At 64.6% G+C, this 115343-nt stretch carries 97 protein-coding genes, 1 tRNA gene and 1 pseudogene (2 of these 99 running past the window's edge); 52 read left to right on the forward strand and 47 right to left on the reverse strand.

From position 1 onward, the window contains the following. A protein-coding gene (gene msbA, locus AABE10_RS27525; protein ID WP_342936370.1) for a lipid A export permease/ATP-binding protein MsbA crosses the window boundary here: on the reverse strand, positions 1 to 934 show its 5' portion. The gene continues 860 nt to the left of window position 1, outside the view; 934 of the gene's 1794 nt are visible here — the first part of the coding sequence; the start codon lies at positions 932 to 934; the stop codon falls past the left edge of the window. 407 nt (positions 935 to 1341) lie between these two features. On the opposite strand from msbA, the gene AABE10_RS27530 reads away from it, so the two are divergent. Then, positions 1342 to 2109 carry a glycosyltransferase family 2 protein gene (locus tag AABE10_RS27530; RefSeq protein WP_342936371.1) on the forward strand — a complete coding sequence of 256 codons (768 nt, stop codon included), beginning with the start codon at positions 1342 to 1344 and terminating at the stop codon, positions 2107 to 2109. Positions 2110 to 2191: 82 nt separating this feature from the next. On the opposite strand, the gene dnaE is transcribed toward AABE10_RS27530, so the two are convergent. Next, on the reverse strand, positions 2192 to 5779 hold the full coding sequence (gene dnaE, locus AABE10_RS27535) for a DNA polymerase III subunit alpha (RefSeq protein ID WP_342936372.1): 3588 nt from the start codon (positions 5777 to 5779) through the stop codon (positions 2192 to 2194). A gap of 282 nt (positions 5780 to 6061) precedes the next feature. Between dnaE and AABE10_RS27540 the strand changes: the two genes are divergently transcribed. Together AABE10_RS27540 and gluQRS are read left to right on the forward strand one after the other, a co-directional pair. Continuing rightward, entirely contained in the window at positions 6062 to 6934 is an 873-nt protein-coding gene (locus tag AABE10_RS27540; protein WP_342936373.1) for a sulfurtransferase, read from the forward strand. 44 nt (positions 6935 to 6978) lie between these two features. Continuing rightward, on the forward strand, positions 6979 to 7860 hold the full coding sequence (gene gluQRS / locus AABE10_RS27545) for a tRNA glutamyl-Q(34) synthetase GluQRS (RefSeq protein ID WP_342936374.1): 882 nt from the start codon (positions 6979 to 6981) through the stop codon (positions 7858 to 7860). A gap of 114 nt (positions 7861 to 7974) precedes the next feature. On the opposite strand, the gene AABE10_RS27550 is transcribed toward gluQRS, so the two are convergent. The 6 genes from AABE10_RS27550 to purT all read right to left on the reverse strand — a co-directional run bounded on the left by AABE10_RS27550 (position 7975) and on the right by purT (position 15334). After that, positions 7975 to 9432: a DEAD/DEAH box helicase gene (locus AABE10_RS27550; RefSeq protein WP_342936375.1), complete on the reverse strand. Its 1458-nt coding sequence runs from the start codon at positions 9430 to 9432 to the stop codon at positions 7975 to 7977. Between the two features lie 458 nt (positions 9433 to 9890). Then, a complete protein-coding gene (locus AABE10_RS27555; RefSeq protein ID WP_342936376.1) occupies positions 9891 to 11327 on the reverse strand; it encodes an aldehyde dehydrogenase family protein in 1437 nt (478 codons plus the stop codon). An 88-nt stretch (positions 11328 to 11415) separates the two neighbouring features. Next, the gene (locus tag AABE10_RS27560) at positions 11416 to 13068 is read right to left on the reverse strand and encodes an acetolactate synthase large subunit (RefSeq protein ID WP_342936377.1); all 1653 of its coding nucleotides are present in this window, start codon (positions 13066 to 13068) and stop codon (positions 11416 to 11418) included. A 306-nt stretch (positions 13069 to 13374) separates the two neighbouring features. Beyond that, positions 13375 to 13746, reverse strand: a complete 372-nt coding sequence (locus tag AABE10_RS27565; RefSeq protein WP_428983395.1) for an MliC family protein — start codon at positions 13744 to 13746, stop codon at positions 13375 to 13377. A gap of 121 nt (positions 13747 to 13867) precedes the next feature. Then, the gene (locus AABE10_RS27570; RefSeq protein ID WP_342936527.1) at positions 13868 to 14041 is read right to left on the reverse strand and encodes a DUF6726 family protein; all 174 of its coding nucleotides are present in this window, start codon (positions 14039 to 14041) and stop codon (positions 13868 to 13870) included. A 78-nt stretch (positions 14042 to 14119) separates the two neighbouring features. Further along, a complete protein-coding gene (purT, locus tag AABE10_RS27575; RefSeq protein ID WP_342936378.1) occupies positions 14120 to 15334 on the reverse strand; it encodes a formate-dependent phosphoribosylglycinamide formyltransferase in 1215 nt (404 codons plus the stop codon). 317 nt (positions 15335 to 15651) lie between these two features. Between purT and AABE10_RS27580 the strand changes: the two genes are divergently transcribed. After that, the gene (locus AABE10_RS27580; RefSeq protein WP_342936379.1) at positions 15652 to 16266 is read left to right on the forward strand and encodes an META domain-containing protein; all 615 of its coding nucleotides are present in this window, start codon (positions 15652 to 15654) and stop codon (positions 16264 to 16266) included. Between the two features lie 199 nt (positions 16267 to 16465). Beyond that, positions 16466 to 20707, forward strand: coding sequence for a DNA translocase FtsK (locus AABE10_RS27585; RefSeq protein ID WP_342936380.1), 4242 nt, complete (start codon positions 16466 to 16468; stop codon positions 20705 to 20707). Between the two features lie 51 nt (positions 20708 to 20758). Here the strand turns inward: AABE10_RS27585 and AABE10_RS27590 are convergent, their stop codons facing one another. The 3 genes from AABE10_RS27590 to AABE10_RS27600 all read right to left on the reverse strand — a co-directional run bounded on the left by AABE10_RS27590 (position 20759) and on the right by AABE10_RS27600 (position 22831). Continuing rightward, a complete protein-coding gene (locus tag AABE10_RS27590) occupies positions 20759 to 21304 on the reverse strand; it encodes an antimicrobial peptide resistance and lipid A acylation PagP (protein ID WP_342936381.1) in 546 nt (181 codons plus the stop codon). Then, positions 21258 to 21431, reverse strand: coding sequence for a hypothetical protein (locus AABE10_RS27595; RefSeq protein WP_342936382.1), 174 nt, complete (start codon positions 21429 to 21431; stop codon positions 21258 to 21260). Before AABE10_RS27595 ends, AABE10_RS27590 begins: the two co-directional genes overlap by 47 nt. Positions 21432 to 21529: 98 nt before the next feature. Then, entirely contained in the window at positions 21530 to 22831 is a 1302-nt protein-coding gene (locus AABE10_RS27600; RefSeq protein WP_428983396.1) for a lactonase family protein, read from the reverse strand. Between the two features lie 262 nt (positions 22832 to 23093). On the opposite strand from AABE10_RS27600, the gene AABE10_RS27605 reads away from it, so the two are divergent. Further along, a complete protein-coding gene (locus AABE10_RS27605) occupies positions 23094 to 23249 on the forward strand; it encodes a DUF3096 domain-containing protein (protein ID WP_342936384.1) in 156 nt (51 codons plus the stop codon). A gap of 219 nt (positions 23250 to 23468) precedes the next feature. On the opposite strand, the gene AABE10_RS27610 is transcribed toward AABE10_RS27605, so the two are convergent. After that, a complete protein-coding gene (locus tag AABE10_RS27610) occupies positions 23469 to 23714 on the reverse strand; it encodes a hypothetical protein (RefSeq protein WP_342936385.1) in 246 nt (81 codons plus the stop codon). A 253-nt stretch (positions 23715 to 23967) separates the two neighbouring features. Here AABE10_RS27610 and AABE10_RS27615 point away from each other — a divergent pair, with 253 nt between their 5' ends. Continuing rightward, on the forward strand, positions 23968 to 26139 hold the full coding sequence (locus AABE10_RS27615) for a glycoside hydrolase family 15 protein (protein WP_342936386.1): 2172 nt from the start codon (positions 23968 to 23970) through the stop codon (positions 26137 to 26139). A 230-nt stretch (positions 26140 to 26369) separates the two neighbouring features. Beyond that, on the forward strand, positions 26370 to 27650 hold the full coding sequence (locus tag AABE10_RS27620) for a polyhydroxyalkanoate depolymerase (protein WP_342936387.1): 1281 nt from the start codon (positions 26370 to 26372) through the stop codon (positions 27648 to 27650). A gap of 89 nt (positions 27651 to 27739) precedes the next feature. On the opposite strand, the gene AABE10_RS27625 is transcribed toward AABE10_RS27620, so the two are convergent. Then, positions 27740 to 28372 (reverse strand): TetR/AcrR family transcriptional regulator, encoded by a 633-nt coding sequence (locus AABE10_RS27625; protein WP_342936388.1) that lies wholly within the window; start codon positions 28370 to 28372, stop codon positions 27740 to 27742. Between the two features lie 410 nt (positions 28373 to 28782). On the opposite strand from AABE10_RS27625, the gene rsxB reads away from it, so the two are divergent. From rsxB to AABE10_RS27640, 3 genes are all read left to right on the forward strand, one after another. Further along, positions 28783 to 29679 carry an electron transport complex subunit RsxB gene (gene rsxB, locus AABE10_RS27630; RefSeq protein WP_342936389.1) on the forward strand — a complete coding sequence of 299 codons (897 nt, stop codon included), beginning with the start codon at positions 28783 to 28785 and terminating at the stop codon, positions 29677 to 29679. Between the two features lie 9 nt (positions 29680 to 29688). Beyond that, positions 29689 to 30333 carry an endonuclease III gene (nth, locus tag AABE10_RS27635; RefSeq protein WP_342936390.1) on the forward strand — a complete coding sequence of 215 codons (645 nt, stop codon included), beginning with the start codon at positions 29689 to 29691 and terminating at the stop codon, positions 30331 to 30333. Positions 30334 to 30538: 205 nt separating this feature from the next. Then, a complete protein-coding gene (locus AABE10_RS27640) occupies positions 30539 to 30973 on the forward strand; it encodes a DUF1841 family protein (protein WP_428983397.1) in 435 nt (144 codons plus the stop codon). A 129-nt stretch (positions 30974 to 31102) separates the two neighbouring features. Here the strand turns inward: AABE10_RS27640 and AABE10_RS27645 are convergent, their stop codons facing one another. Both AABE10_RS27645 and AABE10_RS27650 read right to left on the reverse strand, forming a co-directional pair. Continuing rightward, positions 31103 to 31489, reverse strand: coding sequence for a c-type cytochrome (locus tag AABE10_RS27645; protein WP_342936392.1), 387 nt, complete (start codon positions 31487 to 31489; stop codon positions 31103 to 31105). Between the two features lie 109 nt (positions 31490 to 31598). Next, positions 31599 to 31967 carry a cytochrome c gene (locus tag AABE10_RS27650; protein WP_342936393.1) on the reverse strand — a complete coding sequence of 123 codons (369 nt, stop codon included), beginning with the start codon at positions 31965 to 31967 and terminating at the stop codon, positions 31599 to 31601. A 506-nt stretch (positions 31968 to 32473) separates the two neighbouring features. On the opposite strand from AABE10_RS27650, the gene AABE10_RS27655 reads away from it, so the two are divergent. The 5 genes from AABE10_RS27655 to AABE10_RS27675 all read left to right on the forward strand — a co-directional run bounded on the left by AABE10_RS27655 (position 32474) and on the right by AABE10_RS27675 (position 37870). Continuing rightward, positions 32474 to 33316 carry a MoxR family ATPase gene (locus AABE10_RS27655; RefSeq protein ID WP_342936394.1) on the forward strand — a complete coding sequence of 281 codons (843 nt, stop codon included), beginning with the start codon at positions 32474 to 32476 and terminating at the stop codon, positions 33314 to 33316. 48 nt (positions 33317 to 33364) lie between these two features. Next, positions 33365 to 34540, forward strand: coding sequence for a VWA domain-containing protein (locus tag AABE10_RS27660; protein ID WP_342936395.1), 1176 nt, complete (start codon positions 33365 to 33367; stop codon positions 34538 to 34540). Positions 34541 to 34706: 166 nt separating this feature from the next. Further along, positions 34707 to 35921, forward strand: a complete 1215-nt coding sequence (locus AABE10_RS27665) for a benzoate/H(+) symporter BenE family transporter (protein ID WP_342936396.1) — start codon at positions 34707 to 34709, stop codon at positions 35919 to 35921. 303 nt (positions 35922 to 36224) lie between these two features. Then, on the forward strand, positions 36225 to 37178 hold the full coding sequence (gene tal, locus AABE10_RS27670) for a transaldolase (RefSeq protein WP_342936397.1): 954 nt from the start codon (positions 36225 to 36227) through the stop codon (positions 37176 to 37178). 257 nt (positions 37179 to 37435) lie between these two features. Then, positions 37436 to 37870: a VOC family protein gene (locus AABE10_RS27675; RefSeq protein ID WP_342936398.1), complete on the forward strand. Its 435-nt coding sequence runs from the start codon at positions 37436 to 37438 to the stop codon at positions 37868 to 37870. 32 nt (positions 37871 to 37902) lie between these two features. Here AABE10_RS27675 and AABE10_RS27680 read toward each other — a convergent pair whose 3' ends face one another. The 6 genes from AABE10_RS27680 to AABE10_RS27705 form a co-directional block, all read right to left on the reverse strand. Further along, a complete protein-coding gene (locus AABE10_RS27680; protein WP_342936399.1) occupies positions 37903 to 39132 on the reverse strand; it encodes an FUSC family protein in 1230 nt (409 codons plus the stop codon). 179 nt (positions 39133 to 39311) lie between these two features. Continuing rightward, a complete protein-coding gene (gene mctP / locus AABE10_RS27685) occupies positions 39312 to 40865 on the reverse strand; it encodes a monocarboxylate uptake permease MctP (RefSeq protein WP_342936400.1) in 1554 nt (517 codons plus the stop codon). Further along, positions 40862 to 41089: a DUF3311 domain-containing protein gene (locus AABE10_RS27690; protein WP_087734490.1), complete on the reverse strand. Its 228-nt coding sequence runs from the start codon at positions 41087 to 41089 to the stop codon at positions 40862 to 40864. Before AABE10_RS27690 ends, mctP begins: the two co-directional genes overlap by 4 nt. Positions 41090 to 41508: 419 nt before the next feature. After that, positions 41509 to 42426, reverse strand: a complete 918-nt coding sequence (locus tag AABE10_RS27695; protein WP_342936401.1) for a spermidine synthase — start codon at positions 42424 to 42426, stop codon at positions 41509 to 41511. Next, entirely contained in the window at positions 42423 to 42896 is a 474-nt protein-coding gene (locus tag AABE10_RS27700; protein WP_342936402.1) for a DNA-deoxyinosine glycosylase, read from the reverse strand. The genes AABE10_RS27695 and AABE10_RS27700 overlap by 4 nt, the downstream gene beginning before the upstream one ends. Continuing rightward, entirely contained in the window at positions 42896 to 43594 is a 699-nt protein-coding gene (locus tag AABE10_RS27705; protein WP_342936403.1) for a chorismate--pyruvate lyase family protein, read from the reverse strand. The genes AABE10_RS27700 and AABE10_RS27705 overlap by 1 nt, the downstream gene beginning before the upstream one ends. A 186-nt stretch (positions 43595 to 43780) precedes the next feature. Here AABE10_RS27705 and AABE10_RS27710 point away from each other — a divergent pair, with 186 nt between their 5' ends. Beyond that, positions 43781 to 44047 (forward strand): hypothetical protein, encoded by a 267-nt coding sequence (locus tag AABE10_RS27710; RefSeq protein ID WP_342936404.1) that lies wholly within the window; start codon positions 43781 to 43783, stop codon positions 44045 to 44047. A 91-nt stretch (positions 44048 to 44138) separates the two neighbouring features. Here AABE10_RS27710 and htpG read toward each other — a convergent pair whose 3' ends face one another. Beyond that, positions 44139 to 46031 carry a molecular chaperone HtpG gene (htpG, locus tag AABE10_RS27715; RefSeq protein ID WP_342936405.1) on the reverse strand — a complete coding sequence of 631 codons (1893 nt, stop codon included), beginning with the start codon at positions 46029 to 46031 and terminating at the stop codon, positions 44139 to 44141. A 121-nt stretch (positions 46032 to 46152) separates the two neighbouring features. Continuing rightward, the gene (locus AABE10_RS27720; protein ID WP_342936406.1) at positions 46153 to 47619 is read right to left on the reverse strand and encodes a PLP-dependent aminotransferase family protein; all 1467 of its coding nucleotides are present in this window, start codon (positions 47617 to 47619) and stop codon (positions 46153 to 46155) included. A 422-nt stretch (positions 47620 to 48041) separates the two neighbouring features. Here AABE10_RS27720 and AABE10_RS27725 point away from each other — a divergent pair, with 422 nt between their 5' ends. The 7 genes from AABE10_RS27725 (at position 48042) to AABE10_RS27755 (ending at position 56893) form a co-directional block, all read left to right on the forward strand. After that, positions 48042 to 48722, forward strand: a complete 681-nt coding sequence (locus AABE10_RS27725; RefSeq protein ID WP_342936407.1) for a VOC family protein — start codon at positions 48042 to 48044, stop codon at positions 48720 to 48722. A 25-nt stretch (positions 48723 to 48747) separates the two neighbouring features. Next, positions 48748 to 49653 carry a DMT family transporter gene (locus tag AABE10_RS27730; RefSeq protein WP_342936408.1) on the forward strand — a complete coding sequence of 302 codons (906 nt, stop codon included), beginning with the start codon at positions 48748 to 48750 and terminating at the stop codon, positions 49651 to 49653. Between the two features lie 65 nt (positions 49654 to 49718). Continuing rightward, positions 49719 to 50915, forward strand: a complete 1197-nt coding sequence (locus tag AABE10_RS27735; protein WP_342936409.1) for a PLP-dependent aminotransferase family protein — start codon at positions 49719 to 49721, stop codon at positions 50913 to 50915. A gap of 44 nt (positions 50916 to 50959) precedes the next feature. Then, entirely contained in the window at positions 50960 to 51424 is a 465-nt protein-coding gene (locus AABE10_RS27740; RefSeq protein WP_342936410.1) for a RidA family protein, read from the forward strand. A gap of 217 nt (positions 51425 to 51641) precedes the next feature. After that, entirely contained in the window at positions 51642 to 52532 is an 891-nt protein-coding gene (locus tag AABE10_RS27745) for a PhzF family phenazine biosynthesis protein (RefSeq protein WP_342936411.1), read from the forward strand. Positions 52533 to 53083: 551 nt separating this feature from the next. Beyond that, on the forward strand, positions 53084 to 55453 hold the full coding sequence (locus AABE10_RS27750; protein WP_342936412.1) for a bifunctional diguanylate cyclase/phosphodiesterase: 2370 nt from the start codon (positions 53084 to 53086) through the stop codon (positions 55451 to 55453). 216 nt (positions 55454 to 55669) lie between these two features. Continuing rightward, positions 55670 to 56893, forward strand: coding sequence for a chromate transporter (locus AABE10_RS27755; protein ID WP_342936413.1), 1224 nt, complete (start codon positions 55670 to 55672; stop codon positions 56891 to 56893). A gap of 114 nt (positions 56894 to 57007) precedes the next feature. Here AABE10_RS27755 and AABE10_RS27760 read toward each other — a convergent pair whose 3' ends face one another. The 3 genes from AABE10_RS27760 to AABE10_RS27770 all read right to left on the reverse strand — a co-directional run bounded on the left by AABE10_RS27760 (position 57008) and on the right by AABE10_RS27770 (position 62148). Then, positions 57008 to 57466, reverse strand: a complete 459-nt coding sequence (locus AABE10_RS27760) for a CopD family protein (RefSeq protein WP_342936414.1) — start codon at positions 57464 to 57466, stop codon at positions 57008 to 57010. 301 nt (positions 57467 to 57767) lie between these two features. Then, positions 57768 to 60086: a DNA topoisomerase IV subunit A gene (parC, locus tag AABE10_RS27765; protein WP_342936415.1), complete on the reverse strand. Its 2319-nt coding sequence runs from the start codon at positions 60084 to 60086 to the stop codon at positions 57768 to 57770. 76 nt (positions 60087 to 60162) lie between these two features. Next, positions 60163 to 62148 (reverse strand): DNA topoisomerase IV subunit B, encoded by a 1986-nt coding sequence (locus tag AABE10_RS27770; protein ID WP_342936416.1) that lies wholly within the window; start codon positions 62146 to 62148, stop codon positions 60163 to 60165. Between the two features lie 526 nt (positions 62149 to 62674). On the opposite strand from AABE10_RS27770, the gene AABE10_RS27775 reads away from it, so the two are divergent. Further along, entirely contained in the window at positions 62675 to 62905 is a 231-nt protein-coding gene (locus AABE10_RS27775; RefSeq protein WP_342936417.1) for a HepT-like ribonuclease domain-containing protein, read from the forward strand. Positions 62906 to 63006: 101 nt separating this feature from the next. Here the strand turns inward: AABE10_RS27775 and AABE10_RS27780 are convergent, their stop codons facing one another. Together AABE10_RS27780 and AABE10_RS27785 are read right to left on the reverse strand one after the other, a co-directional pair. After that, positions 63007 to 64932 carry an ATP-binding cassette domain-containing protein gene (locus AABE10_RS27780; protein ID WP_342936418.1) on the reverse strand — a complete coding sequence of 642 codons (1926 nt, stop codon included), beginning with the start codon at positions 64930 to 64932 and terminating at the stop codon, positions 63007 to 63009. 260 nt (positions 64933 to 65192) lie between these two features. After that, a complete protein-coding gene (locus AABE10_RS27785; protein ID WP_342936419.1) occupies positions 65193 to 65594 on the reverse strand; it encodes a DUF4399 domain-containing protein in 402 nt (133 codons plus the stop codon). A gap of 294 nt (positions 65595 to 65888) precedes the next feature. On the opposite strand from AABE10_RS27785, the gene AABE10_RS27790 reads away from it, so the two are divergent. The 9 genes from AABE10_RS27790 (at position 65889) to AABE10_RS27830 (ending at position 73066) form a co-directional block, all read left to right on the forward strand. Next, positions 65889 to 66080, forward strand: coding sequence for a rubredoxin (locus AABE10_RS27790; RefSeq protein ID WP_407670772.1), 192 nt, complete (start codon positions 65889 to 65891; stop codon positions 66078 to 66080). Between the two features lie 110 nt (positions 66081 to 66190). Further along, positions 66191 to 66265: transfer RNA gene (locus tag AABE10_RS27795), tRNA-Arg, on the forward strand. Positions 66266 to 66759: 494 nt separating this feature from the next. After that, positions 66760 to 67050, forward strand: a complete 291-nt coding sequence (locus AABE10_RS27800) for a hypothetical protein (protein ID WP_342936420.1) — start codon at positions 66760 to 66762, stop codon at positions 67048 to 67050. Positions 67051 to 67628: 578 nt separating this feature from the next. Beyond that, positions 67629 to 67859 carry a hypothetical protein gene (locus AABE10_RS27805; RefSeq protein WP_428983398.1) on the forward strand — a complete coding sequence of 77 codons (231 nt, stop codon included), beginning with the start codon at positions 67629 to 67631 and terminating at the stop codon, positions 67857 to 67859. A 307-nt stretch (positions 67860 to 68166) separates the two neighbouring features. Beyond that, positions 68167 to 69465, forward strand: a complete 1299-nt coding sequence (gene dcm / locus AABE10_RS27810) for a DNA (cytosine-5-)-methyltransferase (RefSeq protein ID WP_342936422.1) — start codon at positions 68167 to 68169, stop codon at positions 69463 to 69465. Then, complete coding sequence (locus AABE10_RS27815) at positions 69465 to 69911, forward strand: very short patch repair endonuclease (protein WP_342936423.1); 447 nt, start codon at positions 69465 to 69467, stop codon at positions 69909 to 69911. The genes dcm and AABE10_RS27815 overlap by 1 nt, the downstream gene beginning before the upstream one ends. Before the next feature lie 193 nt (positions 69912 to 70104). Further along, positions 70105 to 70614: a YbhB/YbcL family Raf kinase inhibitor-like protein gene (locus AABE10_RS27820; protein ID WP_342936424.1), complete on the forward strand. Its 510-nt coding sequence runs from the start codon at positions 70105 to 70107 to the stop codon at positions 70612 to 70614. Positions 70615 to 70848: 234 nt separating this feature from the next. After that, on the forward strand, positions 70849 to 72291 hold the full coding sequence (locus AABE10_RS27825) for an MFS transporter (RefSeq protein ID WP_342936425.1): 1443 nt from the start codon (positions 70849 to 70851) through the stop codon (positions 72289 to 72291). A gap of 184 nt (positions 72292 to 72475) precedes the next feature. Then, on the forward strand, positions 72476 to 73066 hold the full coding sequence (locus tag AABE10_RS27830; protein ID WP_342936426.1) for a hypothetical protein: 591 nt from the start codon (positions 72476 to 72478) through the stop codon (positions 73064 to 73066). 127 nt (positions 73067 to 73193) lie between these two features. Here the strand turns inward: AABE10_RS27830 and otsA are convergent, their stop codons facing one another. From otsA to AABE10_RS27860, 6 genes are all read right to left on the reverse strand, one after another. Further along, complete coding sequence (gene otsA, locus AABE10_RS27835; protein WP_342936427.1) at positions 73194 to 74615, reverse strand: alpha,alpha-trehalose-phosphate synthase (UDP-forming); 1422 nt, start codon at positions 74613 to 74615, stop codon at positions 73194 to 73196. A gap of 200 nt (positions 74616 to 74815) precedes the next feature. Then, a complete protein-coding gene (locus tag AABE10_RS27840; protein ID WP_342936428.1) occupies positions 74816 to 75028 on the reverse strand; it encodes a hypothetical protein in 213 nt (70 codons plus the stop codon). 187 nt (positions 75029 to 75215) lie between these two features. After that, complete coding sequence (locus tag AABE10_RS27845; protein ID WP_342936429.1) at positions 75216 to 75455, reverse strand: hypothetical protein; 240 nt, start codon at positions 75453 to 75455, stop codon at positions 75216 to 75218. A 253-nt stretch (positions 75456 to 75708) separates the two neighbouring features. Beyond that, positions 75709 to 77115, reverse strand: a complete 1407-nt coding sequence (locus AABE10_RS27850) for a sigma-54 dependent transcriptional regulator (protein ID WP_342936430.1) — start codon at positions 77113 to 77115, stop codon at positions 75709 to 75711. Between the two features lie 309 nt (positions 77116 to 77424). Then, positions 77425 to 77682, reverse strand: a complete 258-nt coding sequence (locus AABE10_RS27855) for a hypothetical protein (RefSeq protein WP_342936431.1) — start codon at positions 77680 to 77682, stop codon at positions 77425 to 77427. A 69-nt stretch (positions 77683 to 77751) separates the two neighbouring features. Beyond that, on the reverse strand, positions 77752 to 78069 hold the full coding sequence (locus AABE10_RS27860) for a DUF883 family protein (protein WP_342936432.1): 318 nt from the start codon (positions 78067 to 78069) through the stop codon (positions 77752 to 77754). Positions 78070 to 78579: 510 nt separating this feature from the next. On the opposite strand from AABE10_RS27860, the gene AABE10_RS27865 reads away from it, so the two are divergent. The 3 genes from AABE10_RS27865 to AABE10_RS27875 all read left to right on the forward strand — a co-directional run bounded on the left by AABE10_RS27865 (position 78580) and on the right by AABE10_RS27875 (position 81145). Continuing rightward, the gene (locus tag AABE10_RS27865) at positions 78580 to 79638 is read left to right on the forward strand and encodes a sigma-54 dependent transcriptional regulator (protein ID WP_342936433.1); all 1059 of its coding nucleotides are present in this window, start codon (positions 78580 to 78582) and stop codon (positions 79636 to 79638) included. Positions 79639 to 80045: 407 nt separating this feature from the next. Then, the gene (locus tag AABE10_RS27870) at positions 80046 to 80585 is read left to right on the forward strand and encodes a hypothetical protein (RefSeq protein WP_342936528.1); all 540 of its coding nucleotides are present in this window, start codon (positions 80046 to 80048) and stop codon (positions 80583 to 80585) included. Continuing rightward, positions 80582 to 81145, forward strand: a complete 564-nt coding sequence (locus AABE10_RS27875) for a hypothetical protein (RefSeq protein WP_342936434.1) — start codon at positions 80582 to 80584, stop codon at positions 81143 to 81145. Before AABE10_RS27870 ends, AABE10_RS27875 begins: the two co-directional genes overlap by 4 nt. 130 nt (positions 81146 to 81275) lie before the next feature. Here the strand turns inward: AABE10_RS27875 and AABE10_RS27880 are convergent, their stop codons facing one another. Continuing rightward, complete coding sequence (locus AABE10_RS27880) at positions 81276 to 82619, reverse strand: AAA-associated domain-containing protein (protein ID WP_087734456.1); 1344 nt, start codon at positions 82617 to 82619, stop codon at positions 81276 to 81278. Positions 82620 to 82641: 22 nt separating this feature from the next. Further along, entirely contained in the window at positions 82642 to 84396 is a 1755-nt protein-coding gene (locus AABE10_RS27885) for an ABC transporter permease subunit (protein ID WP_342936435.1), read from the reverse strand. Positions 84397 to 85091: 695 nt separating this feature from the next. Here AABE10_RS27885 and AABE10_RS27890 point away from each other — a divergent pair. Then, positions 85092 to 86771 (forward strand): diguanylate cyclase, encoded by a 1680-nt coding sequence (locus AABE10_RS27890; protein WP_342936436.1) that lies wholly within the window; start codon positions 85092 to 85094, stop codon positions 86769 to 86771. A 156-nt stretch (positions 86772 to 86927) separates the two neighbouring features. Continuing rightward, positions 86928 to 87194: a hypothetical protein gene (locus tag AABE10_RS27895; protein WP_087734453.1), complete on the forward strand. Its 267-nt coding sequence runs from the start codon at positions 86928 to 86930 to the stop codon at positions 87192 to 87194. 108 nt (positions 87195 to 87302) lie between these two features. Here the strand turns inward: AABE10_RS27895 and AABE10_RS27900 are convergent, their stop codons facing one another. Further along, positions 87303 to 88634: an ATP-binding protein gene (locus AABE10_RS27900; RefSeq protein ID WP_342936437.1), complete on the reverse strand. Its 1332-nt coding sequence runs from the start codon at positions 88632 to 88634 to the stop codon at positions 87303 to 87305. Then, a complete protein-coding gene (locus AABE10_RS27905; RefSeq protein ID WP_342936438.1) occupies positions 88618 to 89343 on the reverse strand; it encodes a response regulator in 726 nt (241 codons plus the stop codon). Before AABE10_RS27905 ends, AABE10_RS27900 begins: the two co-directional genes overlap by 17 nt. Positions 89344 to 89566: 223 nt before the next feature. Between AABE10_RS27905 and AABE10_RS27910 the strand changes: the two genes are divergently transcribed. Further along, positions 89567 to 90118 carry a periplasmic heavy metal sensor gene (locus AABE10_RS27910; protein WP_342936439.1) on the forward strand — a complete coding sequence of 184 codons (552 nt, stop codon included), beginning with the start codon at positions 89567 to 89569 and terminating at the stop codon, positions 90116 to 90118. 178 nt (positions 90119 to 90296) lie between these two features. Here the strand turns inward: AABE10_RS27910 and AABE10_RS27915 are convergent. Continuing rightward, positions 90297 to 91003: pseudogene (locus AABE10_RS27915) on the reverse strand (pirin family protein). Between the two features lie 546 nt (positions 91004 to 91549). Between AABE10_RS27915 and AABE10_RS27920 the strand changes: the two are divergent. The 5 genes from AABE10_RS27920 to AABE10_RS27940 all read left to right on the forward strand — a co-directional run bounded on the left by AABE10_RS27920 (position 91550) and on the right by AABE10_RS27940 (position 96601). After that, positions 91550 to 92326, forward strand: coding sequence for an ABC transporter substrate-binding protein (locus AABE10_RS27920; protein ID WP_342936440.1), 777 nt, complete (start codon positions 91550 to 91552; stop codon positions 92324 to 92326). Between the two features lie 331 nt (positions 92327 to 92657). Continuing rightward, the gene (locus AABE10_RS27925) at positions 92658 to 93347 is read left to right on the forward strand and encodes a histidine ABC transporter permease HisQ (protein ID WP_342936441.1); all 690 of its coding nucleotides are present in this window, start codon (positions 92658 to 92660) and stop codon (positions 93345 to 93347) included. Continuing rightward, positions 93344 to 94057, forward strand: a complete 714-nt coding sequence (locus AABE10_RS27930; RefSeq protein ID WP_342936442.1) for an ABC transporter permease — start codon at positions 93344 to 93346, stop codon at positions 94055 to 94057. The genes AABE10_RS27925 and AABE10_RS27930 overlap by 4 nt, the downstream gene beginning before the upstream one ends. Before the next feature lie 30 nt (positions 94058 to 94087). Beyond that, complete coding sequence (locus AABE10_RS27935; protein ID WP_342936443.1) at positions 94088 to 94873, forward strand: ABC transporter ATP-binding protein; 786 nt, start codon at positions 94088 to 94090, stop codon at positions 94871 to 94873. A gap of 576 nt (positions 94874 to 95449) precedes the next feature. Continuing rightward, positions 95450 to 96601, forward strand: a complete 1152-nt coding sequence (locus tag AABE10_RS27940) for a porin (RefSeq protein WP_342936444.1) — start codon at positions 95450 to 95452, stop codon at positions 96599 to 96601. Positions 96602 to 96837: 236 nt separating this feature from the next. On the opposite strand, the gene AABE10_RS27945 is transcribed toward AABE10_RS27940, so the two are convergent. From AABE10_RS27945 to AABE10_RS27955, 3 genes are all read right to left on the reverse strand, one after another. Beyond that, a complete protein-coding gene (locus AABE10_RS27945; protein ID WP_087734445.1) occupies positions 96838 to 97176 on the reverse strand; it encodes a P-II family nitrogen regulator in 339 nt (112 codons plus the stop codon). Positions 97177 to 97307: 131 nt separating this feature from the next. Continuing rightward, positions 97308 to 99365 (reverse strand): NAD(+) synthase, encoded by a 2058-nt coding sequence (locus AABE10_RS27950; protein WP_342936445.1) that lies wholly within the window; start codon positions 99363 to 99365, stop codon positions 97308 to 97310. Positions 99366 to 99450: 85 nt separating this feature from the next. Next, entirely contained in the window at positions 99451 to 99702 is a 252-nt protein-coding gene (locus AABE10_RS27955) for a hypothetical protein (protein WP_342936446.1), read from the reverse strand. Positions 99703 to 99765: 63 nt separating this feature from the next. Between AABE10_RS27955 and AABE10_RS27960 the strand changes: the two genes are divergently transcribed. From AABE10_RS27960 to AABE10_RS27970, 3 genes are all read left to right on the forward strand, one after another. Then, positions 99766 to 100938, forward strand: a complete 1173-nt coding sequence (locus AABE10_RS27960) for a GNAT family N-acetyltransferase (RefSeq protein ID WP_342936447.1) — start codon at positions 99766 to 99768, stop codon at positions 100936 to 100938. Positions 100939 to 100947: 9 nt separating this feature from the next. Next, positions 100948 to 101256 carry a GIY-YIG nuclease family protein gene (locus AABE10_RS27965; protein WP_342936448.1) on the forward strand — a complete coding sequence of 103 codons (309 nt, stop codon included), beginning with the start codon at positions 100948 to 100950 and terminating at the stop codon, positions 101254 to 101256. 152 nt (positions 101257 to 101408) lie between these two features. Beyond that, on the forward strand, positions 101409 to 101738 hold the full coding sequence (locus AABE10_RS27970; protein ID WP_342936449.1) for an H-NS family nucleoid-associated regulatory protein: 330 nt from the start codon (positions 101409 to 101411) through the stop codon (positions 101736 to 101738). A 75-nt stretch (positions 101739 to 101813) separates the two neighbouring features. On the opposite strand, the gene ppa is transcribed toward AABE10_RS27970, so the two are convergent. Further along, complete coding sequence (gene ppa / locus AABE10_RS27975; protein WP_087734441.1) at positions 101814 to 102341, reverse strand: inorganic diphosphatase; 528 nt, start codon at positions 102339 to 102341, stop codon at positions 101814 to 101816. Between the two features lie 357 nt (positions 102342 to 102698). On the opposite strand from ppa, the gene AABE10_RS27980 reads away from it, so the two are divergent. The 3 genes from AABE10_RS27980 to AABE10_RS27990 all read left to right on the forward strand — a co-directional run bounded on the left by AABE10_RS27980 (position 102699) and on the right by AABE10_RS27990 (position 106618). After that, positions 102699 to 104138, forward strand: a complete 1440-nt coding sequence (locus AABE10_RS27980; protein WP_342936450.1) for an aldehyde dehydrogenase family protein — start codon at positions 102699 to 102701, stop codon at positions 104136 to 104138. A gap of 107 nt (positions 104139 to 104245) precedes the next feature. After that, positions 104246 to 105004, forward strand: coding sequence for an SDR family oxidoreductase (locus tag AABE10_RS27985; protein ID WP_342936451.1), 759 nt, complete (start codon positions 104246 to 104248; stop codon positions 105002 to 105004). A 300-nt stretch (positions 105005 to 105304) separates the two neighbouring features. Beyond that, positions 105305 to 106618: an MFS transporter gene (locus tag AABE10_RS27990; RefSeq protein ID WP_342936452.1), complete on the forward strand. Its 1314-nt coding sequence runs from the start codon at positions 105305 to 105307 to the stop codon at positions 106616 to 106618. Between the two features lie 123 nt (positions 106619 to 106741). Here the strand turns inward: AABE10_RS27990 and AABE10_RS27995 are convergent, their stop codons facing one another. The 3 genes from AABE10_RS27995 to hemC are packed head-to-tail and all read right to left on the reverse strand — an operon-like array spanning position 106742 to position 110984. Next, positions 106742 to 107932 carry a heme biosynthesis protein HemY gene (locus AABE10_RS27995; RefSeq protein WP_342936453.1) on the reverse strand — a complete coding sequence of 397 codons (1191 nt, stop codon included), beginning with the start codon at positions 107930 to 107932 and terminating at the stop codon, positions 106742 to 106744. 2 nt (positions 107933 to 107934) lie between these two features. Further along, positions 107935 to 109989 carry a fused uroporphyrinogen-III synthase HemD/membrane protein HemX gene (gene hemDX / locus AABE10_RS28000; RefSeq protein WP_342936529.1) on the reverse strand — a complete coding sequence of 685 codons (2055 nt, stop codon included), beginning with the start codon at positions 109987 to 109989 and terminating at the stop codon, positions 107935 to 107937. Continuing rightward, positions 109989 to 110984: a hydroxymethylbilane synthase gene (gene hemC / locus AABE10_RS28005; RefSeq protein ID WP_342936454.1), complete on the reverse strand. Its 996-nt coding sequence runs from the start codon at positions 110982 to 110984 to the stop codon at positions 109989 to 109991. Before hemC ends, hemDX begins: the two co-directional genes overlap by 1 nt. 364 nt (positions 110985 to 111348) lie before the next feature. Between hemC and ppc the strand changes: the two genes are divergently transcribed. After that, positions 111349 to 114417, forward strand: a complete 3069-nt coding sequence (gene ppc, locus AABE10_RS28015) for a phosphoenolpyruvate carboxylase (protein ID WP_428983399.1) — start codon at positions 111349 to 111351, stop codon at positions 114415 to 114417. Between the two features lie 255 nt (positions 114418 to 114672). Here ppc and AABE10_RS28020 read toward each other — a convergent pair whose 3' ends face one another. Continuing rightward, positions 114673 to 115343, reverse strand: the 3' portion of a protein-coding gene (locus AABE10_RS28020; protein ID WP_342936457.1) for a class I SAM-dependent methyltransferase. The gene runs 82 nt beyond the window's last position; only the last 671 of its 753 coding nucleotides appear in the window; its start codon lies off the right edge, out of view — the gene reads right to left on this strand; the stop codon is at positions 114673 to 114675.

The following is a 115343-nucleotide window of genomic DNA, read 5'->3' on the forward strand; positions in this document are numbered from 1 at the left end:
GGTGCTTGAGGGGCGAAATGATCAGCAGCATCGACGTGACGAACGCGACGAAGCCGCCGACCGTCGTCTGATCGTGCGACGACTGCACGACGGCGATCGTGATCACGACCGCGAGCGCGATCGACGCGAGGAACTGCGTGAGCGGCTGCGCGAGACCGCCCGACACCGTCATGCGCATCGAGTAGCCGCGCAGGCGCTTGCTCATCTGCGTGAAGCGGTCGATTTCGTACTGCTCGCCGTTGTGGACCTTGACGACCTTGTAGCCGCCCACGGTCTCTTCGACGATGTACGACAGCTCGTTCGTGAGCGTCTGGTGCTCGCGGTTCAGCCGCCGCAGCCGCCGGTTGATCTTGCCGACCAGCCAGCCGATACCCGGCAGCAGCACGGCGACGATCAGCGTGAGGCGCCAGTTCAGATAGAACAGATAGCCGAGCAGGAAGACGACCGTCAGCGAATCGCGCACGAGCGTCACCATCACGCCCGTCAGCACGTTCAGGATCTGGTTCACCTCGAAGACGATCGCGTTGATCACCGTGCTCGCCGTCTCGCGCTGAAAGAACGCGACGCTGCCGTGAATCATCCGGTTGAACATCGTGAGCCGCAGGTCGAGCAGAATCCGGTTCGATACATATGACAGCAGATAGCCCGACGCGTACTGCGCGATCCCGCGCACGAGCGCGAGGCCGATCACGGCGAGCGGCACGTACCATTTCGCGCTGTCGCTGCCGTGCGCACCGAAGCCATGATCGAGCAGCGGCTTGAGCAGCGCGGGAATGCCGGCCTCGGTGGCGGCGACGGCGCCCATCGTCGCGATGGCGGCGATGACGGTCCAGATGAGCGGCTTCACATACGGCCACAGACGGCGCAGCACGACGACTGACGACGATACTTCACCCGAGCCGATGGGCTTGCTTAACGTTGGCTTGGCGCTCAAGAGATCCTCTGAAATGCGGACGCGCTTCACGGCGTTCCGCCGCGTCCATGAACCGCCCCTCGGGCGGATTTGCAAATGCGACATTGTAAACCGTCCGGGTTGCTATCCCGGGTCGGCCGAATGGCACTGAAAGCCCGCATCGGCGGATTGGCGCATGGGTCCGGCAAGCGGATTTCGTGCGGCGCACAGGTTGTGCCGGGTCTTTCGGGTCTTTCGGGTCTTTCGGGTCTTTCGGGTCTTTCGGGTCTTTCGGGTCTTTCGGGGCTGTCTTTTCGGCGCCGCGGAATGTGACGTGCGCTGTGCTGTGTATACTTGCGCAACTTTCTACTTGCGCAACTTTCGCCGGCCACCGACGGCGCTTCAGCAGCAGAGCGCGCCGTCCGCCTTTCCTCCCCCTTTCGACTCGCATGACACAACCCACGCTCGGCGTCGCCATCATCACGAAGAATGCCGCGCGCAGGCTCGACGAATGTCTGCGGGCCGTCGCGTTCGCCGACGAGATCGTCGTCGTCGACAGCGGCAGCACCGACGGCACCATCGAGATCGCCCGCGCGCACCGTGCCCGCGTGATCACGCACGCCGACTGGCCGGGTTTCGGCCCGCAGAAGAACCGCGCGGTCGACGCGCTCAACACGACGTGGGTCCTGTCCATCGACGCCGACGAAATCGTCACGCCCGAACTGGCCGTCTCGATTGCGAGCGCGCTCGCCGCGCCCGTCGCGGATGTCTACGCGATCGATCGGCTGTCGGCGTTTTGCGGTCATTGGGTGCGCCACAGCGGCTGGTATCCGGACTGGATTCCGCGCCTCTTCAAACGCGGCGCCGCGCGCTTTTCCGATGATCTCGTGCACGAGCGGCTCATGTTTGATGCGCCCGCGAAGCGCCTCGAAGGCAAGCTGATGCATCACTCGTACGAAGACTTCGAGACGGTGTTGCGCAAGCTCGACGCGTATTCGACGCTGGGCGCGCAACAGCGTCATGCGGCCGGCCAGCGCGGCAGCTTCGGCAAGGCTGTCGCAAGAGGCGCGTGGGCGTTCGTGCGGACGTACTTGCTGCGGCGCGGATTTCTCGATGGGCGCGCCGGCTTCATGATCGCGATGTTCAACGCGGAAACCGTGTACTACCGGTTCGTGAAGCTCGCGCAACTGGGACGCAAGGACGCTTCAGAGCGGTGAACGAAGGCGAGGCCCGCTCGCGCGAGCAGGCGTCTCTCTCGCCCGATTACCCGATCGATTGCCCGAAAGATCAGTCGGTCACTCAGTAGACGATCTCGATCGCGCTGCCCGAAAACTCATTGCGCAACGCGGCGAGCAATTCGTCCGTCGGCTTCACGCGCCAAGCGTCGCCGAGCCGCACCTCGCCTTCCGCGTTGTCGCTGCGATAGACGATCTGCACGGCGAGACCGTTCGGCATCGGCGCGAACGGGCGCTGCCCACGGCCCATATCGCCGCCCTGACCGCCCTGACCATTCTGCCCATACTGAGCGCCACGGCCGCCGCGGCTCGACGCAGCAGCGGGCGCAACCGTTTCGGCGTCTTCCGGCTTCGCGCAATGCGCTTCGAGCACACGCCGAAGTGCGTGTGCATCCGCGTTGCCGTTCATCCGCACCTTCACTGCCTGCGCATAGCGCGTGCGCGCGCGGCCGAGATCCATCGGCGTATCGACGGTGAAGCGGATGCCGCCCGTGAACGCGTCGTTGCGCGCCTGGCCCTGCACGACGAGCAGTTCGTCTTCCTTGAAGAGCTGCTTGTGCGCCTCGAACTGCTCGTTGAATACGGTCACTTCGCACTGACCCGTGCCATCGTCGAGCAGCGCGATTAGCATCTTGCCGCGCTGGGTCATCTGCGTGCGCAGCGAAACGATGACGCCCGCCACCAGCTTGTCGCGCCCTTCCTTCAGCTCGCCGATCTTCTGCCGCACGAAGCGGCGCACTTCGTCCTTGTACGCATCGAACAGATGGCCCGACAGATAGAAGCCGAGTGCCGTCTTTTCTTCCTGCAGGCGGCGCTTGTCCGGCCATACAGGCTCATCGACGAGCTCATGCCCTTGCGACGGCGCATCGCCCATGTCGAACAGACCCGCCTGCATCGCGTTGGCGCTCGCCTGATCGGCGGCTTCCATCGCGAGCGACACCGACGCGAGCAGTTGCGCGCGGTTCTCGTGCAGCGAATCAAACGCGCCCGCACGAATCAGCGCCTCGATCGTGCGACGGTTGACGATGCGGCGATCGATACGATTGCAGAAATCGAAGAGATCGACGAACGGACCTTCTTCGCGCGCGCGCAAGATTTCTTCGATTGCGTTCTGCCCGCTGCCCTTGATCGCGCCCAGGCCATAGCGGATCGTGCGCGAGCGCTTGCCGTCACTTTCAGCAACCGGCTCGAAGCGATACGCGGACAGATTGATGTCCGGCGGCAGCACGGCCATCTTGTTCGCGAGGCAGTCTTCGAACAGGATCTTGACCTTGTCCGTGTCGTCCATCGCGAGTGACATGTTGGCCGCCATGAATTCGGCGGGATGATGCGCCTTGAGCCACGCGGTGTAGTACGCGAGCAGCGCATACGCGGCCGCGTGCGACTTGTTGAAGCCGTAGCCCGCGAACTTCTCCATCAGGTCGAATATCTCGTCCGACTTCTCGCGGGTGAGGCCGTTCTTCGCCGCGCCCTCCGCGAAGATCTCGCGATGCTTCGCCATTTCCTCGGGCTTCTTCTTGCCCATCGCGCGACGCAGCAGGTCGGCGCCGCCCAGCGAATAGCCGCCAATGATCTGCGCCATTTGCATCACCTGCTCCTGGTAGACCATGATGCCGTAGGTCTCTTTCAGAACAGGCTCGACGCGCGGGTCCGGATACTCCACTGTTTCGCGGCCGTGCTTGCGCGCGCAGAAGCTCGGGATCAGATCCATCGGACCGGGGCGGTACAACGCGACCAGCGCGATGATGTCCTCGAAGCGGTCGGGCTGCGCGTCCTTCAGCATGCCCTGCATGCCGCGGCTTTCCAGCTGGAACACGGCGACGGTGTTCGCTTTCTTGAGGATCGAGAACGACGCGGGGTCGTCGAGCGGCACTTGCGAGAGCGACCAGTTCTCTTTCGACGGATCGAGACGGCGAATGTAGCGCTCGGCCCAGTCGAGAATGGTCAGCGTGGTCAGTCCCAGAAAGTCGAACTTCACGAGGCCGACGGCTTCGACGTCGTCCTTGTCGTACTGGCTCACGACGCCGCTTTCGTCGCCCTGCGTATAGAGCGGGCAGAAGTCGGTCAGCTTGCCGGGCGCGATCAGCACGCCGCCCGCATGCATGCCGACGTTACGCGTCAGGCCTTCCACGCGCTGCGCGAGTTCCAGCAACTGGTGCACTTCGTCTTCGTTGTCGAAGCGCTCCTGCAGCAGCGGCTCTTCCTTCATCGCGTCGGCGATCGTGACGTGCTTGCCGGGCTTGAACGGAATCAGCTTCGCGACGCCGTCCGTGAACATGTAGCCGAGATCGAGCACGCGGCCGATATCGCGCACGGCTGCCTTCGCGGCCATCGTGCCGAACGTCGCGATCTGCGACACGGCATCGGCGCCGTACTTCTCCTTCACGTACTGGATCACGCGATCGCGGCCGTGCTGGCAGAAGTCGATATCGAAGTCGGGCATCGATACCCGCTCCGGATTCAGAAAACGCTCGAACAGCAGGTTGTAGCGCAGCGGATCGAGATCGGTAATGCCGAGCGCGTATGCGACGAGCGAGCCCGCGCCCGAGCCCCGGCCCGGCCCGACAGGCACGCCGTTGTTCTTCGCCCAGTTGATGAAGTCCGCGACGATCAGGAAGTAGCCGGGAAAGCCCATCTTGATGATCGTGCCGCATTCGAAATCGAGACGCGCGTAATACGTCTCGCGCTGCGCGTCGCGTTCGGCCTGATCGGGGTACAGCTGCTCGAGACGCTTTTCCAGCCCTTCCTTCGACAGCTGCACGAGATAGTCGTCGAGCGACATGCCGTCCGGCGTCGGGAACAGCGGCAACTTGGGCTTGCCGAGTTCGAGCGTGAGATTGCAGCGCTTCGCGATTTCGACAGTGTTTGCGAGCGCGGACGGAATGTCCGCGAACATCGCGGCCATCTCCTCTTGCGTGCGGAAATACTGGTCCGTCGTAAAGCGCTTCTGCCGACGCGGATTCGCGAGAATGTCGCCCTCGGAAATGCACACGCGCGCTTCGTGTGCGGTGAAGTCGTCGGCCGTCATGTACTGCAGCGGATGCGTCGCGACGACAGGCAGCTTCAGCGAAGCGGCCAGTGCGACCGCTTGCTGCACGTACGTCTCGGCGCCCGGCTGTCCGCTGCGTTGCAGTTCGATATAGAACGCGTTCGGAAAGACTTTCGCCCAACGCGATGCATTACGCTTTGCGGCTTCCTCGTTGCCCGCCGCGAGCGCGATGCCCACGTCGCCGTGTTGCGCGCCCGACAGCGCGAGCAGTCCCTCGGCGAGTCCGCTTTCGAGCCATGATGTCTCGACTTCCGCGCGTCCGCGATACTGGTTCGTGAGCCACGCCTTCGACAGCAGTTCGCACAGGTTCAGATAGCCGGTCTTGTTCTTGACCAGCAGCAGAAGACGCGAAGGCTTGTCGCGGTCGTCGGGATTCGTGATCCAGACATCGCAGCCCGCAATGGGTTTGACCCCTTTGTCGCGGGCTTCCTTGTAGAAACGCACGAGACCGAATGCGTTGCCGAGATCGGTGAGCGCGAGCGCGCCCTGACCGTCTTTGGCAGCGGCGGCGACGACGTCGTCGAGGCGCACGATGCCGTCGGCAATCGAGAATTCGGAGTGAACGCGGAGATGGACGAAGCGGGGATCTGACATGGGCGACATTGTAACTCCGCCCTCCCGAAAATTTTCGGCAAAACGCCCTTGAATCGACCCGTTGGCCATCCGGCCAGGCGGGCTCGCGCATGCGGCTTTTACGGCGGCGATCCGCGCGCATGTGGGTCGGCCATTCAGGCTATTCGCGCGCAAGTCAATATGCCGCCCGGCAGATTGCAAAGCGATCCGCAGGATGAGGGATAATACGGGTTCGTACCAATTCCCTGCCGTACACGTGCTGCGCCCGCCATCGACGCGCGCCGGGGCACGGCGCTTTATCGCTGGACCAGCATGAATATCCTGAATCTCTCGGCTTACCAGTTCTCGACGCTCGACAAGACGATCGAATGGCGGCCGCTCGTCACCGCCCGCTGCAACGAACTTGGCTTGCGCGGCACGATCCTGCTCGCGCCGGAAGGCATCAACCTGTTTATCGCCGGTGAAATCGCGCAAGTGCGCGAATTCATCGACTACATCCGTCACGATCCGCTCTTCGAGGGCAAATTCGCCGAGCTTCAGTTCAAGGAGAGCCTGTCGGAGACGCAGCCGTTCCGCCGGATGCTCGTCAAGCTCAAGCGCGAAATCATCACGATGAAGAAGCCGGCCATCAAGCCGGAGCTGGGCCGCGCGCCCGCCGTCGATGCGCGCACGCTCAAAGCGTGGCTCGACCGCGGTCACGACGACGCAGGCCGCCCCGTCGTGATGCTCGACACGCGCAATGCGTTCGAAGTCGATGTCGGCACGTTCGATAACGCGCTCGATTACCGCATCACGAAGTTCAGCGAGTTTCCGGACGTCATCGAGCAGAACCGCGCGGACCTCGAAGGCAAGACGGTCGTGTCGTTCTGCACGGGCGGCATTCGCTGCGAGAAGGCGGCGATCCACATGAAGGACGTGGGCATCGAAAACGTCTATCAGCTGGAAGGCGGCATTCTGAAGTACTTCGAGGAAGTGGGCGGCGCGCACTACAATGGCGAGTGCTTCGTATTCGACTATCGCACCTCGCTCGATCCGGATCTGCAACCGACGGCCACCGTGCAGTGCTTCGGCTGCCGTGCCGTCGTCACGCCGGAAGACCAGAAGTCGCCGTACTACGTGCCCGGCAAGACCTGCGCCGCGTGCCATCCACAAGCGCAACACGCCAGCGCGGCGCGCGCTGCGTAATCCGCGCGCGCACGCTGTGATGGTTCGATGCTGACGTTCGCGGCATGACAGCCTATCGCGGACGTTTCGCCCCGTCGCCGACCGGCCCGCTACATTTCGGTTCGCTGGTCAGCGCGCTCGCGAGCTGGCTCGACGCGCGCGCGCATCGCGGTACGTGGCTGGTGCGGATCGAAGACATCGACGGTCCGCGCACCGTCCCCGGCGCAGCAGAAGATATCCTCGAAACACTTGCGCGCTTCGGCATGGTCGCCGACGAGCCGCCCGTCTGGCAAAGCCGGCGCATGCCGCTTTACCAGCAGGCGTTCGAACGACTGCAATCGACGGGGCTCGTTTATCCGTGCGGCTGCACGCGCAAGGAGATCGCCGATTCGCTCGTGCATGCGCACGCGCGCCATACGACGCTCGCCTATCCCGGCACCTGCCGCAACGGCCTGAACGGCAAACCCGCGCGCGCGTGGCGATTGCGCGTGCCCGACGGCGATGCCGCCATCGTGACATTCGACGATCGCTGGCAAGGCCCGCAGACACAGAACCTGGCGACGGAAGTCGGCGATTTCGTCTTGCGACGGGCCGACGATCAGTGGGCGTATCAACTTGCCGTCGTCGTCGACGATGCGGATCAGCGCATCACGCATGTCGTGCGTGGCGCGGACCTGCTCGATTCGACGGCACGTCAGATTTATCTGCAACAGTGCCTTCGCGTGCCGACGCCCTCTTGTCTACACGTACCCGTCGTCATGAATGCCGATGGAGAAAAGCTCAGCAAGCAGACGGGCGCGCTCGCGCTGGACGCAAGCCGGCCGCTCGTCGCGCTCAACGACGCCGCGTTGCATCTGGGGCTGACGCTGAGTGGGACGGCGGCGCTGTCGCGAGAAGCGTTTTACGCGGAAGCGGTCGAGGCGTGGTCCGAGCGCACGAAGCGCTGAGCGTCCCGCGCGGTGCGACGAAGAGAATGAAGAGAAATGAAAACGGCGCCATCAATGGCGCCGTTTTCAGCGAGTCTCGCCGCTCAGCGTGCCACCGCTGGCGTTCAAACTAACTCAGTTCGAAGAAGTCGTCTTGCGCGGCATTCCGAAACCGCCCAGCAGCGCAGCGAGCGGCTGCTTCGAAGCGGGCTTCTGTGGCGCGGCCGGTGCCTCTTCCCGTTTGGCGGAGGCGGACACGGCCGAAGGCGACGGCTCGTACGGCTTCAGGAAGAAATCGTCGATGGGCTGCTGACGATGATGCCCACCATGCGACGGACGCTCGTGCGTGCCCGTCGTGCGACGGCGGCTGCCGCGGTCGTCGCGCTCGCGTCGCGAGCCGCGCTCGTCGTGATGATGGCGCACGGGCGTGTCGACGGCGAGACGCTGCACGTCCAGCGGACGCTTGATCAGCTTCTCAATGTCGGCGAGCTGCTTGCGCTCGTTCGGGCTGAACAGCGACAGCGCGTCGCCCGATGCGCCCGCGCGGCCCGTCCGGCCGATCCGGTGCACGTAGTCTTCGGCGTTGAACGGCAGATCGAAGTTGATCACGGCAGGCAGTTCCGCGATGTCGAGACCGCGCGCCGCCACATCCGTCGCCACCAGCGCTTCGATTTCGCCGCGCTTGAACGCGTCGAGCGCCTGCATCCGTTCGCTTTGCGAGCGGTCGCCGTGAATCGCCGTCGCGACCACGCCGTCGCGCTCCAGCTGGCGCGCGAGACGGCTCGCGCCGATCTTGCTGTTGCAGAACACGATCACCTGCTTGAGACTGCGTTCACGGATCAGTTGCACGACGGCCCCCGTCTTGTCGCCCTCGGCCACTTCGTAGACGATCTGCGTGACGTTGGTCGCCGTCGAGTTGCTGCGCGCGACTTCGATCGTCTGCGGGTTGCGCAGATAAGTCGAAGCAAGCTTCTTGATTTCGGGCGAAAAGGTCGCCGAGAAGAGCAGCGTCTGACGCTCGCTCGGCAGCAGGTTCAGGATGCGCTGCAAGTCGGGCAAAAAGCCCATGTCGAGCATGCGGTCGGCTTCGTCGAGCACCAGCATCTGCACCTGGCCGAGATTGGCCGTCTTCTGCTGCACGTGGTCGAGCAGGCGTCCCGGCGTCGCGATCAGGATTTCGACGCCGCGCCGCAGTTCCGCCGATTGCGGGTTCATGTCGACGCCGCCGAACACGACGGCGCTGCGCAGCGCCGTGTGCTTCGCGTACGACTGCACGTTCGCGGCGACCTGGTCGGCGAGTTCGCGCGTCGGCGTGAGGATCAGCGCGCGGACCGGGTGGCGGGCCGGCGATGCGCTCGTGCTAGCGAGCGGCAGCAGGCGCTGGATGATCGGCAGCGAGAAGCCCGCCGTCTTGCCGGTGCCCGTCTGCGCGGCGCCCATCACGTCCCGGCCGCTCAGCACGACGGGGATCGCCGCGGCCTGGATCGGCGTCGGCGTCGTGTATCCCTGTTCCGCGATGGCTTTGAGGATGTCGGCGTGGAGACCGAACTGGTCGAAGGTCACGGTGCTGGGCGTGGTTGCTGTGTCGGACATGGTGGCTTTCGCTAAAAATGCGCTTGGGCGGAACCGCTTGCGCGTTGCCAAAGGCGGGCGCCCGGGCGTCCGCTCAAACTCTCTTGCAGCTTCTTCTGCAGCGGCCGGGGCCGCGGAGGGCATCAGGATGAAGGCGGAGCCACGGCGTCCATCACAAGACCCGCCCTGGTATCACCAGGCACTAGGTATCGGCAAGCATGCGGCCGGCTCCGGCCGGCGGAAACATCCGCCGGAAAGGGCGGTATTGTAGCACTTCGGCCCAAGGCCTGTTCTCGCGCGAAACGGGCCTGCGCACGCCCCGGCGACGGCCGGCACGTCGCCCGTCTCGGGCGGGGACGGACCGTGTCCGACGCGGGCAGCGTAGACCGCGAACGAGTCAATCCGGTGACAGCCGCCTGACATGCGCGTGACGCGGCGAACGTCCCGCGTCATGCGCAGCCGCCTTCATAGATCAAATCTCACCACGTCTCGCGCATCACCATCAGGCGCGGCTCGGTCATGTCCTCGATCGCGTAGCGGATGCCCTCGCGCCCGAGCCCCGAGTCCTTCACGCCGCCATACGGCATGTTGTCGACGCGAAACGACGGCACATCGTTGATGACCACGCCGCCCACTTCGAGCTCGTCCCACGCCTGATGCGCATGCGCGAGCGAATCGGTGAAGACGCCCGCCTGCAATCCGAAGTCGCTGTCGTTGACCGTCGCGAGCGCGCTGTTGAAATCGTCGAACTTTTCGAGGATCGCGACGGGCCCGAACGCCTCCTTCCGGTACAGATCGGTATTGCGCCCGACGTTTTCGAGCAGCGTCGCCTCGAACATCGCGCCGTCCACGTTGCCGCCCGCGACGATCTTCGCGCCCGCCTTCACCGCGCCGTCCATCCAGCCCGCGAGCCGCCGCGATTCCGACTCGGAGATCATCGGCCCGACGAAAGTCTTTTCGTCCTTCGGATCGCCCATCTTGAGCGACTTCGTCTTCGCGATCAGCTTCTCGCGCAGCGCGTCGTACAGCGACGCATGCGCGAGAATCCGCTGCACGCCGATGCAGCTTTGCCCCGACTGATAGAACGCGCCGAACGCGAGCCGGTCGACGACGTAATCGAGCTTGTCGCGCTGATCGCCATCGACGATCGCGGCCGCGTTGCCGCCCAGTTCCAGGATCACCTTCTTCTTGCCGGCCTTCGCCTTCAGGTCCCAGCCCACGGCGGGCGACCCCGTGAACGACAGCAGCTTGAAGCGCTCGTCGGTCGTGAAGAGATCGGCGCCGTCGCGATGCGCGGGCAGGATCGAGAACGCGCCCTTCGGCAGATCCGTTTCCGCGAGCACTTCGCCGATGATCAGCGCGCCGATCGGCGTGCGGCTCGCCGGTTTCAGCACGAACGGCACGCCGGCGGCCAGAGCGGGCGCCACCTTGTGCGCAGCGAGGTTCAGCGGAAAGTTGAACGGCGAGATGAACGAGCACGGCCCGATGGGCACGCGCTTCACATACGCGTGATAGCCCTTCGCGCGCTGCGAGATTTCGAGGTTGACGATCTCGCCGTCGATGCGCACCGACTCTTCCGCCGCGACCTTGAACGTATCGATCAGGCGCGTGACTTCACCGCGCGAATCGTTGATCGGCTTGCCGGCCTCGATGCACAGCGCCATCGCGAGTTCGTCGAAGCGCTCGCGAAAACGCTTCACGCAGTGTTCGAGCACGGCCTGGCGCTTGAACGGCGGAAACGCGCGCAGCTCGGGCATCGCCGCGACGGCGAGGCCGATGGCCTTGTCGATCGCGGCCGCGTCGGCGAGCGCGACGCGCGTGGCGACTTCGCCGCTGAACTTGTCGGTGACTTCGAGATCGGTGTTCGCGGCCACCGCCTCATTGGCGAGGTAGTACGGGTAACTCTTCTGCAACATGACACGTTCTCCTTGATCCGGTCAAAGGAGCGCAGCAACGGCCGTTCCGCATCCGTCGCGCCGCGCGCCGGAAAAATGCGGCGACACGTCAAAGCTGCGCCGACAGCCGCTTGATCTCGCGATTGAGCACGCGCTCGTTGTCCGAGTAGTCGATGGGCACGTCGATCACATGCACGCCGGGCGTCGCGAAGCACTCGCGCACGAGCGGCGCGAACTCGGCCGCCGACGCGATCCGGTGTCCTTGCGCGCCATAGCTCTTCGCGTAGTCGACGAAATCGGGGTTCCTGAGCGTCATCCCGTAATCGGGGAAATTCATGTTCTCCTGCTTCCAGCGGATCATGCCGAACGCGTCGTCGCGCAGGATCAGCACGACGAGATCGAGCTTCAGGCGCACGGCCGTCTCGAGTTCCTGCGAGTTCATCATGAATCCGCCGTCGCCGCATACGGCCATCACCTTGCGCTCGGGCAGCACGATCTTCGTCGCGATCGCCGACGGCAGCCCCGCGCCCATCGACGCAAGCGCATTGTCGAGCAGCAGCGAGTTCGGCTCGTGCGCGCGGTAGTAGCGCGCGAACCAGATCTTGTACATGCCGTTGTCGAGACAGATGATGCCGTCGACGGGCATCGTCTCGTACACGTCGTTGACGATGCGCACCGGGTACATCGGGAAACGGTCGTCGTGCTGGCCCTTCACGAGATGCGCCTCGAAATGCTCCTTGATCTCCTTGAAGCGCGCGAAGTCCCAATGCTCGCCCTTGCCCTGCAACGCCTCCTTCATTTGCCACACGGCATTCGCGATATCGCCGACCACTTCGATCTGCGGGAAATACACGGGGTCCACTTCCGCGCCGAGAAAGTTGACGTGAATCACCGTCTTCTCGCCCGCGTCGGCGCCGCGCATGAAGAACGGCGGCTTTTCGATCACGTCGTGGCCGACGTTGATGATGCAGTCCGCGTGATCGATCGCGCGGTGCACGAAGTCGCCGTCCGACAGCGTCGCGTTGCCGAGCCACAGCGGATGCGATTCGTCGATCACGCCCTTGCCCATCTGCGTCGTGAAGAACGGAATGCCGATCTGGTCGACGAATTCGCGCAGCATCTTGCGCGTGGTCTTGCGATTGCCGCCCGCGCCGATCATCAGGATCGGATGCTTCGCGTCGGCGACGGCCTTCACCGCGCGCTCGACGGCCTTCTCCTCGGCGACGGGCCGGCGGCTGTAGCTCTTCGGAATCGGCTTGCCGTCGCCCTCTTCATGCGCGACGTCCTCCGGCAGTTCGAGATGCGTGGCGCCCGGGCGCTCTTCTTCGGCCTGGCGGAACGCCTCGCGCACCGACGCGGGAATATTGCCGATCGATACGATCTGCCGCGTGTACTTCGTGAGCGGCTCCATCATCCGAACGACATCGACGATCTGGAAGTGGCCCTGCTTGCTCGACTTGATCGGCTTCTGGCCCGTGACCATCAGCATCGGCATGCCGCCTAGCTGCGCATACGCAGCCGCCGTCACGAAGTTGGTCGCACCCGGCCCGAGCGTCGCAAGACACACGCCCGTGCGGCCCGTGAGGCGGCCATACGTCGCGGCCATGAAACCGGCCGCCTGTTCGTGGCGGGTCAGGACGAGCTTGATCCGGGAGCGGCGCAGCGATTCGAGGAGATCGAGATTTTCTTCGCCCGGAATGCCGAACACGTACTCGACGCCTTCCGCTTCCAGCGATTTGACGAACAGATCCGATGCTTTCATGGGAAGTCTCGCTTGACGAACGGACGCAGACCACGCCACCGTCGCGGCGCGCGGACAAGGATGATCGAAAACGATGACAGCCGCGCAACGGCATCAGGAAGGAGCGCGGCTTGTGCGTGGCAGACAGCTTACTCCGGGTGGGGAAATCGTGTCGGCGTGCGGGCACGGTGCCGGTGCTGTGGGCGCGAGCGACGTGCGAGCGAGCGCTGGACGCGAAAGGAAGTAGAACGAGGGGCGGGCCCGGCGCCGCTGGCGCAGGCGCCCCGGGCGGCATCAACGAGGCACCAGCAAAGCACTAGCAGAACATCAGCGCACGATCGTCACGCAATCGGACAGCATCGGCGGCGCGTTCTCTCCGAGCATCGCGTCGTACAGCGTGCCCTGCGGGCCTTTCGTCCACCACGTATAGCTCGCGGCCTGATACTTCGCGCCCGATCCCGACAGCACGTTGACGAACAGCATCTGCTTGCCCTTGACGGGCAGGATCGCGAAGCTCTGACCGTTGCTCGTGTTCAGATACGTGACATTCAGAATGCGGCCCGTCGCACAGGTGTATTTCTGCGTCACGCGATGGGTGGTCCTGATGTCCGGCAGCGGCATCAAGTCCGCAGCGCGGGCCGTGCCCGACACGGCGGCGATCGTCAGCACGCCCATCAACGCATACTGCCTCATGCTCATCGAAAGCCTCGTTTCTGGATGACGCATCGACACCGCCGTTTCCATTGTTCTGGACATCATTGCGCGGCTGGCCGCTCAGGGCAGTGGTTCAAGCGCGGTTCAAGTGCAGATCAAGCGCGGTTCAAGGATCGATCACGTCGGCGCATGCGTCGGTTGGCGCGGCGGCCGCATGGCCGACCACGGGCACGATTTTCAGCCCCGCCGATGCAATCCGGCACGGCGCGGCCGCAAGACCGCAACCGCTCAGCGACGCCATCAACGCAACGGCCGATCCGAGCAGCGCGGCGCGCCGCACGAGTCCGCCGCATTGAACACCACCTGCCCGTTTCGCTTTCACGTGCTGCTCCTCACCTGCGCTGCATCGATGTACCGACTACTTCGCCGACACCGGCTTCACGGCCGCCGCTGCCTGCTTCGCGCGCTGACGCGCTTCGCCGATGTCGCGCCCCGTCGCGAGCGCCACGCCCATGCGGCGCTTGACGAAGCTCTCCGGCTTGCCGAACAGGCGCAGATCCGCATCCGGCACCGCGAGCGCCTGCGCGACGCCTTCGAACGCGATGCCCGCTTCGTCGAGCCCGCCGTAGATCACGGCCGATGCGCCCGGCGCGCGCAGCGACGTATCGACGGGCAGACCGAGAATCGCGCGCGCGTGCAACTCGAACTCGGACAGGCGCTGCGATGCGAGCGTCACGAGCCCCGTGTCGTGCGGGCGCGGACTGACTTCCGAAAACCATACGTCATCGCCGCGCACGAAAAGTTCCACGCCGAACAGGCCCCGGCCGCCGAGCGCCGCCGTCACCTTGTGCGCGACTTCGCGCGAGCGTTCGAGCGCGACCGGGCTCATCGGCTGCGGCTGCCACGATTCGACGTAATCGCCCGCCACCTGCACGTGTCCGATGGGATCGCAGTAGTAGGTCGAGGTCTGTTGCGTGGCGGGGTCGATTGCGCGCACGGTCAACTGCGTGATCTCGTACTCGAAGTCGATAAAGCCTTCGACGATCACGCGCCCATAATTCACGCGTCCGCCTGCCATTGCGTACTGCCATGCCGCTTCGACGTCGGCGTCGCTCCTGAGCACCGACTGCCCCTTGCCCGACGACGACATCACCGGCTTCACGACACACGGATAGCCGACCTTCGCGATGCCCGCCTTCAGTTCTTCCAGCGAATCGGCGAACGCATACGGCGAAGTCGGCAGGCCGAGTTCCTCGGCGGCAAGACGGCGGATGCCTTCGCGGTTCATCGTCAGCTGCGTCGCGCGCGCCGTCGGGATCACTTCGGCCACGCCATCGGTCTCGATCGCGGCGAGCGCGTCGGTGGCGATCGCCTCGATTTCCGGCACGATCAGATGCGGGCGCTCCTGTTCGACGAGCGCGCGCAAAGCCTTCGCATCCGTCATGTCGATCACGTGCGCGCGGTGCGCGACCTGATGGCCGGGCGCGTTCGGGTAACGATCGACCGCGATCACTTCGACGCCGAGCCGTTGCAGCGCGATGATCACTTCCTTGCCCAGTTCGCCCGCGCCGAGCAGCATGACGCGCGTCGCGGAAGTCGAAAGCGGTGTGCCGATGCGTTGGCCGATCTGCATGGAAACTCCAGAGAATTTTTACGAACTGCGGGTGGAATGAATGACTGCGGCGATGTTAACATGCGCGGCCCCTGCGCCCGCGCGCCGCGCGTGCCGATAAACCGTCCGCAGGCCGTGCTTCCAGGCGGCGAATTGCAACGGCTGTGCGCGATGCATCCTGCATGGGCGCATCCGCGCCGCCAGCGCAAGTTCGCCTATGCACGCGTATGCGCACATAGGCGCACGCCTGTACGTTTCGCCGCGCGCGTTTGCGCTCGCATGCGGCAAGCGTAGTGCGATACCCTTACGCCTTCGCCAGTTTAGAGAGGAACGACGACATGCAGCCCACGTCCGCCACGCCACGCGACGCACGCTCGAACGCAACATCCGGCGCATCGTCGAATGCACCGGGCGCTGCATCGTGGGCATCGTTCCGACGCCGCGCGGCACACGCGACGACCGCACGGACCCTGCTTGCCGCCGTGCCGATGGCCGCGCTGCTCGCCGCCTGCGCGATGCCGAAACATCCCGACGTCGAAGCCGCGCCACCCGATCCGTTCAACCCGGCGGCCACGCAGCTGCTCGACAACACCGACTGGCAACTGAGCGGCTGGAAGGTGTCTGGCGGCGGCACGCGCGAGGTGCCGGGCGGCGCGAGCGGTGAACCGGTCACGCTCGTGCTGTCGACGGAAAGCGGCCTGCGCCGCGCGAGCGGCTTCTCGGGCTGCAACCGCTATACAGGCGCTTATATGCTGAAGGACGGCAAGCTCAGCTTCGGCCCGCTCGCCGGTACGCGCATGGCGTGCGCGACGCCGGGCGGCAAGATCGAAGCCGCGTATCTCGATGCGCTCGCGCATGTCGAGCACTCGGGCGTCGACATGCGCAAGCCGCAGCAACTGCAACTGATCCTCGACAACGGCGACACCCTCGTGTTCGCGCGGCGCGGCCAATGACGGCGCGGCCGGCGAGCGCTTGCACTGCGCGCGATACGTGCGCCCGGCGCGTGTCGAGGCGCCCGCTCGCGCGCTTTCGCGGCATCACGCGCCGATGCCCGCGCGCCGCACGCGACGCCGGCCTTCGAAGCACAATGCTTCGTCCGATTAAACTCGACGGGTTGCGCGAGCGCGCGTCCGTCATTCGTTGATGTCTAGCATGCAAACGGTAGTTTTCGGCTGGTTCGGCGCTTCCGCCGTCTGGTTTCTTCCTCTTGTGTGGCGTCTCGTGAAGTCCGTGCTGCCGGGCGGCGCGGGGCTGCGCGGTCCGGGCACGATCAGGCTGTGGCTCGGCTTTGTCTGCGTGCTGGTCGCGAGTTGCACGCTGGAGGCGTCGCTGATCGACGCGCAGGGGATCGATGCATTCGGTCACGCGCTGTCAACGGGGCTCACGCGCCTGATGGGGCGAGTCGCGACGCCGCTCGTGATGCTCGGCCTGCTCGGGCTCGCGCTGCCGTGGCTGATCGGATTCAGGTGGTCGTCGTTCGTCGGGTGGGCGAACGACGCGTTCGGGCTCGGCCTGTCGAAGCGCGCGCGCGACGACGAGCCGCGCAGCCATCACCGCGCCGCCGCCGATTCGGCGCCTGCGCATAGCAGCGCGCCCATCAACACGATGGCGCCGAAGAACAATGGGCGCTATGCGCGGCCGACCGTATGGCGGCCGCCCTCGACGGCGCGCGGCTCGAATGCTGCGGCTACTGGCGCAGCAAGCGCGGGGGCGGCGCAAGAGGCGATGGGAATGCCTTCGGGCGCATCGGCGGGATCGTCGTTCGGTGCGGCGGGCGCGGGTATGGGGCGCGGGACCAGCGCGACCGAGAGCCGCACAGCAAGTGGAATAGCAAGCGGGAGCGCGAGCGGAATGACGAGCGGTGTCGCGGGAATGACGAGCGGCGTCGCGGGAAGCCGCGCGGCCGGCCGTCACGCGAACCGCCCGACGCCGTGGACGCCCGCCGAGCCCATGGCGCCCGCCGGCTGGCTCAGCGCCGACGCGCAGCGCCCGCATGCGCGCGAGAGCATCCCGGCTTCGATGGACAGCCCGCGCGTCGCGCCCACGCCGCCGACCGTATTCGGCAGCACGGCGGCGCTGCAATCGTCGAAAGCAGCAGCGGCCCTGGCGGCCACGCGCGGCGTATCGGTGAATCCCGCTGTGTCGCCGGCGCGCGCGGCGTCTTTGCGCGCGGCCACGCTCGCGCAGAGCGGCCGGTCGATGTCGGCCGCGCCCACTTCACCCGCCCCGGCGACGCGTCCTGCAAGCCCGCCTGGTCTGCCGACCGCGCGCCGCGGCATGTCGCAGTTCCGCGCACCCGCCTATACGCGGACGAATCCGCCTGCTCAGCCTGCCGCGCCCACGACGAGCGTGCAGGAAACGTTGCGCAGCATCGAGGAAAACGCCGCGCGCTGGACCACGCTCGCGGGCGCGAGTCTCGCGCGGCGCTCGGCGGGTGACGCATCCAGGATCGTCGAAGCGCGGCCTTCGGGAACTGCCGCCGATGAGCCTGCCGTCGCGCAGACACGGCCGTTTGCCACGCCGGCGGCGCCCGTGACGCCCGTGGCTCCCGTTCCGCAGACGGGCATGAACGCGACGATTAGCGCCGCGGGCAGCGGCATGCCCGCTAATGCCGCTGCCGTCACTGCCGTTGATGAGGCCGTGTCGGCGCTCGAAGCGGCTATCGGCGCGCGTCATGCCGACGACGCGTCAACGGTCGCGCCGCAGTTCGACGCAGCCGATGCGGTTGCGCACACGCCACCGTCTGCTGTCGCGAATGTCGCGAATGTCGCGAAAGCTGCGGCGATCGTGCGCGGTGCCGCTTCCGAAGATGAGCCGCGAGCGAGCGCAACGAATGCTGCGGCCGAAGCGGCACGCTCGACCGCTCACGAAACGGAGACCGCAGACGCGCGCCCTCCCCTATCGGCTGATGCAAGCGATTCGACGGCAGAGCCAAGCCCGAACGCTTCGCGCGCTGTTGAGCCCGTCGCGCATACGGCATCGGTTGTGGCACCTTTGGAAGAAACGAACGAAGACGCTGCGGCGCACACCGAGACGCCGCACGCGCCCACGACTGCAAACGTGGTCGCTGACAACGAACAACCGCACGCTGCGGCGCCCAAATCGGCGCCGCGCGGAGGCGACGCGACTTCGAGTGCCGAACGACACCCGCACGTAAGCGCTGAGCCCATCACGACGCAAAATCAGACGGCAGAGCCAGCCCCCGACCAGGCGAGCGCGACGCCGTCCTCGTCCACGGCGAACGACATCCCGACGGCGCACGTCGATCACGAGCCGGCGGTTGCGGCGCATACAGCAACGACGACGCCCCCCGCCGAATCAACGCCAACGACCGGCGGCAAATCGGAAGGAAGCCCATCCGACCAGCAAATCAATCCTCCGGCCGCGGCTCGTTCACACACTCCCGCCGAAGAAGCCGAATCCGCGACGGAAACACAAGGTCAGCAACCCGATCATGCGCAGGCCGACGAAGCCGCTGCCGCCAGGCTCGCGCCATGGGATGCGATCACGCAATCCGTGACGCTGCTGCGCACCGCTTCCAGTCATGACCGCCCGCGCGTGTCGAACGCGTCGGCGTACGACGCGCCTGTCGCGCCGTTGCATCCCGTCAGTCCGCTTGCCGTCGTCGGCAAGGCGTCCGATATCGACCCGGCCGACCACGGGACAGAGCACGCTGCGCGCGTATCGTCGAATATCGTCCGCTTCCCGGGCGCGGCACCCGCCGTCCCGACGCAAGCGCCCATCCAGCACGCCGCCGACAGCCTCGCGCAACCGGCGCCCGCGCACGACGAAGCGCCGGCAGTCACCCAGACGCCCGACGCCGAAGACGCGCCGCAAGCGCCAGCGCCCCGCGCTGGCGTGCGCGGCCACAACGGTCCCGCGTTCGAGTTTCACGCGCCCTCGGCCTCGCACATCGAACTGCCGAGCCTCGATCTGCTCGCGCCCGCATCGGCCGATGCCGAGCCCGTCAGCGAAGAAAAGCTCGCCGAAACGAGCGCGCTGATCGAGCAGCGCCTGCAGGAATTCAAGGTGCCCGTGACGGTCGTCGGCGCATCGGCGGGCCCCGTCATCACGCGCTTCGAAGTCGACCCGGCGCTCGGCGTGCGCGGCAGCCAGATCGTTGGGCTGATGAAGGATCTGTCGCGTGGCCTCGGCCTGACGTCGATTCGCGTCGTCGAGACGATTCCCGGCAAGACCTGCATGGGTCTCGAACTGCCGAACGCAAAGCGGCAGACGATCCGCCTGTCCGAAATTCTGCAAGCCGACGTCTATCAGAAGTCCGCGTCGAATCTGACGCTCGCGATGGGCAAGGACATCACCGGACACCCCGTCGTCACCGATCTCGCGAAGGCGCCGCACATGCTGGTCGCGGGTACGACGGGTTCGGGCAAGTCGGTCGCGATCAACGCGATGATCGTCTCGCTGTTGTACAAGGCGACGCCCGAAGACGTGCGCCTCATCATGATCGACCCGAAGATGCTGGAGCTTTCCGTGTACGAAGGCATCCCGCATTTGCTCGCGCCCGTCGTCACCGACATGAAGCTCGCGGCGAACGCGCTCAACTGGTGTGTCGGCGAAATGGAGAAGCGCTACCGGCTGATGTCGGCCGTCGGCGTGCGCAATCTGCAAGGCTTCAACCAGAAGATCCGCGACGCCGAGGCAAAAGAGAAGAAGATTGGCAACCCGTTCTCGCTGACGCCCGACGCGCCCGAGCCGCTGTCGCCGCTGCCGCTGATCGTCGTCGTGATCGACGAGCTGGCCGACCTGATGATGGTCGCGGGCAAGAAGATCGAAGAACTGATCGCGCGTCTCGCGCAAAAGGCGCGCGCGGCGGGCATCCATCTGATTCTCGCGACGCAGCGCCCTTCCGTCGACGTGATCACGGGCCTCATCAAGGCGAACATTCCGACGCGCGTCGCGTTCCAGGTGTCGTCGAAGATCGACTCGCGCACGATTCTCGACCAGATGGGCGCCGAATCGCTGCTCGGCCAGGGCGACATGCTGTTCCTGCCGCCCGGCACCGGCTACCCGCAGCGCGTGCACGGCGCGTTCGTCGCCGATGAGGAAGTGCATCGTATCGTCGAGCATCTGAAGCAGTTCGGCGAACCGGAATACGTCGAGGGCATTCTCGACGGCCCGGTGGCGGACGGCGGCGGCGCGGGTCAGGATCTGTTCGGCGAGACGCCGGACGCAGAAGCCGATCCGCTCTACGACGAAGCCGTCGCGTTCGTCGTGCGCACGCGGCGCGCGTCGATTTCGGCGGTGCAGCGGCAGTTGCGCATCGGCTATAACCGGGCGGCGCGCCTCGTCGAGCAGATGGAAACGGCGGGCCTCGTGTCGGCGATGGGCATCAACGGCAGCCGCGAAGTGCTCGCGCCGGGGCCCGCCGAGTAAGCCGCCAGCGGACGACGGGCCGCTGCTTTCGGAGCAATCGCAAGCGCCACATCAGAACTCGTAGCGGCCCCAGAAGAACGCGACATCGCCCTTGTTGACGCCGGGGATGCTCGGAATGAACGTGCCCATCACGGACGCCTTGCGATAGCGGATCGAGCCGACGGGCAACACGAGCGGAACCGGCAGGTAATGCGCGACGTCTTCGCGCGCCGTGAAGCCCGCGAAATAGCCGCCGCCCAGCGACAGCCCGCCCGCCACCGGCTTCGTGTACCACTGTCTCGCCCAGCCGCCGATCGGCTCCGGGTTCTCGTGCGAATCGAGGAACACGAACGCGAACAGGATGTCCTCGTTGCCGTTTTCGTCGGTGAAGTGCTTGCCCGCGCCGCCGCCCCATGACTGCGCATTGAGCGACTTGCGCTCCTCTTCCGTATAGCCGTTGATGTGCCAGCCGTAGCCCGTCAGGTACAGATCCCACGTGCCCTGTTTCGCGACGCGCTCGATGCGCCGGCAGGCGCCCGCGAGCCATTCCGTCGAATAGCTGCAGCTTGTGTCAGCGAATGCGGGCGTGCTGAGGCACCCGCTGCACGCGCCGCACACCGCGCCCGCTGCGATGAACGCGGCGCTTGCCCTCGTCTTTGTCCTGGTCCTCGGCCTCGGCCTTGTCTTTGTCCTCGTCCTGGTTAGCGTCGTTCTCATCGTGCGTTCCGCTGTTGTTCGTGCCCACCGGCAGCACAACCGATGACAACCGATGACGACGATTGCGACCGGCGACATGCCGGCGGCCCCGTCAGGATCGCTCAGGTCGCAGCAATCAGGACGCAATCAGGACGGCGACACCCACTTGAAGTCGACAGGCGATCCCAGATCGATCCGTTTCGGATTCGCTTCCAGCAGGCCGCTTTGCTGATCGCGGCGGAACACATAGGCCGTGTCGCTGTTCTGGTTGCCCACGATCAGCCATTGCCCCGTCGGGTCGATCGAGAACTCGCGCGGCGCCTTGCCGAGCGTCGACTGACGGCCCACCTCGCGGATATGGCCGTTAGAGGGATCGACAGCGTAGATGACGATTTCGTTCGCGTCGCCCCGGTTGCTCGCGTAAAGAAAGCGCCCGTCCGGCGACAGATGGATCGCGGCCGCGCCGACCTCCCCCTTGAAGCCTGGCTTCGTCATCGGCACGACTTGCAGCTGCGTGAGCTTGCCGTCGTCGTAGCGGAACACGGTGACGGTTGCGGCCAGCTCGCTCGTCAGATACGCGTAGTTGCCGTCCGCGCTGAACACAAGGTGCCGCGGACCGGAGCCCGCCTTCACGTCGGTATAGCGCTTCTCGGTCGGTCCGAACAGGCCACGGCTGCCGTCGGGCGTATAGCGGTACGAATAGAGCTTGTCGGTGCCGAGATCCTGCGCGAACAGATACTTGCCGTCGGGCGAGAACACGGTCGAATGCACGTGCGCGTTGTCCTGGCGCCCCTTCACGGGACCGCCGCCCTCGTGATGCACGGTCAGCACGGACGCGCCCACCTGCCCGTCCGCCTGCAGCGGAAAGACCGCGAAGCTGCCGCCCGGGTTCGCGGCAACGGAGTAGTTGGCCGTCGTCAGATACTTGCCGTCGGGCGAGATGCTCAGATAGCACGGATCGTTGCCATCCGACGATACGCGGTTCAGGAACGTCAGCTGTCCGCTCTTCGCGTCGAATGCGAACGCGCTGATGCCGCCGCGCTGCGTCGCGGGACCGTTGTCGCCGGGCTGCTCGTTGACGGAGTAGACATGGCGGCCATCGCGCGTCGCGATCACATACGATGGGTTGTCGGTCTTGATCGACGATACCTGCGTCGCGTCGCCCGACTTCGTATCGAATCGGTAGACGTAGATGCCCTCGCTCTTCGGACCGGTATAGGTGCCGACGATCAGATCGTAGACGCCGTCGGCGGGCGCGGCAGCCGTGCCTTGCGCGAAGGCCTGCGTACCGGCAAGCGAGGAAAGCGAGGCAATCGATACCATGAGTGTCAATCCTCTTATCATCGAACGTAGTGCGGGGCGGGAGCGAGAGCCGGCCGAACGAGGGGAAACCCGGCAATTGAAAGACTGTGGCACGGCACACGCTACTCCTCGTGTACGACGCTGCATGACGACCTCCTGGCGAGACAGGTTATTCGGATTCTGCGTGTCGCTGGTCTGCCGCGCGGCTCGATCGAAGCGTGCCGATATCGTGCAGTTATTGTGACGGTTGCATGGCGACGGCGGCCGTCGCGCTGCGCGCCCTCGTGACGAGGGCTGGTCGTCGATGTTGTAGTTGGGGCAAGTATAGAAGCGTTGCTCGCGATCGCACAGTCACGCGGGCACGCGCAGGTTGTCGCTCACAGCAGTCAAGTCCAACAAAGGAGTCGCCATGAACATCCATGTCACCCTTGGCCCGCTCGTCGCGCTGATCGCCGGCATTCTGATCCTGATCGTGCCGCGTCTGCTCAACTACATCGTCGCGCTGTATCTGATCATCATCGGCCTGATCGGGCTGTTCGGCGTCAGCGGCACCGTGCACTTCTGACGCGTGCGTGAAGGCCGCTCATGCTGAGCGCTTTGCTTCGATTCGATTCGATTCGCATGGCGAGGTTGCGTGAGGCCGAACGCATGCGGCGCTGGAAACGCGCGGTATCGAAAGATACCGTAGCGCATCGACACGCGTGTCGACACACGGACCGCCTGTTGCGCGGTCCGGATGCGTGTTGCATGTCATTCGCGTCAGCGCGGCAGGCGCTGCCGTGCGTCAACCGTTCGAAAGCTGGTCGAGGCGCCAGCGGCCCTGCAATGACAGCCCGCCGACGGCATAATGACCGTCGGATTCGCTATGGCGTTTGAAGCAGGCGCGTTCGATCAGAAATGCCGCGGCCGTTTCCATCCCGTTGCGAGTGAGGCCGAGCGTGTGGAAGTCGAGTGGCAGGAGCGAGTCGTCAGGCAGTTCACTCGCGGCGGAGAGAATGGTGATGCAGTCGGATTTCGACGGGTTCAGCATGGCTTTGTTTCCTCGAAATCGGCACTGTGCTGCGTGCCGCAACACTGGCGCCGGTGGGCTGCGATTCGTCAGAAGTCATGTTCGAATCGATTGTAAGCAGCCAATACGCAGATTGCCAATACTCGAATTGCTCGCTGGTGTACGAACCAAAACGCATCGCGCGAGTCAGGTAACAACGACGCTCGCGCACCGTCCGGCGCTGTGCGGGAGCGTATTTATTACACGCTGACGGACCGCTATGGACCGCCTTATCATGCCTGCACGTATCGAAGACTATGCACTCATCGGCGACGGCCATACGGCCGCGCTGGTTTCCCGCGATGGCTCCGTCGACTGGCTTTGCTGGCCGCGTTTCGATTCGGGCGCGTGCTTCGCCGCCCTGCTCGGCACCGACGACAACGGCCGCTGGCTGATCGCGCCGGCAGCCGACACGGATGCCGCCGAATCTTCCGATTCCGCCGATTCCGCCGATTCCGCCCGCGACGATGCGCATGCCGCCGCGCAAGAGCACGAAGAAGAATCGGACTGCGCAACATCGGACGCGAGCGCAGAGCCGAAGCCCGACGAAAAGCCCGTCCCGAGACAAGCCGGAAAACCTCCCTCGCGGGCAGCCGGAAGCGAGGGCGGCACAGCCCGCACGAAGGCAGCGGAAAAACGCACGAACGACGCAGCGCAACGCACTCACGACAAGCACCAGGGCGGCGACAGCACGGCGCGCCAGCCCGGCTACGCGCGCTCGACGCGCCGCCGTTATCGCGGCGAAACGCTGATCCTCGAAACCGACTTCGAGACACCGGAGGGCGCCGTCACGCTGATCGATTTCATGCCGCCCGGCAACGGCTGGTCGGAGATGATCCGCATCGTCGTCGGCAAGCGCGGCACCGTGAAGATGCGCATGGAACTCGTGCTGCGCTTCGACTACGGCTTTTCGATTCCGTGGGTCAGCCGTCTCACGCACGACAGCGGCATCAAGGCGATCGCGGGCCCTGACACCGTCGCGCTGCGCACGCCCGTCGATCTGCGCGGCGAGAACATGAAGACGGTCGCCGAGTTCACAGTCTCCGAAGGCGAGCGCGTGCCGTTCTCGCTCACGTATTCGCAGTCGCATCTGCGCATCCCGCCCGCGCACGATCCGCATTCGGCGCTCGCCCGCACCGAGAACTACTGGCTCGAATGGGCCGCGCGCGGCACCGTCGAGGGCAAATACGCGTCCGCGATCCGCCGCTCGCTGCTGACGCTCAAGGCGCTCGCCTACGAGCCGACGGGCGGCATCGTCGCCGCGCCGACGACGTCGCTGCCCGAGCGGATGGGCGGCTCGCGCAACTGGGACTACCGCTACTGCTGGCTGCGCGACGCGACCATCACGCTGCTCGCGATGATGCGCGGCGGCTACTACGACGAAGCGCGCGCCTGGCGCTCGTGGCTGGGCCGCGTGATGGCGGGCTCGCCCGAGCAGTTGCAGATCATGTACGGCCTTGCTGGCGAACGCCGGCTGCCGGAGTTCGAACTCGACTGGCTGCCGGGCTATGAAGGCTCGAAGCCCGTACGCGTGGGCAACAACGCTGTCGGCCAGTTGCAGCTCGACGTGTATGGCGAAGTGATGAACGCGCTGCATCTGGCGCGCGTCGGCGGCTTGCAGGCCGACGAGACCGCGTGGAACGTGCAGTGCGCGATGCTCAAGCACCTCGAAACGATCTGGGAAGAGCCCGACGAAGGCATCTGGGAAACACGCGGCGGCCGTCAGCAGTTCACGTTCTCGAAAGTGATGGCGTGGGTCGCGTTCGATCGCGCGATCAAATCGGCGGAAGCGTTCGACCTGCCCGCGCCGCTCGACCACTGGCGCGCGACGCGCGCGCGCATTCACGCGGATGTCTGCGCGAAGAGCTGGAACGCGGAACTCAACGCATTCACGCAGACCTACGGCGGCGACGCCCTCGACGCGAGTGTGCTGCTGATGCCGCTGCTCGGCTTTCTGCCGCCGTCGGACCCGCGCGTCGTGGGCACCGTCGACGCGATCGAAAAGCGTCTGGTGCACGACGGCCTCGTGCTGCGCTACCGCACGACGGAAGTCGACGACGGCCTGCCGCCCGGCGAAGGGACGTTTCTCGCCTGCAGCTTCTGGATGGTCGACAACCTGTCGTTACAGGGGCGCGTCGAACAGGCGCGCGAGATGTACGAGCGGCTGCTGGCGCTCGCCAACGACGTCGGACTGCTCGCGGAGGAATACGATCCGGTTTCCGGACGGCTTGTCGGTAATTTCCCACAGGGGTTTTCCCATGTGGCCCTCGTTCATACGGGGCTCAACCTGATGAAGCATGAACAGGGGATGGCGAGCGCGGCGGGTCAGCCGCCGCACGACGGACAAGGCCGGGAAGGCCCCGCTGGCACGCCAGATGCTGACATTGAATCGTCACCTGTCGCCTAAAGAAAACACGCCCTTTGACGATGACGTGGATATGACATCCGATACGTGCGTTAACGAACTGTTGTTGCGTTGCACAAATCGTATGCCTTCTATATCATCGAATGAAGCAGACGGCCGATAATCGTCGCCATTCGCCACTAACAAATTCCAACGTAACCAAAAACGGCCCGCCTCGTCGCCGCGCTCCAAAACACGCTGCCGTGCGCGAACCGCTCAACGCCGGAGCCCCCATGCTCTACCAATTTCACGAATTCCAGCGGGCACTCCTCAGCCCGCTTACCGCCTGGGCTCAGGCTGCTTCGAAATCGTTTGCGAATCCGGCCAGCCCGTTCGCCTATGTGCCAGGCGCCACCCGCCTGTCCGCCGGCTACGAGCTGCTGTACCGCCTCGGCAAGGATTACGAAAAGCCAGAGTTCAATCTGCATCAGATCGTCAAGGACGGCCGCAACATTCCCATCGTCGAGCAGACAATCGTCGAAAAGCCGTTCTGCCGCCTGTTGCGCTTCAAGCGCTATTCCGACGACAGCGACGCCGTCACGCAACTGAAGGAAGAGCCCGTCGTGCTGGTGTGCGCGCCGCTGTCGGGCCACCATTCGACGCTGCTGCGCGACACCGTGCGCACGCTGCTGCAGGACCACAAGGTGTACATCACGGACTGGATCGATGCGCGCATGGTGCCGCTCGAAGACGGCTCGTTCGATCTGGACACCTACATCGCGTACATCCAGGAATTCATTCGCCACATCGGCGCGAAGAACCTGCACGTGATCTCGGTGTGCCAGCCGACGGTGCCCGTGCTCGCCGCCATTTCGCTGATGGCAAGCCGCGGCGAAGACACGCCGCGCACGATGACGATGATGGGCGGCCCGATCGACGCCCGAAAGAGTCCCACATCCGTCAATTCGCTCGCGACGCAGCATTCGTATGAATGGTTCGAGAACAACGTGATCTATAACGTGCCTTCGAACTATCCGGGCTTCGGCCGCAAGGTGTACCCGGGCTTTCTGCAGCACACCGGTTTTGTCGCGATGAATCCGGAACGTCACGCGGCGTCGCACTGGGACTTCTATCAGAGTCTTCTGCGCGGCGACGAAGAAGATGCCGAAGCACACCGCCGTTTCTACGACGAATACAACGCGGTGCTCGATATGGCCGCCGAGTACTATCTGCAGACGATCCGAGTCGTGTTCCAGGAGTTCCGTCTTGCCGAAGGCACGTGGGTCGTGGACGGCGAGCCGGTGCGTCCGCAGGACATCAAGAAGACGGCTCTCTTCACGATCGAAGGCGAGCTCGACGACATTTCCGGCGACGGCCAGACGCGCGCCGCGCACGACCTGTGCACCGGCATTCCCGAGAAGAACCGCCGCCACTTCACGGCGGAAAAATGCGGTCACTACGGCATTTTCTCGGGCCGCCGCTGGCGCACGATCATCTATCCGCAGTTGCGCGACTTCATCCTCGAGCACGGCGCCAAGAGCGCGCGCAAGACGGAAGAGCACGTCGAAGCCTGACGCGACGGTTCACCGGCATTCTGATTGGCGGAATGCCGGCAGATAGCAAAACGGCCTCTCACGAGGCCGTTTTTCGTTGGGACGGAACCTTAACGTCGCATCAGATACGCGAGCAGGATCTCGGTATTCAGTTGAATGACTTCACTGCGCTCGCCGGCGGCGCTGAAGTCGCGGCCGAGCGTCGCTTCGAGCGTGAAGCGGTTCGACACGATGTAGTAGCCCATGCCCGAGAGCGTCACATAAAAGCGCAGCGGATCGACGTTGGTGCGAAAGAGCCCCGCGCGCTGTCCGCGCTCAAGAATCGAGCCCAGCGTGGCGACGATCGGCGAGATCATTTCGCGGATGCGCGTGGACTTCTGCATATAACGCGCCTCGTGCAGATTCTCGTTGTTCACGAGTCTCAGCAGTTCGGGATGGTCGCGATAGTAGTCCCACACGAAATGCGCGAGACGCGTCACGGCTTCGACAGGGGCGACGCCCGCAAGGTCCAATGTGCGCTCTGCTTCCGTGAGCGCGCTGAATGCGTGCTCGAGGACTGCCGTGAATAGCTGCTCCTTGCTACCGAAGTAGTAGTACAGCATGCGTTCATTGGTCTCCGCGCGGCGGGCAATCTGGTCGACGCGCGCGCCGAACAACCCACCATTCGCAAACTCCTCGGCCGCCGCGAGCAGAATGCGGCGACGGGTGCCTTCAGGATCTCTTTTGATTTTCGGCTGATTCATGGTGGCATGTGCTTTGTGAGCCGCGTTATCCGGATCGCCCGCCGTCCTCTTGCATGGCCTTGCAACGGCGGCGCTGCGCGGGCTGGTTGGTGGGACACCCTCCTGCGGTCATACTAAAAAGCGATTTGATTATGGCACATGCTTCAGTAATAACAACTGGGGAAATCGGCGATAATGCGCTTTTGACCGATTGCCGATTGCTCTCGCCGCGACGCTCTCAATTTTGAGAACATTATTGAGAACACTAATGCGGTTTGCGCACGATCTATGCTCTCGCATTGTCTGAATTTAAGCGCGAGTTTTTGAGCTGAATTCGGCCGCACCGTTGATGCCGCACCCATCGGAGCGCGCATGACAGCAATGCGAGCAACCGGCAATAGCAAGCCCCACGAAGTCCCCGCGTCCTGACCGTGACACATTCCCAAACACTCGCCGACCGCATCGAAGATTTACTGCCGCAGACGCAGTGCACGAAGTGCAGCTATCCGGACTGCCGCGCTTACGCCGAAGCAATCGCGGACGGCAAAGCGAACTACAACCAGTGCCCGCCAGGCGGCGCCGAAGGCGTCGCGCGGCTTGCCGCATTGCTCGGCAAGCCGGTGATCCCCATCAATCCCGAGAACGGCGTCGAGCGCCCGCGCCCTGTCGCATTCATCGACGAGAACCTGTGCATCGGCTGCACGCTGTGCATGCAGGCGTGTCCCGTCGATGCCATCGTCGGGGCGCCGAAGCAGATGCACACGATGGTCGCCGAACTGTGCACGGGCTGCGACCTGTGCGTGCCGCCCTGTCCCGTCGATTGCATCGCGATGATTCCCGTCACGGGCGACAAGACGGGCTGGGACGCGTGGACGCAGCAACAGGCCGACGCGGCGCGCGCGCGCCACGACCGTCGCCAGGCGCGCGTCGTCGCCGAACGCAATGCAGCCGAAGCGCGCGCTGCGGCACGACGCGCGTCGAGTGCAGCGGCTGCCACCGAATCGCCAGCGCCTACCGTTGGCTCGCGGCCAACAGAAGCGCCGGCTACGTCGACGGCAGCCGCGGCCACGCCAACACCCGCAAGCGCTCCCGCCGACAACGCCGAAGCGAAAAAACGCGCGATCATCCAGGCCGCGCTCGAACGCGCGCGCAAGAAGAAGGAAGAAAACGCAGCGCAAGGCCTGGGGCCGCAGAACACGACGAACGTGAGCGCCGAAACGCAGGCGCAGATCGATGAAGCTGAAGCGCGTCGTCGGCGGCTTGGCATCGTGCGGGACGATGCCGAACCAGCGCCCAACCCAGACAACGATCAACCTGAAAAGCCCTGACCTCGCCGAATGAATGCGAACAAACGACGCGCGATCTACGAGACGCTTCAGAGCCTGAATCCGCATCCGACGACGGAGCTCGAATACTCGACGCCGTTCGAGTTGCTGATTGCCGTGATGTTGTCCGCGCAAGCAACGGACGTATCGGTGAACAAGGCGATGCGCCGGATGTTTCCCGTTGCCAACACGCCGCAGAAGGTGCTCGACCTGGGCGAGGAAGGCGTCGCCGATTACATCAAGGCGATCGGCCTCTATCGCACGAAAGCGAAGAACGTGATCGCGACGTGCCGCATCCTGCTCGAGCAGTTCGGCGGCGAAGTGCCGGAGGATCGCGAAGCGCTGGAGAGCCTGCCGGGCGTCGGCCGCAAAACGGCGAACGTCATTCTGAATACGGCGTTCGGTCATGCGACGATCGCCGTCGATACGCACATCTTTCGGGTTGCCAATCGAACGGGGCTTGCGCCCGGCAAGGACGTGCGCGCCGTCGAACTCGCGCTGGAAAAGTTCACGCCAGCGGAGTTCAGCCACGACGCGCATCATTGGCTGATCCTGCATGGGCGTTATGTGTGCAAGGCGCGCCGGCCGGAGTGCTGGCATTGCGTGATCGAGCCGCTGTGCGAGTTCAAGCAGAAGACGCCGCCGCCCGATCTTTAGGCGTTCGCTTTCGCACCCCTCTCGTATCCGCAGCGGGCGTATTTCGCCGCAACCGCGCACGGCCCTGCTCGCCGAGCCGCCCGTCAGCGGGCCGCACGGTCGCGGCGTAAAATGAGCGCTCGCGCGCGTAGCCCGTCGTCGACGGGCTGCAATGCGCGCCGCGCCGCATTCGGCTCCACTCGCACTTACCGCCCGAAGTCCATCGATGTTCAATCCCAGCCGCGACGAAGTCCGCCGTTTTTTCACCGACACCTGGCGCAAGCAGCGCGCGGGTGAAATCCTGACGCCGCTCGAAGCCATCGCCGCCGACTGGATGGTCGAGCACCCCGAATATCACGCCGAGCTCGCCGACCCCGACGCCGCATCGGCTCAGGACTATTCGCCCGAGCGCGGACAGACCAATCCGTTCCTGCATCTGTCGATGCATCTCGCCATCAGCGAGCAGCTGTCGATCGATCAGCCGCCCGGCATCCGCGCCGCGCACGACCGCCTCGCCGCCCGCCTCGGCTCGACGCACGACGCGCAGCACGCGATCATGGAATGTCTCGGCGAAACGATCTGGGAAGCGCAGCGCACGAACACGCCGCCCGATACGGACGCCTATCTGCAGCGCATCGAGCGCCGCGCGTCGCGCGATTAAGCGCCTGAGGCGCACGCGCCGCGTCGGTCGCATCGGTTGCATCGGTCGCGTCCGACGTCAGTCGCACCAAAGCAAACACCCCGCGCATGCGGGGTGTTTGTCGTGAGCCGTCAGCGGATAGCGTGCGGGTTACTTCTTCTGCACGAGATCGCCATTCAGCGATTCGATGTAGGCCGCGAGGTCTTTCATGTCGCCCTGCGAGAGGCTTTGCACCTGCGCCTGCATGATCGCGTTGTTGCGGCCGAGATGCGGATTGCCGGTGCCCATCTGATACTGGCGCAGCGCCCAGTAGATGTAGTCGGCATGCTGGCCCGCGAGCTTCGGATATTCGGGGCTCACCGGCTTGTTCAGATTCGGGCCGTGGCAGGCGGCGCAGTTGTGGCTCTCCGCGAGCACCTTGCCGTTGCCGGCATCCGCCGCGTGCGCCGCATTCGAAGCGACGACGAAACCGGCCAGCGCGAGCGTCGCGCAAGCCGTCTTGACCACCGTATGAAGTGCGTGTGGGTGCTTCTTCATGAATTCTCCTGTGTCGACGGGGGCGCTTTGGCGCTTGCTTCCGTCCGATGCAATCTGATTGCGACCCGCGAACCGGACGACCAGTAAGCCGCCTTGGTCGGGACGATGATCACTTGTCGGGATTGTTCTTCGAAGAGGAAGTCTGCGACGCGTAGTACGCGGCGATGTCGGCGATGTCCTGATCGGACAGCGACGTCGCGACGGCGTGCATCGTTTCGAAATGGCGATCGCCCTTCTTGTACTCGTGCAGCGCGTTTTCGAGGTAGGTCTGATTCTGGCCGCCCAGCATCGGCACCCGGTACACCTCGGGGTACGCCGTACGATAGTCAGGAATACCGTGACAGCCGATACACATCGCGACCTTGCCCTGGCCCGCCTTGGCATTGCCGACGATATCCGCTGCCTGCACAGTTGACGCTAAGCCCGCGAGCACCGACATCGCTGCGATCACGACATGTTTGCCGACGAATTTGTTCATAGCTCTTCTAACCTGGCTTGAGGGGAAACGGGCGCCCGTAAAGGCAACGGCCTGCACCGTTTTACTTGTCGGGTTGCCACGCAGGCCAAAAAAATCGGCCCAATTGTACCGCGACGCCGCGCCGGGCGTCCACCTGACGGGAGCCCGCGCCCTTTGCCGCGAAAGCGCCGCAGCGAGCGGCGCGCAGCGCGCGCGTCAGGCGCCTAGCGCATTCGACCCATGCCGGGGCGCGTCACATTGCCGCAGGCTGAATGGACGACCCACGCAGGCTGCACGACGGGTCCACCCGCCAATCCACGCGTGCCCCGACCACACATCTGCCGCTTTTTCGGGCACTATGCCGAACCGCGCATGACCCCGTGCACGGCACCTTCCGCGGCATCGCCCGAGCGTCCGGGCACGCGCCCTGCGCACCGTGCGACGCGGCTGACACCATACTGGAGCGCGATTCAGCACAACAGGGCTTCTGACTTATACTGGAATTTTTCCCGAACGGGCGTCCAGTCATGCGTTTCGAAGGCTCATCGCAATACGTCGCCACCGACGATCTCAAGCTCGCGGTCAATGCCGCGATGACGCTCAAGCGGCCGCTGCTCATCAAGGGCGAGCCGGGCACGGGCAAGACCATGCTCGCGGAGGAAGTCGCGGCGGCCCTTGGCATGCCGCTTCTGCAGTGGCATATCAAGTCCACGACGAAGGCGCAACAGGGCCTGTACGAATACGACGCCGTCTCGCGTCTGCGCGATTCGCAGCTCGGCGACGAGCGCGTGAAGGACATCCGCAACTACATCGTCAAGGGCGTGCTGTGGCAGGCGTTCGACTCGGACCAGCAGGCGGTGTTGCTGATCGACGAAATCGACAAGGCCGACATCGAGTTTCCGAACGACCTGCTGCGCGAGCTCGACCGCATGGAGTTCTACGTGTACGAGACGCGCGAACTGGTGAAGGCGAAGCACCGGCCGCTCGTCATCATCACGTCGAACAACGAGAAGGAGTTGCCTGACGCGTTTCTGCGCCGCTGTTTCTTCCACTACATCAAGTTCCCCGATCCCGCGACGATGCAGCAGATCGTCGAAGTCCACTATCCCGGCATCAAGCAGGATCTGCTGCGCGCCGCGATGGAAAGCTTCTTCGAGCTGCGCAACGTGTCGGGCCTCAAAAAGAAGCCGTCGACGTCCGAACTGCTCGACTGGCTGAAGCTGCTGCTTGCCGAAGACATTCCGCCCGAAGCGCTGCGCTCGAAGGACCAGAAGCAGATCGTGCCGCCGCTGCACGGAGCGCTGCTGAAGAACGAGCAGGACGTGAGCCTCTTCGAGCGGCTCGTGTTCATGAACCGCAACAATCGCTGATTGACCGCTGGTAAAAGGCATTCACGTGGAAAGCCCGGAGACGACAGCATGCTGATCGACTTTTTCTACACGCTGCGCGCCGCGAAGCTGCCCGTCTCCGTGAAGGAATACCTGACGCTGCTCGAAGCGCTGAAGGAAAGCGTGATCGAGCCGTCGCTGGACGAGTTCTACTACCTCGCGCGCATGACGCTCGTGAAGGACGAGCAGTATTTCGACAAGTTCGATCAGGCGTTCGGCGCGTATTTCAACGGCGTCGCGCAGAAGTCGGATCTCGCGTTCGACGTCCCTCTGGACTGGCTGAAGAAGAAGCTGCAACGCGACCTGAGCGCGGAAGAAAAAGCGCAGATCGAAAAGATGGGCGGCCTCGACAAGCTGATGGAGCGCCTGAAAGAACTGTTCGACGAACAGAAAGGCCGTCACGAAGGCGGCAGCAAATGGATCGGCACGGGCGGCACGTCGCCGTTCGGCAACGGCGGCTACAACCCGGAGGGCATTCGCATCGGCGGCGACTCGTCGGGCAACCGGACGGCCGTCAAGGTGTGGGACCAGCGTGCGTATCGCGATTACGACGACCAGGTCGAGATCGGCACGCGCAACATCAAGGTCGCGCTGCGCCGGCTGCGACGCTTCGCGCGCGAAGGCGCCGCCGAAGAGCTCGACTTGCCCGACACGATCCGCAGCACGGCCGCTAACGCCGGCTGGCTCGATCTGAAGATGGTCCCCGAGCGGCACAACAACGTGAAGGTGCTGATGCTGCTCGACGTCGGCGGATCGATGGACGATCACATCAAGCGCACGGAAGAACTGTTTTCGGCGGCGAAGGCCGAGTTCAAGCACCTCGAGTTCTACTACTTCCACAACTGCGTCTACGATTTCCTGTGGAAGAACAACCGCCGCCGGCACGTCGAGCGGCTCGCGACGTGGGATATGCTGCACAAGTTCACGCCCGACTACAAACTGATCTTCGTCGGCGACGCGACGATGAGTCCGTACGAAGTGCTGCAGCCGGGCGGCTCGGTCGAGTACAACAACGCCGAAGCGGGCGCCGTGTGGCTGCGCCGGATCGCCGATCATTTCCCGCATCACGCGTGGCTCAACCCGGAGCCCGAAGGCTTGTGGGAGTATCGGCAGTCGGTTTCGGTGATCCGCGAAGTGCTCGGCCACCGGATGTATCCGCTCACGCTCGCCGGGCTCGAAACCGCGATGCGCGTGCTGAGCAAGTAAACGCCACCGGTCTTCGACGTCCGAACGCGGGCGACGATAGCGGACGCAGCGCGCCCGCTCGCGCTTCGTCGCGCGCCGCGCGGCAACGGCGCCGCAACAACGTATCGCCCCTTAATGCACCGCCCATCAAAGCACCACCCATAACGCACGATAAGAGACACGCAGGATGACCACCCCTTCCTCCCCCGATTTCTCCACGGCCACGCGCGCGCCGCTCAGTCCATTCACCGACACGTCGCTGTCCGCGCTCGTCGCCGGCTTCGTCGCGATGATGACGGGCTACACCAGTTCGCTCGTGCTGATGTTCCAGGCAGGCCGCGCCGCGCATCTGACGGATGCGCAGATTTCGTCGTGGATCTGGGCGCTGTCGATGGGCATGGCGCTGTGCACGATCGGACTGTCGCTGCGCTTTCGCGCGCCCATCGTCATTGCATGGTCGACGCCGGGCGCGGCGCTGCTCGTTTCGTCGCTGCCGCATGTCGCGTATCCCGAAGCGATAGGCGCATTCATCGTCTGTGCACTGCTGCTGACGGTCGTGGGCCTCACGGGCTGGTTCGATACGCTGATGAGAAAGATTCCGGCGGGCATCGCGGCGGCCCTGCTCGCGGGCATCCTGTTCGAGATCGGCATCGAGATTTTTCGCGCCGCGCAATTCCAGACGGCGCTCGTGCTCGCGATGTTCTTCACCTACCTCGTGATCAAGCGTTTCGCGCCGCGCTATGCGATTCCCGCGACGCTGGTGGTCGGCACGGCCGTTGCAGGCGCGCTGGGTCTGCTCGACTTCAGCGCTTTCCGCGTGGCGTTCGCCGTGCCCGTGCTGACCGTGCCCGCGTTCTCGCTGTCGGCGATCGTCAGCGTCGGCATTCCGCTCTTCGTCGTGGCGATGGCTTCGCAGAACGTGCCCGGCATCGCCGTGCTGCGCGCCGATGGCTACCAGACGCCGTCCGCGCCGCTGATCGCGACGACGGGCATCGCGTCGCTGCTGCTCGCGCCGTTCGGCTCGCACGGCGTGAATCTCGCCGCGATCACAGCCGCGATCTGCACGGGCCGCGAGGCGCACGAAGACCGCTCGAAGCGCTATATGGCGGCCGTCTGGTGCGGGATGTTCTATCTGATCGCGGGCATCTTCGGCGCGACGATCGCCGCCCTCTTCGGCTCGCTGCCGAAAGCGCTCGTGGTGTCGGTCGCGGCGCTCGCGCTGTTCGGCTCGATCATGAGCGGGCTCACGAACGCGATGCACGACGCACGGCAGCGTGAAGCCGCGCTCGTCACGTTCATGGTGACGGCCTCGGGACTCACGCTGCTGTCGATCGGCTCGGCGTTCTGGGGGCTCGTCGCGGGCCTGGTCACGCAATTCGTGCTGAACGCGCGGCGCGCATGACCGCGCGTCCAATGCGCGAAACGCGAACGACCACGCGGCGCTGCGGACAGCCAGACCCAAAGGCGGAAAGCGCCTGGCGCCCTGGCGCGAACGGACAGAGGCGCGTACCTGTCAAACCAGCATCACCCAATCCGCCATAGAATAGAAGTATCGGGCGGCGTTCCACGGTAACATTTCCGGCTTGCGGCGTGGACACTGCCGGTGACGCGCATGCGTGGCCGTTTGCTTGCTGGCGGCGGCCTCGCGCGGCGTCATCATTTCCCTGGACCATGGCGCGCGTGCGCCCCGAAGCGAAGGCTCGACATGACTACTGCACTCGATCAACTCAAGCAATACACCAAGGTCGTCGCGGATACCGGCGACTTCCAGCAACTCGCGCAATACAAGCCGCAGGACGCGACGACGAACCCGTCGCTGGTCCTGAAGGCCGTGCAGAAGGACGAATACAAGCCGCTGCTCGAAAAGACGGTGCGCGACCACGCGTCGAAGCCCGTCAGCGCAATCATCGACAACCTGTTGATCGCCTTCGGCACCGAAATCCTGAAGATAGTTCCGGGCCGCGTATCGACGGAAGTCGACGCACGCCTGTCGTTCGACACGAAAGCGTCGATCGACAAGGCGCATGAACTCATCAAGATGTACGAAGCGCATGGCATCGGCCGCGAGCGCGTGCTGATCAAGCTCGCGTCGACGTGGGAAGGCATCCGCGCGGCCGAGGTGCTGCAGAAGGAAGGCGTCAAGTGCAACATGACGCTGCTGTTCTCGCTGCCGCAAGCCGTCGCGTGTGCGGAAGCGGGCGCGCAACTGATCTCGCCGTTCGTCGGCCGCATCTACGACTGGTACAAGAAGAGCGCCGGCAGCAACTGGGACGAAGCGCGCGACGGCGGCGCGAACGATCCGGGCGTGCAGTCGGTGCGCCGCATCTATGCGTACTACAAGAAGTTCGGCTACCCGACGGAAGTGATGGGCGCGAGCTTCCGCACGACGAGCCAGATCACCGAACTGGCGGGCTGCGATCTGCTGACGATCAGCCCGGATCTGCTGCAAAAGCTGCACGACAGCACCGACAAGGTCGAGCGCAAGCTGTCGCCGGATGCGAGCAAGAACGCCGAGATCGCGCGCGTGCCGACGGACGAGCCGTCGTTCCGCTTCCTCGTCAACGAAGACGCGATGGCGACCGAAAAGCTGTCGGAAGGCATCCGTGTGTTCGCAGCGGACGCGATCAAGCTCGAAAAGGTGATCGACGCGCTGCGCTGATCGGCGTCGCATCCTTTCACGGCGCAACAGTGGCGCGCGCGGCCCGCAAGGCCGCGCGCGTTTTTTTGTGCGCGTTTTTTATACGCTTTTTTGCGCCTGCTTTCTTGCGAGTTCTTCGCGCGCCGTCGGCCCGCCGCGCGCATTGCTTCGGTCAACACAGTTTCACATTCGACGCTCTCGCGACGACTACAATCGTTGACACGAATGCGTCGCTGCGCGTTCGCATGGAACGACACGTCAATTGAGTGGAGACATCGATGCAAATCCAACCCTATCTGTTTTTCAATGGCCGCTGTGAAGAAGCGCTGAAGTTCTACGGTGAGAAGCTCGGCGCGCAGGTGGTGTTCCAGATGCGCTTCAAGGATGCGCCGCCGAGCCCTGAGCAGCCGATCCGTCCGGGCACCGAAGAAAAAATCATGCATTCGACGTTCAGGATCGGTTCGACGGAACTGATGGCGTCGGATGGCAATTGCGACGGAACGCCCGTTACACACTCGGGCTACAGCCTGTCGATCACCGTCGACGACCCGTCGCAAGGCGAAAAAACGTTCAAGGCGATTTCGGAAGGCGGCAACGTCGTGATGCCGTGGCAGGCAACGTTCTGGAGCAGCGGCTTCGGCATGGCCATCGACAGGTTCGGCGTGATGTGGATGGTCACGAACCCGCACGAAGGGGACAAGCACCCGAGCTGATCCCAACGCCGAATATCGGATCGGCAAGCGGATCAGCGCGCAGCGTGCTCGCGATCTCCGCCTTCGATATTCCAGTTCGCTTCGGCAGCAGCCAGCAACGCGCGCATGCGCTCGACCTGTTCCGCAAAGCGCTGCGCAAGCCAGTACGGCCCCTGCAACTCAGGGGCCATTTCTTTGTGCAAATCCTGCGCGCCCAACGGCCCATCTGCGCTTCGTGCCGTCGCGTCGGCAGCCGGGCAAGCCAGTGTGTCCGCTGAAACCCCCTTCGGCATCCCGAACTGCGTCGCGCCCGCGAAGCGCAACGCACGCGCGCTCGCAAGCAGCGTCATGCGCACCGCGTTCGCCTCCTCGCCGCACTCGTGCGCAAACGCTTCGCGTATTTCCGCGTGCGCGAGCGTACCCGTCGACAGCATTTCCAGCGCGCTCAGCATCGAGCGATGCAGACGCTGGATGTCGTCGAGCCGCGCAATGGGAAAGTCGATTTCCTTCGCCACCGACGGCATCAGCGAGCGCAGTTGCACGAGCCGCTTGCCCATGCGGATGAACGCGGCCACCTGCTCGTCGCTGCCGATGGACACGCCCGTCATCATTCGCGCGTAGAGGCGCGCGCACTCGCGCAGATTGTCGGCGAGCAGATATCGCCACGAATAGGTTGCGTGCAGCGGCAGCGCGAACGAAAACGCGAGCGCGATCACGATGCCGATCAGCACGTTCAGCGTTCGCCACAGGCCCGTATCGATCATGTTGTCGCCGTGGCCCGCGACGATGCACATCGTGATCGCCGTCAGCAGCGCGACGTAGCCAGCCGTGCCGATCGCGAACCACGCGCAGACGGCAGCAATCGCCGACATCAGCACATACGTGAGCGGCAGCGAGTCGAACAGGTTCTGTTGCAGGATCAGCGCAAGCCCGAGCGCCGCGCCGAGCAGCGTGCCCGCCGCGCGCTCCGCCGCCTTCTTGCGGATATTGCCGTGATGCTGCAGCCCGCCTATCACCACCAGCAGCGTCACCGACGACCAGATGCCATGCGGAATGTCGATGCCCGTCGTCGCGAGAATCGACACGAGCATCGCGAGACCGACGCGCAGGCTATGAAAGAACTTCGCGTGCCGATAGCGGTAGTACGGCGACGTGATCGCGCGCGCGATCCGTCCGATGCGCGTGCGGCGCGGCGCGAGGCGCGCGGTGGCGGCGTCGTGCGAGACGGGCGGCTTGTCGCTGCGCTTACGTGACGGATTCGAATGCGGGTCGGCTAATGCCATCGGTTATCTCACGTTGGATCGAAGCCATCGGATGAGCATAAACGATGTGAGCGTCATCGGCAGGAGACCGCTGGAGACCGCTGGAGACCGCCGGAGACCGCCAGGCCGCACCGTGCCGACAAAAAAGCCCGCAGCGTGGCTGCGGGCTTCGTGTGATGCGGAACGCGCAAACGGCGCGATCAGCTTTCGAGCGGGTGGTCCAGATAATCTTCCGGACTCGTGCGGTCTTCCGCGTGCTTCATGCCCGCTGCGCGCACGGCGAAGCTGACGACGATCGACACGACGAGGTTGACGATCAGCGACCAGACGGCCGCGTAACCCGGAATTGCCAGACCGCCGATGTGGATCGTATAGATCGAACCCGCGAGTTTCAGCGAGATCGCCATCCATGTGCCGACGGCAATGCCCGCCGCCCAGCCGAGCAGCAGGCCGCGATAGTCGAGCACACGCGTATAGAGGCCGAGCACGATTGCGGGCAGCGTCTGGATGATCCAGATGCCGCCGAGCAGTTGCAACTGGATCGCATACGTGAGCGGCAGGCCGAGAATGAACGCCACGGCGCCCACCTTTACGATCAGCGACACCAGCTTCGCGATGTTCGTTTCCTGCTCGTGCGTCATGTTGCGGTTGACGAACTCCTTGTGGATGTTGCGCGTGTACAGGTTCGCCGCTGCAATCGACATGATCGCGGCGGGCACCAGCGCGCCGATGCCGATCGCCGCGAACGCGACGCCGACGAACCACGACGGGAAGAAGTGCAGGAACAGCGCCGGCACCGCGAAGTTCGGGCCGAAGGCCTTGAAGTACGGCGCGAACTCCGGCATGTCCTTCACGCCCGCGGCAAGTGCCATGAAGCCGAGCAGCGCGAGCAGGCCGAGCACCAGCGAGTACGCGGGCAGCATCGCCATGTTGCGGCGGATCGTATTGCCGGACGACGACGACAGAATCGCCGTCACCGAGTGCGGATACAGGAACAGCGCGAGCGCCGATCCCACGGCCAGTGTCGCGTACGCGCTATAGCCGTTCAGGCTCGACACGTCGGGGGCCTTGAGCAGCAGCTTGGCCGGCGGCACAGCACTGAAGATGTGGCCGAAGCCGCCCAATTGCGGCGGAATCACGATGATCGCGGCAGCGATCGTGATGTAGATCAGCACGTCCTTGACGACGGCGATCATCGCCGGCGCGCGCAGGCCCGACGTATACGTGTAGGCCGCGAGGATCGCGAACGCGATGATCAGCGGCAGATCGCCGACGAAGCCCGTCGTGTCGAAGCCGAGCGCGCCGATCACCACTTCGATGCCGACCAGTTGCAGCGCGATGTACGGCATCGTCGCGACGATGCCCGTCACGGCAATGGCGAGCGCGAGCATGCGGCTGCCGTAGCGCGCGCTGACGAAGTCGGCGGACGTCACGTAGCCCTGGCGCTTGGCGATGCTCCACAGCTTCGGGAACACGACGAACGCGAACGGATAGATCAGGATCGTATAAGGCAGCGCGAAGAAGCCCGTCGCGCCCGCGCCGAACACGAGCGCCGGCACGGCGACGAAGGTGTACGCCGTATAGAGGTCGCCGCCCAGCAGGAACCATGTGACAACCGTGCCGAAGCGCCGGCCACCGAGGCCCCACTCTTCCAGGTGCGCGAGATCGCCGCGCCGCCAGTGGGCCGCGACGAAGCCGAGAATCGTGACGCCGATGAAGAACAGCACGAAGACGAAGGTTGCGATTGCATTCATCGTGCGCCTCCCTTCGAGCGGGTCTTCGTCTTGAAGTACACCAGCGCGGTGATCACGGCGCTGATCAGCACCCACAGCAGCTGATACCAGTAGAAGAACGGGAAGTCGAACAGTTGCGGTTCGACCTTGTTGTATGACGGCACCCAGATCATCGCGATCCAGGGCAGCAGCAACAGCCAGAGCCAGTGCTTGCTGGCCTTGTTGGCGGCGGCGTCGTGAGCCATGACGTCTCCTCTTTCCTTTTATTGAATTGTGGCCCGTGTTTGGCGGGCGGATGGACCCGGCTGTGGATAACAGCTCAGGCTCCCCGAAAGCATCGAAAGAGTATCGGAGTGGCGAACGACCGGTCAAGCAGGGCTGACCCTAAACGCAACGGTGTTGTCAATAGGAGAAACGTTGGGGAATGTGGGACGGGAGACCGAAGCGGAAACTTCTGCCGCTTCGTTGGACGCGCTGCGTCGAGTGCGGTTGAGCGAAAGCCGCGTTGCATAGTCGCCTTGATTCCGCCGTGCCGTCGATGGCACGGCGGTTGCGCGCCGGCGTTGCACCAGCGCGGGGCCGACGCCGTTCGTGATGGCGTCGCTTGTTGCGTTCTTCGTTGCGTTCTTGTTGCGTTCTTGTTGCGCTCGAATGCCGACGCGCGTCAGACCGCGAACGTGCCGTTCTGACCCGTCGACTCCTGCAAGGCCTTGACCCACTTGCGCGCCGGCAACGCGAGTTGCGCTTCGACGAGCTTCGCGCGCGCCTGCAACTGCGTGAACGGCACGTCGATGGCGGGCCCCGAGAACGCAATCGCGATGCGGTTGCCGTCGTGCACTTCCGGCAACGCGACGACGCGTCCGTCGAAGGCTTCATTCAACCGCTTCATGTTGCGCACGAAGCTCGGATGGTCGCCGAACAGGTTGACGGTGACGACGCCCGCTTGCGCCAGGCATGCGCGTGCCGCGCGATAGAACGCGACGCTGTCGAGCACGGGGCCGCGCGCGGTCGCGTCGTACAGATCGATCTGCAATGCGCCGATCGTGCCGTGGTTCTCGCGATCGTTGACGAACTCCCATGCATCCGTCTCGCGCACGTTGAGACGCGCGTCGTCGGCGGGCAGGCCGAACATCGTGCGCGCCGCGATCACGACAGCGGGATTCAGCTCGACGGCTTCGACCTTCGCGCGCTTCAGGAAGCGATGCGCGAACTTCGTCAGCGAGCCCGTGCCGAGTCCGAGTTGCACGATGCGCTTGGGCGTTTCGAGGAACAGCAGCCAGGCCATCATTTGCTGCGCATATTCGAGTTCGATGTGATCGGGCTTCGACAGACGCATGGCGCCCTGCACCCATTCCGTGCCGAAGTGCAGATAGCGCACGCCGCCCTGTTCCGAGAACGTGACGGGCGCAAAGCGCGGCTTGCGCGGCGCTTCGATCATCGAAGCCTTCGCGACGCCGGCGAAGTCGTCCTCGTCACGCGCGGCACGCGTTTTCGCGCGCGAAATTCTTTGCTTCGAGACTGCGGATTCTTTGTTGCGGAAAGCACGCGCCTCGGCCGAAGCGCGCTTGATCAGTTTCGTCATGTAAGGATGTCGCGCCACAGGCGCAATTTTTGGTCGAACGAGAGCATAGCATTCGCAGGGCTCGACGACGGCAGCACGAGGGTTTCGTAGCCGGCCGCGGCGATCACGGTCGCAAAGCGGCCCGCTGTCTTGCCGTTGAAGCAAACCTTCGCGAGCTTCGGCGCGTACTCGCGCAGCGATGCGAAGTCGTTGGGCGTCGCGTTGCGGATCGCGGCATCGAGACTGCCCTCGCGCGTGCACGCGGCCAGCACGTCCCACACGCCGATGCCATGCTTCAGCACGTGCTCGAGGCGCGTGGGGTAATCGAGTTCCGCCAGCGGTTCGCCGATCACCGCGCCGAGCAAGCGCCAGAACTGGTTGCGCGGATGCGCGTAGTACTGGGTCGCCGCGAGCGACGCCTCGCCGGGAAAACTGCCGAGTATCAGCGTATGCGTGCTCTCGGCGACGACGGGTGGAAAGCCGCGCAACATCAGCGGGCCCCCTCGCGCTTGTCGACCCGCTTTTCGACGCGTTTTGCGTTGACATCCGCGCGCGACGCCGTGTGACCGAGCGCCTGGCCATGATCGCGCGGCACGGACTGCGCGATCCGCCCGTATGCATGCCCGTCGCCGTCCATCGCGAGCTTCGCCCACAGCGCGGGCAGCATGCATTCAGTGACCATCAGCGGCTCGCCATAGCGCTCGAACACCGAACGCCGCGCGACGAGCGCATGCACGCGCGCGCCGCCCGTTTCTTTCGACGCGAGCCGGTACAGCGGATGCCGCGCCGTCACGCGCCGGCTCACCAGCGACGAACGCGACACGCTGCTGTCGCTATACAACAGCTCCGCGAGCGGCCGCGTGCGCAGACGCCGCATTGCCTGCCAAACGCCCGTGCTCGCCGTGAGCGGCACAATGCTGTGCGCGGCGACGAACGGCGTGCCGTCCACCGACAACGCCACTTCGCGCACCCACACGGGCGTGCGCGGCGCGATGCCGAGCGCGGCGTACTCGTCGTCATAGGGCAAGTCGACGGCTTCGCGCGTCACGCGCACGACCACCACGCCGAGGGTGCGCAAATGCGCGGTCAGCGAACCACCGCGCGTGAGCCAGTCTTTTTGATCGGTCGAAAAACCTGGAAGGGGCGCGACGCGCCAATGGGCGTCGGCAGCATCGAAACGAATAGACATGGCCGGCATTATAGGGTGGCCAGAAAAAGCAGGTCTTCGAGATGCCATGTCCGCACGGATTCACCGACCATTCCGCCGCGCGATTCGGACCATTCGCCGTTCAAAGCGCCCACCAAACGATGAAGATAACCGGCGAGCGCTGTGCGCTCATGCACGGCCTTTTATCCACAACCCAGGGAGCTTCAATTGACCGCTCAGGACAAAGCCACGTCGGACCGCGTCGCGCATCTCGCCGCGATCGTGCTCAAGCGTTCCGCCGCATCGAAGATCGAAAAGGAACTCGCCGCCTCCGCGCTCGCGCAGCGTCACACGACGAAGCACACGAGCGCGGCCATCGGCAAGGTCGCCGCGCATGTGCTCGGCGACGCGCAGGCATGCGCCGAAGCGAAAGAACTCGCGGGGTCGGTGCTGGCTCAGGTGCGCAAGCTGAATGGCGCATCGCCACAGCGCTAATCGCACATCGCCGCGCGTACGGCGCATGCAAAAAAATGCGCTGCCGAAGCAGCGCATTTCCTCTCTTCGCCCCTTTATCGGGCAACGCGCGTCAGCGCGCCAGCAACAGCGCGTTCGTGCGCTTCACGAAACTCGCCGGATCTTCGAGCGAACCGCCTTCGGCCAGCAACGCCTGATCGAACAAAAGGTGGCACCAGTCGTCGAAATTCGCGTTGTCGGCGCTGAGGTTCTTCACCAGCGCATGTTCCGGATTCACTTCGAGAATCGGGTGCATCGCCGGCGCATTCTGCCCCGCGGCCTTCAGCATGCGCTGCAGATAGCCGCTCATGTCGCCTTCATCGGCGACGAGGCACGACGGCGAATCGGTCAGGCGGAACGTCAGACGCACGTCTTTCGCCTTGTCCTTGAGCGTCTCCTTCATGCGCTCGACGAGCGGCTTCAGCTCTTCGCTGACCTTCTCCTGCGCCTGCTTTTCCTCGTCGTTCAGCTGGCCGAGATCGAGGTCGCCGCGCGCGACGCTTTGCAGCGGCTTGCCGTCGAAGTCCTGAAGGAACGACAGCATCCATTCGTCGACGCGATCGGTCAGCAACAGTACTTCGACGCCCTTCTTGCGGAACACTTCGAGATGCGGGCTGTTCTTCGCGGCCTGATACGTATCCGCTGTCACATAGTAGATCTTCGTCTGCTCGGGCTTCATGCGCGCGACGTAATCCGTCAGCGACACGTTCTGCTCGGACGAGTCGTTATGCGTCGACGCGAAACGCGCGAGCTTCGCGATGCGTTCCTTGTTCGAGAAGTCCTCGCCAATGCCTTCCTTCAGCACCTGGCCGAATTCCTTCCAGAACGTCGCGTACTTTTCCTTGCCGGCCGTTTCTTCCGAATTGGCCAGATCTTCGAGCATCGACAGCGCGCGCTTGGTCACGCCTTCGCGGATCGCCTTCACGTCGCGGCTTTCCTGCAGCAATTCACGCGACACGTTCAGCGGCAGGTCGCTCGAATCGACGACGCCCTTCACGAAACGCAGATACGAGGGCAGCAGTTGCTCGGCGTCGTCCATGATGAAGACACGCTTCACGTAGAGCTTGAGGCCGCCGCGATGATCGCGGTTCCACATATCGAACGGCGCGTGCGCCGGCACGTACAGCAGTTGCGTGTACTCGCTGCGGCCTTCGACGCGGTTGTGCGTCCACGTCAGCGGATCCTGGTGATCGTGCGACAGGTGCTGGTAGAACTGCTTGTACTGCTCTTCGGTGATGTCGTTCTTTGCGCGCGTCCACAGCGCGCTCGCCTGGTTGACGGTCTCGTCCTCGTCCTTCGCGACCATTTCGCTCTTCTCGGCGTCCCACTCTTCCTTCTGCATCAGGATGGGCAGCGCGACGTGATCCGAGTACTTCTGGATGATCGACTTCAGCTTGTACGTGGACAGCAGTTCGTCTTCGTCGGCGCGCAGATGCAGCGTGATCGTCGTGCCGCGTTGCGCGCGCTCGATGGTTTCAACCGCGAAATCGCCCTCGCCCGAGCTCACCCAGCGCACGCCTTCCGAGACCGGCAGGCCGGCGCGGCGCGTCTCCACGGTGATCTTGTCCGCGACAATGAAGCCCGAATAGAAGCCGACGCCGAACTGGCCGATCAGCGCCGCATCCTTCTGCTGGTCGCCCGACAGCTTGCCGAAGAATTCCTTCGTGCCCGAGCGCGCGATCGTGCCGAGGTGCGAAATCGTTTCGTCGCGGCTCATGCCGATGCCGTTGTCGTCGATGCTGACCGTGCGGGCCGTCTTGTCGAACGACACGCGGATGCGCAGGTTCGGATCGTTCTCGTACAGCGCGTTGTTCGCGATCGCTTCGAAGCGCAGCTTGTCCGCCGCGTCCGATGCGTTCGAGATCAGTTCGCGCAGGAAGATTTCCTTGTTGCTGTACAGCGAGTGAATCATCAGGTGCAGAAGCTGTTTCACTTCTGCCTGGAAGCTCATGGTTTCTTGTGCCATGGTCGTTTTCCCTTTCCGTTGCAGGTTGATTCGAAGCAGACGATGCCCGTGCCGATGGCGTTCGACACGGACTTTGCGCGCTCAGATGGGGTCGTGCGCCGCCGATTCAAGAGGCTTCATGTCATGAAGCGCGGCGCGCGACGCCGTCCAGATAGCCGCACAGAAACGTCGGCAGCGCCGGATCGCCGCAATTCGCGACGTTAAAGCGCATCCACGTGGTCGGCGACTGCTGCGGCGAGAACAGGCTTCCCGGTGTCAGCAAGAAGCCCTCCTCGTGGCCGGCGGCCGCGAGCGCATCGGCGTCCACGCCCGTATCCGCCCACACGAACATGCCCGCCGCCGGTGTCTGAAACATGCGCAGCCCCGTTTTTTCGAGCATCCGCACGGACTTGTCGCGCACGCCGTCGAGCCGCGCGCGCAGCCGCTCGACGTGCCGCCGGTAGTGCCCTTCCGTGAGGATCTTGTACAGAACGCGCTCGTTAAGTTCCGGCGTCGTCATGCCGACGAGCATTTTCTGATCCGTGACCGCCTTCGCCACGTCCAGCGACGATGCCATGAAGCCGACCCGCAGGTTCGCCGCGAGCGTCTTCGAAAAGCTGCCAAGGTAAATCACGCGCCGCAGCTGGTCGAGGCTCGCGAGGCGCGTCGCCGCGAAGCCTGGCGGGCACAGGTCGCCGTAGATGTCGTCTTCGACGACGATGAAGTCGTATTCCTCCGCAAGCCGCAAGATGCGGAACGCCTGCGCCGCCGTCAGCGACGTGCCCGTCGGATTTTGCAGCACCGAGTTGATCACGAACATTTTCGGGCGCCAGGTCTGCACGAGCGTTTCGAGCGCGTCGAGATCCGGGCCGTCCGGCGTGTACGGCATGCCGACGAGGCGCGCGCCCTGCGACGCGAAGCGCCCGAACATCTGGAACCACGCCGGATCGCCGACGATCACGGTATCGCCCGGCTGCACGTAGAGCCGCGCGATCAGGTCGATCGCCTGCGTGATGCCGGACACGAGCACGATCTGTTCCGGCGACGCGCCGATCTCCAGCTCTTCGAGCCGCGTCTGCAACTGCTGGCGCAGCGGCAGGAAGCCTTGCGGCGTGCCGAAGCCGAGCATCTGCGCGCCGCTTTGCCGTCCGAGCGTGCGCAGCGCGCCCGTGATCAGCTCGCCGTCGAGCCAGCGCGACGGCAGATAGCCGAGGCCAGGTCCGCGCTCGGGCCGCGTCGACGTGTGCAGCATGTTGCGCAGCAGCCAGACGACGTCGATCGTGCTGGGCGCGGGCGCCGCATCGGCCGCGGCATTGGACGAAAGACGGCGCTCGACGGGCACCGGGCCCGCAAGCCGCTCGCGCACGTAGAAGCCGGAGCCGCGCCGCGAATCCAGATAGCCCTGCGCGACGAGCCGCTCGTACGCCTCGACGACCGTGAAGCGCGACACGCCCTTGTCGAGCGCGAGCTTGCGGATCGACGGCATGCGCATGCCGGGGCGGAACACACGCTCTTCGATGCGGCGGCGCGCCCACTGGACCAGCTGATCGACGAGCGTGAGCGCCGACGCGTCGTGGGGCGCGGGAATCAGATCGAGCGGAACGGACATGGCGGACTCCAGCTATGCGCTGCAAGGGCAACATCGGAAACGGCAACTGAAGCAGGCAAGGCGGCCGTCGCGGAACGGGCGGAACGAACGCGGCACGAGCGACCCGGCCCCAGCGGCTGAACGGCATGCCCGGTCGAACGGACCGCAACGTGACCGGACAACTGTACCGAACAGTATCGAGCCGATTGTACCGTTACTGTGCCGGTCACTGCCGGTACATTTGATTCGACGCTGCCGCTGTTTTCCCATTGCCCGCTTGATCGGTCGGCGGCGCAAAGCCTGCCGATACCGGCCTTGCCGCACTGCGCATGGTCCGGCCGCACCGAACGGTTATTCTTACGGATCAACCCTGGTGGCCCGGCATCCGGCAGACAGTTGCCTGCCGTAGCGGCTCCCAGCCGATCGACCGTCCCCTTGCAGCCATGACCGCACACACGCTACGACTCGACCATCTCGTTGTTTCCGCCCGCACGCTCGACGAAGGCACGCAATACGTCGCCGATACGCTCGGCATTGCGCCGTCCGGCGGCGGCGCGCATCCGTCGATGCGCACGCACAACCGGCTGCTCAACCTGTGGGGCGGCGCGTATCTGGAAGTCATCGCGATCGATCCCGACGCGCAGGACACCGCGAACGCGCGGCCACGCCTGTTCGCGCTCGACGATCCCGCGACTCACGCGCGGCTCGCGAACGGTCCGTATCTGTCGCACTGGGCCGCGCGCGTCGAACGGCCGAAGCATCTCGCGCTGTGGCAACAGCAGTATCCGCAGCGCATTCCCACCGTCGTGCCGATGACACGCGGCGATTTCACGTGGAGCCTCACCGTCGCCGATAACGGCGCATTCCCCGCATGGCAAGGCGCGGGCGACGGCATCGTGCCTTCGCTGATTCAATGGGACACGCCGCGTCATCCGTCGACGGTGCTGCCGGAAACGGGCCTGCTGCTCAAGGCGCTGAAGGGCTGGCATCCGCGAGCGGACATCGTCGCGCAGCAACTGCTGTGGCTCGGCGCGCAAACGCTGATCGCGCTCGAAAGCACGGACGGCGCGCCTGCGCTCGCCGCCGAAATCGAAACCCCGAGCGGCCTGCGCACGCTCAGATAACCACACGCATGGAGAGACACAAGCAATGAAGCGCGAAACCCAAGGCATGTTGCTCGGCCTGATCGGCGTGATGATCTTCAGCCTGACGCTGCCGATGACCCGCATCGTCGTCGCCGAATTCAGTCCGCTGCTGAACGGCCTGGGGCGCGCGCTCGCCGCTTCCGTTCCCGCCGCCGTGCTGCTCGCGATCCGCCGCGAAAAGCTGCCGACCTGGCCGCAGCTCAAGGCCCTCGCGGTCGTGTCGCTCGGCGTGATCATCGCGTTTCCCGTGTTCTCGGCGTGGGCGATGAAAAGCGTGCCCGCGTCGCATGGCGCCGTCGTCAACGGATTGCAGCCGCTGTGCGTCGCGATCTACGCGGCGTGGCTGTCGCACGAGCGGCCGTCGAAAGCGTTCTGGGCGAGCGCCGTCGCGGGCAGCGCGATCGTCGTCGCGTTCGCGTTGCAGGCGGGCGGCGGCGCATTCCAGGCAGGCGACCTGCTGATGCTCGTCGCGGTCGGCATCGGCGCGCTCGGCTATGCGGAAGGCGCGCGGCTCGCGCGGCAGATGGGCGGCTGGCAGGTGATCTGCTGGGCGCTTGTCGTGTCCGCGCCGTTCCTGCTGATTCCCGTTGCGTGGCTCGGCTGGCAGCAGCACGTCACGCATCCCGGCCCCGTCGCGCTGAAAACGTGGCTCGCGTTCGGCTACGTGACGCTGTTCTCGCAGTTCGTCGGCTTTTTCGCGTGGTACGCGGGCCTCGCGATGGGCGGCATCGCGCGCGTCGGCCAGGTCCAACTGCTGCAGATCTTCTTCACGATGGCGTTTTCGGCGCTTTTCTTCGGCGAGGACGTCGCGCCCATCACGTGGATCTTCGCCGCCGCCGTGATCGCCACCGTGATGCTCGGCCGCAAGGCCGCCGTCCACACAGCAGCGCGGCCCGTTCGCGCCGCCTGACGAGTTCGCGCGATAATCGCTTTTTTGACCGACCATCTGTTCAAGACATACCGACGAGGAGACCCATGAATCAAAGCGACCTCAATGCCCCGACCTGGCAATTGTCCGAACGCGCTCGCAAGCTGACCAGCTCGGCGATCCGCGAAATCCTGAAGGTCACCGAGCGGCCCGAGGTCATTTCGTTCGCGGGCGGTCTGCCTTCGCCGGCCACCTTCCCGGCCGAGGAAATGCGCGCGGCCTCCGATCGCATCCTGCGCGACTCGCCCGCCGCCGCGCTCCAGTACAGCGCGACGGAAGGCTACCTGCCGCTGCGCGAATGGGTCGCGCAGCGCTACTCGGTGAACGGCGCGCAAATCCGTCCGTCGCAGGTGCTGATCACGACGGGCTCGCAACAGGCGCTCGATCTGCTCGGCAAGGTGCTGGTGTGCCCGGAGAGCCCCGTGCTCGTCGAAACGCCGACGTACCTCGGCGCGCTGCAATCGTTCTCGATGTACGAGCCGCGCTACGTTCAAGTGCCGACCGACGCCAACGGCCTGATCCCCGAAGGTCTCACGCCGGAACTGACGAAGGGCGCGCGCCTTCTGTATGCGCAGCCGAACTTCCAGAATCCGACAGGACGCCGCCTGCCCGTCGAGCGCCGCCGCGCGCTCGCAGAGTTCGCGAAATCGGCGCCCTTCCCGATCATCGAAGACGATCCGTATGGCGCGCTCGACTACAAGGGCGAGCCGCTGCCGACGATGCTGTCGATGGCGCCCGATCACGTCGTGCATCTCGGTTCGTTCTCGAAGGTGCTCGCGCCGGGTCTGCGCATCGGCTACATCATTGCGCCCGAAGAACTGCACTTCAAGCTCGTGCAGGCCAAGCAGGCCACCGATCTGCACACGCCGAGCTTCACGCAGCGCATCGTGCATGAAGTCGTGAAGGACGGCTTCCTCGATACGCACGTGCCGAAAATTCGCGCGCTGTATCGCGACCAGTGCGAGGCGATGCTCGGTTCGCTCGAACGCTACATGCCCGAAGGGGTTGCGTGGAATCGCCCGGAAGGCGGCATGTTCATCTGGGTGTCGCTGCCGAAGCATATCGACTCGATGAAGCTGCTCGAAGAAGCCGTCGCGCAAAACGTCGCATTCGTGCCGGGCGGCCCGTTCTTCGCGAACGAGGCGCAGCACAACACGCTGCGCCTGTCGTTCGTGACCGTGCCACCCGCTAAGATCGACGAAGGCATTGCGCGTCTCGCAGAACTGATTCGCGCGCGCGTGTAAGCGCATCGCAAACGACTCTTTCCATTCACCGACGAGGACACGTCATGGCTCAATCGAATGTGTATGACAAGCTGAAGGAACTGGGCATCGAACTGCCCGTAGCAGGCGCGCCCGCCGCCGCTTACGTGATGAGCGCGCAAAGCGGCAACACGGTGTATCTGTCCGGACACATCGCGAAGAAGGACGGCAAGGTGTGGGCGGGCAAGCTCGGCGACACGCTGAAGACCGAAGAAGGCAAGGCCGCCGCGCGCTCGATCGCAATCGATCTGCTCGCGACGCTGCACACGCATGTCGGCGATCTGAACCGCGTGACGCGCATCGTCAAGCTGATGAGCCTCGTCAACTCGACGCTCGATTTCACCGAGCAGCACATCGTGACGAACGGCGCATCGGAACTGATCGCCGATGTGTTCGGCGAGCGCGGCAAGCACGCGCGCTCGGCATTCGGCGTCGCGCAGATTCCGATGGGCGCGTGCGTCGAGATCGAGCTGATCGCCGAGGTGCAATAAGCGGCGCGTACTGCGCGTATAGGCGCTTGTTGCGCGCGCCTTCATCGCAGCTTCGACGCCGATACGCCGTCGATGACATGAACGCGTCATCGGCGGCGTGTTTTTTTGTGGCTTCACTTGTCGCGTGGGCGGAGCGCAGTTGAAGTTGTGCCGGCACGACACGCGATCACATCGCTGCGGGAGCAACCAGGGCAAAACACCGAACAGGAATCAAACGATGCAAGAGAAGACCGTTCGCTTCAGACAGGTCGACGTGTTCACGTCGGTGCCGTTCAAAGGCAATCCGCTCGCCGTGATTTTCGATGCGGACGGACTCGACGCCGAACAGATGCAGGCAATCGCGCGCTGGACGAATCTGTCGGAAACGACCTTCCTGTTAAAGCCGACCGATCCGTCGGCCGATTATCGCGTGCGCATCTTCACGACGCGCGGCGAGTTGCCGTTCGCCGGCCATCCGACGCTCGGCACCGCGCACGCGTGGCGCGAGGCCGGCAATCGGCCGACGCAGGCGGGACGTATGGTCCAGCAATGCGCTGCGGGCCTCATCGAATTGACGGAAGAGGATAGCCAACGCAACGCGTGGGCTTTCGCCGCGCCGCCCGCACGCGTGACGCCGCTCGCCGAAAGCGAGTACCCGGCGCTCGCTCGCGCATTGCGCAGCGATGCAATCGATTACACGGCGCAGCCATGCGGCGTCGATAACGGCCCGCAATGGCTCGTCGTCCGTATGAATTCTGCCGATGCGTGTCTCGCGCTCGATCCGGATGCCACGCTGTTCGAGCGTATCGCGAAGACGGTCGGCGCGCACGGCATCGCAGCCTATGGTCCGCACGATCCGAACGGACCCGCGACCTTCGAGTTGCGCTGCCTGATGATGGGCGGCGGCCTCGGCATTGGGGAAGACCCTGTGACGGGCAGTGCAAACGCTGCGCTGGCAGGACTGCTCACGCAGCAGAACCGCCGGCCCGGCGTGCAATACACGGTGCGTCAGGGCACGGCCCTTGGCCGTGCAGGCGATGTCTCTATCCGCTACGACGATGCGACGGGCAAGACGTGGATTGGCGGCGCATCCGTGACGATCGTCGACGGCACTTTCAGGCTGCCGTAAGTGCTACCCATAGCGCTATAACCACACACCAACCGTCCGCGTTGTTGCGAGAATTGACACTTTCGCGTCATCTGAATTTTCTAAAAATCGGTGTGCTAGACAAGCACAAACATCGATACAAAACGCGCATTCAACGCATTCGAGGCCATTCATGCAGCCCGCATGAATGGCCTCATTCCTATAAGGGCTGTTGCCGATTCATTCACGCGATTCCTGACACACCGGACATTTTCGACTCAGTCTTTCAAACGCCCGCCTGGCGCGCCTGTCAGGCCAGCGGCGGCAACCCGCGCATGATTCGTTCGCATGCCCGCCGAGCCCAGCGTATACCCGATGCGTGAGACCTTTCTTAATTATTGCCCTTTCAGTAATATCAAAAACGTAACCGTTGACCAACCGGGTGGTTTGGCTCGCCACCACGCCCCTGCTTCCCGCAGCAGTTGCGGCATATCAACCATTCGATGCAGCCGGTTTTAACATTCGCGCAGTCGTTCGCAACGCAAGCACCGAAACGCAAGCAGCCGCAACGCACAGGGTCACGGTCTATCCGAATGAATCAGTTCCGCATCTCTTCCGCGCGCGACGTCAGGCACCGTCTCGATCCGGCCGGTACGCGCCGACGCGCGCTGCTCGCGATTCCCGCGCTCGGCGTGCTGGTGCTTGTGCTGTTGTGGACGGTGATCTTCGCGCGCCTGTCGGTCGAGAAGGACACGACTTATCGCGAGGCGATGGCGTCGGCCGCCATTCTGTCGGCGGCGCTCGAACAGCATACGGTGAAGGCCATTCACCAGGTCGATCAGATCACGCGCTTCGTCAAATACGAATTCGAAAAATCGCCGGGCCGTTTCGATCTTACGGGCACCGTCGAAAAAGGCGTCGTGCAAAGCGAAACACTCGTGCAGGTATCGCTGATCGACGAGCACGGCAAGCTGATCGCGAATACAGCCGAATCCAATCCGAAGCCTATCGATCTGTCCGACCGCGAGCACTTCAGGGTTCACGAGCACGAGAACGACGATCAGCTTTTCATCAGCAAGCCCGTGCTCGGCCGCGTGTCGGGCCATTGGACCTTGCAGATGACACGCCGCCTGAATCATCCCGACGGCACGTTTGCGGGTGTCGTGGTCGTATCGGAAGACCCGGGCTATTTCACGAGCGACTTCTACAACAACGCGGCCATCGGACGCGACGGCGTGATCGCCGTGATCTCCGACAGCGGCGCCGTGCTCGCGCGCCGCACGGGCAATTCCGAAAGCTCGCCGGGCGTGTTCACGGCGACGGGCGTCTATCCGACTTCGGAGCACGTGTCGGGTACCTACGTCGATTCGATCGACAACGTCACGCGCATCGTGTCGTACCGGCATATCGACGGCTATCCGCTCGGCGTGCTGGTCGGTCTGTCGCAGGCCGAAGAGTTCGCCGACTACAACCACACGCGCAACGTCTATCTGCTGATGGCGAGCTTCATCTCGCTCGCGATGCTCGGCTTCTTCGCGGTCGCCACGGGTCTGATCGGCAAGCTGCTCGGACGCGAGCGCGAGATGACGCATCTCGTCGAATTCGATCTGCTGACGGGCCTGCGCAACCGCTACTCGACACTGCAAAGCCTGCGTCATGACGTGGCGCAGACGATGAACGTCGGCCGCCTGGCGATCCTCTTTATCGATCTCGACAACTTCAAGACGGTCAACGACACGCTCGGCCACAACGCCGGCGACATCGTGCTGCAGATGACAGCCGCGCGTCTCGCCGATGCCGTCGCCGATGCGGGCGCCCTGTCGCGCATCGGCGGCGACGAGTTCGTCGTCGTGCTCAAGGGCGACGATGTCGAGAAGCGCTCGGTAATGCTCGCGGAAGTGATCTCCGACGTGTTCGCGAAGCCATTCGAAGTGCGCGGCAGTTCGTTCGTGCTGCATGCGAGCATCGGCATCGCGCTCTACTCGGTGGCGAACGAAAGCGAAATCGATCTGCTGAAGAAGGCCGACCTCGCGATGTACAGCGCGAAGGACGCGGGCAAGAACTGCTATCAGTTCTACTCGCCGCATCTGTCGCATCGCGCGGACCATCTGATGAAGTGGGAACAGCAACTGCGCGTCGCGCTCGCCGACCGGCAACTGTTCCTCGCGTATCAGCCGAAGATCGACCTGGCGCGCCGCTGCATCACCGGCTTCGAAGCGCTCGTGCGCTGGAACCATCCGCAGCACGGTCTGATTCCCGCGAACGAGTTCATTCCCGTGGCCGAGTCGACGGGCCTCATCGTGCCCATCGGCGATTTCGTGATCCGCACCGCGTGCCGACAGCTCGCGCAGTGGCAGCAACAGGGCTACGACACGCTGTCGCTGGCCGTGAACATTTCGGCCGTGCAATTCTGGCGCGGCGATCTGTACGAAACGATTTCCCAGGCCATCGAGGACTCGGGCATCAGCGCGCGCCGCCTCGAACTCGAAATCACCGAGACGGCGATGATGGAGTATCCCGATCTCGTCTCCGAAAAGATCTTCGCGTTGAAGCGGCTCGGCGTGCGCATCGCGCTCGACGACTTCGGCACCGGCTATTCGTCGCTGTCGTATCTGAACCGCTTCTCGGTCGACACGCTGAAGGTCGACCGGTCGTTCGTGCAAGCCATTCCCGGCGACCGCAGCGTCTGCGTGATGGTGTCGGCCATCGTCAATCTCGCGCGTTCGCTCGGCCTCACGGTGGTCGTCGAAGGCACGGAAACGGAAGAGCAGATCGCGTGGCTCGCGGCACTCGGACATATCGAGGCGCAGGGCTTTCTGTTTTCGCGGCCGGTGCCCGTCGACGGCATCCCTGCGCTGCTCGAACGCTTCGGCGTGTGCGGCACGCACGGCGTGCGGGTCGCGCACAGCAGCGACGCCGACAGCACCAGCGACGCTTCGAGCACGAGCGACGAATCGGCCTGAGGAACAACACCGCATCGACGCGGCTTCGTTCCCGTCAGCCCATCCGGCGTCATACAGGCAGGACATACAGGCAGCACATGAACGTTACCGGCGCGTAGCGGGCGCGGGCGGTTTCGCCCGGACGCGCATCAGGCCGGCGCGCGCAGTCGCGGCCATCGACGGCGCGCCGCATAAGAAACCAACCCGACAGGTGTTCGCATGCGGCCAGCCCGGCACATGTCGGCGCCAAGCGCGCCGACCGCAGACGCAGACGAAGCGGCACGAAGCAACGAGCGCGAGCCGCTGTGGACGCTCTTTCGCGTCGTGTTCGGATTGTCCGCGCTATCGTGGGGCGGACTCGCGCTGATGGCGCAACTGGAGAACCACTACGTCGAGCGCGAAGAACGCCTGACGCACCTCGCGTTCTCCGATATCGTCGCACTCGCGTGGATGGTGCCGGGGCCCGTCGGCTGCAATGTCGCGGTCCAGCTCGGCCATGTGTTGCGCGGACGCTCGGGCGCGTGGGTCGCGGGCCTCGCGAGCGTTCTGCCCTTCTTCATGCTGATGACGGCATTCGCGATCTTCTACCGCACGCCGATCGTGCGCGAGGTCGCATCGCAGACGCTGCTCGATCACTTCAGTGTCGTGCTCGCGACACTGATCGGCGTGACCTGGTACAAGCAGACGCGCGCGCTCGTGCGCGGACGGCTCGAATGGACGGCGGCCATGCTCGGGTGCATCGCGCTGGTCGGCGCGCATACCCCCGCTGCCTACATCGGCCTGCTGGGCGTCGCGTTCATGTCGGGGTGGCTGCGCAGCGACGCGCGCGGCGAGCGCCTCGCGACGACGCTCAGCGCGGGCGACTGGCGTCTCCTGACCGGCTTGGGCGTGCTGCTGCTGATGTTCGCGCTGCCCTTGCCGCATCGCTACGAACTCGCGCTGCTATGGCCGCGTCTCGCGGGCGCGGGCCTGACGCTGTTCGGCGGCGGCTTCTCCGCGCTGCCTGTGCTAAAAACGCTGCTGGTCACGCCTACGATCGGCGTCACGGACAATGAATTCACGCTCGCGTTCTCGCTGTCGCCGTTGTCGCCGGGGCCGCTGTTGAACGTGATCCCGTTCTTCGGCTATCTGGTCGAAGGATGGCATGGCGCGCTGATCGCGACGATTGCGCTCTTCGTGCCGTCCGGTTGTCTCGTCGTGCTCGCGCAGCGCCATCTGCATCGACTGAAGACGAACCCGCGCTTCGAGCATGGGATGCGCGTGCTGCGCGCAGTGACGACGGCATTTCTCGCCGTTGCCGTGCTGCGCATCGTGCGCCATGTGCCGCTCGAACCGTCCTATCTCGTGACGGCCTCGTTCTCGAGCCTGTGCTTCGCGAAACTCAAGCTGCCCGTGTATGCCGTGTATGGGACGGTCGCCGTCGCGTGCGGCGTCTGGCTGTACATCGGGCACGTGGGCTGACGCGGCACCTCACCGCCGATGCAAAAAGCGCCGCCCATGTCGTTGCATGATCGACATGGGCGGCGCTTGTAGCTGGAGCGACGGTCGAGCGCTACAACCGCACAGGCGTGTTTTTCAGAAACCGCGCGACAGCACCGCCACGCCGATCGTCACGATGCCGAGCACCAGATTCACGATGACGAGACGCCGCACGGTTGCCACCGCGCGCGCGCCGTCGGGCCACTTCTGCGCCTGCACCGCGCGGCGGATACGCGGAAACACTGCGAAGCGGATATGCCCGAAGATCAGCATCATGATGATGCCGAGGCCAGCCATCGCGTGCAGTTGCCACGTGGCGTGACCGCCGCCGAACTGCATCAGCAGAAAACCGCCCGACAGCAGAATGACCAGCACGGACACGCCCACCCAGTTGAAGAAGCGGCCAAACACCGATTCCCACAGCGGCAGACGCAACTGCGGCGACAGATCTTCAAGCGCCGGGCGCAAGCAGAAGTGCGCGAACACCATGCCGCCGATCCACACGGCGACGCCCAGCAAATGCAGAAAGAGCGCGACTTCCATCGCCTTGTTCATATTTGTTTTCCTTTCCCGATGATGGCGCGCTGCCGTTATGTCCCGGTCGATGACGTGTCGGCTCCGACGTGAGCCAACGACCGCATTCGACCCGCGACGTCATGCGCAGTTCATTCTCTGCGCTGATTTCTTTTTGTATTGCGCCGTGAGAGACCCCGCTCACGGTTTTCGCCGCGGCGCGCGTTCGCAAAGCACGCTACTTGCGATGACGCGCGCCGCAGCGAAAAGTACTACGGCTAGACGATCATGCCGTGCGCGGCGAATGAAGGCTACCTATTCCGCGCGCTCAAGTTCACACGCCTTATTCGCCCAGCACCGGACGCAGCGACGTCACCTTCAGTTTCGTATCCGGCGCGCGTCCCTTGCGCGCGCGCTTGCCGACATGCGGCGCGAGCGCCTTGCCTGACAGCTGCTCCTCGGAAGGCTTGTTGCGATAGATGCCTTGCAGCACGACGCCCGCATCGTTGATCGCGAGCGCCTGCGTCAGCGCTTCGTTCGGATCGAGCGCCATCAGCGTCACGCCGCGTCCGCCGCCCGACAGCGTCTTCATCTCGTCGAGACCGAACACGAGCAGACGCCCGCCGCCCGACAGACACGCGACCTGCGTCGCGTCGGGCAGCATCGGCATCGGCACGAGCGGCGTCGCGCCGTCGTCGATCGTCATGAACGCCTTGCCCGCCTTCACGCGGCTCACCATGTCGCCGACCTTCGCGATAAAGCCGAAGCCATTCGACGACGCCAGCAGCAATGCCTGGTCCGCCGATGCCGCGAAGTAATGCATCAGATGCGTGCCCGATTCGAGCTCGATCAGCGACGTGACGGGAACGCCGTCGCCGCGCCCGCCCGGCAACTGCGCCACGGCCACCGAGTACACGCGGCCCTTGCTGCCCCACGCGATCAGCGTATCGGGCGTGCGGCACTGGAACGCGGCATAGAGACTGTCGCCCGCCTTGAACGTGAAGCCGGCGGGGTCGAGCCCATGCCCCTTCAGCGCGCGCACCCAGCCCTTCTGCGACACGACGACCGTCACGGGCTCGTCCACGACGCGCGCTTCGAACGTCGCGCGCTTTTCCTGCTGGATCAGCGTGCGGCGGTCGTCGCCGTATTGCTTCGCATCCGCTTCGATTTCCTTGATGAGCAGGCGCTTCATCGCCGGTTCGCTGCCGAGCAGTTCTTCGAGCTTCGCTTTTTCGTCGCGCAACTCGGACAGTTCCTTCTCGATCTTGATCTTTTCCAGGCGCGCCAACTGACGCAGCCGGATTTCAAGGATGTCCTCGGCCTGACGATCGGACAGACCGAACGCTTCGATCAGCGCAGCCTTCGGTTCTTCGGATTCGCGGATGATGCGGATGACTTCGTCGATATTCAAAAAGACGATCATCCGGCCTTCAAGGATGTGAATCCGGTCGTTGACCTTGCCCAGACGATGCTGCGAACGACGCGTGACCGTCGTGAAGCGGAAGCCGACCCACTCGTGCAGCATCTCGGCGATGCCTTTCTGACGCGGACGTCCATCCGCGCCGACCATCACGAGGTTCAGCGTCGCGTTCGATTCGAGGCTCGTATGCGCGAGCAGCGTGTTGACGAACTCCGTCTGATCGATCGTGCGCGACTTCGGCTCGAACACGAGACGCACGGGCGCATCCTTGCCCGACTCGTCGCGCACGGCATCGAGCAGGCCCAGAAGTGTCTGTTTCGTCTGCAACTGTTCGGGCGTGAGCGACTTCTTGCCGAGCTTGATCTTCGGATTCGTCTGCTCCTCGATCTCTTCGAGCACCTTCTGGCCCGACGTGTTCGGAGGCAGCTCGGTGATGACGAGTTGCCATTGGCCACGCGCAAGGTCTTCGATCTTCCAGCGCGCACGGACCTTAAGACTGCCGCGGCCCGTCTCATACGCCTGAGAGATTTCCGCTTCGCTCGAAATGATCTGGCCGCCACCTGGGAAATCCGGCCCCGGTATGTGCTGCATCAGCTCGGCGTGCGTGATCTTCGGATGGCGGATCATTGCGACGGCAGCCGCCGCGACTTCACGCAGATTGTGCGACGGAATTTCCGTCGCGAGACCGACTGCGATACCCGACGCGCCGTTCAGCAACACGAACGGCAAACGCGCGGGCAACAGCTTCGGCTCTTCGAACGAGCCGTCGTAGTTCGGCATGAAATCGACGGTGCCCTGGTCGATCTCATCGAGCAGCAGTTTGGCGATCGGCGTGAGACGCGCTTCCGTGTACCGCATCGCCGCCGCGCCGTCGCCGTCGCGCGAGCCGAAGTTGCCTTGGCCGTCGATCAGCGGATAGCGCATCGAGAAGTCCTGCGCGAGACGCACGAGCGCGTCGTACGCCGACTGGTCGCCGTGCGGGTGATACTTGCCCAGCACGTCGCCGACGACGCGCGCCGACTTGACGGGCTTCGCGTTGTCGCCGAGGCCCATCTCGTTCATCGCATACAGGATGCGGCGCTGAACGGGCTTCTGGCCATCGCTGACGTCGGGCAGCGCGCGGCCCTTCACCACGCTCACCGCATAGTCGAGATACGCGCGTTCCGCGTAGTTGCCGAGCGTCAGGACATCGCCCTCGGGCGCTGCCGGCTCGGCAAAAAGATCGGGAGTGTTGTCGTCCATCTAGATTCCGTGTCCTTGTTCGGCGGCGCGCGCTTCGTGCTTCACATGCATTCGCTGGCACGAAGCGCAGCGGCGCTCAGATATCCGCTTCGACCTGGTTGCCCTTCTCTTCGAGCCAGCTACGGCGCGACGCCGCTTCGCCCTTGCCCATCAGCATCGTCATGCGCGCGACGGTCGCGTCGAAGTCGAGTTCGCCGAGCGCAACGGGCGACAGGCGACGTGTGTCCGGGTTCATCGTCGTGTCCCATAGCTGCTCGGCGCTCATTTCGCCGAGGCCCTTGAAGCGGCTGATCGTCCATTGCGATTCGCGCACGCCGTCCTTGCGCAGCTTGTCGAGAATCGCTTCGAGTTCGCCTTCGTCGAGCGCGTACAGCTTCTGCGCCGGCTTCTTGCCGCGCGCGGGCGCATCGACGCGGAACAGCGGCGGACGCGCGACGTGCACGTGCCCGCGCTCGATCAGCTGCGGGAAATGCTTGAAGAACAATGTGAGCAGCAGCACCTGAATGTGCGAACCGTCGACGTCCGCATCGGACAAGATACAGATCTTGCCGTAACGCAGATTGGACAGATCGACGGTGTCGTCCGGGTTGTGGGGATCGACACCGATCGCCACAGAAATGTCGTGCACTTCGTTGTTGGCGAACAGCCGATCGCGCTCCGTTTCCCACGTGTTCAGCACCTTGCCGCGCAGCGGCAGAATGGCCTGATATTCCTTGTCGCGGCCCATCTTCGCGGAGCCGCCTGCCGAGTCGCCCTCGACAAGGAACAGTTCGTTGCGGCCGATTTCCGTCGATTCGCAATCGGTCAGCTTGCCCGGCAGCACGGCGACGCCCGAACTCTTGCGCTTCTCGACTTTCTGGCCCGCGCGCGTGCGCGCCTGCGCCTGTTTGATGACGAGGTCGGCGAGCTTCTTGCCGTGCTCGACGTGCTGGTTCAGCCACAGCTCGAGCGCGGGACGCGCGAACGACGACACCAGCTTCACGGCGTCGCGGCTATTCAGACGTTCCTTGATTTGCCCCTGGAACTGCGGGTCGAGCACCTTGGCCGAAAGCACGAACGACACGCGCGCGAACACGTCTTCCGCGAGCAGCTTCACGCCCTTGGGCTGCAGGTTGTGCAATTCGACAAAGCTCTTCACGGCCTGGAAGAGGCCGTCGCGCAAGCCCGCTTCGTGCGTGCCGCCTGCCGGCGTCGGAATGAGGTTGACGTAGGACTCGCGCGTGAGCGGGCCTTCTTCGCTCCACGCGACGACCCATGCCGCGCCCTCGCCCTCGGCGAAAGTTTCTTCGTTCGAGCGCGAGCTTTCCGCGTAGCGCTCGCCTTCGAAGAGGGGGATCAGCAGGTCGCTGCCCGCCATGCCTTCCATCAGATAGCCGCGCAGGCCGTCTTCGTATTTCCAGCTTTGGCGCTCGCCCGTTTTCTCGTTGACGAGGATGACCTCGACGCCCGGCAGCAGCACGGCTTTCGAGCGCAGCAGGCGTTGCAGTTCGCCGAGCGGCAAGTTAGGCGAATCGAAGTATTTCGGATCGGCCCACGCGGTGACGCGCGTGCCGGACTTCTTGTCGGTCCTGGCCGCGGCGCGCACCTGCAGCGGCTTGACGACATCGCCGTGAGAGAAGCTGAGTTCGGCGACCTTGCCGTCGCGCCACACGGTGACGTCGAGGCGCGTGGATAGCGCGTTCGTCACCGACACGCCGACGCCGTGCAGCCCGCCCGAAAACGTATAGGCGCCGCCCGCGGCCTTGTCGAACTTGCCGCCGGCGTGCAGGCGCGTGAATACGATCTCGACGACGGGGACGCCTTCTTCCGGATGCATGCCGAACGGAATGCCGCGGCCGTCGTCTTCGACGGACACGGCATGGTCGGTGTGCAGCGTGACGGTGATCTGACGGCCGAAGCCGCCGAGCGCTTCGTCGGATGCGTTATCGATGACTTCCTGAATGATGTGCAGCGGGTTTTCGGTGCGCGTGTACATGCCGGGCCGCTGCTTGACCGGCTCCAGGCCCTTGAGCACCTTGATCGATGCTTCGCTATACGCGGCGTTAGGCTTTTTCGTTGACATGGCTCGTTCGGGTCCGTCGGTTCATCGTTGTCCACATGTCTTGTGGACATGTGCGTGGACAATGCGTTGAGTTTTCAAAAAAAGCGAAACGAAACAACGGAGTGTGTGCGCTGCGCGACTTCCGGGCAGCAGCGGGTTGGTTTGCCTTTCTGCTTTCCGCGATTTTCCATCGTGCCCGATTGCGGACGATACGCTGAAACGACCGTGGGAAGCAGGTTCGCGGGTATTTTACTGATTTCGATGCGCGGGGCAATTTAGACGGAAGGTATAGGACGGTTGGCAGGGGCGATTGTTGTATGACTTTCGCTAGCTGCAGTGAACCCGTGCCGTATAAACTGGAGACCCTACGCGAATGATCACCACGTCTGCCGACTTGGAACCTTCGGGCGCCGGGCGCGCACGTCGCGCGGGAATCAGATCGTTCGCGCGTGCAATGCACGCGTCTTTTAGAACTTGGTACGACCGGACTGACGTGAAGCGAACCGACCAGCGTGTCGCCGATCGCCTTGAACGCATATTGGAGGCAATGTCGAGAGTCGAGCACTACACCGAGGATTTGACGGGCGATACGTTCCGCGTCGATTCGCTCGTACAGGACGCCGTGATCTACAACCTGGGCGTCATCGGCAAGGTCGCAACCGAGATCGAGCGCAACTACCCGGACTTCGCCGCCTCACACGCCCACGTGCGATGGACACCCCTGCATCAGACATGCGACCGCATCGCGCGCGAATACTTTTCGTTCGACGCGACCTGACCTGGCCATGGATAACGTGCGAGCTTCCCGTGTTCAAAGAACAACTGGCGCAAATCCGGCGGCAAACGCCGTAGCGCTTGCCGAGCGCGGCCGCCTCGCTGCTACTTCCCCTTGCTCTCCAGCTCATCCCATCTTTCGATCGCGACAAGCAGTTCGTCTTCGATCGCCGCATAGCGCTCCGTCAGGCGCGCGCCTTCCTGCGCGTCCTTCACGAAGATCGAGCCATCCTCGATCTGCGCGGCGATCGTCTTCTGTTCCGCTTCGAGCGCCGCGATCCGGTCGGGCAATGCTTCCAGCTCGCGTTGTTCCTTGAACGAAAGCTTCACCGTGCGCTGCGCATTGCGGCCCGCCGCGCTTTCCTTTGGCGCGGCCTCCTTCGGCGGTTCTTTGGGCGCGTCCTGCTGTGCGATCTGTTCGGAACGCTCGCTCTGGATCTGCCAGTCGGTGAAGCCGCCGACGTATTCGCGCCACTTGCCTTCGCCTTCCGACGCGATCACCGACGTCACGACGTTGTCCAGAAACGCGCGGTCGTGACTGACCAGCAGCACGGTGCCTTCGTAGTCTGTCAGCAGTTCTTCGAGCAGTTCCAGTGTCGGGATGTCGAGGTCGTTGGTCGGCTCGTCGAGCACCAGCACGTTCGCGGGACGCGCGAAGAGACGCGCGAGCAGCAGCCGGTTGCGCTCGCCGCCCGACAGCGACTTCACCGGCGAACGCGCGCGCTCGGGCGCGAACAGGAAGTCGCCCAGATAGCTCATCACATGCTTTTTCTGGCCGTTGATCTCGACCCAGTCGCTACCCGGGCTGATCGTATCGGCGAGACTCTTTTCCGCGTCGAGCTGCGCGCGCATCTGATCGAAGTACGCGACCTGCAGGTTCGTACCGACACGCACCTTGCCTTCTTCCGGCTGCAGCTGGCCGAGAATCAGCTTCAGCAGCGTCGTCTTGCCCGCGCCGTTCGGACCGACGAAGCCGATCTTGTCGCCGCGCATGACCGTCGTCGAGAAGCGGTCGACCACCGTGCGCGCGCCGTAGCGCTTCGTCACGTCCGTGAGTTCGGCGACGATCTTGCCGGACTTCTCGCCCTGCCCGACGTCGAGCTTCACGTTGCCCTGCACGTTGCGGCGCTCCGCCTGATCCTTGCGCATCTGCACGAGCCGCGCGATGCGGCCGACGCTGCGCGTGCGCCGCGCTTCGACGCCCTTGCGAATCCACACTTCTTCCTGGGCAAGCAGCTTGTCGAATTTTTCGTTTTCGACGCGTTCGACTTCGAGCTGCTGCGCCTTGCGCGTCTGATACGCGGAGAAATTGCCCGGATACGACAGCAGCCGCCCGCGATCCAGCTCGACGATGCGCGTCGCGACACGATCGAGAAACGCGCGGTCGTGCGTGATGAACAGCAGCCCCGCGCGCTGCGCGATCAGCAGTTCTTCGAGCCAGCGAATGCCGTCGAAATCCAGGTGATTGGTCGGCTCGTCGAGCAGCAGCACATCCGGCTGCACGACGAGGGCGCGGGCCAGCGCGACGCGCTTTTGCATGCCGCCCGACAGCGCGCCGACGCGCGCGTCGCCGTTCAGACCGATCTGCGCGAGCGTCGTGGCGACGCGTGTGCGCCAGTTCCACGCGTCCGTCGCATCCAGCGATGATTGCAGCGCGTTCATCCGCGCGAGCAGCGTGTCGTGCCGCGCGCCTTCCGGCGTTTCCGCAAGCTCGTGCGCGACCGCGTTGTATTCGTCGAGCAGCGCGCTCGCATGCGTGAGGCCCGCCGCGACCGTGTCGAACACCGATGCTTCGGCGTCGAACTCCGGTTCCTGCGGCACATAGACCGTCACGAGATCTTGCTGGCGCGTGATCAGGCCGTCGTCCGGCTTGGCCAGCTCGGCGACGATCTTCAGCAGCGACGACTTGCCCGCGCCGTTACGGCCGATCAGCCCGACGCGCTCGCCTGCTTCGAGTGAGAAATCCGCGTGATCGAGCAGCGCGACATGGCCGAACGCCAGTTGCGCGCCCGTAATGGTGTAAAGCGACATGGAAAAATGAAGAAACCAGCGATGAGTCGGAAGCGCTCATTGTACCGGTCGATGGCGCGGACACTGAGGCGATACGGCCCGGCACGATGGCATAGGACGAATCGCATGGTCGTCGGCTGCGGCAGCGCGACGACCGCGAAGTCCGCGTTTCGCTAAAAGGCGCGACAGGCGCGAAAGCAGCGGCAGATGGCGAGCGGCAGATGACAAGCGCCAGCCTCAGGCCCACGTCGCACATGCGGGCGCTGCATTCGCGCCGACGCTTACTTCACGTGAATCGTGATGGTCTTGCTCATCTCCGGGCCGTATGAACGATGCGCGCCGTCGCCGAAATCGAGCGTCAGCGTATGCTCGCCGGGCGGCAGCGTGAGTTCCGTTTCCGTCTGGCCCTTGCCGAAATGGAGCGACTTGTCGTTGGCGGGAATGACCTCGCCCTTCGGCAGCGGCTTGCCGTCGACGATCAGATGGTGGTGCCCCGTGCCCTCCGTCATCGTGCCGGCGGGCGCGACCTTCATGCCGTCGACGGCAAACTTCACGTGGACGGGATTGCTCACGGTCGCGCCGTCCTTCGGCTCGACAAAAGAGACGCTTGCGGCATGCGCCGCGCCCGACACGACCAGCATGCCCGCGCAAGCCGCGCCGGCCAGCCATCTGTTGTTCAGCATCGTTTTTCCTCCTTGTTGAAAATAACTCGAGAGGTGCAACGCGCACCGACGGGCGCCTGCCGTGCAACGCGGCGCCGCCATCGAAGAATAGTCACTCGCACCGCGCCGCACGCGAGCCGGACAGTCCTTCACGCGAGCCGGACAGTCCTTCACGTGCGCCTTCGCATTGATTTTGAACGATAAACGGATCGCGAGGCTCAAGCCTTCCAGTGAATTCCGGTAATATTGCGGGTCGCCGCCGGATGCCCAATAAAGGGGCAGAGCTGTGCGGATATTGCGTTGAATCGATGAAGAGTGTGTGTCGTGAGTGAAGTGATCGAATATAAGAGCTGGGTCTGCCTGATTTGCGGCTGGATCTACAACGAGGAAGAAGGTTTGCCCGAAGAAGGCATTGCGGCCGGTACACGCTTTGCCGATATTCCGGATGACTGGCGCTGCCCGCTGTGCGACGTCGGCAAGGCGGAATTCGCGGTCGTCGAGTTCTGAGCATATCGACGGGCGTTGATATTTCGCCCGTCTGGCGCTGACTAGCGGACGCCCTGGCCAGTCTCCGAACCGCTCCGCCGTGCGTTATACTCTGCGCTCGTCGGCGGCTCCTCCCCGTAGTTCAATGGATAGAACGAGTGCCTCCTAAGCGCTAGATACAGGTTCGATTCCTGTCGGGGGGACCAGACACCAGTTCGGTGACGGACGGCGCCCCAATAAAAAACCCGCAACTGCTCACGCTGTGCGGGTTTTTTATTGGCTGCAATGCCAGCGTCGCATCGGACGCCGAGACTTCGCTAGCGATGCGCAGTCTGGCGTCGGCGCGAGATCCGAACTGTCGCCAGTTGTTGTTGGTCCCGGCGATCGAAGAATCGGGCGAGCGCGAACAGCGATGCAGCCGCAAGCGGCCAGAGTACAAAGAAAGTAACGAGCATGAGCGGCTCCAAAGGCGAAATATCTGGCTTGAGTCTACCGGCTCCCGGCGCAGCGAGAATTACCGGAATTGCCAAAACACCGTTCCCTTTTTGATAGCAAAAGGGCGCGCGTCGCGCGCGGACGAGCGCGTGGCGCGGATTGTGCGGCGGTTTCGCGCATCGCATGCGTCCGGTCGGCCGAGGCCGTCCGTGACAAAATCACGCACTTTGCGCAACGCGCGCCAGGACTAAGAAGGACACTTTCCATGGACATCAACAAGCAAGTTGCCGCCCTTACCGCTTCCGAACTGCAAACGGCGGGCGCAAGCCAGGCGACGGCCATCGCGGTCAGCGTGCTGCTGCGCCATCTGAGTTCGCCCGAACTGTCGAAGCTGCTGAACTCGGCGTTTGAGAATCACCAGGCGGTGATGCTGCAAACGCCGTGGCCGGAACAGATGCTGCAAGCGTTCGAAGCGACACGGCGATTCCTCGAAGGCGCTGCCGCCCAGCCGCCCGCCAGTCCGACGAATCCGGCCAATCCCGACGAATCCGCCTGACATATCGCGCAGCGGCGCGGGCCCGGTGCGCCGCTCAGACGCGCTGGAAGCCGCCCTGTAACGGCAGCGAACCAGCAGCGGCGACGCGTGCTGATCCCGGGCCCGCCCCAACGCAAGGCGGCACAAATCGCCACCCGCGCCACTCTGCGCCCGACGCCCACCCGCCCCTTCTCGAATCGCCCGCGCCGCCGACCAGTGTGCGCTCTCCCACCTAATCCGCTATTTGTCTGAGGACGCGCGAGCGGCTTCCTCATATCATTGCGTCACTCCTCGGATACGTCTGGTTGAAGAGATGCCCTACCCATACAACCTCGCTGTCGCCGCTGGCCTGATGATCGTCGTGCTCACGTGCAGCCTCGCGCTGGCGCTGACATGAGTCGACCGGGCTACGTCGCCAAAAGCCGTCCACATCGGCGCGCCGGCTAAACCTGAAAAATATTTCCACCGAACCCTAAAGTTTTCCTCGCCGCCGCCGTAGTGCGGGCATGGACAACTTCCTCACTTCATCGGCGGGATCGTTCAAATCGACTCTGATCGATCAGGACATCGCGCACATTGCCCGCGTCATGCGGCCTTCAATGCACGGCGACCTGGGTGGGGCAATTTTCCCAGCCACCTACTGGCGAAAGCGGCTCTTCGAGCTGCTCGAAGCCGAGCATCTGACCAACTCGCAACTTTGCGCAATCGACGACTTGCTGCTGCAACTCGACGACCTCTGCGCGAAAGAGCTGGCCCCGCTGCCGGCAACCGCCGCGCAGCCCGCGGCCTCGCGCGACGCGAACCGCCATCGGGTGCGCCGCCGGCGCTGAGTACGGGTGCGACGACGAGCGTGACCACACGCGGCTCGCCGCCGAGCCGCCGGGGGAACGCACCTCGTGCATTTGACGTTGGTTGACGCGCCACGCGCGTCCATCCACGATGCTGCTCGCGGCAGCGCGAACACCCGGCGGCACGGCGACAGCGCGAGCTGGCGCGCCGCCGGGGCTGCCCCCTCGCGTGTCATCGCCGCCGTCAAAACATTCAAGCTGGGTATTTTCTCCGCCAACGGCGCAACGACCGCAAATTGGGGACATTATTAGGTCATAATGTCCGCAAAAATACCCAGCAAGGACTCCAGTGACCCAGGCTTCGCCGCTTGACCTGCTGAAGCAGGCGCGCACCCGCTTCACACAAAAAGAAATCGCCGCGCATGTCGGCAAGGACATCAAGACGGTGCGCCGCTGGGAGAAAGGCGAAACGCCTTGCCCCTCGATGCTCGAACCGTCGCTGCGCGCGTTGCTGTATTCCACGGCCGGGCAACGCGCTTCACCGCCAACGGGCGATCATTCGTGCCTGCGCTTCATCGATCTGTTCGCGGGCATCGGCGGAATCCGCATGGGCTTCGAGGGGCACGGCGCGCAGTGCGTGTTCACGAGCGAGTGGAACGATTTCTCGCAGAAGACGTATCGCGAGAATTTCCGCGACGAGCCCGCGCAACAGGAAGGCGCCGGGCAACATACGCTGATCGGCGACATCGTCACCTTTCCCGCAGACGACGTCCCCGCACACGACATCCTGCTCGGCGGCTTTCCGTGCCAGCCGTTTTCGATTGCGGGCGTCAGCAAGAAGAACGCGCTCGGCCGCCCGCACGGGTTCGAGTGCGCGACGCAGGGCACGCTCTTTTTCGACGTCGCGCGCATCATCGCCGCGCGCCGCCCCGCCGCGTTTCTACTCGAAAACGTGAAGAACCTGCTGTCGCACGACAAGGGCCGCACATTCGACGTGATCCTGCAAACGCTGCGCGACGAGCTCGGCTACGAAGTGCATTACCGCGTGATCGACGGCGCGCATTTCACGCCGCAGCATCGCGAGCGGATCATCATCATCGGCTTTCGCGGCAAGACGTCGTTCACCTGGGACGATCTGCGGCTGCCCGAAGAAGGGCCGCGTCTAGCGTCGATCCTGCACAGGACGGACGGCACGGAGCCCGTTCTGCCGTGGGATGGCGAGCGTTTCTTCGATCATGCCGCGCGCCACGTTCAACCCAAATACACGCTGACGCCCAAGCTCTGGACCTATCTGAAAAACTACGCGGACAAGCATCGCGCGGCGGGCAACGGCTTCGGCTACGGGATGGCGTATCCGCAAAGCGTGACGCGCACGCTGTCGGCGCGGTATCACAAGGACGGCTCGGAGATTCTCGTCTATCAGGGCGAGCGGCAGCGTCCGCGCCGTCTGACGCCGCGCGAATGCGCGCGCCTGATGGGCTTTCCCGACACGTACCGCATTCCCGTCAGCGACACGCAGGCGTATCGCCAGTTCGGCAACAGCGTCGTCGTGCCCGTGATGCGCGAAGTCGCGCGCATCATGCTGCCGCACGTGCTGGCGCTCACGCGCGAGACGCACGTGGATGGCGCGGTGGAGTTGGCCGCCTGATGATCGATATCGTCGACGCCGCCACGCGCAGCCGGATGATGTCCGGCATTCGGGGACGCAACACGAAGCCCGAGATATTGATCCGCAGCCTGCTGCATCGGCGCGGCTTCCGCTTCCGGCTCGACGCGCGCGATCTGCCCGGCCGCCCCGACATCGTGCTGCCGCGCTACCGCGCCGTGATCTTCGTGCATGGCTGCTTCTGGCACGGTCATGATTGTCATCTCTTCAAATGGCCGCAGACGCGCCCGGACTTCTGGCGCGAAAAAATCGGCCGCAACCGCGCCAACGATGCGAAGGCCCGGGCCGCTCTGCTCGACGGCGGCTGGCGCGTCGCGACGGTGTGGGAATGCGCCTTGCGCGGAGCGAACCGGGATATCGACGGTGTTCTGCAGCGCCTGATCGACTGGCTGCACGCCGACGCGCCGATGCACGAAGAACGCGCCTGACGTACTGCACGGCGCATCGCTTGCCGCGCCATTTGCCATGAGATTTGCCGCGCCACGAGCGACACCAGCCGCTGCCCTCGTCGGCGACCGTTGCAAGGCGCCGGTGCTACACTCGATTGGCTCGCTGAAGTCTCTCCAGCGTTCTCTCAGCGGCTTCCGTCCATCCTGGAACCACCCTTGAAGGAGGCACACGATGGCTGATTTCCGAATCTGGTCGGACGACTTCCCCACCAACGGCTTCATGCCGAAAGCGCAGGAGATGAACGACAAGTCGTTCGGCGTCGCCGGCGACGGCGAGAACGTCTCTCCGGCGTTGCAATGGGAGTCGCCGCCCGCCGACACCCAGAGCTTCGCGCTCACCGTCTACGATCCCGACGCGCCCACGGGCAGCGGCTTCTGGCATTGGGTCGTGGTCAACATTCCCGCCGACACGCGCTCGCTGCCGCGCAACGCGGGCAAGGCCGACGGCAGCCTGCTGCCGCAAGGCGCGCTGCAGTTCCACAACGATTACGGCACAGTCGGCTTCGGCGGCGCTGCGCCGCCGCGCGGCGACAAACCGCATCGCTACATCTACCGCATTCACGCGCTGAAGGTAGCGAACCTGCCTCTTTCCGCCGATACGACGAACGCGGTTGCGCGCTTCATGACGCACCTGAACGAAATCGATTCGGCGACCTACACGGGCCTGTACGAACTGAAGTAACGATGCGCGCGGGCAAGGCGAGCGCGTCGCTGCGCGTTGCCTCGCCCGCGCTTTCGCCGCGCAGCCCGCATGATCCGGCGTGAAAGTCGCGCGCTACTCGAGCTTCAAGGCGGGCCGGCGCGGTCGTGCGTCGCCTTGTCGGCAACAGGAAAACAGGAATCGCAATCCCGGACTCTATCGGCGGCCATGCAGACGGCCATGCGCGGCCGCACCGCTGTCCATCACAACAACACGATGCAAGCATCTTCTTCGAGGGACAACCGCAACGCTTCCGGCGCGCCCGTCACTGCTGCCACGTCGGTGGCGCCGGACGCCGAACTCGGCTTGCCGCTTCCGCAACGCTACTGGGCGATTCTCGTCGTCGCGCTCGGCATCACGCTTGCCGTGCTCGACAGCGCGATCGCCAACGTCGCGCTGCCGACCATCGCGCGCAATCTGCACGCGAGCGCAGCGAGTTCGATCTGGATCGTCAACGCGTACCAGCTGTCGGTGACGATCTCGCTGCTGCCGCTGTCGTCGCTGGGCGATCGGATCGGCTACCGGCGCGTTTATCTGAGCGGGATGGTGCTGTTCACGGTTGCGTCGCTCGGCTGCGCGCTGTCCGGCTCGCTGCCGATGCTCGCGCTCGCCCGCGTGATTCAGGGCTTCGGCGCGGCGGGCATCATGAGCGTGAACACGGCGCTCGTGCGGATGATCTACCCGCCTGCGCGCCTCGGACGCGGCATCGCGATCAACGCGATGGTCGTGGCGATTTCGTCCGCAGTCGGGCCGACGGTGGCGTCGGGCGTGCTGTCCGTCGCGCCGTGGCCGTGGCTGTTCGCGATCAACGTGCCGATCGGCATTGCCGCGCTCACGGTGGGGCTGCGCTCGCTGCCGCGCAACGAACGCCATCCGTCGCCATACGACTATCCGAGCGCGGTCATGAACGCGTTCGTGTTCGGCCTGCTGATCTTCGCCGTCGACGGACTCGGCCACGGCGAACGGCATGGCTTCGTCGCCGTACAGCTGATCGCGGCGGTCGTGATCGGCTACTTCTTCGTGCGGCGGCAACTGACGCAGCCCGCGCCGCTTCTACCCGTCGATCTGCTGAAAATTCCGATCTTCGGGCTGTCGGTCGGCACCTCCGTGTGCTCGTTCTGCGCGCAGATGCTGGCGTTCGTGTCGCTGCCCTTCCTGCTGCAAAACCATTTCGGGATGTCGCAAGTGGAAACCGGCTTGCTGATGACGCCGTGGCCGCTCGTGATCGTCGGCGCGGCGCCGCTGTCGGGCGTGCTGTCGGAGCGGATTTCGGCCGGCTGGCTGGGCGGCGTCGGACTCGCGACGCTCACCGTCGGCCTGCTGCTGCTCGCGACGCTCGGCGCGCACCCGACGCCCGTCGATATCGTGTGGCGCATGGCGCTATGCGGCGCGGGCTTCGGCATTTTCCAGTCGCCCAACAACCGGACGATGCTGTCGGCCGCGCCGCGCCATCGCAGCGGCGGCGCGAGCGGCATGCTCGGCACGGCGCGCCTGACGGGGCAAACACTGGGTTCGGCGCTCGTCGCGCTGGTGTTCGGCGTCTCGCCGGAGCATGGCCCCGTCATCTCGCTCTATCTGGCGGCGGGCTTTTCGGCGGTGGCGTCCGTCGTCAGCACGATCCGCGTGACGCAGCAGGGCGCGGCGACGACAGCGCGATAGTCTCAACGTGTTGATCCGATCGCACCTTTCTTGCGCCCACCCGTTTCATCCTGCCGTTTGCGCGCAAGCGGCTTCCGTCGCTGCACTTTGCGCCTATCCTTGTAGTCGAAGGTTATGACCCGCCGCCGTCCATCGCGACGGCGGGCGGGCCCTTCGCTCTGGCCTTTGAACGATAGGGGGCGCCATGTCACTCATCGTCGCTGGACGTTTCACCACGTTCCCCGCCGCCGAAGACGCAGCACAGAAGCTCTTCGACAACGGCTTCCTCGGGGAAGACGTCACGCTGTTTTTCGTCAATCCGCGCGGCCAGCACGCGCGCCATCCGCTAGACGAGCACGCGGGCGCGCCGCCCACGATCTCGAGCGCGCCGCCGCCGACGCTGCATCGCCATCACCACGCGGTGACGATCGGCGCGGCCGCGGGCGCCGTGATCGGCGTCGTGGTCTTCACGGCGTTCGCGGCATCGATGCCCGTCGTCGTGATCGCGGCGGGTACGGGCGCGTATCTGGGCGCGCTGGTCGGCAGAATGGTGCACGCGCGTAGCGGTCCGCAAGAGCATCACGACGTCGTGCATCACGAGTTGCGCAATTCGGGCGTGCTCGTGGCCGTGCACGTGTGCCCGGAAAATCAGATGGAAGCCGCGCGCATCCTGCGTGAAGCAGGCGGCGCGGACATCGAGCGTGCGACGGGCCGCTGGCAGCGCGGCAAATGGGCGGATTTCGATCCGCGTCAGACGCCCGTGCCGCTGACCGAACTCAACCAGCAGCAGGCCTGAGTTCGCCGGGCGGAGGCTGGAAAAGAAAACGGCAGCCGTCGCAGGCTGCCGCTTTGGCGTGCGCGCGTCGCGGGGCACGGGCCACGCACGCGCACGCACCTGCCGCGTGGACATCGCGCCGCTTACGTCATGCCGTAACGTCGGCGCGCTTGACCGCCTTCTCCGTCACCGATGAAGCCGTCGCGACGTGCCGCAAGTCCGCGAGGAACGTATCGCGCCACACCGACAGATTGTTCTCGCGCAGCGGCGCCATCATGTCCGCGTGACGCGCCTGGCGCTCGGCGAGCGGCATCGACAGCGCGCGCTCCAGCGCCTCGGCCATCTGCGACAGATCGAACGGATTGACGACCAGCGCGCCCGGCAGCTGCTCGGCCGCGCCCGCGAACTGCGACAGCACGAGCACGCCGGGATCGGCGGGGTCCTGCGACGCGACATACTCCTTCGCGACGAGATTCATCCCGTCTCGCAGCGGCGTCACGTAGCCGACCTGCGACTGGCGGAACAGCGCCATCAGCAGATTGCGTTCGTATTTGCGGTTCAGGTACTGGATCGGCGTCCAGTCGAGCTGCGCGAAACGTCCGTTGATGCGCCCCGCCTCGCCTTCCAGGTTCTGGCGAATGCGCTGATAGGTCTGCACGTCGGAGCGCGTCGGCGGCGCGATCTGCACGAGCGACACGCGGCCGTGCCAGCCGGGCGCGTTCAGCAGCAGACGCTCGAACGCCTGGAAACGCTCGACGAGTCCCTTCGAATAGTCGAGCCGGTCGACGCTCATGATCAGCTTGCGTCCGCGCATCGCATCGCGCAGGCTGCGGACCTGCTTGCGGTCGCTGAACTGCTCGGCGGCTTTCGCGATCGCGTCGGGATAGATGCCGATCGGAAAAGCGGCGACTTTCAGGAAACGGCCATACGCGTGGACCATGTTCTCGTCGCTCGACGTGCCATGGTTGCCGCGCTCGATGTAATCGACGAACGACTGCCGGTCCGCGTCCGTCTGAAACCCGACAACGTCATAGCTGCACATGCACTTCACCAGTTCTTCGTGCGGCGGCACGGTGCGCATCACCTCGGGCACGGGAAACGGAATATGCAGGAAAAAGCCGATCGGGTTTTTCACGCCGAGATCGCGCAGGCACCGCGCGAACGGCAGCAGGTGATAGTCGTGGACCCAGATGATGTCGTCGGGCTTCACCAGCTCTTTCAACTGCTGTGCGAGCGACGCGTTGACGCGCAAGTAGCCCGCGTACTCCTGCCGGTCATAGCGCGACAGGTCGTTGCGATAGTGGAAAGTCGGCCACAGCGTCGCATTCGAAAAGCCGCGGTAGTACTGGTCGTAGTCGCGCTTGGTCAGCCCCACCGTCGCATAGGTCACGTTGCCCTGCTTTTCGATGACGGGCGACGACGGCTCGGCGGCGATCTCGCCGCTCCAGCCGAACCACACACCTCCCGTTTCCTTCAGGGCATCCAGCACCCCGATCGCCAGACCACCCGCGGCGGGGCGTCCTTCCTGAGTCGGCGCGACGCGGTTTGAAACTACGATCAATCTGCTCATTGCGGCTCCACCTCATTCAGTTGACTTACATGCGGTGATACACCGACTGACGGTACGCAAGTCTCATGCCGCATTGCGCAAAATCACGGAATAAAAATGTATGCAAATGTGACGGGCAAGTAAAAACACGCTGCGCACATGGTTGTGCGCAGCAAATTATTCGCCTGTCGAATGAGCCCGGACCGGCCGGAAACGATGCGTCAGGAGTCCTGCTCGGAGCCCAGATCGCGCTGATAATCCAGCCCTTCCTGGCGCGTGCCGCCCTGGTTGTGTTCCCCGTCGGGCGGAGCGTCGGGCGCGGCGCGGTTCTCGTGTGCCGGATCGGGCGTTGCCGGTTGATTGCCCGTGCCACCGGCTGGGCGCTGATCGCGCTTCGAATGGCGCGCGGAGCGCCGCAATGCGGGATGTCTCATGATGGACGCCTCCAGGGAAGGCCACTGCCCGAGCGTGGGGTCGCTCGGACCGCATCACATTAGTCTAGGCCGACGAACGTAATTTGCCGGTAAAAAGTTCGCCGGTTTTGTAACGGATACATCTCTCAGGCCCGGCAATTGCAATCGCGCCGCGCACGCCTGCAAACGGCGGCGACGGCGTCGATTTTCATGGCACGCCGCCACGCAATCCGGCGCCGGGACGCGTGTGCGGCGTCTGCGAAGGTTGCGGCGGCGGATCGCCGATGGGCGGCGTGTCCGGTTCGACGGGCTCGCGCGTCGGATCGGGCACCGTGTCCGGCTGGCCCGGCTCCGGCGGCTGGCCGGGATCGGGCGTGTCGGGGGTATCGGGCGTGGTCGGGTCGGGGCGATGCGCGTGCAGATCGTGGACGGCGTCGTAATCCGGCATGTTGGACTCCCTGTTTTCGTTCGCTGTCGTCTCGCTTGTGCGATGCAACTGTCGAACTGAATTCAGCAAAGCCTGTGCCGTTCGGACGCCATCCGAGATAAGCGGCCAAGTGATCGCTCTCACCGAGTGGGCTGACCGAGTGGGCTGACTGAGTGGGCTGACTGAGTGGGCTAACTGAGTGCGCTGACCGAGCGGCCTCACTGAGCGGCGCGCCCACGCGGCCAGCCTGTTAGACGGCGGCTCAGACGCCGGCTCAGACGTCTGCCTTGCCGAGCGCCTGAGGTTCGTCGTTGACGTCGTCGCCGTCGGCGCGGCCCGCATCGTTGCCGTACTCGACGAGCCGGTTGTACAGCGTCTTCAGGCTGATGCCGAGAATCTCGGCGGCGCGCGTCTTCACGCCGCTGCACTGCTCGAGCGTCGCGAGAATCAGCTGACGGTCGGCTTCCGCGAGCGACGTGCCGAATGGGATCGTGATCGCCGTGCCCGCCGTCGGCTTCGACAGCGAAATCTGCAGCGGCACCGTGGCCGTGTTGTCCGAATCGGCGCTCGACATGATGTGCGCGCGCTGCACGTAATTCTTCAGCTCGCGCACGTTGCCCGGCCACGGATACGACAGCAGCATCTCGCGCACGGCGGGCGGAAAGTGCTTCTTCGTGCCGTGCTGCTCGTTGAGATCGTCGAGGAACGATTGCGCGAGCAGTTCGACGTCCTTGCCGCGCTCGCGCAGCGGCGGCAGGCTGATCGGAAACACGTTGAGCCGGTGATACAGGTCGAGGCGCAGCTTGCCTTCCAGCACCGCCTGCTCGGGATCGCGGTTCGTCGCGGCGATCAGGCGCACGTCCGTTTCGATCTCCTTCGTCGTGCCGACGCGCATGAACATCCCCGTCTCCAGCACGCGCAGCAGTTTCACCTGCAACTCGATCGGCATTTCGGTGATTTCGTCGAGGAACAGCGTGCCGCCGTTCGCGCGCTCGAAGTAGCCTTTGTGCTGCCGGTCCGCGCCCGTGAACGCGCCGCGCTCGTGGCCAAACATCTCCGATTCGATCAGATTCGGCGAGATTGCGCCGCAATTCACCGCGAGAAACGCGTGCTTGCGGCGCAGGCTCAGCTGGTGCAGCGTCTGCGCGGCGACTTCCTTGCCCGTGCCCGATTCGCCGACGAGCATCACCGAGGCCGCCGTCGGCGCCACGCGGCTGATCTGGTCATACACCTGCTGCATGACCGACGAATTGCCGAGCATCAGGCCGAAGCGGCCCATGCGGCGCAGCTCGCCGCGTAGCGTGCCAATTTCGGCTTTCAGATCGCCGGCGCGCGGCAGGCGGCTCAGAATCGCCTTCACGCGCTGCATGTTGATCGGCTTCACCAGATAGTCGGCGGCGCCCATCTTCAGCGCGCTCACGGCCGATTCGACCGTTGCGTGGCCCGTGATCACGACGAACTCGACGCCCGAACGCGGATCGAGATCCTCGAACAGATCGACGCCCGTGCCATCGGGCAGTTTGAGGTCGGTGAACACGACATCGGGCATCTGCCGCACGAGCTGGATGCGCGCCTCGCGCAGGTCGCTCGCCGTGGCCGTCGTCAGCCCGTCTTCCGCGATGATCGCCGCAAGCGCATCGCGGGTACCTGGATCGTCATCGACAATCAATACATGTGGCATCGCGTGTGGAAAGCTCGTAAGTACTGGTAGTGAACACGCGCAGCCTGCGTTCGCCAGAAAGTTGCGACGACGAAAGCGCCCGCGCGCGGCGATTCCAGGCCTGTGCCTGTTTCGCGACGCCGGACGCCTGAATCGGAAAAAATTTCCGACTTAACGCATCTGCGCAACAATTTCCGTAAATTTTGCCGTCAAATCGATATATTGTTGTGGTTTTTAATCATTATACGGCTTTATATCGAAAAAATATCGGCAGTTGGCTAACAGGCGCGCGCCGCGTGCACGAGGATCGCAGCCGGGGCGACGGCAACATCATCCGCGTGGAAACGGCCATGCGTCGCCGCTCGCGCTATGATCCGCGCCGTTGCCGCCACGCAGATGCGCTGCGGGCGCCATCTGCGCGCCGGGCGGCTGCGCAGGTTCCGTCACCGAACCGCCCTCGCCTTCCCAGCGCGTCAGATCGCGCGCCAGCGGCTGCTGTACGCCACGCTGGCGTTGCACCCAGCGCCAGGCCAGTACGCTGCCCACTGCGAACAGAGCGCCGAATATGCCGATTGTGGGTCGTGCCATCTTGAACTCCTTTGTCGTGAATGGGGACGGGGGGCCGTCTACGCGCCCGACAGCTTCCATGAACGCCGGTCACCGCGACGCGAGCAAGCCGAGCGCGAAGCCGACGCCCGCCGCGATGCCGAGCGACTGCCACGGGTTCTGGCGCACGTAGCGTTCCGTCTGAACGGTCGCGCTACGGTAGCGGCGCTGCGCCGACGTCTGCGCATCGCCGAGCGCCGCCTGCAACGTATCGACATGCGTGCGCAGCCGATCGCGCAACGCATCGAGGCCCTCGCCTGGAACGGTCGCCGCAAGCCGCAGCATTTCTTCCGAGTCGGTCAACAGCACCCTGAGATCCTCGACGATTTTCTGCTTGCCCAATGCGAGCTGCTCGGTCGTTTCTGTCATTGCAATCTCCTTTCCGGCGCGGGACCGGTCTGTCTCATTGGCCGACGGCCCGTTCCGATGGCGGCCAGCGAGGTATCCAGGAGGCGCCTCTTTGCGCTCGCCGCCACGCGTGGCGCGTCGCCGGCTCGAGAGTCCGGCGCGCGTCCGCCCACCCTTTCTGGCGTCTTGCAACGGCCGTACCCGGCCACCCCTATGCGATCCGCGCCTGCCCGCCGAGTTCCGCCCCGCGCCAATTTTCAAGATACATACAAGGTGCGCGGAATACAGACAAAGTTGCCGGAAGATCACACGACGGATGCAACTTTTTCCGGCATCTCGCGGCCATCATCCGTCAAAGCTCGCACATTTTCAGCGAATGCCAAATTTGCACGCGCCTTGCCTGATATGGTGCGCCAATGGTTAAATTGCCTTTTATGAGATAGTGGACCCACTAACAGAGCAGTCCACGCCCTCGATACTGGCCTGCGCCATTCAGACACTCACCCGAAATTGCACAGGACACCCTTGGTTATGCCGTCAACCGATCTGGACTCGCCCGCTGCGCAAGCCGGTGGCAGCGCTCCCGCGCCACAGGGCAAGCAACGCATGGCGGAAGGCATCCCCGGACTGAAGTCGTACGGCGTGCTGTACGGCTCGTCGCCGGTGATGCTGGATCTCTACGAGCAGATCGACCGCGTGGCCGCGACGGATGCGACCGCGCTCATCATCGGCGAATCGGGCACGGGCAAGGAGCTGATCGCCCGCACGATCCACGAGCACAGCGCGCGCAAGGACGGCGCGTTCGTCGCCGTCAATTGCGGCGCGATTCCCGATGAGCTGATCGAAGCCGAACTGTTCGGCCACGAGAAAGGCAGCTTCACGGGCGCGGTGCAAGGCCGCGTCGGCTATTTCGAGCACGCAAACGGCGGCACGCTGTTCCTCGACGAAGTGACGGAAATGGCGCCCGTGCGCCAGGTCAAGCTGTTGCGCGCGCTGGAAACGGGCACGTTCTATCGCGTCGGCGGCACGGAGCTGATTCGCGGCGACGTGCGCGTGATCGCCGCGACCAATCGCGACCCGGCCGTCGCAGTGAAGGAAAACGGCCTGCGCGAGGACCTGATGTACCGGCTCGCCGTGTTTCCGCTGCGCGCGCCGCCGCTGCGCGAACGCGAAGGCGACCGGGAACTGCTGGCGATGCATTTTCTCGATGAACTCAATCGTCAGGAAGGCACGAACAAGGTCTTCAGCAAGCGGTCGATGGAAACGCTGCGCACGTGGTCATGGCCGGGCAACGTGCGCGAGCTGAAGAACGCCGTGTATCGCGCGTTCATCCTCGCCGAGAAGGCCGTCGAGTTGCCGCATCCGCATCTGATGTCGCGCGTGAAGAAGCCCGTCACGCTCGGCGATTCGATGAGCGTGTGGATCGGCACGCCGCTCGCCGATGCGCAGAAGCAGATCATCCTCGGCACGCTCAAATATTGCGGCGGCGACAAGCGGCGCGCGGCCAAGGCGCTCGGCGTGAGTCTCAAGACGCTGTACAACCGCCTCAGCGCATACGGCGACGAAGATTCGAATCCCGACGAATCGTGACACGCAACGCGGCACGTGATGCATCGCGTGCCGCGCCACATTCGTGCGCTTTGTTGCACGCTCATCTATCGGTTTAGCGCGGCATCGCCTGGCGCTCATTCACCGACAATACTTCCCACGCACAACGCATGTCCGCGCGTTGGCGGCGACGCTGACTGGACCATCCGGGCATGCGGACTGCTACGAAATCAAGCAGAAAGACGGCGACCCCGCAGCACCTTTTGCATTTGCTTGCACTTTCCCTATGCCAATTACAAAAGCCATCCTGCACAATGCCGCTGCGTAAAAATCAGATGCAGTCCGTCCTTCGCCGGCGCGGTCCGCGCGTCGAAGGCACGAGCAGGAGCCACGACCAGAAAATGCAAAAAGCCATGCACCGCAAAGCGCACACGGCGCAGCCCGCAACGATGCGGCGTTCAATCTTTCCGGGCGCCACGCTAATTGCCGCGCTGGCCGTCGCCGTCACGACGGCACTGAGCGGCTGCAGTTCGCTCTACACGGAAGGCGCGACGGCGGGCGCCGGTATCGCCGGCGCGGCGATCGCCGGCAAAGTCACCAACAACGCAGCCGTCGCAACGGGTATCGGCCTTGGCGCCGTCGCGGCGGCGCGGGCGGGCGTCCAGTACTCTGAGCGCATCATCCATCGCAATACTCAGGACAGCATCGCAATCGCAGCGGGCCCGCTCGCGGTGGGCGCCGTCGCGCCGTGGAGCATCACGCATTCGGTGCCGCTCGAAGACGATGAACACGGCCGCGTGACCGTGAGCCGCGCGATCAGCATGGGCGAACTGGACTGCAAGGAGATCGTGTTCTCCGTCGACAAGACAGCGACGAAGAACGTGCCCGCATCGAGTGCGTTCTATGTCGCGTCGATCTGCCGCGACGGCAATGCGTGGAAGTGGGCATCGGCCGAACCCGCGACGGAACGCTGGGGCTCGCTGCAATGAGCGCGCGCTCGACCCATAAGCGGGCACTGGACCGGCTGCGCACGGCGGCGTCCGCGCGGCTCGCGCTTGCCGGCGCATTGTGCGTCGGCGCGCTGGCGCTCACGAGCGGTTGCAGTACGTCCTCCGTCGGCGCGGCGGCCGGTGCGGGCGCAGGCGCAGCGACGGGGCTCGTCACGGCGAACCCCGCCGTGGGCATCGGCGTCGGCATCGCGGTGCAGGCGGCCACCGACGAAGCCGTCGCGCGGTATATGCGCGTCATGCATTCGGATCAGCAGAATGTGATCGCGGCGCTCGCGGGCGCGATGCCCGTCGGCGAAACGCGCGACTGGAGCGTCAAGCACACGCTGCCCATCGAGAACGGCCACGGCCAGGTGCGCGTGACGCGCGCATTCGCTTCGTCGCTCGCGATCTGCAAGGAGTTCGTGTTCTCCGTCGTCGATGGCGACAAGCCCGACTCGAAGGTCTACTGGTACACGGCTGCCGCATGCCAGCAGGACAACAAGTACTGGAAGTGGGCCTCGGCGGAACCGGCCGTCGAGCGCTGGGGCAATCTGCAATGACGATCCGCTGACGCGTTCCATCCCGCCGCGATATGACGCAGACGCATCGCGTGAACACGAAGGGGAGCCGCACGGCTCCCCTTCTTCGTTTGCGCGCGCCCGAATCGATCGGGAGCGCAGGTCCGCAAGATCAGGACTCGACGTCCTCGAGGCTGAAGATTTCCGTCTGGTCGTTGTACGAGAAGATCTCGGCATAACGGCCCCAGTTGATGACGGCATCGAGCGTCTCTTCCGCCGCGCTGTCCGACAGGAAGTCTTCCAGCTCCTGCTCGAAGCGCACGCGCGGCGCGCGATGTCCCGGCCGTTCGTTCAGCACCTTCTTGATCCGCGCCGCGAGCGGCACATGACGCAGCAGATGCTCGGCGAACATCATCTTGCGCTCCTGTGTGCCGAACTCGGCGAACACGCGCGCGGGCGGCGTCAGGAAAATATCGCCCTCGCGCACGTCGGCGAAACCCAGGTGCTGCAGCACTTCCGCGACCGGGAACAGGTCGTCCACTTCCAGATGCAGCGAGCGCGCGATTTCCGGCATGTCCGCGCGGCCGTGGTACGGCGCGGCCGCCAGCATCTCGATCAGGCCCGCCATCAGGTTGGTCGACACGTGCGGCAGCCAGCTGTGCAGCTCCAGCCCCTTCTTCGTCGTTTCGTCCTTCTGGCGCGCGGTCATCTTCGCGTAGATGTCGTCAACCAGGCGGCGGAACGCCGGGTCCAGACGATTGCGCGGATGCTTGAACGGCACCTTGATCTCGGCGATCACGCGGCCCGGATTCGACGACAGCACAAGAATGCGGTCGCACATGAACACCGCTTCTTCGATGTTGTGCGTGACGATCAACACCGACTTGATCGGCATGCGGCCCTGCGTCCACAGATCGAGCAGATCGGTACGCAGCGTTTCGGCCGTCAGCACGTCGAGCGCGGAGAACGGCTCGTCCATCAGCAGCAGCGTCGGATCGACGACCAGCGCGCGCGCAAAGCCGACACGCTGACGCATGCCGCCCGACAGCTCGCGCGGATACGCGTTCTCGAAGCCGTCGAGACCGATCAGGTCGATCGCGGCCAGCGCGCGCTCGCGGCGCTCGCGCGCGCCGACGCCCAGCGCTTCGAGACCCGCCTCCACGTTCTGCAGCACGGTAAGCCACGGAAACAGCGCGAACGTCTGGAACACCATCGCGACGCCTTCGGCGGGACCTTTGAGCGGCTTGCCCATATAGGTCACTTCGCCGTCCGTCGGTTCGATCAGCCCGGCGATGATGCGCAACAGCGTCGACTTGCCCGAGCCCGAGCGGCCCAGCAGACCGACGATCTCGCCTTCGCGCAGCGACAGGTTCGCGTCGTCGAGGACGAGAAGTTCGCCCTGCGTCTTGTTGAACCCGCGGCACACGTCCTTGACGCGCAGAATTTCTTCGCCGAGACGCGGCGGCATCGGCGGCGTCTGGATCGGCGTGGCGGTAACGGCTTTAGGGTTTTGCATCGCGTTTTGCCTTCAATGAATCTCAATCGAGCCGCAGACGGCTTTCGGCATAGGCGTACAGCGGACGCCACAACAGACGATTGAACAGGGACACGAACAGGGACATCACCGCGATGCCCAGAATGATCTTCGGATAGTCGCCAGCGGCCGTGTACTGCGCGATATACGCGCCGAGTCCGTGCGCCGCGACCTTCGTATCGCCCCACTGCACGGCCTCGGCAACGATGCTCGCATTCCACGCGCCACCCGACGCCGTGATCGCTCCCGTCACGTAGTACGGGAACACGCCCGGCAGCATCGCCTGGCGCCACCACTGCCAGCCGCGAATGCGGAAATTCTTCGCGGCTTCCTTGTAGTCGTTCGGATAGGCGCTCGCGCCTGCAATCACGTTGAAAAGGATATACCACTGCGTGCCGAGCACGATCAGCGGCGAGAGCCAGATGTCCGGATTCAGATGGAACCTGACGATCACGATCACGAACACCGGGAACAGCAGGTTCGCCGGGAACGCCGCCAGAAACTGCGCGAGCGGCTGGATCTTTTCGGCGAGCGCCGGACGCAGCCCGATCAGCACGCCGAGCGGCAGCCATACGACCGACGCGAGCGCGATCAGCAGCGTCACGCGCAACAGCGTGAAGAGGCCGAGCACGAACACATGGCCGACCTCGTCGAGCGTCACACCCGTGCGCACGTACTCGACGACGCGATATACGACATACAGCGTGGCCACGACGACAATCACGGCCCACACGATGTCGCCGACCTTCGACGACGTCTCGCTCGCCGGCTTCGCGAACTTCACGGGACGCACGCTCGGCCAGCGGATCGGAATGCGCGCGGCTCTCGCGAACATCCAGCCGATCGGCACGAGCAGACGGTGAATCAGCCGCGTGCGGCGGATCAGGTCGAGCAGCCACGACTCGGGCGCGTCGCCGGAACTCGTGGTCTCCATGCGGAACTTGTCGGTCCACGCAACGAGCGGACGGAACAGGAACTGGTCGTACGCGAGGATCACGACCGTCATCGTGAGGATCACCCAGCCGATCGCGTGCAGGTTGCGCTCCGAGATCGCCTGCGCCAGGTACGAACCGACACCCGGCAGCGTGATCGTGTGATTGCCGACCGTGATCGCTTCGGATGCGACGACGAAGAACCAGCCGCCCGACATCGACATCATCATGTTCCAGATGAGGCCCGGCATCGAGAACGGCACTTCGAGCTTCCAGAAGCGTTGCCACGAAGTCAGGTGGAAGCCCTTCGACACCTCGTCCAGATCGCGCGGCACCGTGCGCAGCGACTGATAGAAGCTGAACGTCATGTTCCACGCCTGGCTCGTGAAGATCGCGAAGATCGCCGCCAACTCGGCGCCCAGCACGCGCGACGGAAAGAGCGCGAGGAAGAACGTCACCGTGAACGAGATGTAGCCGAGCACGGGCACCGACTGCAGGATGTCGAGAATCGGCACCAGCACCTGGCCCGCGCGGCGGCTCTTCGCGGCGAGCGTGCCGTAGACCAGCGTGAAGACGAGCGACGCGACCATCGCGGCGAGCATGCGCAGCGTCGTGCGCAACGCGTACTCGGGCAGGTTCGACGGATCAAGCGAGATTGGCTTCGCCTCGAGCGTCGAGATGGGCGCCATCGTCTGATGGAAGCCGATGGCCGCCATCGCGATCACGCAGATGATCAACGGAAACGCAATGAAGTCCCAGCGATTGGGCAGTACCCGCCACGCCGACGCGTTGGCGGTACGGTTGAGGGTGAAGCCGAACACATCCATCAGGCGGCCCTCCCGTCGTGCGGGAATGCGGGCTTGCCGCAAGGCATCATGGCTACGCCCGCGGGGCGCGCGGCGCGGCGGTCCGAGTTTCGATCCGGAAAGCGGAAATCAGGCATGACAAAACGCTAATGCGCGGTAGATCGTTGGCGTTGGATACGCATTGGCCGGCAACGAACACGTTGCGCGGCGCCCCATGCCGGCCTGCGCACACGGCCGGCGCAACCGGTTGCGCGGGTCGCCGCCGGCAGAACGGCGAGCTTTCCTCGTTTTGGACGGCACGACACTACTACAACCTGTGTGACAGAAACAACCGTTGACATTCAAATGTCACGCTGAATGGTTCTCGGAATGCATCTGTAAGCAGCGAGCCGCTCAGCGCCTTGTGCCAATGCTTACGAACCGTCGCGCGCGAGCCACATTGGAATCGCGCCGCGCTATTCAGAAAGTCCCTTCCCAGGCCGTTAAAGACCACACGGGACTTTCAAGCGAGCAAATCCTGACTGGCGCCTTGCCGCGCGACGGTTAAAATCTGGAAGCGGCGTATCCAACGGGCTGCCAGCAATGAGGACGGCGGACCGGCGCATCTATCCTGGGTCCGTGCGGCGCACGGAGATGATCGACAGGAACGGCCCAGCGCCGGCGCGTTGCAACGAAAGGCTTTGTTGCATGAATCAGTCAGACGGATCAGAGGGTCGATGAAAAGGACAATCTTGCGCCAGGCATCGGGACCGGCCAGTTTCATACTGGTCGTGATCGCATGCTGGTTCGCATCCGGCCTGGTCGCGGACCGGATGGTACAGCAAGAACTGGATGCCGCCTTGCGCCAGCAGCGGCAGATGTCCGGCTCGATCGTCTACAACATGGCCGAAGTGATCGCGAGCGACCTGGCGATGTCGCGGGCCATACCTGCCACGATGGCCGAACTCGGCGTGATCCAGCAGGCGCTCACGCATTCGCAGAATTATGCCGTTTCAGGCGTCGACGGGGAACCCGCTCATCGTGAAGAACTGCTGAAGTCGCCCGAACTGGCGGGCATCGACGGCTTTTTGCGCGACGCCCAGGGCTTCTCCGGGCTCGACATCATCTGGCTCGTCAACGCGAACGGACTATGCGTCGCCGCGAGCAACGCGCAGAACGCGCAATCGTTCGTCGGCATCGACATGCGCTCGCGCAGCTATCTGACCAACGCGCTGCTCGGCGCATTCGGCGAAGCGTATGGCGTGGGCCGCTCGAGCGGCGAGCCGGGCATCTTCATCTCCGCGCCCGTCTACGACGACGGCCTGCTGGTCGGCGCGATCGTCGCGAAGGTCGGCATCGCGCGGCTGCGTCACTGGGTCGCGCACGCGGGCACCTTCGTCACCGACGACAACGGCGTGATCATCATGGCGCACAACGCCGCGCTCGAAGGCCAGGCAATGCCGAACTCGCGCGTCACGCAGATGCGCGAGTCCGAGCGAATCAGCACTTATCACCGCGCCCAGTTCCAGCCCGTGCAGATCCGGGCCGTCAAGGGGCAGGTGCGCCGCAATGCGCCGTGGGTGCCGCCCGAGATCGCCGAGCAGCTGTTCGACATGCCGGGCCAACCGATTCCGACGCTCTACCAGTCGCGCGAAGGATTGAACTCGGGGCTCTCCGCGCATCTCGTCGATCCCCTCGCCGCGTGGCCCGAACTGATGCGCAATCACAAGCGCGATCACATGCTCGTGTTCCTGACGCTCGCGGGCACGGTCGCGCTGGCCTGGGTGATCACCGTGTCGTATCTGCGCGAGCGGCGCCACCATCGCGCGACGCGCGTGCTCGCCGAGCAGTTGCAGTCGGCCAATACGCTGCTGTCCGCCGAGGCCCGCCACGACGCGCTGACGGGCGCGCTGTCGCGGCGCTATTTCCTCGACCTGTTGCGCCATGAGATCGACCGTGCGCATGCGGCGGGCGAGCCGCTCTGCATGGCGATCGCCGACCTCGATCACTTCAAGCAGATCAACGACCGCTTCGGCCACGCGGCGGGCGACCGCGCACTCGAACATTTCGTCGATACGTGCCGCAGCGAGCTGCGCGCCAGCGACGCGATCGGGCGGCTGGGCGGCGAGGAGTTCGGCATTCTGCTGCCCGCGACGGCGCTCGGCGCGGGGCTCGAAGTGGTCGAGCGTCTGCGCGTGAGGCTCAAGTCGATGCCGTCGACGAAGCTGCCTCCGTCGGTGGGCTTGAGCGTGAGCATCGGCATCACGGAACTGTCGCAGGAGGACTTGCCGGAGCGCATCGTCAGCCGCGCCGACCAGGCGCTCTATACGGCGAAACAGGGTGGCCGCGATCGCAGCGAAGCCGTTCCGCCCGATGACACCGCGCCGCCCGCACGCGCGTCCGCCAGCGTCTGGTGATCGTCTGAAATACGCGGTCGGGCACGCGCATGCGGTTCGCGGGCCATGCGGCCCGCATCGCCATGTCAAAGCCACCGGGCAAGCGAAGCGCAAGCAGGTATCATCGACTTTCGAACGAAGGTTGTGATCACCGCTGCCCGCTACCCGGAGGTTCGCATGAAGGGAAATCTGGTCATCGTCTGCCGCGATCAGGACGCAGACGCATTCGATCATCTGCTTGCAGAGTACGGCGCATTTCAGACGCGCCTGTCGTCGACCGCCTGGTATCTGAAACTGGAAGTCGCGCCGGAAGTGATCCAGGAAGAAATCCTGGCGCGTCTTGGCAAGTACACGACGCACTACATCTTCGAGGCGGACACGGTCACGTGGAATACCGTCGACAGCGAAGCGGCCGCCGCGCTCAACTCGCTCTTCACCGAATAGGCCAGAGCCTCTCGCCTCGCATGCAGCACGCGTGAAAGGGAATGACGGGCGTCACCGCCCGTCGATACCCGTCAGTTTCCGTCGATCCTTCTCACCTGGCGCAGTGGATCACCACGCGCTTTCCGAAGCCGCCGCCGCGCGCGATTCCGATTCCAGCGGGAACGTCATCTGAACGCGCAGCCCTCGCCCGCCGTTGGTTGCGGCGTCGTTGTTGCCGATCTGCCATTCGCCGCCCGCGCGCCGCACGAGCCGCTCGACGATCGCGAGCCCCAGGCCGCTATGGCCGTTGCCGCCGCGCGCGGGGTCGAGCCGCACGAACGGACGGCTTGCGTTGAGCAAGTCTTGCGCGGCAATGCCGTTGCCGTTGTCGCTGACGGTCAGCGTGAAGCCACGCGGCGTGCGCGCCGTGGACACGACGACGGGCGGCGCGCCATACGCATGCGCGTTGTCGAGCAGATTCGAGAGGATGCGGTCGAGTGTCGCGGCGGGCAGCATGAAACCGGGACCGGCGCGCAAGTCCGTCTGCACAGTCGGCACGCTCGACGATACCGCGCGATAGCTGCGCACCACGCGCTCGCACTGCGCGTCCACTTCGACAGGCTCGCTGCGATCCGCGCCGTCGTGCGCGAACACCAGGAACTGCTCGACGATATGCGTCATCGAATCGACGTCACGCACGACGCCGTCCCGCATCTTCGGCTCGTCCATCATTTCGGCGCGCAGCCGCAGACGCGCAAGCGGCGTCTTCAGATCATGCGCGACGCCCGCGAGCATCACAGCGCGGTCGTGCTCCGTGCGCGCGACTTCCTGGACCATCTGATTGAAGCCGTGCGTCAGCTGACGCAGCTCGCGCGGCCCGCGTTCGCGCAACGGCGGCACGGGCAAGCCGCGCCCGAAACGCGCGACGGCTTGCGCGAGCGAACGCAGCGGCTGCTGCAACTGCCACGCCGCGAAGAGCGCCGCCATCACGCCCGCGGAGAAAATGATGCCGAGCCACAGCACCATCCGGTCGAGCGGACGCGGCGGCCGCAGCGGCTGCACGGGCACGACGATCCAGCTCGCGTCGCTCGCCGAGCGCACCCATAACGTGGGCGGCTTGCCGGGCACGCCGATGCGCACCTGCGTCGACGTCGGCATGCGGTCGCGCACGTCGTCGAGGAAGCGGTTGAGCGGCGTGGGCAGGTTCGGCGCATCGGGCGGCACGTCATTGCTGGCGGGATCGACGAGACGCACGCGCGAAGGCAGCGGCTGGTCGGGCTCGCGCCTCACGTGATCGCGAACGGCATCGACGAGAAATACGGCTTCTTCGACGGCATAGCGCGTCTGCAACTGGTTGCGCTCGAAACGCACCAGCAGATACCACGCGAAATGCGACAGCAGCAGCACGCAGACGACCAGCAGCGCCAGCCGTCCGAACAGCGAATCAATTGGACGACGCATGTTGCTCGCCATCGGGGACGAACACATATCCGCGCCCGCGCACGGTCTGAATGAAGCGCGGCACGGAAGGATCGGTTTCGAGGATGCGGCGCAGGCGCCACACCTGCACGTCGATGCCGCGGTCGGTGCCGTCGTATTCGGGACCGTGCAGCAGTTCGAGCAGGCGCTCGCGCGTGAGCGTGCGCATCGGGTGATTGACGAAGATCTTCAGCAGCGCGAATTCGCTGCCGGACAGCGTGAGCGGCTTGCCTTCCTGATGCAGCGTTCGCGACTGGAAATCGAGCGTGAAGCGGCCGAACGAAAACGGCTCGCGCTGTTCGGGCGCGGCCGCCGACGGCAGCGTCTTGCGGCGCCGCAACACTGCCTGCACGCGAGCGAGCAACTCGCGAGGATTGAACGGCTTGCCGAGGTAATCGTCCGCGCCGAGCTCCAGTCCGACGATGCGGTCGACGTCGTCGGCGCGCGCCGTGAGCATGATGACGGGGATATCGTCGCCCGACGCGCGCAGCTTGCGCAGCGCCGTCAGCCCGTCGACGCCGGGCATCATCAGGTCCAGCACGATCAGGTCGGGACGTTCGCGCTCGATGCGGCGTTCCAGGGAACTGGCGTCATGCAGCACCGAAACCTCGATGCCTTGCCGGGCCAGGTAATCGCGCAGCAGGTCGCGCAGTTCGACGTCGTCATCGACGACAAGAATTTGAGTAGCCATGGCTTGAAGTGTAACGCGCGCCCCGACGGCTATTCGACCCTACTGACCCCCTAAAGGGTTACGGGGTGTTACCGCGAAAGGCACACGTAATGTCGCGTAACTTCCGCAAGAATACGCGTAACACGACCAGCGATCGATCCCTCTACGCTGTGCCTTACCGAATGCACGCCCGTCCACCTTCGAGACAGGCGGCATCGTCGGCTAGTCATCAAGGAGCACTGTAATGTCCAAAAAAACATCACGCTTTCTCGCCGTTGCCGCTGCATCGCTCGCACTGAGTCTCGGGTCCGCGTTCGCCGCGCAGCCTCAGGGTGGCCCCGGCGGTCCCGGCGGCATGGGTCCTGGCGGTCCCGGCTGGCATCACGGCCACTTCATGAAGGATCTGAACCAGTTGCACGGCCAGCTCAAGCTGAACGCGGATCAGGAAAAGCAATGGCAGGCCGCGCTCGACACGATGAAGCAAAGCCACGAAGCGGAACGCGCGAATCACGAGCAGATGCGGCAGCAGTTCAAGCAGATGCAGCAGCAGCCGATCCTCGACCTGAACGCAATGCACGCCGCACATCAGCAGATCGAGCAGAAGGACGCGCAACTGCGCGAGCAGACGGCGACGGCGTGGCTCAACTTCTATAACGGCCTGAACGACCAGCAGAAGACCACCGTCAGCACCACGCTAAAACAGCACTTCGCGAAGATGGAGCAGCGTCACGAGAAGATGCGCGAGCGTTGGGAAAAGCATCGCGGCGACGCGGCGGCTTCGTCGGTGAAGCCGTAAGCGTCGAACGCTCGCCACGCGTTGCGCTCGGTCGCCTTTGCTTCACGCCAGGCATCGCGCGGCGCATGCAAAAGAAAACGCCACAGGAGTGACATCCCGTGGCGTTTCTCATTTATGGCTCGCCGAACGCGGCGAAAGCACGAACGCGCGGACGACAACAGCTCCGATGGCCGGCGGCTTAACGCAACTGGCCCAGGTCGAACAGAAGCACTTCAGCGCCCTCGCCGTTTTCCAGCGTAACCGTCGACGCATCGGTGATGATCGCGGCGTCGCCTGCGTTCAGCGCTTCGCCGTTCACTGTCAGCGTACCTCGCGCGACATGCACATACGCCTCGCGCCCGCCGCGAGCACATGCTCGGCACGCTCCGCGCCGTCGAAAAGGCCTGCGTGGATCGACGCGTCGGCGTGAATCGTCACCGAGCCGTCGCGCCCATCCGGCGACACGACGACGCGCAGACGGCCGCGCTTGTCCGCATCGCTGAAGCGCTTTTCCTCGTAGCCGGGTTGATCGCCGGCGCGCTTCGGAATGATCCAGATCTGCAGCAGATGCAGCAGGTCTTCCTGCGACGCGTTGAACTCGCTGTGCATGACGCCCGTGCCGGCGCTCATGCGCTGCACGTCGCCGGGACGGATCGTCGAGCCGTTGCCCATGCTGTCGCGATGCGACAGCGCGCCGTCGAGCACATACGTGACGATTTCCATGTCGCGATGCCCGTGCGTGCCGAAGCCCTGCCCGCCCGCGATCCGATCCTCGTTGATCACGCGAAGCGGGCCGAAATGCATGTGCTCGGGATCGTAGTAATCGGCAAACGAGAAGCTGTGCTTCGAGTCCAGCCAGCCGTGGTTGGCGTGGCCCCGTTCGTCGGAGCGGCGAATCGTGATCATGTGACTCTCCCGTGAAAATTGGCGATGACGGGAATGTATGGGCCGTGCGCGCCGGGGACAATCGCTGCCATTGCACCGGATCGTTCCGCAAATGACGGCAATGGCGACGGCCGCGCAATGCACGCCGCATCGGCCGTGACGACATCAGCACGCGTGCCCGCGATATCGCGCCGCGTACGCATGTCTCTGGCGGCAAAGGGCTTTTTGCGCACGGCTGCCACACGATTGCTACTGGCACCACGCCCGGCTTCGGGTAAAATACCGCGCTTTTTGGAAAGGGTCGACGCGCGTGCCGCGTCCGGACGGATCGCCGCGCAAAACGCGCGCCGCTGGACAGCAAGGCGAGCACGCCTCGCGGCCGCCCGGGTGGGGAAAGAGGCCGGCAAGCAGCAGGCGGTCCGGGCCAATGAACCGGCGGCAAAGCCGGTCAATTCGCCTCTAATCCGGGCAGCATAATTTTGTCCGCCTAGAATGGCGACGGCCGGCCTTCAGCCGGTGGTCGCCGGCGCGGGACGGCACCGCGGCGATCAGGAAGTCAGGAGAAACATGAAGAAGCTCGCACTGTGCGTTGCGCTCGCAGTCATGGCCACGGGGGCTATGGCAAAAGAATGGAAAACCGTGCGCATCGGGGTCGACGCCAGTTATCCGCCGTTCGAATCGATGGCGCCGAATGGCCAGATGATCGGTTTCGACGTCGATCTGACGAAGGCACTCTGCGCGAAGATGAACGTCAAGTGCGTGTGGATTCCGCAGGATTTCGACGGCATCATTCCGGCGCTGAAGGGCAAGAAGTTCGACATCATCGTGTCGTCGCTGACCGTCACCGACAAGCGCCGCGAGCAGATCGACTTCTCCGACAAGCTGTTCGACGCGCCCGCGCGCATGATCGCGAAGGCGGGCTCGCCGCTTCTGCCAACGGCTGAGTCGCTGAAGGGCAAGCACGTCGGCGTCGAGCAGGGCACGACGCAGGAAGCGTACGCGAAGGCGTACTGGGAGCCGAAGGGCGTGACGATCGTGCCGTATCAGAACCAGGATCAGGTGTACGCCGATCTCGCAACGGGACGCCTCGACGCCTCACTGCAAGACGAACTGCAGGCCGACGCCGGCTTTCTGAAAACGCCGCGCGGCAAGGGCTTCGCGTGGGCCGGCCCGGAAGTGAAGGACCCGAAGACGATCGGCGAAGGCACGGCCATCGGCGTGCGCAAGGAAGACGGCGAGCTGAAGGCGAAGCTCAACAAGGCGCTCGCCGACATCCACCAGGACGGCACGTTCAAGCGGCTCGAGAAGCAGTACTTCGACGTCGATATTTATCAGAGCCGCTAGTCTTCGATGGGCGAGCCGGCCGCGCCGGCGTCGCGCAGCAAAGGCTCGGGACAGGCCCGGATGGGCCCGTCGCCGGGCTTCGTAATACAGTCGGACGCAAAGAAGCAACGCAGTAGCAAACAAGCAGCAGCAAACATGCAGTAGCAAACAAGCTGGAAAACGCGCTGCCGGTCGGGAACGGCCAGGCAGTCATGATTCGCACAGCGGCATGCTGTGCGCCGCACGGAGACATCGAAGGCGATCGCGATCGGCATCGCCCTTCGCGCGACCCGCCGCAGCGCACGCGTTCCGCGTCTTTCGCGGCGCGCGGGAGCGCCGTCAAGGACTCACTATGCTCTTTCAAGGCTACGGCCCGCTCATCTTTGCCGGCACGGTGCAGACCGTCAAGCTGGCGATCCTGTCGCTTGCGCTGGCGTTCCTGCTCGGTCTGCTCGGCGCGGCAGCGAAGCTGTCGAAAAACCGCCTGTCGTATGGCATCGGCACGCTCTACACGACACTCGTGCGCGGCGTCCCCGATCTCGTGCTGATGCTGCTGCTCTTCTACAGCATCCAGATCTGGCTGAACAACCTCACCGACATGCTCGGCTGGGACCAGATCGACATCGATCCGTTCGTCGCCGGCGTCGCCGTGCTCGGCTTCATTTACGGCGCTTATTTCACGGAAACCTTCCGCGGCGCGTTCCTCGCGGTGCCGCGCGGCCAGCTCGAAGCAGGCGCCGCATACGGCATGACGGCCTGGCAGGTGTTCTCGCGAATCATGTTCCCGCAGATGATGCGCTTCGCGCTGCCCGGCATCGGCAACAACTGGCAGGTGATGGTCAAGGCGACGGCGCTCGTGTCGATCATCGGCCTCGCCGATGTCGTCAAGGCATCGCAGGATGCCGGCAAGGGCACGCTGCGTTTCTTCTTCTTCACGCTGATGGCCGGCGCCATCTATCTGGCGATCACGACGGTGTCTAACTTCGTGCTGATGTACCTCGAAAAGCGCTACTCGACTGGCGTGCGCAAGGCGGAACTATGATCGAGCTGATCCAGGAATACTGGCGCAACTATCTCTATACGGACGGCTACCGCTTTACGGGCGTCGTCATCACGCTGTGGCTGCTCGTCGTGTCGATCGGCCTGGGCTTCTGTCTGTCGATACCGCTCGCCGTCGCGCGCGTGTCGAAGAAGAAATGGCTCGCAGGCGCTGTGTGGCTGTATACGTATATTTTCCGCGGCACGCCGTTGTACGTGCAACTGCTGCTCTGCTACACGGGCCTCTACAGCCTCGAAATCATTCGCTCGAACGGGCTGACCAATGCGTTCTTTCGCGACGGCATGCATTGCACGCTGCTCGCGTTCACGCTGAACACCTGCGCGTACACGACCGAGATTTTCGCGGGCGCGATCAAGGCGACGCCGTACGGCGAAATCGAAGCCGCGCGCGCTTATGGCATGTCGCAGTTCACGCTGTATCGCCGCGTGATCCTGCCGTCGGCGCTGCGCCGTGCGTTGCCGTACTACAGCAACGAAGTGATCCTGATGCTGCACGCGACCACCGTCGCCTTCACCGCGACCGTGCCCGACATCCTGAAGATCGCGCGCGACGTCAACTCGGCAACCTATCAGTCGTTCAACGCTTTCGGCATCGCCGCCCTGCTCTACCTGATCATTTCTTTTTCGCTCGTCTGGCTCTTCCGCCGCGCCGAGCGCCGCTGGCTCGCTTATCTGCGCCCGCAAGGCAAGTAAGTACGGCGAATAAGCAAGTCAAGGAACCCGATGAACACTCAAGCCACACAGCAAATGCTTTTCGTCGACAACCTGCATAAGCAGTACGGCGACAATGAAGTTCTCAAGGGCGTCACGCTGCGCGCGAACCGCGGCGACGTGATCAGCGTGATCGGTTCGTCCGGCTCGGGCAAGAGCACGATGCTCCGCTGCATCAACTTCCTCGAGCAGCCGAACTCCGGGCGCATCTTCGTCGACGGCCAGGAGATCCGCACGCAGAAGGACAAACACGGCGCGCTGCGCGTGTCGGACCAGAAGCAGTTGCAACGGATGCGCACGAAACTGTCGATGGTGTTCCAGCACTTCAACCTGTGGACGCACATGACGGTGCTCGAAAACGTCATCGAAGCGCCGCTGCACGTGCTGGGCATGTCGCGCAAGGATGCCGAGGAACGCGCCCGCACGTATCTGGAGAAAGTGGGCCTCGCGCCGCGCCTCGAGAAGCAGTATCCGTCGCATCTGTCGGGCGGCCAGCAGCAACGCGTGGCGATTGCCCGCGCGCTGACGATGAACCCCGACGTGATGCTGTTCGACGAGCCCACTTCCGCGCTCGACCCCGAGCTGGTCGGCGAAGTGCTGAAAGTCATGCAGACGCTCGCGGAAGAAGGCCGCACGATGATCGTCGTCACGCACGAGATGGCGTTCGCGCGCAACGTGTCGAATCACGTGATGTTCCTGCATCAGGGGCGCGTCGAAGAGGAAGGCCATCCCGACGAAGTGTTCAGGAACACGAAGAGTGAGCGCCTCAAGCAGTTCCTGTCGGGCAGCCTGAAATAATCCGGTGATGTAGTTTAAGTAGTATTACAGGGCGCTTACCGGCGCCCTTTTTATTGCCCTCGCGACGCCCCACTGTCCCTCCTGCGCCGCGTCAAAGCTTCGGCGTCCCAACATCTGCGCCACCAACGTTCCGGAACGCCTCTACTCCCGACGATTTATCGCGTCAATAGTGGCAATCCTTGACACCACTCGTTAACAACCGTGCTTCCCTTGTCGGACAAGGCTCGGAGCCTTGTCCGGAGCCCTCCGCGCGCCACTTGTCCCACAGTGGTATTGCAATTTAGAGACATCTTTATCGAGCATCGCTAATTTATTCGCCAACCGAGGGGTATTTTGCTAAATTAGTAACGAAAGTAGCAAAACAAAGTTCAAGAAAAGTAGTTTCACTTCAAAACAAACAGGAGATACCGGTCGCGAGAGAGATCGGCGTGACGATCAGACAGCCACGAAGCTGCATCGACAAAACAACCGATCACCCGCCCATCTCCCTGAAAAGGGATTCCTGCTCGGCGCTGCTGGCGTCCGGGCACCACTCGCAGTACTGGCTTTACTTTTTGACAGGGTATGGAGGAGAAGATGAAGAAAGCTTTGGCTGCCGCAGCGCTGCTGACTTTCGGCGTTGCAGCACACGCACAGAGCAGCGTGACGCTGTACGGGCGTCTGGACGCTGGTCTGGAGTACATGTCGGGTGTGCCGACGAATCCCAACGCAGCGGGTGCCGCGCAAAGCAGCACGCACCGTTTCCGCGCGGAGAGCGGCGACTGGGGTACCAGCCTGTGGGGCTTGAAGGGCGCTGAAGATCTGGGCGCTGGCACCAAGGCCGTGTTCCAGTTGGAAGGTTCGTTCAACACGATGACGGGCGCAGGTCCCGGCGGTGGCGGTCTCTTCAATCGTTGGGCGACGGTTGGCTTCGCGAACAACCAGTACGGTACGTTCACGATGGGCCGCATGCTGTTCATCTCGAACGGCGTCTGGGACTTCGACCCGTTCGGTCAGTCGAACTGGTCGTCGGCATCGCTGGTGCGTGGCCGCAACTGGCCGCAATCGAGCAACAACGTCGCTTACCAGTCGCCGAAGATCGCAGGCTTTGACTTCTACGGTCAATACGCACTGTCGAACGCGACGAACTGGAACGGTAACGGCACGACGCCGCAAGGCCGCGAAGCCGGTGCGCAAGTGACCTACACCTCGTCGCTGTTCCAGGTTCGCGGCATGTACGACGAAATCCGCAACCCGGGCAACGGTCTGCTGTACGGCCCGAACACGACTCTGGTGAACCCGGGTAATCTGTCGGGCGGCGTGTTCGCAGCGTCGCGCGAATACTCGGCGATGGTCAACGTGTTCCTGGGCCAGTTCAAGGTTCAGGCTGCCTACCAGGCTGTCCGCACGTCGGGTGCAACGGGCGTTCTGCCTGGCCAGCCGACCACGCTCGACCACGAATGGGGCGGCGTGACGTGGCAGGCAACGCCGGCAGCAGCGCTGATCGCAGCCGTCTACCACGTGAACGGCAACAACGGCGCAGGCAACGCGACGATCTACACGATCGGCGGCTCGTACAACCTGTCGAAGCGCACGCTGCTGGACATCCAGATCGCAACGGTCCAGAACAGCAAGACGGCTAACTACGGCCTGAACGCGAACAACCCTGGTACGTCAGTCGCAACCGACAACCCGCTGCCGGGTCATAGCCAGTCGGGCGTGTATGCGGGTATCCAGCACTCGTTCTAATCGAACGGTGCAGACAGAAAAGCTTTAACGGAAACAGTTTTCACGCTGCTGCGAGAGGCGCGTATCGGTGCGATGTCCGAAAGGGTGTCGCACCTTTTTTTATTTGCGCGGACGCCGAAATTCCGAGCCGAAGCGAAAGCACACGGTACGTGCATCGAAGCACCGGCGCAGTGCAACGCCGGCGCGTGATCCAGCGCGACGCGCGACGCCGCAAAGCATGACGCGCGCAAAACGGCTTACACGGCCGCTTCGTTCTCCTCACCCGTACGAATGCGGATCACGCGCTCGACATCCGCGACAAAGATCTTGCCGTCGCCTATCTTGCCGGTGCGCGCCGCGCCGATGATCGCATCGATCACCTGATCGGTCTGGTTGTTCGCGACCACGACTTCGATCTTCACTTTCGGCAGAAAGTCGACCACATATTCGGCGCCGCGATAGAGCTCGGTGTGACCTTTCTGACGGCCGAAGCCTTTGACCTCGGTGACGGTCAGCCCCGTCAGGCCGACTTCGGCGAGCGCTTCGCGGACTTCGTCGAGCTTGAACGGTTTGATGATGGCGGTGATGCGTTTCATGGCAGGCCTCGTCTCGGTTCGAAAAAGGAAGATTCAGATGCGTTAGATTCTACGCCGCGCTGCACACGTTGCCAGCATGGGCACGACGCCGCGTGCATCGGCGCACACGCGGCGGCAGATAACGACGGATTTCAGGCGGCTTTGTCCGGAACCGTTGCAAGGTCATCGGTCCAGACAGTCGCTTCGGAATCGCTCGGCGCGCGCCAGTCGCCGCGCGGCGACAGCGATCCGCCCGAGCCGACCTTCGGCGCGTTCGGCACGCAGCTCCGCTTGAACTGGCTCGTCTTGAAGAAGCGCCACAAAAAGATGCCGAGATTGCGCTTGATCGCGGCGAGGTCGTACTCGTTGCGCGCGACGTGCGCGCCTTCCGGCCAGCCGCCCTTCTCCTTGTCGCGCCATGCGTGCAGCGCGAGGTACGCGACCTTCGAAGGCGCGAAGCCGTAGCGCAGGATGTAGTACAGGTTGAAGTCCTGCAACTCGTAGGGCCCGATGAACGACTCGGTCTTCTGTTCAATCGCGCCCGCCGCCTTGCCGGGCACCAGTTCGGGGCTGATCTCAGTGGCGAGAATGTTGAGCAGCGTGCCGGAACCGCTCTTGCCGATCGCGCCCGTTTCCGCGACCCAGCGCACGAGATGCGTGATCAGCGTCTTCGGCACGCTCGCGTTCACGCTGTAGTGCGACATGTGATCGCCGACGCCATACGTGCACCAGCCGAGTGCCAGCTCGCTCAGATCGCCCGTGCCGATCACGATGCCGTTGTGGAAATTGGCGAGGCGGAACAGATGGTTCGTGCGCTCGCCCGCCTGCACGTTCTCGAACGTGATGTCGTACTTCGCCTCGCCCGCCGAATACGGGTGGCCGAGGTCCTTCAGCATCTGCTCGCAGCTCGGCCGGATGTCGATTTCCATCGATGTGCAGCCGATCACTTCCATCAGCTCGCGCGCCTGCTTCAGCGTGCGCTCGCTGGTCGCGAAGCCCGGCATCGTCACGCCGATGATGTTCGTGCGCGGCAGTTTCAGACGGTCCATTGCCTTCGCGCAGACGAGCAGCGCATGCGTCGAGTCGAGCCCGCCCGACACGCCGATCACGACCTTCTGGATACCCGACGCCGACAGCCGCTGCACGAGCGCCTGCACCTGGATGTTGTAGACCTCGTTGCAGCGTTCGTCGCGGCGGCGCGTATCGGCAGGCACGTACGGGAAGCGCTCGATCTTGCGCTCGATCGGCAATGCGCGCGACGTATCGTGATCGATCGCGAAGCGCACGACCCGGAATTTCGCCACTTCTTCCTTGTGACGCTGCACCGACATGCCGAACGTCGTCTGCCGCATGCGTTCGTGCGAGAGCCGCTCGAGATCGACGTCCGCGAAGATCATGTGCGAGTCGTCGAGAAAGCGCTCGGACTCGGCGAGCATCTCGCCGTTTTCGCAGATCAACGCCTGGCCGTCCCACGCCATGTCCGTCGACGATTCGCCGCGACCCGCCGACGTGTACAGATACGCCGCAAGACAGCGCGCCGACTGCTGGCCGACGAGCTGATGCCGGTAGCCCGACTTGCCGACCACGATGTTCGACGCCGACAGGTTCACGAGCACCGTCGCGCCCGCGAGTGCCGCGAACGACGACGGCGGAACGGGCACCCACACGTCCTCGCAGATCTCGACGTGAAAGCGGAAGTCGGGCACGTCCGTCAGCTCGAACAGCAGCGACGCGCCGAACGGCACGCGCTCGCCGAGCAGGTCGATCTCGCGCGCGACGGCGCTGTCGGCGGGCGTGTACTGGCGCGCTTCGTAGAACTCGCCGTAGTTCGGCAGATAGCTCTTCGGCACCACGCCCAATACGGCGCCGCGCGCGACGACCACCGCGCAGTTGAACAGGCTGTGGTCCACCTGCAGCGGCATGCCGACGATCAGCGCGGCGGACAGCTTCTTCGACGCATCGACGATCTTTGCCAGCGCTGTCTTGCATGCATCGAGCAGCGGGCCCTGATGAAAGAGATCGTCGCAGGTATAAGCGGGCAGGCCGAGTTCGGGAAACGCGACGAGCGCCGCGCCCTTCGCCGCGGCTTCGCGCGCGAGCTTGAGCGTCTCGTCGGCGTTGAAGGCGGGGTCGGCCACCCGGCAGCGCGGCACGCCCACTGCGACGCGCGCAAAGCGATGCGAATACAGGTTAAAGAAATTGCCTTTCATGTCAGAGATTCCTTCGGCGCGTGCGTCGGCCAATTGAACGAATCGAGCGGATCGAACCGCTCGAACCGACCGGACGACAAAGCGGTCACGCGATATGGCTGCTGTCGAACAGCGTAGATGATAAGCGGTAAGCGCATTCCAGGTCTCGATCGCGTGCGCGCAAGCGTTCGCGCAATCGCCGCACCCGCTGCGACGACCACGCCGCGCACTTCGCGCACGCATTTGCATTAACATGGCCGTTCGTCGCGCCGCGGTGACGCGGTGGAGTGAGCGCCTTGTCATCGAATCGTCGTTGCATCAAGGCGAACGGGTCCCGCGCGCGCAGCACCGGCTTCACCCCGTCCTGCCGGGCCGCGAGCCCACGCGAGCGCGCCAACAGTATCGCCAACGGTCGAACAGATTGAACCAGGAACGTTTTGATTACCGCGCGGGCATTCTCGCTTCGCCGCTCGAAGTGGATGCCGCCGAGTGGAACGCGCTGCTCAGCCAGCAGGCGCAACCGACGCCTTTCTTGCGCCACGAATTCCTGAGCGCGCTGCACGCGACGCAATGCGCCGTCGCGGATACGGGCTGGGCGCCGCAGTTCGTCACGCTGACCGATCCGCGCACGGGCAAGCTGGCCGCGGCCGCGCCCGTCTATGCAAAAGGCCACTCGTACGGCGAATATGTGTTCGACTGGGCATGGGCCGACGCGTACAAGCGCAACGGCCTGCCCTACTATCCGAAGCTGCTGTGCGCGGTGCCGTTCACGCCCGTGCAGGGCACGCGCCTCATCGCCGCCGACGAGCACGCGCTGCGCCATCTCGCCGCCACGCTGGTCGCGTTCGCCGAGCAGGCCGACGTGTCGTCGCTGCATGTGCTCTTCCCCACCGAGACGGAAGCGCGGATGCTGACGGACCTCGGCATGATGCAGCGCGAAGGCGTGCAGTTCCACTGGATCAACGAAGGCTACCGCGACTTCGACGAGTTCCTGTCGACGCTCGAACAGAAGAAGCGCAAGAACATCCGCGCCGAACGCCGCAAGGTGCGCGACGCGGGCATCACGTTTCGCCGCGTGCAGGGCGAAGACATCAGCGACGCCGAATGGCGCTTCTTCAGCAAGTGCTATCGGCAGACGTACCGCGAGCACTTTTCGAGTCCGTATCTGAATCTCGACTTCTTCCGGATGATCGGCGCGTCGATGCCCGAGAACCTGATGCTCGTGATCGCCGAATACGAGCGCAAGCCGATTGCCAGTTCGCTCGTCGTCTATCAGCGCGACGGCGCGAATGCGGGCGGCACGCTCTACGGGCGCTACTGGGGCGCGCTCGAACACGTGCCGTGCCTGCACTTCGAGACCGCGTACTATCAGCCGCTCGAATTCTGCATCGAGCAGAAGCTCGGCGTGTTCGAAGGCGGCGCGCAGGGCGAGCACAAGATGGCGCGCGGCTTCATGCCGACTGTCACGCGCTCGGCGCACTGGCTCGCGCATCCGGCGTTCTCGGATGCCGTCGCGCGGTTTCTCGACAGCGAGAAGAATCACATCCACGCGTACGTCGACGAACTGCGCGAACACAACCCGTTCAAGGACTAGGCCCGCGCGATGCCGTGGTTTCTGTATCTGATCGAATGCTCGGACGGCAGCGTCTACACGGGCATCGCCACCGACGTCGCGGCGCGCTTCGACAAGCACTGCAACGGCACGGGCGCGCGCTACACGCGCTCGCGCAAGCCCGTGCGCCTGCTCGCGTCGTTCGAACTCGCCGACCGGTCGAGCGCATTGCGGGCCGAATACCGCGTCAAGCAGCTCTTGCCCGCGCAGAAGCGGGAGCTGGCGTCAGGCATGCGGACGCTCGAATCCGTGCTGCCGGCGCTGAGCGAAGCAGAGGCGCCGGACGCCGAGGAAGCCTGATCCGTATTCACGACCCGCGCCGTTGTCCACGCAGCAACAGTGTTTTCAACAATCGCGTCTCGACGCGCATTTGGCCGGAAAGCATACTTCCCCACACCGAATCAATACGGACGCGATGCCTTTACCTGGCAGACACCTCAAGGGGAAAGCAAATGGACGAGCGTAAGCGTGACAGCATGATTGCGTATCTGCGCCGCCGCATGGCGCAAGTCGGCATCAAGGTCACCGATCTCGCGGCTGCACTGGCCGAAGAGCGCACGCGTCAGAAGTCGGCGCGTTTTCGCAGCGCTTCCGGCGATACGTGGGACGGCAAAGGGAATCTGCCGCAATGGCTGAGCCAGGCTGTCAGCGCCGGTCAGTCGATGGAGCACTTCGCCGTCGAGAAGCGCGCGACGCGCTCCAAACCGGCGGCTCGCCCGACCGTCGACTGGCGCCAGGACCCGTTCGCCGGCACGCGGCTCGCGACAGTGCGTCCGCAGTAAGGGCGCGCCGCGTCGCCGCCCAAAAACAAAACGCTCCCGAAGGAGCGTTGTGCCAGCAGATTTTCAGCGTACAGATTACTTCTTGTAGTTCGCCACGCCTTCGCTGATTTCCTTGTGGGCGGCATCGACGCCCGCCCAGCCTTCGACCTTCACCCACTTGCCCTTCTCGAGCGCCTTGTATTGCTCGAAGAAGTGCTTGATCTGATCCTTCAGGTATTGCGGCACGTCGTCGATCGACTTCAGGTCCGCCGTCATCGGGCAGATCTTGTCGTGCGGCACGGCGATCAGCTTCGCATCGACGCCCGATTCGTCCGTCATCTGCAGCATGCCCAGCGCGCGAGCGCGCACCACGGAACCGGCCAGCAGCGGGAACGGCGTGATCACCAGCACGTCGACGGGATCGCCGTCGCCCGACAGCGTCTGCGGAATGAAGCCGTAGTTCGCGGGATAACGCATGCCCGTGCCGATGAAGCGATCGACGACGAGCATGCCCAGTTCCTTGTCGGCCTCGTACTTCACCGGATCGCTTTGCGCCGGAATCTCGATGATGACGTTGAAGTCTTGCGGGAGGTCTTTACCAGGGGGGACGTGATTGAAGCTCATGGCGCTCTCTGATCAGGATGAAATGTGAAAGATGGCGCGCGGCGCGCGCTGCGTTCGCGCTACGGAACGCGGCGCCGCAACCCGGACACTGCGGAATGCGCCATTATAGCCAATCGGCTAATGACACCCTCGTGGCGATCGGCGCGATAATCGTTCGACGACTGGCGGCTTCCGTTCGCCGCGGTGCACGTAGTGCCGGCGTCCTTCGTCGGCGTCCGTCTTCAGGCGCCATGCATCGCGCGCTGCCAGTCCTTATCGACGGTTCCGTTGTGCCCGTCACGCGCGCGCAAGGCTATCGTCGTCCGCTGTCCCGTTTTTTCGTTGATCGTCCTCTGTCGCCTCAGGCAAGGAGCATGTGTGGAAGAAGCGAAACACTTCATCGGCGGCGAATGGGCCGCGTCATCGGGCGGCGAGACCATCCCCGTCATTGATCCCTCCGACGGCCAGCCGTTCACCACGCTCGCGCGCGGCACGGCCGCCGACATCGATACCGCCGTCCAGTCCGCGCGCCGCGCATACGACGGCGCATGGGGCGCCGCCAGCGCAGCCGAGCGCGGCCGTCTGCTGTACCGGCTGTCGATGCTCGTCGCCGCCTGCCACGAAGAACTGGCGCAGATCGAAGCGCGCGATACGGGCAAGCCGCTCAAGCAGGCGCGCGGCGACGCGGCCGCGCTCGCGCGCTACTTCGAGTTCTATGCGGGCGCCGCCGACAAGCTGCACGGCGAAACGCTGCCCTACCAGAACGGCTACACCGTCTTCACGATCCGCGAGCCGCACGGCGTCACGGGCCACATCGTGCCGTGGAACTATCCGATGCAGATCTTCGGGCGCAGCGTGGGCGCGGCGCTCGCGGCGGGGAACGCGTGCGTCGTGAAGCCCGCCGAGGATGCGTGCCTCTCGGTGCTGCGCGTCGCCGAACTCGCGGCCGAAGCGGGCCTGCCGGCGGGCGCGCTCAACGTCGTGACGGGCTACGGACACGAAGCAGGCGCGGCCCTCGCGCGCCATCCCGGCATCGATCACATTTCGTTCACCGGCTCGCCCGAAACGGGCAAGCTCGTCACGCAAATGGCCGCCGAAAACCACGTGCCCGTCACGCTGGAGCTGGGCGGCAAGTCGCCGCAAATCGTCTTCGCCGATGCCGACCTCGACGCCGCGCTGCCCACGCTCGTCAGCGCGATCGTGCAGAACGCCGGGCAGACCTGCTCGGCGGGCAGCCGCGTGCTGATCGAGCGGAGCATCTACGAGCCGCTGCTCGACCGGCTCGCGACCGCGTTCAATGCGTTGCGCGTCGGCCCGGCCCACGCCGATCTCGACTGCGGACCGCTGATCAGCGCGAAGCAGCAGCGCCGCGTATGGGACTTCCTGTCGGACGCGCAGCATGACAGCATCCCGATGGCGGCGCACGGCGAAGTGATCGCGGAAGCGCCGGAAGACGGCTTCTATCAGGCACCCACTTTGCTGCGCGACGTGCCGCCCACGCACCGGCTCGCGCGCGAGGAAGTGTTCGGCCCAGTCCTCGCCGCGCTGCCGTTCGCCGACGAAGGCGAAGCGCTCGCGCTCGCCAACGGCACGCAGTACGGGCTTGTCGCGGGCATCTGGACGCGCGACGGCGCACGCCAGTTGCGCATCGCGAGACGCGTGCGTTCGGGGCAGGTGTTCATCAACAACTATGGCGCGGGCGGCGGCGTCGAGCTGCCGTTCGGTGGCGTCAAGCATTCGGGCCACGGCCGCGAAAAAGGCTTCGAAGCGCTGTATGGCTTCACGGTGCTGAAAACCATCGCAATCAGACACGGCTGACGTACAGCGCCAAACAACGCCAAACGATTCGCACAACAACAGCAACCATCTTTCATGGACCGGGAGTCAGGGCCACAGCCCTGACTCCCATTGACAGAGGAGACATCATGCGGCTGACAGGCAAAACGGCCATCGTCACAGGCGGCGGCTCGGGCTTTGGCGAAGGCATCGCGAAGACGTACGCGCGCGAAGGCGCGAACGTCGTCGTCAACGATCTGAACGGTCCGGCGGCCGAGCGCGTCGCGAGCGAGATCGCGCTCGCGGGCGGCAAGGCGATTGCCGTCGCGGGCGACGTCACGCGCGCGGACGACTGGAGCGCGTTGCGCGCCGCCGCCATCGAAGACTTCGGCAGCGTGCAGATCGTCGTCAACAACGCGGGCACCACGCATCGGAACAAGCCGGTGCTCGAAGTCACGGAAGCCGAGTTCGACCGCGTGTACGCCGTCAACGTGAAGAGCATTTACTGGAGCGTGCGCGAATTCGTCCCGTACTTCCGCGAGCAAGGCGGCGGCGTGTTCGTCAACATCGCGTCGACGGCGGGCGTGCGGCCGCGCCCTGGCCTCGTCTGGTACAACGGCAGCAAGGGCGCCGTGATCGTCGCGAGCAAGGCGCTTGCCGTCGAGCTCGGGCCGGACCGTATTCGCGTGAACTGCGTGAACCCGGTGATGGGCGAGACGGGCCTGCTGACGGAATTCATGGGCGTCGAAGACACGCCGGCGAACCGGCAGAAGTTTCTGGCGGGCATTCCGCTCGGCCGACTCTCGACGCCGCAGGACATCGCGAACGCCGCGCTCTATCTCGCGTCGGACGAAGCGGAGTTCATCACGGGCGTGTGTCTCGAAGTGGACGGCGGACGCTGCGTGTAGCGGCACGTCCGGCGGCACGTGCAGTGTGCTTCCGCGCCGTGCGTTCGGGCCATGCGCGGGCGCACGCCGCGCGGCGCATCGCCGCCGTACTGCCGCCGTACTGCCGACGTGCCGCCGACGTGCCGCGATAGACGCGTTAGTCGTTGAAAACTCGGTGTTTTCCCCGACGTCAGGCGGCTTTTCGGCGCGTATTGAACGTTTAGAATCGCGAACGGCGGTACGTCATTTCCACAATAACGAGCTTTACATAGGACCGGCGTAAGGCGCCAAAGCGCCAACGCTGGTCGATAGGAGACACGCGTGTCCAGTCCAGCGAATCCGCTTCACCATCCCGGCGCAGGCGCGCCTTCTTTCGAAGAGGCGACCTACAGGAAAGTCGCCTGGCGTCTGACGCCGCTTCTGATGCTCAGCTATGTCGTCGCGTATCTGGATCGCGTGAACGTCGGCTTCGCAAAGCTCGGCATGAGCACCGACCTGGGTCTTTCCGACGCCGTCTATGGCTTCGGCGCGGGCATCTTCTTCATCGGCTATTTCATCTTCGAGGTGCCGAGCAACATCATCCTGCACCGCGTCGGCGCGCGGGTGTGGATCGCGCGGATCATGGTGTCGTGGGGCATCATCTCGATGCTGACGATGTTCGTCACCACGCCCACCATGTTCTACGTGATGCGCTTTCTGCTCGGTCTCGCGGAAGCGGGCTTCTTCCCCGGCATCATCCTGTACCTGACCTACTGGTATCCGGCGCATCGGCGCGGCCGCATGACGACCTGGTTCATGACGGCCATCGCGATTTCGGGCGTCGTCGGCGGACCGATCTCGGGCTACATCCTGAAGGCGTTCAATGGCGCGAACGGCTGGCATGGCTGGCAGTGGCTGTTCCTGCTCGAAGGCATACCGTCCGTGATCGTCGGCATTCTGGTGTTCGTCGTGCTCGACGACCGCATCTCGAAGGCGAAGTGGCTGACGGACCAGGAGCGCGAACTGCTCGAGCGGAATATCGCCGCCGAAGAGGCGACGAAAGAGGATCACTCCGTCGGCAAGGTGATGATGAGCCCGCGCGTGCTGCTGATGAGCCTGATCTACTTCTCGTTCGTGATGGGACTGTACGGCGTCAGCTTCTGGCTCCCGACGATCATCAAGTCGACGGGCGTCACCGACGCGTTCATGATCGGCCTGCTTTCGGCAATCCCGTTCGCCGCCGCCGTGATCGCGATGGTGCTCGTCGCGCGCAGCGCCGACCGCACGCGCGAGCGCCGCTGGCACGTCGCGCTGCCGGGCTTCGCGGGCGCGCTCGGCCTCGTGCTGTCCGTCGTCTGGGCGCACGACACGACGCTCGCGATGGCCGCGCTCACGCTCGCGACGATGGGCATCATCACAACGCTGCCGCTCTTCTGGAGCTTGCCGACATCCTTCCTCGCGGGCACGGGCGCGGCGGCGGGCATCGCGATGATCAACTCGATCGGCAATCTCGCGGGCTTCCTGAGTCCGTATGCGGTCGGCTGGCTCAAGCAGATCACCTCCACCACCGACTCCGGCATGTACATGCTCGCGGCGTTCATGATTCTCGGCGGACTGCTTGCGATCAGCGTGCCCGCGCGGCTCGTGAACAAGTAGGCGCGCGCCGCCCTCGACGCTTCACGCAAGAAAAAACCCTCGGTGACCGAGCCGTCACCGAGGGTTTTTTATCTGCGCTGTCCGCCCTATCGGCCCTATCTGCGGCCCGAGCCGTTCAGCGCATCAGACGATATTCATCGCCAGCGCGCTCTCGCGATAGTGCTCGCTTGCCTTCGACGCATCGCCCAGCTGTTCGTGCAGACGCGCGAGCGCGCGGTGCGAGCGGATCTTGAGCGTCTCGTTGTCGGCTTGCTTGAGCGCCTGTTCGAGGAACGATTGCGCCTTGCCCCACAACTGCTGATGCAGGCACAAACGGCCCAGCGTGAACAGCAGATCGGCGTCGTCGGGGCGCTCCTTGCGCCAGCCTTCGGCCTTCTGGATCAATGGCAGCGCATCGCCGCCCGTCGTATCCGGATAGCGGCGCAAGAGGCGCGCGTCCCAGTTCTGCGCGAGCGCGTCCTCGACGATCTTGCGCGCTTCCTGCGGACGGTTCAGCGCGACCAGCAGCTCGGCTGCGAGATCGGCGAGGCGCGGCGAATGGCGCTCCGTCGGTGTCAGCGAATGCCACAGTTCGAGCAGCGCGTCGGCATTGTGCCGGCGATCGCGCAACAGGTTTTCCGCCGCCAGTTGACGCAGACGCACGGCCACGGCGGGATGAATCGCCTCGCGCTTTTCGAGCGTCTTCACGAGCTTGAGCACTTCGCCCCAGTTCTTCAACTGCTGCTGCGCGCGCAGCGCGATCTGCTGCGCGTGAATGCGGCGGCCGCCCTGCGACTGCATTTCGGTGAGCGCGAGCAGTGCGCCATCGGCATCGCGGCCATCGGCGCGCATGTCCGCCGTCGCCATCAGACGCGCATCCTGCCAGTCGGCCGCATCGATCTGCGCGAGATATTCGTCGCGGCGCGCATACTCGTGCATCCGGTGCGCGGCGTTTGCCGCGATCAGGCCCGCCGCGCCCTTGTTGTCGGGATTCGCGAGCGAATCGCGCGCGGCCTTTTCGGCGCGCGAAAAGCGCCCGGCATACAGATTCGCGATCGCGTCACGCAACGCCGAATGCGCCTTCGCGACGCGCTGACGCGCGCGGTACGCGGCCACGCGCCGCGGCATGCTCCAGATGTTGCGCACGATGCGCAGCAGCATATACATCACGATGAACGCGACGATCAGGCCGACGACGAACAGGTTCAGCGAAATATCGACGCGATACGGCGGATAGACGAGCAGCACCTGGCCGGTGTCGAAGCGCCCGACGAGCGCAAGCACGACGGCGATCGCGAACAGGAATGCGAGCCAGAGAAGTCCACGCAGCGCCATGATTAACCCCGGTTCCGGTATTGATGCACGGCTTGCAGGCTCATATTCAGGTTCGGCACTTCGACGGCTCCCGAGCCCTGATCGACTTCCTTGATGAGATCGCGCGCGGTCTGCACTTTCTTCGACGACGCGTCGAAGTAACGCGCGAGCGCCTCATCCGCAGCATTGAGATCGGACTTGAGCGTGGTCTGGTTGCGCGCGAGCAGCGCCAGTCGCGCCGACAGCAGACGCAGCTTCAGGTTCTCGCGCAGGAAGTAGCCCTGATCCGGCGACACGAGCATCGTATCGGCGTGATCGAGGCGGCGCACTTGCACGAGACTGGTCAGCTGCTGGCCGATGCCCGTCACGAACTGGTTCCACCACACTTTCCACTTCGGCTCGCCCGTCGCGGCCGCGACACGGTCGACATCCTTCGGCTCGGCTGCACGCGGCGTCGCGTGCGCGATGGGCGCCTCGCCGGAAAGCGGCAACTGGTCGACCTGGTCGATCGCGTTGTCGAGCTTGATCGCGAGGCCCGTCAGATCCGTCGAAGGCGCGGACTTCAGCTTGTCGATGTCCTGCGCGATCGCCTTGCGCACGGCCATCACCTGAGCGCCATCGGAGGCGGCGAGGCGCGTGTCGGCGCTTTGCAGCGCGAAGAGCGCGAGCTGCGTGTTGCCCGTCAACTGCAACTGCTCGCTGGCGCTCGACAGCATCTGGCCGACTTCGGCCATTGTCCAGTCGTCGCGGTTGCGCGCGAGATCCGCGTATTGCTGCTGCAGCGCCTGTTGCGCGTTCTGCGCATCGGCGAGCTTGCCTTCGAGCTGCGCGATCTGCGCGTTGGCGGTCTGCACGGTCGCGACGGCCTGTTCCGTCTTCACGCGCAACTCGGCCGTCGATGCGTCGTTGGCCTGCTGGCGATGCGACAGCTGCTGATCGAGCTTGATCACCCTGCGGTTCAGCGCGAGGCCGCCCGCGACGGCCACGATGAGCACCAGCACGATGACGACCCAGAGCAGCCCCGTGCCCTTGCCGCGTTTCGGTTGCTGCATTTCGTAAGGCGTAAAGGGCTGATTCGGCGGCAGCGGGGTGGCGGGCCGCGGCGCGGAGTTGGGCGTGGGATTCGTGGATGCGTTGGTATCAGTCATGCGTTCTTGTGCCGGGTTGGACTGGACCGGTTGAACTTCGGAAGGAACAGCGAGGGACAACAGCGTGCGCGCGATACGTTCATCGCCCGCACCGGACACCGTAATGCTATCAAAACCCAATCCCCGCGCGGTTTCTGCGATGCGTGGATGGGGCGCGACGAACATCGCGCGTTTCAGTTGTGCCCGCTCGCCGACGGTCAGATGGTCGTTCGCGAGTTCGCCGAGATTGCGTACGCCTTCGGAGCTCGTGACGAGCCACGCGTGCTGCGTCTTCGATTCGCCCGACAGCAGCGCATGAACGCGCGACCATGCGCCGATCGACGGCTCAGGCACGAGCCGCCGGTAAGCCGCGACGGTCTCGACTTCGGCGCCCGCTTCGCGCAGACGGTCGGCGAGCCATTCGCGACCGCCGTCGCCGCGCACGATCAGCACGCGCTTGCCTTCGAACGCGCTGTCGCCAAGCGACCCTTCGAGCGCCGCGTACAGCGCTTCCGAGTCGAAGCGCGCGCCGTCGTTGTCGTCGGCGCCAGCGCCCGGGCTGATCACCGTGTACGCGGGCGCTTCGACGCCGTGCTTCGCGAGCGCCGCGACGCTGCCCGGACCGACGACGCCGACGGGCAACGCGTGCGGCCAGATCGCGTCGTGACGCGCGAACGCGTAATCGACGGCATTCGGCGACACGAACACGACGAGCGCGTACCGGTCGAGCGACGCGAGCGCCGCGCGCAGCGGGGCTTCGTCGTCCGCAGGCGCGATCTCGATCAGCGGAAATTCGATGGTCGCGACGCCCGCGTCGTGCAGCAGCTTGGCGAGCGCGTCGGACTGTCCCGCCGGCCGCGTCAGCACGACGGTCAGGTGCGAGCCGCGCGACCGGCCTGCGCCGTCCGTCGACGGGGAATCAGCGGATGTCGGGTTCGAGCCGGCCGCCATCACGGGGCATTCGCCGGGCCAGCCGCCGGCCCGCTCGCCGTGCTGAGCGCGCGGACGATGTCCATCGCGCCCTGCGCCGCGAGCTGGCTCGCGACTTCGCGGCCGAGTTCGAGCGCGGCGACCGTGGTCGGCGCGGGCGCCGAGGCCTGCGCGGAGAGCACGCGCTGCCCGTCGGGCGTCGCGACGATGCCGCGCAGATGCAGCGCGCCATCATGCCAGGTCGCGTAGGCCGCGAGTGGCACTTCGCAACTACCGCCGAGCGCGCGCGACACCATGCGTTCCGCTTCGACGGCGGCGGCCGTGTGCTCGTGATGCAGCGGCGCGAGCCACGCGGCGAGGTCCGCGCGGTCCGCGCGAATCTCGATACCGAGCGCGCCCTGCCCTGCGGCGGGCAGGCTGTCGGCGGGGTCGAGCAGCGAACGGATGCGTCCGGCGAGACCGAGGCGCTTCAGCCCGGCGGCGGCAAGAATGATGGCCGCGTAATCGCCGCGATCGAGCTTGGCGAGCCGCGTATCGAGATTGCCGCGCAGCGGCTTCACTACAAGTTCCGGATAGCGCGTACGGAGCATCGCTTCGCGGCGCAGGCTCGACGTGCCGACCACGCTGCCGGGCGGCAGCGCGGCAAGCGTGTCGTACTGGTTCGAGACGAACGCATCGCGCGGGTCTTCGCGTTCCATGATGGTGGACAGCGCGAAGCCTTCGGGCAGTTCCATCGGCACGTCTTTCAGCGAATGAACGGCGAGGTCGGCGCGGCCGTCGGCGAGCGCGTTCTCCAGTTCCTTCACGAACAGACCCTTGCCGCCGACCTTTGACAGCGTGCGATCGAGAATCTGATCGCCGCGTGTCGTCATTCCGAGGATTTTTACGTCACAAGATGGATATAATTTGTGCAGCGCACACCGCACGTGCTCGGCCTGCCACATTGCGAGGCGGCTTTCCCGCGACGCGATGACGAGCGTAGTGGGCGGCGTGAGCGCAAGCGTCTCGGAATTCATTGTTTGAGTCATTGAACGACGGGATGTAATAACAAACAATGTTAGCACGCGCTTCGGCAACCTCTCGCTGGCCACACGGCCATGCCGAAGCAGTTCGACGGAGGAGACGGGTTCGCGCACGGTGTCTGCGCGAACTGCTCCATGAGCCGTATCGATTCGTGACTCGCGTGGCCGCCCGAAGCCCGAGCACGGTCGTTCGCGCGTCGATGCGCCGCATGCGCGATCATCTAATGCGGTGCAGCACGCGCAACCGGCCCTTCCTCCATCGCGCGCCGCATCGTTGACAGGCTTTTAGCGCAGTTCCCCGCAGTAACCGAAGTTGCAGTCCACATTCTTTAGACCCTGGCTTTCCTGAGGAAACATCGTGACGTCTTCCGGATCGGCGCGCCCTGCCCGCCGCAACACTGCCTCGCCCGACGCTGCAAACGCCGCATCGGCCGCTTCCGCCGTCAAGGCTGTCAAGGCCGCAAAGGCCCTGAAAGCAACGCAAGCCCTCGAATCCGGCAAAACCGGCAAATCCACGAAGACCAAGGCGGCCGAAGCGGCCGCCAACAGCGTGTCGAAACGAATCAAGAACAACGGCGCCAGCAAGCAGCAGGCCGCGCCGCTGAAAGACAACGCCCGCACGCGCGAGGACAAGGACCAGCCGCTCTTCGAGGACATCCGCTATCTGGGGCGGCTGCTCGGCGACGTGGTGCGCGAGCAGGAAGGCGACGAAGTGTTCGAGGTGGTCGAGACGATTCGCCAGCACGCAGTGCGCTTTCGCCGCGAGGACGACAGCGTCGCCGCGCAGACGCTCGAAAAGAAACTGCGCGCGCTGTCGCCCGAGCAGACGGTGAGCGTCGTGCGCGCGTTCAGCTACTTCTCGCATCTCGCGAACATCGCCGAGGACCGCCATCGCAACCGCCGGCACCGCATCCACGATCTGGCCGGCTCGACGTCGCAGCCGGGCACGGTCGCGCACGCGCTCGACCGTCTCGTCGAAGCGAACGCCGCCGCGACGCCCGTTTTGCAGCAGTTCTTCAACGACGCGCTGATCGTCCCCGTGCTGACGGCGCACCCGACGGAAGTGCAGCGCAAGAGCATTCTCGACGCGCAGCACGACATCGCGCGGCTCCTCGCCGAACGCGACCAGCCGCTGACGGCGCGCGAGCGCCTGCAGAACGACTTGCTGCTGCGCGCGCGCGTGACGTCGCTGTGGCAGACGCGCATGCTGCGCGATTCGCGCCTGACCGTCGCCGATGAAATCGAAAACGCGCTGTCGTACTACCGCGCGACGTTTCTCGAAGAAATTCCCGCGCTCTACGCCGATATCGAAGAAGCGCTGGTCGAGCACGGCCTCGACGCGCGCCTGCCGTCCTTCTTCCAGATGGGCAGCTGGATCGGCGGCGACCGCGACGGCAATCCGAACGTCACGGGCGAAACGCTCGAAAACGCGATCACGCGCCAGGCCGCGGTGATCTTCGAGCACTATCTGGAGCAGGTGCACAAGCTCGGGGCGGAGCTGTCGGTGTCGAATCTGCTGGCGGGCGCTAGCGATGGCGTGAAGGCGCTCGCGGACGCCTCGCCCGATCACTCGCCGCACCGCACCGACGAGCCGTACCGGCGCGCGCTGATCGGCATCTACACGCGCCTTGCCGCGAGCGCGCGCGTGCGTCTGGGTGAAGGCGTCGTGCCCGTGCGCAGCGCGGGCCCCGGCGTGCCGAAGATTCGCGCGATCCCGTATGGCGACGCGTCCGAGTTCGTGCGCGATCTGCATGTGCTGATCGAGTCGCTCGCCGAGCATCACGGCGCTTCGCTCGCGACCCCGCGCCTGTCGCCGTTGACGCGCGCGGCCGAAGTGTTCGGCTTCCATCTCGCGAGCATCGATCTGCGCCAAAGCTCCGACATTCACGAAGCGGTGATCGCCGAGCTGCTGCGCCGCGCGGGCGTCGAGAGCGATTACGCCGCGCTGCCCGAAGCGGACAAACTTCGCGTGCTGCTCGCGGAGCTGTCGCAGCCGCGCCTGTTGCGCTCGCCGTATGTCGAGTACTCGGATCTCGTGAAGAGCGAACTGGGCGTGCTCGAACAGGCGCGCGTGACGCGCGAGAAGTTCGGCGCGCGCGCGGTGCGCAATTACATCATTTCGCACACGGAGACGGTGAGCGATCTCGTCGAAGTGATGCTGCTGCAAAAGGAAGCGGGGCTGCTGCAAGGCTCGCTCGGCAGCCCCGTCGATCCGGCGCGCGCCGGCCTGATGGTGATCCCGCTCTTCGAGACGATTCCCGACTTGCGCAACGCGCCGCACATCATGCGCGACCTGCTCGCGCTGCCGGGCATCGATGCCATCATCGAGAACCAGGGCAAAGAGCAGGAAGTGATGCTCGGCTATTCGGACAGCAACAAGGACGGCGGCTTCCTGACGTCGAACTGGGAGCTGTATCGCGCGGAGCTTGCGCTCGTATCGCTCTTCAACGAGCGCAACATCACGATGCGTCTGTTCCATGGCCGCGGGGGCACGGTCGGACGCGGCGGCGGCCCGACGTATCAGGCGATCCTGTCGCAGCCGCCCGGCACCGTCGACGGCCAGATCCGCTTGACGGAACAGGGCGAGGTGATCGCGAGCAAGTTCGGCAACCCGGAGATCGGCCGGCGCAATCTGGAGACGGTCGTCGCCGCGACGCTCGAGGCTTCGCTGCTGCCGCACGGCAATGCGCCCGCGCAGCTGCCCGATTTCGAGGAGACGATGCAGACGCTCTCCGACGCGGCGATGGCGTCGTACCGCGCGCTCGTCTATGAAACGCCGGGCTTCACCGACTACTTCTTCTCGTCGACGCCAATCTCCGAGATCGCCGAGCTGAACATCGGCAGCCGGCCGGCGTCGCGCAAGCTGCAGGACCCGAAGCAACGCAAGATCGAGGATCTGCGCGCGATTCCGTGGGGTTTTTCGTGGGGCCAGTGCCGGTTGCTGCTGACGGGCTGGTATGGCTTCGGCAGCGCGGTGGCCGGGTGGCTCGACGCGTCGGACTCGAACATGGAGCGTGAGCGCCGGTTGAACCTGCTGCGCAAGATGCACAAGACGTGGCCGTTCTTCTCGAATCTGCTGTCCAACATGGACATGGTGCTTGCGAAGACGGATCTCGCGGTGGCGTCGCGCTATGCGGCGCTCGTGACCGACAAGAAGCTGCGCAAGCATGTGTTCGAGCGCATCGTCGCCGAGTGGGAGCGGACGTCGAATGCGCTCTCCGAGATCACGGGCAGGAAGGAACGGCTTTCCGATAATCCTTTGCTCGCGCGCTCGATCAAGAACCGCTTCCCTTATCTTGACCCGTTGAATCACCTGCAGGTGGAGCTGTTGAAGCGGCACCGGGGTGGGGATACCAATCTGCGCGTTCGGCGCGGGATTCATTTGACGATCAACGGGATCGCGGCGGGGCTAAGGAATACTGGTTGATTGTTTTTTTGTTGTTTGCCCTGCGGGCGGCGGGTCGTTTTTGATTCGCCGCTTTTTCTTTTATTGCTTTGTCTGCGACGGCTTTTATTGCGGTGTTTTTGTCTTTGCGCTCGCATCCGCGATTGCGCCTCGCGAATGCCGCCAGCAAGCCATAAGAATCAAAAACAAAAAGCCGTCGCAGACACAATCCGCATCGCGAATGCCAGCAGCAAGCCATAAGAACCAAAAACAAAAAGCCGTCGCAGACAAAAAACCTCAACACCCTTCGATCATCAACGCATCGAGCTTGAACGACCCATCGTCCTGCACATCGAAGTATTCGCGGACTTCATCCGGCGCCGAAGCCCAGACAGCACGGATCGCATCGACACGCGCCTCGGGCGTCCGCATCCGCGCAACCCACGAAGCGAACTCGATCGGCAGGCGCCACCGCTCGCGCACGATCGCGGAAAACCCGGTCGCGGCGAAAAAGGCGAGCCACTCGTCAACGCGATAGTCGCGGATATGCGAAGCGTCGCGCAACACTTCCACTGCCTGAAGATGCGTGTCGAGCAACGGATGATCGCTGCCGGCAATGTCGATGAACAGCACGCGCCCGCCTCGCTTCAACACCCGCCGCACTTCGGCGAGCGCCAGCGGCACGTCATGCCAATGATGCGCGCTCATCCGGCTGATCACCCAGTCGAACGAAGCATCGGCGAATGGCAGCTTCTCGGCCGCACCTTGCGAGGTCCTGATGTTCGACAGCCCGCGCGCCTGCGCGGCGGCATCGACAGTGGCCAGCATCTGCGGCGCGATGTCGTACGCGACGACGGACCCGGCGTGCGGCGCAACGGCAAAACTCGCGTGCCCCGCTCCACACCCCATGTCGAGCACGGCCGCGCCCGGCGTCGCAGCGATGGACGCCGCCAGAGCCTGCAAGTCCG

Origin of the sequence: Paraburkholderia diazotrophica (genome assembly GCF_038900755.1) — a bacterium.
GTDB classification, from domain to species: Bacteria; Pseudomonadota; Gammaproteobacteria; order Burkholderiales; family Burkholderiaceae; genus Paraburkholderia; species Paraburkholderia diazotrophica_A.

Coding starts and splice junctions, on each gene's coding strand:
- AABE10_RS27785 (WP_342936419.1), bottom strand. CDS start 65,594: ATGCTGAACAACAGATGGCTGGCCGGCGCGGCTTGCGCGGGCATGCTG.
- AABE10_RS27895 (WP_087734453.1), top strand. CDS start 86,928: ATGAAGGGAAATCTGGTCATCGTCTGCCGCGATCAGGACGCAGACGCA.
- AABE10_RS27815 (WP_342936423.1), top strand. CDS start 69,465: ATGATCGATATCGTCGACGCCGCCACGCGCAGCCGGATGATGTCCGGC.
- AABE10_RS27760 (WP_342936414.1), bottom strand. CDS start 57,466: ATGAACAAGGCGATGGAAGTCGCGCTCTTTCTGCATTTGCTGGGCGTC.
- AABE10_RS27860 (WP_342936432.1), bottom strand. CDS start 78,069: ATGACAGAAACGACCGAGCAGCTCGCATTGGGCAAGCAGAAAATCGTC.
- AABE10_RS27750 (WP_342936412.1), top strand. CDS start 53,084: ATGAATCAGTTCCGCATCTCTTCCGCGCGCGACGTCAGGCACCGTCTC.
- AABE10_RS27925 (WP_342936441.1), top strand. CDS start 92,658: ATGCTCTTTCAAGGCTACGGCCCGCTCATCTTTGCCGGCACGGTGCAG.
- AABE10_RS27945 (WP_087734445.1), bottom strand. CDS start 97,176: ATGAAACGCATCACCGCCATCATCAAACCGTTCAAGCTCGACGAAGTC.
- nth (WP_342936390.1), top strand. CDS start 29,689: ATGAATGCGAACAAACGACGCGCGATCTACGAGACGCTTCAGAGCCTG.
- AABE10_RS27640 (WP_428983397.1), top strand. CDS start 30,539: ATGTTCAATCCCAGCCGCGACGAAGTCCGCCGTTTTTTCACCGACACC.
- AABE10_RS27700 (WP_342936402.1), bottom strand. CDS start 42,896: ATGTTGCGCGGCTTTCCACCCGTCGTCGCCGAGAGCACGCATACGCTG.
- AABE10_RS27930 (WP_342936442.1), top strand. CDS start 93,344: ATGATCGAGCTGATCCAGGAATACTGGCGCAACTATCTCTATACGGAC.
- AABE10_RS27730 (WP_342936408.1), top strand. CDS start 48,748: ATGAAGCGCGAAACCCAAGGCATGTTGCTCGGCCTGATCGGCGTGATG.
- AABE10_RS27870 (WP_342936528.1), top strand. CDS start 80,046: ATGCGGCGTTCAATCTTTCCGGGCGCCACGCTAATTGCCGCGCTGGCC.
- AABE10_RS27530 (WP_342936371.1), top strand. CDS start 1,342: ATGACACAACCCACGCTCGGCGTCGCCATCATCACGAAGAATGCCGCG.
- AABE10_RS27550 (WP_342936375.1), bottom strand. CDS start 9,432: ATGTCCGACACAGCAACCACGCCCAGCACCGTGACCTTCGACCAGTTC.
- AABE10_RS27620 (WP_342936387.1), top strand. CDS start 26,370: ATGCTCTACCAATTTCACGAATTCCAGCGGGCACTCCTCAGCCCGCTT.
- AABE10_RS27780 (WP_342936418.1), bottom strand. CDS start 64,932: ATGTCGCTTTACACCATTACGGGCGCGCAACTGGCGTTCGGCCATGTC.
- hemC (WP_342936454.1), bottom strand. CDS start 110,984: ATGAATTCCGAGACGCTTGCGCTCACGCCGCCCACTACGCTCGTCATC.
- AABE10_RS27580 (WP_342936379.1), top strand. CDS start 15,652: ATGCAGCCCACGTCCGCCACGCCACGCGACGCACGCTCGAACGCAACA.
- AABE10_RS27565 (WP_428983395.1), bottom strand. CDS start 13,746: ATGAGCATGAGGCAGTATGCGTTGATGGGCGTGCTGACGATCGCCGCC.
- AABE10_RS27560 (WP_342936377.1), bottom strand. CDS start 13,068: ATGAAAGCATCGGATCTGTTCGTCAAATCGCTGGAAGCGGAAGGCGTC.
- AABE10_RS27855 (WP_342936431.1), bottom strand. CDS start 77,682: ATGGCACGACCCACAATCGGCATATTCGGCGCTCTGTTCGCAGTGGGC.
- dnaE (WP_342936372.1), bottom strand. CDS start 5,779: ATGTCGCCCATGTCAGATCCCCGCTTCGTCCATCTCCGCGTTCACTCC.
- AABE10_RS27540 (WP_342936373.1), top strand. CDS start 6,062: ATGAATATCCTGAATCTCTCGGCTTACCAGTTCTCGACGCTCGACAAG.
- AABE10_RS27675 (WP_342936398.1), top strand. CDS start 37,436: ATGCAAATCCAACCCTATCTGTTTTTCAATGGCCGCTGTGAAGAAGCG.
- AABE10_RS27890 (WP_342936436.1), top strand. CDS start 85,092: ATGAAAAGGACAATCTTGCGCCAGGCATCGGGACCGGCCAGTTTCATA.
- AABE10_RS27950 (WP_342936445.1), bottom strand. CDS start 99,365: ATGAAAGGCAATTTCTTTAACCTGTATTCGCATCGCTTTGCGCGCGTC.
- hemDX (WP_342936529.1), bottom strand. CDS start 109,989: ATGGCGGCCGGCTCGAACCCGACATCCGCTGATTCCCCGTCGACGGAC.
- AABE10_RS27910 (WP_342936439.1), top strand. CDS start 89,567: ATGTCCAAAAAAACATCACGCTTTCTCGCCGTTGCCGCTGCATCGCTC.
- AABE10_RS27740 (WP_342936410.1), top strand. CDS start 50,960: ATGGCTCAATCGAATGTGTATGACAAGCTGAAGGAACTGGGCATCGAA.
- AABE10_RS27825 (WP_342936425.1), top strand. CDS start 70,849: ATGCAAGCATCTTCTTCGAGGGACAACCGCAACGCTTCCGGCGCGCCC.
- AABE10_RS27820 (WP_342936424.1), top strand. CDS start 70,105: ATGGCTGATTTCCGAATCTGGTCGGACGACTTCCCCACCAACGGCTTC.
- AABE10_RS27610 (WP_342936385.1), bottom strand. CDS start 23,714: ATGCTGAACCCGTCGAAATCCGACTGCATCACCATTCTCTCCGCCGCG.
- AABE10_RS27805 (WP_428983398.1), top strand. CDS start 67,629: ATGCACGGCGACCTGGGTGGGGCAATTTTCCCAGCCACCTACTGGCGA.
- AABE10_RS27660 (WP_342936395.1), top strand. CDS start 33,365: ATGCTGATCGACTTTTTCTACACGCTGCGCGCCGCGAAGCTGCCCGTC.
- AABE10_RS27885 (WP_342936435.1), bottom strand. CDS start 84,396: ATGGATGTGTTCGGCTTCACCCTCAACCGTACCGCCAACGCGTCGGCG.
- mctP (WP_342936400.1), bottom strand. CDS start 40,865: ATGAATGCAATCGCAACCTTCGTCTTCGTGCTGTTCTTCATCGGCGTC.
- AABE10_RS27615 (WP_342936386.1), top strand. CDS start 23,968: ATGCCTGCACGTATCGAAGACTATGCACTCATCGGCGACGGCCATACG.
- AABE10_RS27705 (WP_342936403.1), bottom strand. CDS start 43,594: ATGTCTATTCGTTTCGATGCTGCCGACGCCCATTGGCGCGTCGCGCCC.
- AABE10_RS27830 (WP_342936426.1), top strand. CDS start 72,476: ATGTCACTCATCGTCGCTGGACGTTTCACCACGTTCCCCGCCGCCGAA.
- AABE10_RS27725 (WP_342936407.1), top strand. CDS start 48,042: ATGACCGCACACACGCTACGACTCGACCATCTCGTTGTTTCCGCCCGC.
- parC (WP_342936415.1), bottom strand. CDS start 60,086: ATGGACGACAACACTCCCGATCTTTTTGCCGAGCCGGCAGCGCCCGAG.
- AABE10_RS27555 (WP_342936376.1), bottom strand. CDS start 11,327: ATGTTGCAGAAGAGTTACCCGTACTACCTCGCCAATGAGGCGGTGGCC.
- AABE10_RS27905 (WP_342936438.1), bottom strand. CDS start 89,343: ATGGCTACTCAAATTCTTGTCGTCGATGACGACGTCGAACTGCGCGAC.
- AABE10_RS27940 (WP_342936444.1), top strand. CDS start 95,450: ATGAAGAAAGCTTTGGCTGCCGCAGCGCTGCTGACTTTCGGCGTTGCA.
- tal (WP_342936397.1), top strand. CDS start 36,225: ATGACTACTGCACTCGATCAACTCAAGCAATACACCAAGGTCGTCGCG.
- AABE10_RS27720 (WP_342936406.1), bottom strand. CDS start 47,619: ATGTCCGTTCCGCTCGATCTGATTCCCGCGCCCCACGACGCGTCGGCG.
- AABE10_RS27690 (WP_087734490.1), bottom strand. CDS start 41,089: ATGGCTCACGACGCCGCCGCCAACAAGGCCAGCAAGCACTGGCTCTGG.
- AABE10_RS27965 (WP_342936448.1), top strand. CDS start 100,948: ATGCCGTGGTTTCTGTATCTGATCGAATGCTCGGACGGCAGCGTCTAC.
- AABE10_RS27985 (WP_342936451.1), top strand. CDS start 104,246: ATGCGGCTGACAGGCAAAACGGCCATCGTCACAGGCGGCGGCTCGGGC.
- AABE10_RS27745 (WP_342936411.1), top strand. CDS start 51,642: ATGCAAGAGAAGACCGTTCGCTTCAGACAGGTCGACGTGTTCACGTCG.
- ppa (WP_087734441.1), bottom strand. CDS start 102,341: ATGAGCTTCAATCACGTCCCCCCTGGTAAAGACCTCCCGCAAGACTTC.
- AABE10_RS27800 (WP_342936420.1), top strand. CDS start 66,760: ATGGACATCAACAAGCAAGTTGCCGCCCTTACCGCTTCCGAACTGCAA.
- AABE10_RS27625 (WP_342936388.1), bottom strand. CDS start 28,372: ATGAATCAGCCGAAAATCAAAAGAGATCCTGAAGGCACCCGTCGCCGC.
- AABE10_RS27900 (WP_342936437.1), bottom strand. CDS start 88,634: ATGCGTCGTCCAATTGATTCGCTGTTCGGACGGCTGGCGCTGCTGGTC.
- AABE10_RS27645 (WP_342936392.1), bottom strand. CDS start 31,489: ATGAAGAAGCACCCACACGCACTTCATACGGTGGTCAAGACGGCTTGC.
- AABE10_RS27970 (WP_342936449.1), top strand. CDS start 101,409: ATGGACGAGCGTAAGCGTGACAGCATGATTGCGTATCTGCGCCGCCGC.
- purT (WP_342936378.1), bottom strand. CDS start 15,334: ATGCAGATCGGCCAACGCATCGGCACACCGCTTTCGACTTCCGCGACG.
- otsA (WP_342936427.1), bottom strand. CDS start 74,615: ATGAGCAGATTGATCGTAGTTTCAAACCGCGTCGCGCCGACTCAGGAA.
- AABE10_RS27605 (WP_342936384.1), top strand. CDS start 23,094: ATGAACATCCATGTCACCCTTGGCCCGCTCGTCGCGCTGATCGCCGGC.
- AABE10_RS27850 (WP_342936430.1), bottom strand. CDS start 77,115: ATGCCACATGTATTGATTGTCGATGACGATCCAGGTACCCGCGATGCG.
- htpG (WP_342936405.1), bottom strand. CDS start 46,031: ATGGCACAAGAAACCATGAGCTTCCAGGCAGAAGTGAAACAGCTTCTG.
- AABE10_RS27600 (WP_428983396.1), bottom strand. CDS start 22,831: ATGCAGCGTCGTACACGAGGAGTAGCGTGTGCCGTGCCACAGTCTTTC.
- AABE10_RS27650 (WP_342936393.1), bottom strand. CDS start 31,967: ATGAACAAATTCGTCGGCAAACATGTCGTGATCGCAGCGATGTCGGTG.
- AABE10_RS27695 (WP_342936401.1), bottom strand. CDS start 42,426: ATGACGAAACTGATCAAGCGCGCTTCGGCCGAGGCGCGTGCTTTCCGC.
- AABE10_RS27655 (WP_342936394.1), top strand. CDS start 32,474: ATGCGTTTCGAAGGCTCATCGCAATACGTCGCCACCGACGATCTCAAG.
- AABE10_RS27585 (WP_342936380.1), top strand. CDS start 16,466: ATGCAAACGGTAGTTTTCGGCTGGTTCGGCGCTTCCGCCGTCTGGTTT.
- AABE10_RS27840 (WP_342936428.1), bottom strand. CDS start 75,028: ATGAGACATCCCGCATTGCGGCGCTCCGCGCGCCATTCGAAGCGCGAT.
- AABE10_RS27665 (WP_342936396.1), top strand. CDS start 34,707: ATGACCACCCCTTCCTCCCCCGATTTCTCCACGGCCACGCGCGCGCCG.
- AABE10_RS27935 (WP_342936443.1), top strand. CDS start 94,088: ATGAACACTCAAGCCACACAGCAAATGCTTTTCGTCGACAACCTGCAT.
- AABE10_RS27875 (WP_342936434.1), top strand. CDS start 80,582: ATGAGCGCGCGCTCGACCCATAAGCGGGCACTGGACCGGCTGCGCACG.
- AABE10_RS27680 (WP_342936399.1), bottom strand. CDS start 39,132: ATGGCATTAGCCGACCCGCATTCGAATCCGTCACGTAAGCGCAGCGAC.
- AABE10_RS27995 (WP_342936453.1), bottom strand. CDS start 107,932: ATGGCGCTGCGTGGACTTCTCTGGCTCGCATTCCTGTTCGCGATCGCC.
- gluQRS (WP_342936374.1), top strand. CDS start 6,979: ATGACAGCCTATCGCGGACGTTTCGCCCCGTCGCCGACCGGCCCGCTA.
- AABE10_RS27770 (WP_342936416.1), bottom strand. CDS start 62,148: ATGTCAACGAAAAAGCCTAACGCCGCGTATAGCGAAGCATCGATCAAG.
- AABE10_RS27920 (WP_342936440.1), top strand. CDS start 91,550: ATGAAGAAGCTCGCACTGTGCGTTGCGCTCGCAGTCATGGCCACGGGG.
- AABE10_RS27775 (WP_342936417.1), top strand. CDS start 62,675: ATGTCGAGAGTCGAGCACTACACCGAGGATTTGACGGGCGATACGTTC.
- AABE10_RS27880 (WP_087734456.1), bottom strand. CDS start 82,619: ATGCAAAACCCTAAAGCCGTTACCGCCACGCCGATCCAGACGCCGCCG.
- AABE10_RS27845 (WP_342936429.1), bottom strand. CDS start 75,455: ATGCCGGATTACGACGCCGTCCACGATCTGCACGCGCATCGCCCCGAC.
- AABE10_RS27735 (WP_342936409.1), top strand. CDS start 49,719: ATGAATCAAAGCGACCTCAATGCCCCGACCTGGCAATTGTCCGAACGC.
- AABE10_RS27755 (WP_342936413.1), top strand. CDS start 55,670: ATGTCGGCGCCAAGCGCGCCGACCGCAGACGCAGACGAAGCGGCACGA.
- AABE10_RS27865 (WP_342936433.1), top strand. CDS start 78,580: ATGCCGTCAACCGATCTGGACTCGCCCGCTGCGCAAGCCGGTGGCAGC.